At 33.6% G+C, this 115,343-nt stretch carries 109 protein-coding genes, 2 tRNA genes and 1 riboswitch (1 of these 112 running past the window's edge); of the genes, 50 read left to right on the forward strand and 61 right to left on the reverse strand.

Going from position 1 to position 115,343, the window contains the following annotated elements; genetic code table 11:
- On the forward strand, nucleotides 1–1,383 hold the final stretch of the coding sequence (gene carB, locus EV196_RS14700) for a carbamoyl-phosphate synthase large subunit (protein ID WP_132218527.1). 1,470 nt of this gene lie to the left of the window's left edge; the window shows 1,383 of its 2,853 coding nt (coding positions 1,471–2,853); the start codon falls outside the window, past its left edge; it ends in the stop codon at nucleotides 1,381–1,383.
- A 163-nt stretch (nucleotides 1,384–1,546) separates the two neighbouring features.
- On the opposite strand, the gene EV196_RS14705 is transcribed toward carB, so the two are convergent.
- From EV196_RS14705 to EV196_RS14730, 6 genes are all read right to left on the reverse strand, one after another.
- The gene (locus EV196_RS14705) at nucleotides 1,547–2,092 is read right to left on the reverse strand and encodes an acyl-CoA thioesterase (protein ID WP_132218528.1); all 546 of its coding nucleotides are present in this window, start codon (nucleotides 2,090–2,092) and stop codon (nucleotides 1,547–1,549) included.
- Between the two features lie 4 nt (nucleotides 2,093–2,096).
- Nucleotides 2,097–2,801, reverse strand: a complete 705-nt coding sequence (locus EV196_RS14710) for a DUF3307 domain-containing protein (RefSeq protein WP_132218529.1) — start codon at nucleotides 2,799–2,801, stop codon at nucleotides 2,097–2,099.
- The gene (locus tag EV196_RS14715; protein ID WP_132218530.1) at nucleotides 2,798–3,433 is read right to left on the reverse strand and encodes a transcriptional regulator; all 636 of its coding nucleotides are present in this window, start codon (nucleotides 3,431–3,433) and stop codon (nucleotides 2,798–2,800) included. The genes EV196_RS14710 and EV196_RS14715 overlap by 4 nt, the downstream gene beginning before the upstream one ends.
- A 157-nt stretch (nucleotides 3,434–3,590) precedes the next feature.
- Nucleotides 3,591–3,935 (reverse strand): 6-phosphogluconate dehydrogenase, encoded by a 345-nt coding sequence (locus EV196_RS14720; protein ID WP_132218531.1) that lies wholly within the window; start codon nucleotides 3,933–3,935, stop codon nucleotides 3,591–3,593.
- 61 nt (nucleotides 3,936–3,996) lie between these two features.
- On the reverse strand, nucleotides 3,997–5,385 hold the full coding sequence (gene rmuC / locus EV196_RS14725) for a DNA recombination protein RmuC (protein WP_132218532.1): 1,389 nt from the start codon (nucleotides 5,383–5,385) through the stop codon (nucleotides 3,997–3,999).
- A 61-nt stretch (nucleotides 5,386–5,446) separates the two neighbouring features.
- Nucleotides 5,447–6,955 carry a reverse transcriptase domain-containing protein gene (locus EV196_RS14730; protein WP_132218533.1) on the reverse strand — a complete coding sequence of 503 codons (1,509 nt, stop codon included), beginning with the start codon at nucleotides 6,953–6,955 and terminating at the stop codon, nucleotides 5,447–5,449.
- A gap of 463 nt (nucleotides 6,956–7,418) precedes the next feature.
- Between EV196_RS14730 and EV196_RS14735 the strand changes: the two genes are divergently transcribed.
- The gene (locus EV196_RS14735; protein ID WP_132218534.1) at nucleotides 7,419–8,150 is read left to right on the forward strand and encodes a hypothetical protein; all 732 of its coding nucleotides are present in this window, start codon (nucleotides 7,419–7,421) and stop codon (nucleotides 8,148–8,150) included.
- Nucleotides 8,151–8,155: 5 nt separating this feature from the next.
- Here the strand turns inward: EV196_RS14735 and EV196_RS14740 are convergent, their stop codons facing one another.
- The 3 genes from EV196_RS14740 to EV196_RS14750 are packed head-to-tail and all read right to left on the reverse strand — an operon-like array spanning nucleotide 8,156 to nucleotide 11,236.
- Entirely contained in the window at nucleotides 8,156–8,950 is a 795-nt protein-coding gene (locus EV196_RS14740) for an ABC transporter ATP-binding protein (RefSeq protein ID WP_132218535.1), read from the reverse strand.
- 57 nt (nucleotides 8,951–9,007) lie between these two features.
- Nucleotides 9,008–10,039 (reverse strand): FecCD family ABC transporter permease, encoded by a 1,032-nt coding sequence (locus EV196_RS14745; RefSeq protein ID WP_132218536.1) that lies wholly within the window; start codon nucleotides 10,037–10,039, stop codon nucleotides 9,008–9,010.
- The gene (locus tag EV196_RS14750; RefSeq protein WP_132218537.1) at nucleotides 10,040–11,236 is read right to left on the reverse strand and encodes an ABC transporter substrate-binding protein; all 1,197 of its coding nucleotides are present in this window, start codon (nucleotides 11,234–11,236) and stop codon (nucleotides 10,040–10,042) included.
- Nucleotides 11,237–11,477: 241 nt separating this feature from the next.
- Nucleotides 11,478–11,764, forward strand: a riboswitch (cobalamin riboswitch).
- A gap of 30 nt (nucleotides 11,765–11,794) precedes the next feature.
- Between EV196_RS14750 and EV196_RS14755 the strand changes: the two genes are divergently transcribed.
- The 3 genes from EV196_RS14755 to EV196_RS14765 all read left to right on the forward strand — a co-directional run bounded on the left by EV196_RS14755 (nucleotide 11,795) and on the right by EV196_RS14765 (nucleotide 15,845).
- Nucleotides 11,795–13,648, forward strand: coding sequence for a TonB-dependent receptor plug domain-containing protein (locus EV196_RS14755; RefSeq protein WP_132218538.1), 1,854 nt, complete (start codon nucleotides 11,795–11,797; stop codon nucleotides 13,646–13,648).
- 9 nt (nucleotides 13,649–13,657) lie between these two features.
- Nucleotides 13,658–14,713 carry a YncE family protein gene (locus EV196_RS14760; protein WP_243652250.1) on the forward strand — a complete coding sequence of 352 codons (1,056 nt, stop codon included), beginning with the start codon at nucleotides 13,658–13,660 and terminating at the stop codon, nucleotides 14,711–14,713.
- Nucleotides 14,714–14,876: 163 nt separating this feature from the next.
- Nucleotides 14,877–15,845 carry a T9SS type A sorting domain-containing protein gene (locus EV196_RS14765; protein ID WP_132218540.1) on the forward strand — a complete coding sequence of 323 codons (969 nt, stop codon included), beginning with the start codon at nucleotides 14,877–14,879 and terminating at the stop codon, nucleotides 15,843–15,845.
- Nucleotides 15,846–16,003: 158 nt separating this feature from the next.
- Here the strand turns inward: EV196_RS14765 and EV196_RS14770 are convergent, their stop codons facing one another.
- The 3 genes from EV196_RS14770 to EV196_RS14780 all read right to left on the reverse strand — a co-directional run bounded on the left by EV196_RS14770 (nucleotide 16,004) and on the right by EV196_RS14780 (nucleotide 19,751).
- Nucleotides 16,004–16,720, reverse strand: a complete 717-nt coding sequence (locus EV196_RS14770) for an adenine nucleotide alpha hydrolase (protein ID WP_132218541.1) — start codon at nucleotides 16,718–16,720, stop codon at nucleotides 16,004–16,006.
- Complete coding sequence (locus tag EV196_RS14775) at nucleotides 16,707–18,179, reverse strand: S41 family peptidase (protein ID WP_132218542.1); 1,473 nt, start codon at nucleotides 18,177–18,179, stop codon at nucleotides 16,707–16,709. Before EV196_RS14775 ends, EV196_RS14770 begins: the two co-directional genes overlap by 14 nt.
- 69 nt (nucleotides 18,180–18,248) lie before the next feature.
- Complete coding sequence (locus tag EV196_RS14780; RefSeq protein WP_132218543.1) at nucleotides 18,249–19,751, reverse strand: S41 family peptidase; 1,503 nt, start codon at nucleotides 19,749–19,751, stop codon at nucleotides 18,249–18,251.
- A gap of 147 nt (nucleotides 19,752–19,898) precedes the next feature.
- Here EV196_RS14780 and EV196_RS14785 point away from each other — a divergent pair, with 147 nt between their 5' ends.
- From EV196_RS14785 to EV196_RS14800, 4 genes are all read left to right on the forward strand, one after another.
- A complete protein-coding gene (locus EV196_RS14785) occupies nucleotides 19,899–20,408 on the forward strand; it encodes an RNA polymerase sigma factor (protein WP_132218544.1) in 510 nt (169 codons plus the stop codon).
- Complete coding sequence (locus tag EV196_RS14790) at nucleotides 20,395–20,883, forward strand: hypothetical protein (RefSeq protein ID WP_132218545.1); 489 nt, start codon at nucleotides 20,395–20,397, stop codon at nucleotides 20,881–20,883. Before EV196_RS14785 ends, EV196_RS14790 begins: the two co-directional genes overlap by 14 nt.
- A gap of 63 nt (nucleotides 20,884–20,946) precedes the next feature.
- Nucleotides 20,947–21,510 carry a DUF4252 domain-containing protein gene (locus EV196_RS14795; RefSeq protein WP_132218546.1) on the forward strand — a complete coding sequence of 188 codons (564 nt, stop codon included), beginning with the start codon at nucleotides 20,947–20,949 and terminating at the stop codon, nucleotides 21,508–21,510.
- A gap of 15 nt (nucleotides 21,511–21,525) precedes the next feature.
- The gene (locus EV196_RS14800; RefSeq protein WP_243652251.1) at nucleotides 21,526–22,068 is read left to right on the forward strand and encodes a DUF4252 domain-containing protein; all 543 of its coding nucleotides are present in this window, start codon (nucleotides 21,526–21,528) and stop codon (nucleotides 22,066–22,068) included.
- A gap of 161 nt (nucleotides 22,069–22,229) precedes the next feature.
- On the opposite strand, the gene EV196_RS14805 is transcribed toward EV196_RS14800, so the two are convergent.
- From EV196_RS14805 to EV196_RS14815, 3 genes are all read right to left on the reverse strand, one after another.
- Nucleotides 22,230–22,421, reverse strand: a complete 192-nt coding sequence (locus EV196_RS14805) for a hypothetical protein (RefSeq protein WP_132218547.1) — start codon at nucleotides 22,419–22,421, stop codon at nucleotides 22,230–22,232.
- Between the two features lie 9 nt (nucleotides 22,422–22,430).
- Complete coding sequence (purB, locus tag EV196_RS14810) at nucleotides 22,431–23,774, reverse strand: adenylosuccinate lyase (protein WP_132218548.1); 1,344 nt, start codon at nucleotides 23,772–23,774, stop codon at nucleotides 22,431–22,433.
- Between the two features lie 83 nt (nucleotides 23,775–23,857).
- Nucleotides 23,858–24,433 carry an adenylosuccinate lyase gene (locus EV196_RS14815; RefSeq protein ID WP_132218549.1) on the reverse strand — a complete coding sequence of 192 codons (576 nt, stop codon included), beginning with the start codon at nucleotides 24,431–24,433 and terminating at the stop codon, nucleotides 23,858–23,860.
- 62 nt (nucleotides 24,434–24,495) lie between these two features.
- Between EV196_RS14815 and EV196_RS14820 the strand changes: the two genes are divergently transcribed.
- A complete protein-coding gene (locus EV196_RS14820) occupies nucleotides 24,496–24,963 on the forward strand; it encodes a heme-binding domain-containing protein (protein WP_132218550.1) in 468 nt (155 codons plus the stop codon).
- 101 nt (nucleotides 24,964–25,064) lie between these two features.
- Nucleotides 25,065–26,303 (forward strand): glycosyltransferase, encoded by a 1,239-nt coding sequence (locus EV196_RS14825; RefSeq protein WP_243652252.1) that lies wholly within the window; start codon nucleotides 25,065–25,067, stop codon nucleotides 26,301–26,303.
- Between the two features lie 3 nt (nucleotides 26,304–26,306).
- Here EV196_RS14825 and EV196_RS14830 read toward each other — a convergent pair whose 3' ends face one another.
- Both EV196_RS14830 and EV196_RS14835 read right to left on the reverse strand, forming a co-directional pair.
- A complete protein-coding gene (locus EV196_RS14830; protein ID WP_132218551.1) occupies nucleotides 26,307–26,870 on the reverse strand; it encodes a hypothetical protein in 564 nt (187 codons plus the stop codon).
- 57 nt (nucleotides 26,871–26,927) lie between these two features.
- Nucleotides 26,928–27,374: a KTSC domain-containing protein gene (locus EV196_RS14835; protein WP_132218552.1), complete on the reverse strand. Its 447-nt coding sequence runs from the start codon at nucleotides 27,372–27,374 to the stop codon at nucleotides 26,928–26,930.
- 187 nt (nucleotides 27,375–27,561) lie between these two features.
- Between EV196_RS14835 and EV196_RS14840 the strand changes: the two genes are divergently transcribed.
- From EV196_RS14840 to EV196_RS14850, 3 genes are all read left to right on the forward strand, one after another.
- The gene (locus EV196_RS14840) at nucleotides 27,562–29,199 is read left to right on the forward strand and encodes an ABC-F family ATP-binding cassette domain-containing protein (RefSeq protein ID WP_132218553.1); all 1,638 of its coding nucleotides are present in this window, start codon (nucleotides 27,562–27,564) and stop codon (nucleotides 29,197–29,199) included.
- Nucleotides 29,200–29,281: 82 nt separating this feature from the next.
- A complete protein-coding gene (locus EV196_RS14845; RefSeq protein ID WP_132218554.1) occupies nucleotides 29,282–29,890 on the forward strand; it encodes a YkgJ family cysteine cluster protein in 609 nt (202 codons plus the stop codon).
- An 82-nt stretch (nucleotides 29,891–29,972) separates the two neighbouring features.
- On the forward strand, nucleotides 29,973–30,563 hold the full coding sequence (locus EV196_RS14850; protein WP_132218555.1) for a hypothetical protein: 591 nt from the start codon (nucleotides 29,973–29,975) through the stop codon (nucleotides 30,561–30,563).
- A gap of 91 nt (nucleotides 30,564–30,654) precedes the next feature.
- On the opposite strand, the gene EV196_RS14855 is transcribed toward EV196_RS14850, so the two are convergent.
- Nucleotides 30,655–31,449: a transglutaminase-like domain-containing protein gene (locus EV196_RS14855; RefSeq protein WP_132218556.1), complete on the reverse strand. Its 795-nt coding sequence runs from the start codon at nucleotides 31,447–31,449 to the stop codon at nucleotides 30,655–30,657.
- A 120-nt stretch (nucleotides 31,450–31,569) separates the two neighbouring features.
- The gene (locus EV196_RS14860; RefSeq protein WP_132218557.1) at nucleotides 31,570–32,253 is read right to left on the reverse strand and encodes an SIR2 family NAD-dependent protein deacylase; all 684 of its coding nucleotides are present in this window, start codon (nucleotides 32,251–32,253) and stop codon (nucleotides 31,570–31,572) included.
- A gap of 359 nt (nucleotides 32,254–32,612) precedes the next feature.
- Here EV196_RS14860 and EV196_RS14865 point away from each other — a divergent pair, with 359 nt between their 5' ends.
- Nucleotides 32,613–33,272, forward strand: coding sequence for a TrmH family RNA methyltransferase (locus EV196_RS14865; RefSeq protein WP_132218558.1), 660 nt, complete (start codon nucleotides 32,613–32,615; stop codon nucleotides 33,270–33,272).
- A gap of 205 nt (nucleotides 33,273–33,477) precedes the next feature.
- Here EV196_RS14865 and EV196_RS14870 read toward each other — a convergent pair whose 3' ends face one another.
- From EV196_RS14870 to EV196_RS14885, 4 genes are all read right to left on the reverse strand, one after another.
- Nucleotides 33,478–34,236, reverse strand: a complete 759-nt coding sequence (locus EV196_RS14870) for a hypothetical protein (protein WP_132218559.1) — start codon at nucleotides 34,234–34,236, stop codon at nucleotides 33,478–33,480.
- 158 nt (nucleotides 34,237–34,394) lie between these two features.
- The gene (locus EV196_RS14875; RefSeq protein ID WP_132218560.1) at nucleotides 34,395–35,159 is read right to left on the reverse strand and encodes a carboxypeptidase-like regulatory domain-containing protein; all 765 of its coding nucleotides are present in this window, start codon (nucleotides 35,157–35,159) and stop codon (nucleotides 34,395–34,397) included.
- 105 nt (nucleotides 35,160–35,264) lie between these two features.
- The gene (locus EV196_RS14880; RefSeq protein WP_132218561.1) at nucleotides 35,265–37,151 is read right to left on the reverse strand and encodes a DEAD/DEAH box helicase; all 1,887 of its coding nucleotides are present in this window, start codon (nucleotides 37,149–37,151) and stop codon (nucleotides 35,265–35,267) included.
- Between the two features lie 141 nt (nucleotides 37,152–37,292).
- On the reverse strand, nucleotides 37,293–38,189 hold the full coding sequence (locus EV196_RS14885; RefSeq protein WP_132218562.1) for a LysR family transcriptional regulator: 897 nt from the start codon (nucleotides 38,187–38,189) through the stop codon (nucleotides 37,293–37,295).
- Nucleotides 38,190–38,293: 104 nt separating this feature from the next.
- Here EV196_RS14885 and hutH point away from each other — a divergent pair, with 104 nt between their 5' ends.
- Genes hutH through hutI form a run of 3 tightly spaced genes read left to right on the forward strand, consistent with a single transcriptional unit; the run spans nucleotide 38,294 to nucleotide 43,063 of the window.
- Entirely contained in the window at nucleotides 38,294–39,784 is a 1,491-nt protein-coding gene (hutH, locus tag EV196_RS14890) for a histidine ammonia-lyase (protein ID WP_132218563.1), read from the forward strand.
- Between the two features lie 7 nt (nucleotides 39,785–39,791).
- Nucleotides 39,792–41,828 carry a urocanate hydratase gene (locus EV196_RS14895; protein WP_132218564.1) on the forward strand — a complete coding sequence of 679 codons (2,037 nt, stop codon included), beginning with the start codon at nucleotides 39,792–39,794 and terminating at the stop codon, nucleotides 41,826–41,828.
- Nucleotides 41,828–43,063, forward strand: a complete 1,236-nt coding sequence (gene hutI / locus EV196_RS14900; RefSeq protein ID WP_132218565.1) for an imidazolonepropionase — start codon at nucleotides 41,828–41,830, stop codon at nucleotides 43,061–43,063. The genes EV196_RS14895 and hutI overlap by 1 nt, the downstream gene beginning before the upstream one ends.
- Before the next feature lie 280 nt (nucleotides 43,064–43,343).
- Here the strand turns inward: hutI and EV196_RS14905 are convergent, their stop codons facing one another.
- From EV196_RS14905 to EV196_RS14935, 7 genes are all read right to left on the reverse strand, one after another.
- Nucleotides 43,344–43,661 carry a type II toxin-antitoxin system RelE/ParE family toxin gene (locus tag EV196_RS14905; protein ID WP_132218566.1) on the reverse strand — a complete coding sequence of 106 codons (318 nt, stop codon included), beginning with the start codon at nucleotides 43,659–43,661 and terminating at the stop codon, nucleotides 43,344–43,346.
- Nucleotides 43,652–43,894 (reverse strand): hypothetical protein, encoded by a 243-nt coding sequence (locus EV196_RS14910; protein WP_132218567.1) that lies wholly within the window; start codon nucleotides 43,892–43,894, stop codon nucleotides 43,652–43,654. The genes EV196_RS14905 and EV196_RS14910 overlap by 10 nt, the downstream gene beginning before the upstream one ends.
- A gap of 133 nt (nucleotides 43,895–44,027) precedes the next feature.
- Nucleotides 44,028–44,381, reverse strand: a complete 354-nt coding sequence (locus EV196_RS14915) for a hypothetical protein (RefSeq protein ID WP_132218568.1) — start codon at nucleotides 44,379–44,381, stop codon at nucleotides 44,028–44,030.
- A gap of 63 nt (nucleotides 44,382–44,444) precedes the next feature.
- The gene (locus EV196_RS14920) at nucleotides 44,445–45,677 is read right to left on the reverse strand and encodes a M48 family metallopeptidase (RefSeq protein ID WP_132218569.1); all 1,233 of its coding nucleotides are present in this window, start codon (nucleotides 45,675–45,677) and stop codon (nucleotides 44,445–44,447) included.
- 73 nt (nucleotides 45,678–45,750) lie between these two features.
- Complete coding sequence (locus EV196_RS20250; RefSeq protein ID WP_262711344.1) at nucleotides 45,751–45,876, reverse strand: hypothetical protein; 126 nt, start codon at nucleotides 45,874–45,876, stop codon at nucleotides 45,751–45,753.
- Nucleotides 45,877–45,966: 90 nt separating this feature from the next.
- Nucleotides 45,967–46,764, reverse strand: a complete 798-nt coding sequence (locus tag EV196_RS14930) for a TrmH family RNA methyltransferase (protein ID WP_132218570.1) — start codon at nucleotides 46,762–46,764, stop codon at nucleotides 45,967–45,969.
- 26 nt (nucleotides 46,765–46,790) lie between these two features.
- The gene (locus EV196_RS14935) at nucleotides 46,791–47,858 is read right to left on the reverse strand and encodes a DUF3810 domain-containing protein (RefSeq protein ID WP_132218571.1); all 1,068 of its coding nucleotides are present in this window, start codon (nucleotides 47,856–47,858) and stop codon (nucleotides 46,791–46,793) included.
- Between the two features lie 258 nt (nucleotides 47,859–48,116).
- Between EV196_RS14935 and EV196_RS14940 the strand changes: the two genes are divergently transcribed.
- Together EV196_RS14940 and EV196_RS14945 are read left to right on the forward strand one after the other, a co-directional pair.
- Nucleotides 48,117–49,580: an aminoacyl-histidine dipeptidase gene (locus tag EV196_RS14940; protein ID WP_132218572.1), complete on the forward strand. Its 1,464-nt coding sequence runs from the start codon at nucleotides 48,117–48,119 to the stop codon at nucleotides 49,578–49,580.
- A gap of 164 nt (nucleotides 49,581–49,744) precedes the next feature.
- Nucleotides 49,745–50,416, forward strand: coding sequence for a porin family protein (locus tag EV196_RS14945; protein WP_132218573.1), 672 nt, complete (start codon nucleotides 49,745–49,747; stop codon nucleotides 50,414–50,416).
- Between the two features lie 54 nt (nucleotides 50,417–50,470).
- Here EV196_RS14945 and EV196_RS14950 read toward each other — a convergent pair whose 3' ends face one another.
- The 12 genes from EV196_RS14950 to EV196_RS15005 all read right to left on the reverse strand — a co-directional run bounded on the left by EV196_RS14950 (nucleotide 50,471) and on the right by EV196_RS15005 (nucleotide 67,674).
- Nucleotides 50,471–50,902, reverse strand: coding sequence for a hypothetical protein (locus tag EV196_RS14950; protein WP_132218574.1), 432 nt, complete (start codon nucleotides 50,900–50,902; stop codon nucleotides 50,471–50,473).
- Nucleotides 50,903–51,051: 149 nt separating this feature from the next.
- A complete protein-coding gene (locus EV196_RS14955; protein ID WP_132218575.1) occupies nucleotides 51,052–52,665 on the reverse strand; it encodes an FAD-binding protein in 1,614 nt (537 codons plus the stop codon).
- Nucleotides 52,666–52,669: 4 nt separating this feature from the next.
- Nucleotides 52,670–53,020 carry a hypothetical protein gene (locus EV196_RS14960; protein ID WP_132218576.1) on the reverse strand — a complete coding sequence of 117 codons (351 nt, stop codon included), beginning with the start codon at nucleotides 53,018–53,020 and terminating at the stop codon, nucleotides 52,670–52,672.
- A gap of 102 nt (nucleotides 53,021–53,122) precedes the next feature.
- On the reverse strand, nucleotides 53,123–54,358 hold the full coding sequence (locus EV196_RS14965; protein WP_132218577.1) for a peptidoglycan-binding domain-containing protein: 1,236 nt from the start codon (nucleotides 54,356–54,358) through the stop codon (nucleotides 53,123–53,125).
- Between the two features lie 23 nt (nucleotides 54,359–54,381).
- Entirely contained in the window at nucleotides 54,382–59,724 is a 5,343-nt protein-coding gene (locus EV196_RS14970; RefSeq protein WP_132218578.1) for a DUF7379 domain-containing protein, read from the reverse strand.
- A 3-nt stretch (nucleotides 59,725–59,727) separates the two neighbouring features.
- Complete coding sequence (locus EV196_RS14975; protein ID WP_132218579.1) at nucleotides 59,728–61,476, reverse strand: hypothetical protein; 1,749 nt, start codon at nucleotides 61,474–61,476, stop codon at nucleotides 59,728–59,730.
- A gap of 13 nt (nucleotides 61,477–61,489) precedes the next feature.
- Nucleotides 61,490–61,912, reverse strand: coding sequence for a hypothetical protein (locus EV196_RS14980; protein WP_132218580.1), 423 nt, complete (start codon nucleotides 61,910–61,912; stop codon nucleotides 61,490–61,492).
- Nucleotides 61,913–62,281: 369 nt separating this feature from the next.
- Nucleotides 62,282–62,500, reverse strand: a complete 219-nt coding sequence (gene yidD / locus EV196_RS14985) for a membrane protein insertion efficiency factor YidD (RefSeq protein WP_207902868.1) — start codon at nucleotides 62,498–62,500, stop codon at nucleotides 62,282–62,284.
- A 74-nt stretch (nucleotides 62,501–62,574) separates the two neighbouring features.
- Nucleotides 62,575–64,056 (reverse strand): cysteine--tRNA ligase, encoded by a 1,482-nt coding sequence (gene cysS / locus EV196_RS14990; RefSeq protein WP_132218582.1) that lies wholly within the window; start codon nucleotides 64,054–64,056, stop codon nucleotides 62,575–62,577.
- Nucleotides 64,057–64,135: 79 nt separating this feature from the next.
- On the reverse strand, nucleotides 64,136–64,813 hold the full coding sequence (gene folE, locus EV196_RS14995; protein WP_132218583.1) for a GTP cyclohydrolase I FolE: 678 nt from the start codon (nucleotides 64,811–64,813) through the stop codon (nucleotides 64,136–64,138).
- Nucleotides 64,814–64,995: 182 nt separating this feature from the next.
- Nucleotides 64,996–66,504 (reverse strand): outer membrane protein transport protein, encoded by a 1,509-nt coding sequence (locus EV196_RS15000; RefSeq protein WP_132218584.1) that lies wholly within the window; start codon nucleotides 66,502–66,504, stop codon nucleotides 64,996–64,998.
- Nucleotides 66,505–66,528: 24 nt separating this feature from the next.
- Nucleotides 66,529–67,674, reverse strand: a complete 1,146-nt coding sequence (locus tag EV196_RS15005; protein WP_132218585.1) for a hypothetical protein — start codon at nucleotides 67,672–67,674, stop codon at nucleotides 66,529–66,531.
- Nucleotides 67,675–67,773: 99 nt separating this feature from the next.
- Between EV196_RS15005 and proS the strand changes: the two genes are divergently transcribed.
- The 4 genes from proS to EV196_RS15025 all read left to right on the forward strand — a co-directional run bounded on the left by proS (nucleotide 67,774) and on the right by EV196_RS15025 (nucleotide 70,331).
- Nucleotides 67,774–69,252, forward strand: a complete 1,479-nt coding sequence (gene proS / locus EV196_RS15010; RefSeq protein ID WP_132218586.1) for a proline--tRNA ligase — start codon at nucleotides 67,774–67,776, stop codon at nucleotides 69,250–69,252.
- A 172-nt stretch (nucleotides 69,253–69,424) separates the two neighbouring features.
- Nucleotides 69,425–69,496: transfer RNA gene (locus EV196_RS15015), tRNA-Glu, on the forward strand.
- A 27-nt stretch (nucleotides 69,497–69,523) separates the two neighbouring features.
- A complete protein-coding gene (rpsT, locus tag EV196_RS15020; RefSeq protein WP_132218587.1) occupies nucleotides 69,524–69,775 on the forward strand; it encodes a 30S ribosomal protein S20 in 252 nt (83 codons plus the stop codon).
- Between the two features lie 208 nt (nucleotides 69,776–69,983).
- Nucleotides 69,984–70,331 carry a hypothetical protein gene (locus EV196_RS15025; RefSeq protein ID WP_132218588.1) on the forward strand — a complete coding sequence of 116 codons (348 nt, stop codon included), beginning with the start codon at nucleotides 69,984–69,986 and terminating at the stop codon, nucleotides 70,329–70,331.
- 93 nt (nucleotides 70,332–70,424) lie between these two features.
- On the opposite strand, the gene rho is transcribed toward EV196_RS15025, so the two are convergent.
- Nucleotides 70,425–72,098 (reverse strand): transcription termination factor Rho, encoded by a 1,674-nt coding sequence (gene rho / locus EV196_RS15030; RefSeq protein ID WP_132218589.1) that lies wholly within the window; start codon nucleotides 72,096–72,098, stop codon nucleotides 70,425–70,427.
- Between the two features lie 196 nt (nucleotides 72,099–72,294).
- Here rho and EV196_RS15035 point away from each other — a divergent pair, with 196 nt between their 5' ends.
- On the forward strand, nucleotides 72,295–72,705 hold the full coding sequence (locus tag EV196_RS15035) for a DUF4293 domain-containing protein (protein WP_132218590.1): 411 nt from the start codon (nucleotides 72,295–72,297) through the stop codon (nucleotides 72,703–72,705).
- Nucleotides 72,706–72,895: 190 nt separating this feature from the next.
- Here EV196_RS15035 and EV196_RS15040 read toward each other — a convergent pair whose 3' ends face one another.
- Together EV196_RS15040 and EV196_RS15045 are read right to left on the reverse strand one after the other, a co-directional pair.
- The gene (locus tag EV196_RS15040) at nucleotides 72,896–73,324 is read right to left on the reverse strand and encodes an FKBP-type peptidyl-prolyl cis-trans isomerase (protein WP_132218591.1); all 429 of its coding nucleotides are present in this window, start codon (nucleotides 73,322–73,324) and stop codon (nucleotides 72,896–72,898) included.
- 270 nt (nucleotides 73,325–73,594) lie between these two features.
- Nucleotides 73,595–74,086, reverse strand: a complete 492-nt coding sequence (locus EV196_RS15045) for a metallophosphoesterase family protein (RefSeq protein WP_132218592.1) — start codon at nucleotides 74,084–74,086, stop codon at nucleotides 73,595–73,597.
- A 203-nt stretch (nucleotides 74,087–74,289) separates the two neighbouring features.
- Between EV196_RS15045 and EV196_RS15050 the strand changes: the two genes are divergently transcribed.
- From EV196_RS15050 to EV196_RS15065, 4 genes are all read left to right on the forward strand, one after another.
- A complete protein-coding gene (locus tag EV196_RS15050) occupies nucleotides 74,290–74,940 on the forward strand; it encodes a hypothetical protein (RefSeq protein WP_132218593.1) in 651 nt (216 codons plus the stop codon).
- Between the two features lie 328 nt (nucleotides 74,941–75,268).
- Nucleotides 75,269–75,529 carry a putative signal transducing protein gene (locus tag EV196_RS15055; RefSeq protein ID WP_165876176.1) on the forward strand — a complete coding sequence of 87 codons (261 nt, stop codon included), beginning with the start codon at nucleotides 75,269–75,271 and terminating at the stop codon, nucleotides 75,527–75,529.
- A 314-nt stretch (nucleotides 75,530–75,843) separates the two neighbouring features.
- Nucleotides 75,844–76,587: a tRNA pseudouridine(38-40) synthase TruA gene (gene truA / locus EV196_RS15060; RefSeq protein WP_132218595.1), complete on the forward strand. Its 744-nt coding sequence runs from the start codon at nucleotides 75,844–75,846 to the stop codon at nucleotides 76,585–76,587.
- Nucleotides 76,587–78,356 (forward strand): ABC transporter ATP-binding protein, encoded by a 1,770-nt coding sequence (locus tag EV196_RS15065; RefSeq protein ID WP_132218596.1) that lies wholly within the window; start codon nucleotides 76,587–76,589, stop codon nucleotides 78,354–78,356. Before truA ends, EV196_RS15065 begins: the two co-directional genes overlap by 1 nt.
- Nucleotides 78,357–78,471: 115 nt before the next feature.
- Here EV196_RS15065 and EV196_RS15070 read toward each other — a convergent pair whose 3' ends face one another.
- Complete coding sequence (locus tag EV196_RS15070) at nucleotides 78,472–80,487, reverse strand: CHAT domain-containing protein (RefSeq protein ID WP_132218597.1); 2,016 nt, start codon at nucleotides 80,485–80,487, stop codon at nucleotides 78,472–78,474.
- A 373-nt stretch (nucleotides 80,488–80,860) separates the two neighbouring features.
- Between EV196_RS15070 and EV196_RS15075 the strand changes: the two genes are divergently transcribed.
- Nucleotides 80,861–81,412, forward strand: a complete 552-nt coding sequence (locus tag EV196_RS15075; RefSeq protein ID WP_132218598.1) for a hypothetical protein — start codon at nucleotides 80,861–80,863, stop codon at nucleotides 81,410–81,412.
- Nucleotides 81,413–81,424: 12 nt separating this feature from the next.
- Here the strand turns inward: EV196_RS15075 and EV196_RS15080 are convergent, their stop codons facing one another.
- From EV196_RS15080 to folP, 3 genes are read right to left on the reverse strand one after another with little or no spacing between them, the layout of a single operon-like run.
- Nucleotides 81,425–82,210, reverse strand: coding sequence for a diadenylate cyclase (locus EV196_RS15080; protein WP_132218599.1), 786 nt, complete (start codon nucleotides 82,208–82,210; stop codon nucleotides 81,425–81,427).
- Between the two features lie 34 nt (nucleotides 82,211–82,244).
- The gene (locus EV196_RS15085) at nucleotides 82,245–82,934 is read right to left on the reverse strand and encodes a hypothetical protein (RefSeq protein WP_132218600.1); all 690 of its coding nucleotides are present in this window, start codon (nucleotides 82,932–82,934) and stop codon (nucleotides 82,245–82,247) included.
- A 1-nt stretch (nucleotide 82,935) separates the two neighbouring features.
- Nucleotides 82,936–83,760: a dihydropteroate synthase gene (gene folP / locus EV196_RS15090; protein ID WP_132218601.1), complete on the reverse strand. Its 825-nt coding sequence runs from the start codon at nucleotides 83,758–83,760 to the stop codon at nucleotides 82,936–82,938.
- A 160-nt stretch (nucleotides 83,761–83,920) separates the two neighbouring features.
- Here folP and EV196_RS15095 point away from each other — a divergent pair, with 160 nt between their 5' ends.
- The 8 genes from EV196_RS15095 to EV196_RS15130 all read left to right on the forward strand — a co-directional run bounded on the left by EV196_RS15095 (nucleotide 83,921) and on the right by EV196_RS15130 (nucleotide 89,945).
- Entirely contained in the window at nucleotides 83,921–84,454 is a 534-nt protein-coding gene (locus tag EV196_RS15095) for a DUF1599 domain-containing protein (protein WP_132218647.1), read from the forward strand.
- 61 nt (nucleotides 84,455–84,515) lie between these two features.
- The gene (locus EV196_RS15100) at nucleotides 84,516–84,854 is read left to right on the forward strand and encodes a four helix bundle protein (protein WP_132218602.1); all 339 of its coding nucleotides are present in this window, start codon (nucleotides 84,516–84,518) and stop codon (nucleotides 84,852–84,854) included.
- 113 nt (nucleotides 84,855–84,967) lie between these two features.
- Nucleotides 84,968–86,065, forward strand: coding sequence for a BT_3928 family protein (locus tag EV196_RS15105; RefSeq protein WP_132218603.1), 1,098 nt, complete (start codon nucleotides 84,968–84,970; stop codon nucleotides 86,063–86,065).
- A gap of 79 nt (nucleotides 86,066–86,144) precedes the next feature.
- On the forward strand, nucleotides 86,145–87,221 hold the full coding sequence (locus EV196_RS15110) for an ABC transporter permease (protein ID WP_132218604.1): 1,077 nt from the start codon (nucleotides 86,145–86,147) through the stop codon (nucleotides 87,219–87,221).
- A gap of 32 nt (nucleotides 87,222–87,253) precedes the next feature.
- Entirely contained in the window at nucleotides 87,254–87,742 is a 489-nt protein-coding gene (locus EV196_RS15115; protein WP_132218605.1) for a TlpA family protein disulfide reductase, read from the forward strand.
- A gap of 44 nt (nucleotides 87,743–87,786) precedes the next feature.
- Entirely contained in the window at nucleotides 87,787–88,536 is a 750-nt protein-coding gene (tpiA, locus tag EV196_RS15120) for a triose-phosphate isomerase (RefSeq protein ID WP_132218606.1), read from the forward strand.
- A 280-nt stretch (nucleotides 88,537–88,816) separates the two neighbouring features.
- The gene (gene prmA, locus EV196_RS15125) at nucleotides 88,817–89,653 is read left to right on the forward strand and encodes a 50S ribosomal protein L11 methyltransferase (RefSeq protein ID WP_132218607.1); all 837 of its coding nucleotides are present in this window, start codon (nucleotides 88,817–88,819) and stop codon (nucleotides 89,651–89,653) included.
- Nucleotides 89,654–89,669: 16 nt separating this feature from the next.
- Nucleotides 89,670–89,945 (forward strand): ATP-dependent Clp protease adaptor ClpS, encoded by a 276-nt coding sequence (locus tag EV196_RS15130; RefSeq protein WP_132218608.1) that lies wholly within the window; start codon nucleotides 89,670–89,672, stop codon nucleotides 89,943–89,945.
- Here EV196_RS15130 and EV196_RS15135 read toward each other — a convergent pair.
- From EV196_RS15135 to EV196_RS15150, 4 genes are all read right to left on the reverse strand, one after another.
- Nucleotides 89,942–90,211: a heavy-metal-associated domain-containing protein gene (locus tag EV196_RS15135; protein ID WP_132218609.1), complete on the reverse strand. Its 270-nt coding sequence runs from the start codon at nucleotides 90,209–90,211 to the stop codon at nucleotides 89,942–89,944. The two genes, EV196_RS15130 and EV196_RS15135, sit on opposite strands and share 4 nt — an antisense overlap.
- Nucleotides 90,212–90,415, reverse strand: coding sequence for a YgaP family membrane protein (locus EV196_RS15140; protein ID WP_132218610.1), 204 nt, complete (start codon nucleotides 90,413–90,415; stop codon nucleotides 90,212–90,214).
- A gap of 88 nt (nucleotides 90,416–90,503) precedes the next feature.
- Nucleotides 90,504–90,917: a DUF6691 family protein gene (locus tag EV196_RS15145; protein WP_132218611.1), complete on the reverse strand. Its 414-nt coding sequence runs from the start codon at nucleotides 90,915–90,917 to the stop codon at nucleotides 90,504–90,506.
- 66 nt (nucleotides 90,918–90,983) lie between these two features.
- Entirely contained in the window at nucleotides 90,984–91,541 is a 558-nt protein-coding gene (locus EV196_RS15150) for a YeeE/YedE family protein (RefSeq protein ID WP_132218612.1), read from the reverse strand.
- A gap of 111 nt (nucleotides 91,542–91,652) precedes the next feature.
- On the opposite strand from EV196_RS15150, the gene EV196_RS15155 reads away from it, so the two are divergent.
- A tRNA-Arg gene (locus EV196_RS15155) sits at nucleotides 91,653–91,726 on the forward strand.
- A gap of 235 nt (nucleotides 91,727–91,961) precedes the next feature.
- A complete protein-coding gene (locus tag EV196_RS15160) occupies nucleotides 91,962–93,206 on the forward strand; it encodes a site-specific integrase (protein ID WP_132218613.1) in 1,245 nt (414 codons plus the stop codon).
- Nucleotides 93,207–93,317: 111 nt separating this feature from the next.
- On the opposite strand, the gene EV196_RS15165 is transcribed toward EV196_RS15160, so the two are convergent.
- The 7 genes from EV196_RS15165 to EV196_RS15195 all read right to left on the reverse strand — a co-directional run bounded on the left by EV196_RS15165 (nucleotide 93,318) and on the right by EV196_RS15195 (nucleotide 107,678).
- A complete protein-coding gene (locus EV196_RS15165; protein ID WP_132218614.1) occupies nucleotides 93,318–95,099 on the reverse strand; it encodes an ATP-dependent nuclease in 1,782 nt (593 codons plus the stop codon).
- A 74-nt stretch (nucleotides 95,100–95,173) separates the two neighbouring features.
- On the reverse strand, nucleotides 95,174–97,168 hold the full coding sequence (locus tag EV196_RS15170) for an ATP-binding protein (protein ID WP_132218615.1): 1,995 nt from the start codon (nucleotides 97,166–97,168) through the stop codon (nucleotides 95,174–95,176).
- Nucleotides 97,165–97,821, reverse strand: a complete 657-nt coding sequence (locus EV196_RS15175; RefSeq protein ID WP_132218616.1) for a DUF4391 domain-containing protein — start codon at nucleotides 97,819–97,821, stop codon at nucleotides 97,165–97,167. Before EV196_RS15175 ends, EV196_RS15170 begins: the two co-directional genes overlap by 4 nt.
- The gene (locus EV196_RS15180; protein ID WP_132218617.1) at nucleotides 97,821–101,048 is read right to left on the reverse strand and encodes a helicase-related protein; all 3,228 of its coding nucleotides are present in this window, start codon (nucleotides 101,046–101,048) and stop codon (nucleotides 97,821–97,823) included. Before EV196_RS15180 ends, EV196_RS15175 begins: the two co-directional genes overlap by 1 nt.
- A gap of 8 nt (nucleotides 101,049–101,056) precedes the next feature.
- Nucleotides 101,057–104,182, reverse strand: coding sequence for a type III restriction-modification system endonuclease (locus EV196_RS15185; protein WP_132218618.1), 3,126 nt, complete (start codon nucleotides 104,180–104,182; stop codon nucleotides 101,057–101,059).
- Nucleotides 104,183–104,184: 2 nt separating this feature from the next.
- Nucleotides 104,185–105,810, reverse strand: a complete 1,626-nt coding sequence (locus tag EV196_RS15190) for an RNA-binding domain-containing protein (protein ID WP_132218619.1) — start codon at nucleotides 105,808–105,810, stop codon at nucleotides 104,185–104,187.
- A gap of 2 nt (nucleotides 105,811–105,812) precedes the next feature.
- The gene (locus EV196_RS15195; protein ID WP_132218620.1) at nucleotides 105,813–107,678 is read right to left on the reverse strand and encodes a site-specific DNA-methyltransferase; all 1,866 of its coding nucleotides are present in this window, start codon (nucleotides 107,676–107,678) and stop codon (nucleotides 105,813–105,815) included.
- A 660-nt stretch (nucleotides 107,679–108,338) separates the two neighbouring features.
- On the opposite strand from EV196_RS15195, the gene EV196_RS15200 reads away from it, so the two are divergent.
- The 8 genes from EV196_RS15200 (at nucleotide 108,339) to EV196_RS15235 (ending at nucleotide 113,370) form a co-directional block, all read left to right on the forward strand.
- Complete coding sequence (locus EV196_RS15200; protein WP_132218621.1) at nucleotides 108,339–108,560, forward strand: hypothetical protein; 222 nt, start codon at nucleotides 108,339–108,341, stop codon at nucleotides 108,558–108,560.
- A 52-nt stretch (nucleotides 108,561–108,612) separates the two neighbouring features.
- Entirely contained in the window at nucleotides 108,613–108,951 is a 339-nt protein-coding gene (locus tag EV196_RS15205; RefSeq protein WP_132218622.1) for a single-stranded DNA-binding protein, read from the forward strand.
- Between the two features lie 81 nt (nucleotides 108,952–109,032).
- Nucleotides 109,033–109,482, forward strand: coding sequence for a JAB domain-containing protein (locus EV196_RS15210; RefSeq protein ID WP_132218623.1), 450 nt, complete (start codon nucleotides 109,033–109,035; stop codon nucleotides 109,480–109,482).
- A 16-nt stretch (nucleotides 109,483–109,498) separates the two neighbouring features.
- Nucleotides 109,499–109,696, forward strand: coding sequence for a hypothetical protein (locus EV196_RS15215; RefSeq protein ID WP_132218624.1), 198 nt, complete (start codon nucleotides 109,499–109,501; stop codon nucleotides 109,694–109,696).
- Between the two features lie 115 nt (nucleotides 109,697–109,811).
- On the forward strand, nucleotides 109,812–110,003 hold the full coding sequence (locus EV196_RS15220) for a hypothetical protein (RefSeq protein WP_132218625.1): 192 nt from the start codon (nucleotides 109,812–109,814) through the stop codon (nucleotides 110,001–110,003).
- Nucleotides 110,004–110,179: 176 nt separating this feature from the next.
- Entirely contained in the window at nucleotides 110,180–110,737 is a 558-nt protein-coding gene (locus EV196_RS15225; protein WP_132218626.1) for a BfmA/BtgA family mobilization protein, read from the forward strand.
- 2 nt (nucleotides 110,738–110,739) lie between these two features.
- Entirely contained in the window at nucleotides 110,740–111,765 is a 1,026-nt protein-coding gene (gene mobB, locus EV196_RS15230) for a MobB family relaxase (protein ID WP_132218627.1), read from the forward strand.
- A gap of 12 nt (nucleotides 111,766–111,777) precedes the next feature.
- Nucleotides 111,778–113,370 carry a type IV secretory system conjugative DNA transfer family protein gene (locus tag EV196_RS15235; RefSeq protein ID WP_243652253.1) on the forward strand — a complete coding sequence of 531 codons (1,593 nt, stop codon included), beginning with the start codon at nucleotides 111,778–111,780 and terminating at the stop codon, nucleotides 113,368–113,370.
- Between the two features lie 84 nt (nucleotides 113,371–113,454).
- Here the strand turns inward: EV196_RS15235 and EV196_RS15240 are convergent, their stop codons facing one another.
- Nucleotides 113,455–113,877: a helix-turn-helix domain-containing protein gene (locus EV196_RS15240; protein WP_132218628.1), complete on the reverse strand. Its 423-nt coding sequence runs from the start codon at nucleotides 113,875–113,877 to the stop codon at nucleotides 113,455–113,457.
- 128 nt (nucleotides 113,878–114,005) lie between these two features.
- Between EV196_RS15240 and EV196_RS15245 the strand changes: the two genes are divergently transcribed.
- Together EV196_RS15245 and EV196_RS15250 are read left to right on the forward strand one after the other, a co-directional pair.
- Nucleotides 114,006–114,908: a hypothetical protein gene (locus EV196_RS15245; protein WP_132218629.1), complete on the forward strand. Its 903-nt coding sequence runs from the start codon at nucleotides 114,006–114,008 to the stop codon at nucleotides 114,906–114,908.
- Nucleotides 114,909–114,922: 14 nt separating this feature from the next.
- The gene (locus EV196_RS15250; RefSeq protein ID WP_132218630.1) at nucleotides 114,923–115,279 is read left to right on the forward strand and encodes a hypothetical protein; all 357 of its coding nucleotides are present in this window, start codon (nucleotides 114,923–114,925) and stop codon (nucleotides 115,277–115,279) included.
- Nucleotides 115,280–115,343 lie beyond the last annotated feature (64 nt).

Raw genomic sequence — 115,343 nt, forward strand, 5'->3', positions numbered from 1 at the left:
GCAAAGCAAAAAGGCTACGGAGACAGACAAATAGCACACATGTTGGGTTGTTTGGAAAGTCAGGTTTATAATAAGCGTGAAGAATTTGGTGTGAATCGTGTCTATAAATTGGTAGATACCTGTGCTGCCGAGTTTAAAGCTAAAACGCCATATTATTATTCAACGTTTGAAAGCGATATGGAAACTGCCGACGGAAAACGTTATGCAGATAATGAAAGTATTGTTACAGATAAGAAGAAAATCATCGTTTTAGGTTCGGGACCAAACCGAATTGGGCAAGGTATCGAGTTCGATTATTGTTGTGTACATGGTGTGTTAGCGGCTGCTGAATGTGGTTATGAAACCATTATGATAAACTGTAATCCTGAAACGGTTTCAACCGATTTTGATACTGCCGATAAATTATATTTTGAACCTGTTTTCTGGGAACATATTTACGACATCATCAAGCATGAAAAACCAGAAGGTGTGATTGTGCAATTAGGTGGGCAAACGGCGTTGAAACTTGCTGAAAAATTAACCAAATGGGGTGTTAAAATAATTGGAACAAGCTATGAATCTTTAGATTTAGCTGAAGATAGAGGGCATTTTTCAAACTTATTAAAAGAAAATAATATTCCTTATCCTCAATTTGATATTGCTACAACCGCAGATGAAGCTGCAAGAATTGCTGATGTGTTGGATTTCCCAATATTGGTAAGACCTTCATACGTACTTGGTGGCCAAGGCATGAAAATTGTTATCAATAGGGAAGAACTTGAAAAACATGTTGTTGATTTATTAAGCCAAATGCCAGGGAACCAGTTATTGTTAGACCATTATTTAGAGGGCGCTATTGAGGCAGAAGCCGATGCTATTTGCGATGGCGAAGAGGTTTACATTATTGGTATCATGGAACATATTGAGCCATGTGGAATACATTCGGGTGATAGTAACTCCATGTTGCCACCATTTAATTTAGGTGAATTTGTCATGCAACAAATTAAAGACCACACCAAAAAAATTGCGTTAGCACTTAATACGGTTGGTTTAATAAATATACAGTTTGCAATTAAAGATGATATTGTTTACATCATCGAAGCAAACCCTAGAGCATCTAGAACGGTTCCGTTTATAGCAAAAGCTTACGGCGAGCCTTATGTAAATTATGCAACCAAGGTGATGTTGGGAGAGAAAAAGGTTAAAGATTTCAACTTTAATCCACAATTAAAAGGATTTGCTATTAAGCAACCAGTGTTCTCGTTCAATAAATTTCATAACGTAAATAAGAAGTTAGGACCTGAAATGAAAAGTACAGGTGAAAGTATCTTGTTTATAGATAGTTTAAAAGACGATGAGTTTTACGAACTATACTCAAGACGAAAAATGTACTTGAATAAATAAAGATAGAAGAGGCTGTCTGAAAAGTGTAATTCTATGTCATATTGAGCCTGTCGAAATATTTAACTTATTGATAATCAATATCGGTTTCGACAAGCTCAACCTGACAAAGTAAATATAATACACTTTATAGACAGCTTTTTTTTATGCTTTGTTTTAAAAGAAATTAATAATGTATGGTTTCAATTTGTGCATTTTGTCCTTTTAAAGATTCTAAATAGAGCTCCATTTTAAATTCTGAAGTTCTAAAGGCTGTAGATCTGTGTTTTGCCTGTTCTTGTCTGGCAATACTTCTGGCAAAGCGTCTTACTTTATCTTTAGTATCCAATATAATTCCTGGAACTGGTACGTTTTCTCCATTTTCATCTTTAGCAACCATGGTGAAATAGGAGGAATTACAATGCTTTTTCTCGCCTGTTTGTATGTTTTCAGACTCTATCCTAACTCCAATAACCATCGAGGTTCTTCCTGTATAATTAATGGAGGCTTTTAATGTTACAAGTTCGCCAACTTCAATAGGATTTAAAAAATCTACCTTATTTACCGATGCTGTTACACAGTAATTTCTTGAATGTTTAGAAGCACAAGCAAATGCTATCTGGTCCATAAGGCTTAAAATATAGCCTCCATGTATTTTACCACTAAAATTAGAGTTAGTTGGTAACATTAATTGTGTAATGGTTATTTGCGATTCTTCAATTGTTCTAATCATAGTATTAAGTTAAAGTTGCGTATACAATTCCGGTTATTATGGCGATTCCAAAACTTATTAAAGTTCCTATTAAAATGTATTCTGTTAGTTGGCGGTGTTTAGACTCTTTTAAGTCACCAAATCTAAAAACGGACTTGGCGGTAATTAAAAAACCAACAGCTTCCCAGTGTCCTACTATGATGAAAATAAATACTAAAACACGCTCTAAAATACCAATATATTTTCCTGCATCCTCTAGTGATTCGTTATTTTTAGTGAGTTCTGAAATATTCCACTTTAAAAAAATGGTTTTCATAATTATAGAGGTAGGAATTGTTAAAAACAGTAAGCATGCTACAAGTAATAAATGGGCTTCGGTAGTATAATTACTTATGCTGAAATTATTTTCAGTGAATAAAAAATAGCATATAATAATAACCCCAATGTGAAATAATTGATCAATAAAAAATAACAGACGTTTAGTTTTTTTCTTTTGAATTATAAGTTTTGTAGCATCAATAATAAAATGTGTGACACCAATAATTAAAATGATGGGCCATAATGAAGCGTCCCAAAGAAAGATGCTGGTTAAGATAATGTGTATTAAAACATGAAGGTATAGCTTATTCGATTTCAGCTTTTTCTTTTCTTTTTCTTTAACCCATTTTGCTGGTTGAAGAAAAAAATCACCAATAAAATGCGCTAACAAAAGTTTTATCAGTACTATCATTTTTCTTCCAGTTGTTTTTGTTGTGATAGATTTATTTTTTGACGGTACATTCTGTCTAAATCCATTATTTCATTAAAATGGGCGCGTTTTAAACGTTTGCTCACTGCGTCTTGGCTAACCCCTAAAACTTTTGCCATTTCTGTTTGTAACAAACCATGATTTTCCAGAGCTATTTTAACGGTTTCAGCAGAATTGACAGACCAATCATCCATCGTTATCAAGGCGAGCTTAAAATATAAGTTCAGTTCTTCGTTTAAAAATAAAAATGGAGACTTTATCTTTAAGTTTGTTTTCTCTTTTTTAAGGTCCTCTAGTGTGTCTCCAGAAAATTGAAATGCTTCTCCATTAGATTCGGTTACATCATCTCCTTCAAAGCTTTTATTGCCTAAACCTATCGCCATTCTTACATCCAATCCTTTTACGGTTTTTATGCAAGCTTTAATATATGTGGCAATATTAAATGCTTTTTCATTGTCCTTAACTTCAATTTGAAAACTATCACCACGAAATATCTCCCAATATTTTTTGTCAATTCCAGTGTTGGTTAATGCTTCTTTTAAAGGCGTTAACCATATTTCTGGATTTTTAAATTTTTTAGACCTAATGATATCTCCTGTTATTATGCTTACCATATTTAAGTTTTATATTCCTTTTTAAAGGAATAATTTTTAAAATGCCTTTTTTAGGGAATATTAATAAAAATGCCTTATTAAAGGAATATTTAAATATATCACGTTTTTAGGTGATAAACAAATATATGGCGTTTTTAAGTGATAATATAAAGCTGTTTTATTGTTGTAATTCAACCTTGGTAATAAAATATTTGGTATCTCCCAACCAAAATAATGATTTATAACGTTCAAAATAATGAAGTTTTACATACTTGCCTTGTAAATTCATTAAATCTGCTTTTACCTGTTCCTCTTTATCTTCAACCGAAAATTCAAATTGAAGGGATTCCGAAACTCCTTGGCTTATTTGTCCTTCCCAAGTTTTAATAAACACACCTTTTTTACTAAATTTTACTAATTCGCCTGCTCTTATACCTTCACTATAATGAGCGAAATATATAAAACAAAAATACCCTATAAGTATTAAAAAGATGCCAATACCAATTTTAAGAAGAATTTTCATGTGATGATGTTTTTAGTTTTATGGAATTTCATTTTTTGAATTATAATATTCACAAAATGGTTTACTCTATTTCTTTGCTCGCACGTTTTATAATAGCTTCAGGCAATGCCTTTTTTGCTTTGGCACCTAATATTTTTAGTTTTTCAACACTAATGATGAGGTTTCCATTTCCTTCAAATAACTTATTCATGGCTGAATTGTAATCTGATTTTGTGGCATCAATTTTTTTACCAACACCAACTAAATCATTCATTAAACCTTCAAATTTATCATAAAGTGCTCCGGCTTGTCTTGCAATTTCAATAGCATTTTGTTGTTGTTTTTCGTTATTCCACATACTATCAATAGTACGTAAAGTTGCCAAAAGGGTAGAAGGTGTTACAATTACAATGTTCTTCTCGAAAGCTTTATTGTATATGGAATTATCATCATTCACTACTACGGCAAAAGCAGGTTCAATGGGGATAAACATGAGTACAAAATCGGGTGATTCTATATCGTATAAATCTTGATAGTTTTTATCTGAAAGTTGGTCAACGTGTTTTTTAACAGAGTTAATATGAGCCTTTAAATATTGAGGTTTATCATCGTCTTCAGCATTTATAAAGCGTTCATAATTGGTTAAAGACACTTTGCTGTCAATAATCATTTTTTTGCCATCAGGTAAATTTAAAACAACGTCTGGTAAAACACGAGACCCATCTGCCAATGTAAAACTTTGCTGCACAAAATACTCTCTATCTTTCTCTAAGCCAGACTTTTCTAAAACGCGTTCTAAAACCAATTCGCCCCAATTTCCTTGCATTTTGCTATCACCTTTTAGTGCACGGGTTAGGTTGGTAGCCTCTTTAGTCATTTGTTGGTTTAAATCTTTTAAACCTAATAGTTGCTCTTTTAAAGCGGAATGCATGCTGATGCTTTCTTTTTGAGTTAAATCGACTTTGTCTTCAAAAGTTTTTATTTTTTCTTGAAGCGGTTTTAAAATAGCATCTAAATTTTCTTTGTTTTTGGTGGTGAATTTCTCCGATTTTTCCTCTAAAATTTTATTCGCCAACAATTCAAAATCTTTACGAAGTTGTTCTTGGCGTACTTCAATTTCTTGTTCGCGTTTAGAACTAACTTGTTGTAGGTTTTCGTATTCGGTGTTTTTACGAGTTAATTCAGCATTTAAAAATTCTTTTTCACGACGAATCTCTTCACGTTCTCTTTCAATTTTAGAAATGGTTTCTCTTAAATCGGTTATTTGCGTATTGAAAGTTTGGTTCTGTTTGGCGTTTTCAGTTTCTGAAAATTGTTTAAAATCAACTAACTGTTGGTGTAAGTTGGCATTGCGCTCTTCCAGGGTGCTTTGTTCGCTTTTGCTTTTTAGTTTGGTAATGGTTATGCCAATATAAGCACCAATGCCTCCAGAAATTAAAATGGCTAGAATTAGAATGATGTTGTCGTTCATGATGGTTTAAATCTTATGAATGTAAAAGTAATAAATAATAAAGGTTTGTAATTGTGATATGTTAATCTTTCTTAACATTTGAAAAGTCATACTTCTTCATTGTTTTTTGAAGTATCTTCCAATGATTTCGTAATTGTCTTTTTATTTCAGGCGCTTCCAAAGCGTCTGAAGCTCGATAGGCATATCGTAAATAGTTACCTCTGAACTTTCTTTCAAAATACTCTGTTTTTGCTTTGCCATCAATAAAATCTGTTCTTTTAGCAGGGAGCATCCTAGATTTTTCTCCTTTAAAACTAAAGAGACGATAGATTTTTCTTTTGAAAATTGGAGCTTCATCGAGTAGATGTTTTTCTTTAATAGCTTCTACACGTTTATGCTTTCTTTTAATCGTTTGTTTCATTTCTCTATAAAACTTAGCTAAGTTTTTAGATTTAATTAAAGTTTGATAGCCATAAAATTCGAAACCTAAATAATTTAATGGTACATTTTCTTTTAAACTTCCATCATTTTCAATTTTATAGGATTTTAAACGTTTATCATTTATTTTGAAAAGTGTTTTTTCTGTTTTTTCTAAAGAAACAGTTAACTCGTTTTTTATCATTTCATTTTTAACGAAGTCTTCAATTAATTTTATTTGATTCTCTTCACAAATCATCACAATATCATCTGAATATCTTCGATAAAACACATTGTGTCTTAATGTTAATTCATTTATAACAGACTCATCAAAAGCGAGCATGTATATATTTGCCAGTAAAGCACTAATAGGTAATCCTTGTGGGATACCAATCAATTCTTTTTGGTCGTTTTGTTTTTGATTTTTATGAATAATTATATCAGAATCTACTAATTCTTTAATACTTCTGAAAAAGGTATGCTTTCCTTCTTTTCTAAATTTTGATAATTCTTTTTCATCAAAATGACCATTCTTTGTTTTTAAATCTTTCAATTTCACGTATGAAAATCGGGTAGTGGCTTTAAAAATATTGAAGTGATCTTTAGGTAATGTTTTGTAACCTAATATTTTTGCCCAAGCTAGTTTTAATTTTTTATGATTTAAACTAGGGAAGAAGTTTTCTATATCTAAAACAAGAGTTACACAATTTTCTCTTCGTTTAATTTCATCAAATACATCTTTAGCAAAATGTACATTGCTTTTAAACTTTAGTTTATCATCTGTTTCAATTTGTCTATAAGCCGTTATTGAATTTGAAAGTAAGGAGTTTTGTTTTAAATAGGCTTCATACTTTGGAGTGATAATTTGTTGCGTGTAATACGAATAGATATGAGCATCTAAATGCGTCGCATATAGTATTTCTCTAATTTTTGTGTTTGAAACTATTTTACCTTTTTTAATTTTTTTGTGGGAACGTCTTAATTCTCCATTAAAATCAGATAATTTATAGCGTCTTTGTTTAATTTCTTTGAATATGAGTGGAGAAAAGGAATGTTGAAATACTTTTTTTGGGTTGGTTACAAAGCGCTCAATATTTTTTCTAATAGACAGTGGAGTCTTATTAGTAAAATGTGGATAACCTCTGTCTTTAAACCAATCTTTTTGCTCTATCATAATAAAAAAAGAAAAGGAAGCTCTCGCACGTATTTATAACAGAATAAAACTTACACCTTATAAAGGATTGAACTATTAGCCGAATTCTCGACTCACGCTGCATTTATACGTCTAATAAATAAACACTAAATAAATGATAGCACTTACTGAATTAATAGTTAACTTCGTTCTAGAGAACTTAGATATACACCAGTTGTTGGAGCATACAGGGACTCTGCATAGAATTATTGAGGTATTATCGATAATTCCGAAAATAATTCAATGCTGTTGTAACAAAACAACTTCTAATACTCTTTACTTAATCTCCGTATTTATTAACCTTTTTACTTGAAAAAGTCGGATTAAGTGATTAATTATAAATTAATACAGTAGTTCAACAAATGTTTTATTTCTTCTAACTAAAGAACTTCCTTACTTTTTATTTGTAAATATACTATTATTCTTATATTTAAAGAAAAAATATATGAGTTCAATCAATAAATTCAAAATAGGAGAGATAGTAACCTTTAAAACACATCCATTGTTATATGATTTAGAAATAAGAGGGGATGGAAAATTAGTACCACCATTTATGGTTGTGAAGGAAGTTTATTTTGAAGATAATAAAAAGAAAGTTGTAGATTCTTCTAATGGTAAAACGATAGCGGAAAAAACTAAATATACTTGTGTTTTTTTTGATGATAATAAAAGTGAATTTAAAGAAGTCGTAGTTTATGAATCTATGCTACGTAATTACACTAATTTTTTTATCGCAAGAATAGACGGGAAGAAACCAGTTTATAAGATTGATGATAACGATAAAATTAGTTTAATTACTGAGGTTTCAAATTATAAAAATGCTAAATATTTATATGGAAATATAATTTACTTTAAAACTAAAAAATTAGAGATACTAAAAAAAAGAAGTTCAATCAAAAAAATTATTATTAATAAAAAGGAAGAGAATAGGAAAACAATTGAGCATGTAGTTAATTATTCAACTCCAGAATTTGTTTTATGTGGTTATAAACAAGAATTAGGAGAAGATTTATTTTACCCCAATGGAGATAATAAAAAAATTATTTCTAAAGAACTATATAAAGTGAAATGGTTTAATTCTAATCAAATGAAATTTAGTGAACAATATTTGCCAATGGAATGCTTTATTGATGAGCAACCATTTACAACTCTAGTTCCACATAATGAAAATAAATAATAACTCTATTTTTTCACCCGAAAACTTCCCGTTTTTTCATCAAAAGCAATTAAATCTTTAGGAAATAAGGTTTCAAAAGTTCCGTTTGAAATCAAGTTACAAGGGGAATCGGAAACCACTTTGTTTTTAGACATCACAATTAATGAATCACAAAGTTGAATGGCCAAATCTATTTCATGTGAAGAAAATAGAATGGTTTTATTAGTTTCTTTAGCTAATTTTTGAAGTAATTTCAAAATATAAGCTTTGTGGTACATATCTAAATGCGTAGTAGGTTCATCTAAAATAATCAAGTCGGTATCTTGAGCGAGCGCACGTGCGATCATTACTTTTTGTAGTTGGCCATCGCTTAATTCGAAACAACGTTTCTGTTTTAAATCGACTATATTGGTTTGATACAAAGCCTTGTTAATAATCGTAATATCATTTTCAGATAAATTGCCTACCCAATTGGTGTAAGGTTGTCTGCCCAAAGCCACCAATTCAAAAACCGATAAATTTTTAGACATCATTTGTTCGGTTAAAACCAGGCTTAATACTTTAGCCAAATCAAGAGCTGGATATTTTTTTATAGGTTTTTCATTTATAAAAATATCGCCGCTCAAGGCTTCCTGCACATTGGTAATTGTTCTTAAAAGCGTCGATTTCCCTATGCCATTTCCTCCAACTAAACCCACCAATTCACCTCTATGTAATTCAATATTAATGTTTGAAGCTACAATAGTTTGTGCTTTTTTTGATTTATATCCAACGGATAAATCTTTGGTTTTTAAAATGATATGTTGGTTTTTTTTGTCCACTAATTCATTGAATTTTATCTATAAATCTAATTTGTCTAACATTCTAACGGATCTAATTTAAAATACCATTTTTCGTTTTCTAACTAATAACCAGATTACTACGGGCGCCCCTACTAATGATGTAATGGCATTGATAGGTAATGTATAGTCGCTATTGGGCACTTGTGCAATACTGTCGCAAATTAGCATCACGATAGCCCCAAATAGAAAAACGGCGGGTACCAATATTTTATGGTTTGAAGTATTAAAAACCTGTCGTGTTAAATGCGGAATGGCTAAACCTATAAATGCAATAGGCCCTGTAAAAGCGGTAATGGTTCCTGCTAATAAACTGGTTGAAACTATAATGGCTAACCGACTTCTATTAATGTTCAAACCTAAACTTTTAGCATAATTCTCTCCTAAAAGTAAGGTGTTTAAAGATTTTACCGAGGCTAAACTTATCAGGATACCAAGACAATAAATGATAGAGAATATTAATAATTCATCCCACGATAGATTGCCTAAACTACCAAACCCCCAGAAAATATATTGTTGTAATTGTTGCGCAGATCCAAAATACGAAAGCACACTTACAATAGCAGCGGTAATACTGGCAAACATAAGGCCTATAATTAGTATGGCCATAGTATCGCGCACTTTAATAGACACCAATAAAACGGCCAATAGAACTAAAAAACTACCTAAACTGGCAGCTATAACAATGCTCCATTTTGAAATTAAAAAGGTTGCAAAAACGCCACCAAATACAGAGGAGCCTAAAATAATTAAAGCAACACCCAAGCTAGCACCCGAACTTATGCCCAAAACGAAAGGGCCTGCTAACGGATTTCTAAACAGGGTTTGCATTAAAAGTCCGGAAATACCCAAACCAGAACCTACTAAAATAGCAGTTATGGCTTTTGGTAATCGGTAATTTTGAATAATATGTTGCCAAGTTTCTTGCTGGGTAGCACTTCCAATAAGACTATTAAATACATCTTTAAAAGGAATATAAATGGAGCCCAAACTTATGTTTGTGAAAAAACAGATAACTAGTACTAAGAATAATACTAAAAATGAAAATTTGTATGTGTTTGAATTTGGCAATTAATCTAATTTTTTAAAAAAGTAAAGATCATAATTTTTTAAGAGTTCTGGATGACAAATTTTAATTAGATCTTTTAAAACCAAATCGGGGCGAGCAACTCCCATTTCAAAATATAAAATACCGCCAGATGTTCCGGTAGTATTTATAGAGGAATAAATATGGTTATTTTTAAATGCGTTAAACATGGCATGATGCGAATTGGCATTTCTTAGTGCTTCTTTGCTAATATAGTTTGAGGGGCTTAACCAAATATCGGCATCTTTTGCTTTTGAATAAACCGATTCAAAATTAAGCGATAAACTGCCCGTTCCTTTAGAATCTTTCCATAAATAATTTGTGTTGGCATCCTTTAAAAGTTGTGCTTCGGTACTAGTTCCGTTTGGCAAAAACCAAATATCATTATGCATAGCGCCACTTAAAATGGTGGGTTGGTAATTAACCTTTTTTGCCAAAGCTTTAGCTTCTAAATATTCTTTTTCAATGGTATTAAAAATAGAATCGGCTTCTTTTTCTTTGTTAAATAGCACACCAAAAAATTTAATCCACTCTGCTTTCGCTAAAGGAGATTCTTCAACCCAATCGCCATTAAAAATAACTGGAATTCCCGATTTTTTTATGGTTTCAAAGGTTCTGTTATTGCCATCTACACCAAAACCAATAACTACATCGGGTTCTAATTCTAACAGCACTTCGGTATTAATACCTTCATTTTTGCCCAATTCCCTAATGAATCCATCATCAATTCGTTTTCTTGTTTTTTTAGAAGAAATATATTCTGTTCCAGGAAATCCTAACAAGGTTTGTTCTACATCTAATAATTCTAAAGCAGGAATGTGTGTGGTTGAAGTAACTACAGATTTTTTAATCGGAATTTCTAAAGTTTCATCATAGTCTTTTTGCTCTTTACTCCAAAAATCGGCATCATAATCTTTGTTTAATAGTGCAAAACGATAAGTTTTATCTGCTTTTGGCCACGGACTTATTATTTCTAAAACTTTATAAGTACCAAAATCTTCAACCGTAAAACCCTTGGCATATTTTAAATATAGAGGTGTGCCTTCAATGCCTTCTGAAAGTTGTTTTTTAGATTCATTTTTACAATTAAAAAGAATTAATGTAATGAGGATTATTAGGAGCGATTTGTATTTCAACGGTTTATATTTTTTGTTTTTAATTAGCTTGCCTTTCGCTTTCATGTAATTTTTTATTTGGTTATTGAAACAATTACATTAGAAATAGATGACAATTGTCATTTTTAGATGTTTTAAAGCTTGTTACTTTTGGTGAAAATATTAACAATGCGAGACGGGTCAAATTTAACAATATATATAGTAGCTGGCGTAATAATTGCACATTTTTTAATTGGGTTTATTTATTTGATTTATAAAATGACCAAGAAAAAATAAGTTTTTAGTTGCAGTTATAAAGTTAATATTTACATTTACATCGAAATTTGGTTCGACAATCAAAAACCTAAAAAGTTTGGGTAATTGAGTCGATTAAAAGGGAATCTGGTGCAATGATTTACGATTGCAGATTTTAGATTTACGTTTTTATCATTATAATTGAAAAATCGTAATTCGTAATTTATTAATTCCAGAGCTGTTCCCGCAACTGTAAGCTACAAAGCTTCATGTTAAACTTCAAGTCACTGAAGATTTATTCTTTGGGAAGACGAACATGAAGACGCAAGTCAGGAGACCTGCCATTTTCATCATCTAATTCGACTTTCGGGAAAAAGGTCTTCAAGATTTATGAAAAAAATAATTTTATTTTTACTCTTTACAAGTATTTGGCAGCATGGTTTCTCTCAATTTATTACAGATTCTATTCAAATATTGGATGAAGTTGTTTTAAGTGATAGCAAATTAATTCATTATGCTTCAGGAGTTAAGCAGTCTGTTTTAAATGATTCTGTTTTAAAACAAAATTCAAAATCCTTAACTACTTTATTAACTTTTAATAGTAACTTATATTTTAAGGAAAATGGTTATGGCATGGTATCCTCGCCATCTTTTAGAGGTACCAATGCTTCACAAACCGCTGTTATTTGGAATGGGATTAATATCAATTCTCAACTTAATGGGCAAACAGATTTTAATACAATAAACACAAGCAATTACAATTCCATAGCTATTAGAAGTGGTGGTGGTAGCGTGCAATATGGTAGTGGTGCCATTGGTGGCAGTATTCATTTAAATAATAAACTGGCTTTTTATTCTCATTTTGATAATTCCGTTCAGGTTTCTTACGGTAGTTTTAATACCAAACAAACGGGGTTTAATTCTTCTTATGGATCGGATGCTTTTACTGTTGATTTCGGGTTGTTTTATGTAAAATCGGATAACGATTATAAATACTTAGGCACCAATAAGGTGAACGAAAATGGAGCCTTTGAAAACTTAAATCTGAATGTGAATCTAGGTTATTTTATTTCAAAAAAAGATGTTTTAAAATTATATAGCCAAAGTTATATTGGAGATAGAGAATTTTCAGGAACCTTGGTAGCTCCACCTAGAAGTAAATATGAAGATGAAAACTATCGAACCATGTTAGATTGGGTTCGAATTTCTGGTAAGTTTAATTCTAGTTTGAAAGTGGGGTATCTTCAAGAAAAATTTAAATATTTTGAAAACAAAAACACAGACAATTATACCTTCGGAAAAGTAAATACCTACTTGGTAAACCATAGCTTAAATGTGCGTTTATCAGAGAAACTTCAATTTAAAACCATTTTAGACTTTAATAGTTATGAAGGTGCCGGCAGCAGTTTTGGCGATCCTAAACGAAGGGCTTTTTCAACTACAGCTTTGCTAAACCATAAGCTAACTGATAAATTAAATTATGGCATTAACCTTAGAAAAGACTTTACGTCTGGCTTCGAAAGTCCGTTTGTGTTTTCTTTAGATGCGGCATATCAAGTAACAGGTTTGTATAAAATTCAAATTAACGGGTCAAAAAATTACCGTGTACCAACCTTTAACGATTTGTATTGGAACCCCGGAGGAAATTTAGATTTGGTTCCAGAATCGTCATATCAAGTGGATTTTGGGCAGCAACTTCAATTTAAACATGTCAATTTTAAATTAAACGGCTATTATATAAATACTGAATATTTAATTCAATGGCAACCAGCTTTAGATGATATGGGTAAACCAATATTAGATGGTATGTATACACCACTAAATGTAGCAGAAACCCAAAGTTATGGTGCCGAATTAGAATTGGAGTCTGATTATAAAGTAAAAGGGCATCACTTTAATTTAAATGCGCATTATTCATATACAGTTTCGGAAAATTTAAAAACGAAAAAACAACTTATTTACGTCCCCTTTCATAAAGGAAATGTGAATTTAGCTTACGGTTATAAAAAATTCAACATGTATTATCAACATATGTTTAATGGCGAAGTATCTATAATAAGTAGTTCATTAAATGCTTACAATGTTGGAAATGTAGGGTTAGGTTATGTTCTAAATAAAAACGGAACCATTAACTACGAAATTAATTTTAAAGTAAACAATCTATACAATACCTATTACGAAAACGTGGCATTACGACCCATGCCAAATAGAAATTATCAAATACAAACCATTATAAAATTTTAAATTATGAAAATGAACAAACTTACTTTATTAGCCTTAACAATAGGCATTATTTTTACATCTTGTACAAACGACGATGATCCTGTAGATGTAATTAAAGGTGAATATGACAACGGAATAATAGTCTTAAACGAAGGTGGATTTTACCAAGGGAATGCCTCTATTTCTTATGTGTCTGATGATTATTCTACTGTTGAAAATTCTGTTTTTTATAATGTAAACTCAAAATTGTTAGGTGATACAGCGCAAAGTATCGCGTTTTTGGATGACTTAGCTTATATTGTTGTAAACGTATCTCAAACCATTGAAGTGGTAAATCGCTATACGTTTCTATCTGTAGCAACTATTGATACGGGTTTAACAAACCCAAGATACATAGCTTTTGCTAATGGAAAAGGGTATGTAACCGATTGGGGAGATGGAGGAAGTACTACCGATGATGTTGTAGCTGTTATAAATTTAACAACAAATACCGTAGAAAGCTCTATTCCTGTAGGGGAAGGTCCTGAGCAAATTTTGTCTAAAAACAATAAATTGTACGTGTCTCATAAAGGAGGTTGGTCCACAAACAATATTGTTTCCGTAATTGATACGGCGACAAATGGGGTTCAAACTATTACGGTTGATGATGTTCCAGATGAAATGATACTAGATGAAGCTGGCGATTTAGTTGTTTTAAGTGAAGGTGCAAATCAATATTGGTTAACACCAGCTGTTGAAACTCCTGGAGCAATTACTAAAATTAATACAACAGACAACTCTATCATATCAACTCTTACTTTTGAAGCGGGAGTACATCCAAGTTTAATGGCATATAGCGATGGTAAAATTTATTATCAAGTGTCTGGTAAAGTTTATTCAATAACAGATAGCGCTACAAGTTTGTCCACTACAAGTATTATTGATGATTCTTTTTATGGAATGGCGGTCAATAATAATACATTATACGGTACAAAAACAAATTTTACAGCAGGTACAGGCGAAATGCTTATTTATAATTTAGCAACAAATACCTTGAATACTACTAAAACATTAAAAGTAGGAGCTGCTAAAATTTACTTCAATTAATACTTCATTTTCAAAAAACCTTATATGCCATTTTTTCTATCAAAGCTCATAGATAGCAAGCATATAAGGTTTTTTAATTAAAACATAACCAGTTAACATACAGTGATATATATGAAGTCGCATTTTGTGACTGAATTTCCACATCCAAATTTTAGAATAAATTATGAAACAGAATTACTTTTTTTTCGGACTTTTTATATTGTTAAATAGTTTAATGAATGGACAATCTTACGCTCCTGTAGTAGGAGCTGAAGGTACAACAGCCATTTATCGAGACTCCGAAGTTTTTACAGCCTGGGCAACAGGTATAACGTTGGTTAGAGGTCCACAAGATATTGTTAATCCTACGGGCGCATTGGCAAGTGCCGGAAGTGCTGAAAATGCTATTGATAAAGCGAATGGGCAAATTGTTAGTTTAGGAGATGGAGGAACTGCAACTTTAACATTTAACACGCCTATAGCTAATGGTTCGGGTTTTGATTTAGCTGTTTTTGAAAATAGTTTTAGTGATACCTTTTTAGAATTGGCTTTTGTTGAAGTGAGTTCTGATGGGGTTAACTTTTTTAGATTTCCTGCGCATAGCCAAACTCAAACTACCAAACAAGTGGGAGGTTTTGGAAATCTTGATGCCACTTATATTAATAATTTAGCTGGAAAATATAAAGCAAGTTATGGTACGCCTTTCGATTTAGAAGATATTGATGATGATGTTTTGCTTGATAAAAATAGCATTACCCATGTAAAAATAATTGATGTTGTAGGAACTATAAACCCAACTTATGCTACATATGATATTTTTGGGAATATGGTAAATGATCCCTATCCAACAGCTTTTGCATCATCGGGTTTCGATTTAGATGCTGTGGGCGTTATTAACCAAAAAACGTTAAGTTTAAGTAATTCTGCAAATAATTTCGATATGGCATTATATCCAAACCCAGCTTCAAATTCCTTTCAAATTTCAGAAATAGGAATTTTAGAAGTGTATTCGGTTTCAGGAAGTCTGGTATTAAAACAAGAATTAAAAGTGAAGCAAACACCAGTTTCAATAGAAAAATTACATTCAGGCATTTATATGGTGAAGTTAACTAATGAGCAAGGTTCAAGTATTCAAAAATTAATCAAGCACTAAATTCGTGATTATTTAAACTTTAATAACGACTGAAAAAAAGCTTAGTTAAAGGTCATATTGAGCTTGTCGAAATATTTTAGCTTTCTGCTAATCGATATCGGTTTCGACAGGCTCAACCTGATAAAGTAAATATTAAAGACTTTTTTATGGGTACATTTTTATTGCAAAAGTAAATCGCAATACCAAACACCATATGTATCACTGTCATTTTGTGAATTATCGGTTTTTGGACTGTCGTATTCGCGATATACTTTTTCTCCAATAGTAAAAGAGATGGGGTTTTTAAAAATAGGACCATCAAAACAAAAGGTGTGAAATTCGCCGTTTTCGCCACAAGGATCTACGCCTTTAGGTAAATTATGAATGAAGTTTTCATCAATAACGGTTCCAACAAAGTCTTCATTAAAATATTTTGAATTCGCACAAACAACAATTGTCTTAAAACCTAAATCCAAAAACTCATGTATTAATTCAGAAGTATCTCGTTTCCAAATAGGAAAAACAGCATGTAAGCCTACTTTAGCCAATTGGTTTTCACGATACGTTTTTAAATCTTCCAAAAAAATATCACCAAAAGCGGTGTGTGTAAAGCCATCATTTTTTAATCTTGTAACAGCTTCGGTCATTTTTTGTTCGTAAACGACCATATCGGGCATTTCGGGTAATTCAATAAAGCTCGATTTAATTTGTAAAGCTTCGGTTTGTGCTTTTAACAGTTCTTTTCTAAGTCCGTGCATGGATACACGGTTGTAATGACTGTTTATGGTGGTAATTAATTCATCAACAGTATAACGCTCGTCTTTTAATAAATGATAAAGTGCTAAAGCAGAATCTTTCCCAGAACTCCAGTTAAAATAGGTTTTATTCTTTTCCAAAGTAATCGTTTTCGATATACATTTCCTTTTCAAACTTTTTACTTGTATCAGTTAGTTCTAATTTTTTTGCAAAAAGTTGTTTTTTAGATGAGCTTATCTTACCCGTAACTCCTTTAATATCGTCTAAAGCCGCTTTTAAAACTACTTCATTTTCATCACCAAAAGCAAGAATGTTATTCCAATATTCGTATTCTTTTACCTCAATATCTGGTGCAAAACCTTGGGTATAATCGCTTTCGCCATTTTTGTTTGATATTTGAAAAACTATGGGCTGCATGGCATAACTATGGCTTGAATTTGCCGACGATGGATCTTGATAATCGGTTTTTGGCGAATCGTAAAGTGTGATAGAACCTACATTTTTGCCTTCAGTTGTCGTGCCAACCAATTTTACCGAATTCATATAAGGTTTTAATCCGTTTATAACCATTTCGCTGGCCGATGCCGTACTATTGGATGTTAAAACGTATAAGTTATTAATGGTGTTTAATCGATTAATAGTTTCAGTGCCTATTTTATTATCGTTGGAATCATAAACATTAAGAGTATTTGTAAAATGGTAAGACCCGTTTTCTTCTGTATGTTTTGAATTAAATTTTAAATTGGCAAATTCTTCTACGTTAGCATCAGCATAAATCATACTTGATAAATAGGCCGATGTTGCTACAGATCCGCCACCGTTTAACCTTAAATCTAGAATTAATTCATTAATGTTTTCATTTTTAAAATATGAAAAAGCCGCATTTAATTCATCGTTGTATGAAGTTCTAAACCCATTATAAACCAAATAGCCAACTTTTTTACCATTCACATCATTAAAAATTTTCTTTAAATAAACAGGGTTTTCAAATATAACGGTAGCTGTTATGGTTTTTTCTTCTAAAAAAGTTAATATACCATCATTTTCTGAAGCAAAAGAAAGCGTTACGGTATCTTCATATAAACCATTTACAACATTGTTGAAATTTGATGTATTCAATACCGTTCCATTAATTGCATTAATAATATCTCCTCTTTTAATATTGACACTACTTGCAGGGGAATTATCTGCAACATATCTTACATATATTATAATGTCGCCATTACTGTTTATTTGAACAGACTGATAACGAATACCATGAGATATAGAAATTCCCTGAAATTCTTTTAGTTGCTCTACATAATCTTCAATAAACCAAGAAAACCTATCGGTAGTTCCATACTGAAACCTTAAGCTATTAAAAAAATCTTCAGGATTATCGGTTTGATTTAAAAAAGCCTGGTATTCACTTGAGTTGTCATCTTTTGAATCAGCTAAGTTGGGAACTTCAGATTGCCAATTGTACCAAGAATTCATGCCTTTCCAAACAAAATCATTAATTTCAGTAGTAGAAATTTGATTGTCATTTTCATCTTCAAAACAGCTGGTGGCTAAACAACTTATAAATAATATAATAGCAAGGTTTTTTAAGTTTTTCATCTTGTACTATTTATATTGCATTTTTAAATGAAGCAACATTAAAAAATTAACTGTTAAAATAGATTTTTTTTATTTAATAGGTTTCATTTCCATAATCATGTTTTTGCCTAAAGGTGTAAAATCTTTAGTGTCTGAAACGTTTTCAAAAGCTATACCAACCACTTTGTTAGCTTTAGAGGCGGTTGTTTTTGTAGTAGTTCCTGTAATTAAGGAAATGGCTTTCGCTAAAAAAGGTTCGCCTTCGTTTCCTAAAACTCCTAAATTTAAAAGGTTTTCCCCTTCGTACTCAACACCAGTAGATGATTGGTATGTTATGGTGTAATTGGGGGAAATGCCATTATAATAATCAGAAACTCCGTTTGCATTTGTGGCTTTAATAGCTATGGGTTGCATGGCGTATTTATGGTTAGCATTGGCTTGATCTTTACTAAAATCGGGCGAATCATATAATGTAACAGAGCCTACATACTTGCCATAAGTAGTCGATCCAATTTGAACAACATCGATATAAGGTTTAAGGCCATTTATAATTAACTCGCTTGAAGAAGCAGTGCCATCTGTTGTAAGAATATAAATTCTGTTTAGATTAAGACTTGAAATCGCAGAACCATTAGAAAGCGTATTTACAAAAGGATTAACTAATACTTCTGGTGTATTTGCTTCAAAATAAGCTTGATATTTTGAATTCCATTCTTCTTTATAAAATAGCTCACCATTAAACTGACCTGTTATCATACTAGCTAAAGCAACAGCAGTACTTCCAGTGCCTCCTGGATTATATCTTAAATCGAGAACCAATTCTGTAATTCCTTGGGTTTTTAATTGAGCAAATGCGCTGTTTAAATCACTTTCAAAATTTGTAACAAATTGGTTGTACATAAGGTACCCAATTCTTGTTCCATTAGATTCTATAACTTTATTTATTAAAATAGGATTTTCAGTAAAATCAGTTTTAGTAAGTTCTACAGTTTTTCCATTTAGAGTTATAGTACTATCTGTAATATTCGCCATACCCAAAGTATAGGTGTTGTTGGTGCCAAATAATAAATTTGAATAATTACTTATTGTAAGTTGTTCTCCATCTACGGTAAGGAAAAATTCACCTCTTTTTATATTTTTATTGGAAGCATCAGAGTTGTTCGCAACATACCGAATATACCCAAAAACATCATCCGAACCAGATAGTCTAACCAAACTAAAATCTAATCCATTAGAATTAGAGTTTCCTTGTAAATAGTTTTCCAATTCGGTATAATCGTCCACTAAAAAACTAAATTTATCAACCACATCAATTTCATATAATAAACCATCGAACAAAGCTTCGGGAGTACTATAGGAATTTAAAAAAGTATAATAATCATCTTGGTTGGTAAATTTATTATCTGCTAAATTTGCTATATTTTCTTGCCATAAATAGAGATTATTTAGACCTTTCCAAATAAAATCGTTTACCTCATTGTTTAAGGTTATGGGTTCTTGGGTTTCGCTATCGTCATTTTTACTACAGTTAAATGTTAAAACCGAAATAAATAATAATAATATTAGTTTTAGGGGCAATCTTTCTGCTTTCATGTAATTTATTTATATTCAATAACTGTAAATGTACTTACATTATTATTTAATTAAAAAATATTTGTAACAATTTAGATGAACGTTCGTCGTAACATCAAACAGCCATAACAAAGCTATTTAAAACCAACCAAAGCAAGCCAACAAAAAATGACTCAAACAGAGTTTTTAAATATTGTGATGCCTTTTAAGGATAAAGTGTTTCGTTTAGCAAAACGGTTGCTGGTATCTACTGAGGAAGCTGAAGATGCTACACAAGAGGTATTGCTGAAGTTATGGAACAACAAAACAAAAATTGAGGCTTATAAAAATGTGGAAGCATTCTCCATGACCATGACCAAGAATTTTTGTTTTGATAAATTGAAATCGAAACAAGCACAAAATTTAAAAATTGTGCATAATAATTATGAAGATGTAAACACATCTTTGCAAAAACAAGTTGAATTAAACGATAGTGTTAACTGGGTGTCAAAAATTATTGAAGAATTGCCCGAACAACAAAAATTAGTCATTCAACTACGAGATATAGAAGCATACGATCTAGATGAGATTGCAAAAATGTTAGATATGAACAACACTGCAGTGCGCGTAACCTTGTCTAGAGCTAGAAAAACAATAAGAGAAAAATTAACTAGTACACATAATTATGGTGTTAAATAATATAGAAAAGTTACTTGAAAAGTACGAAAACGGAGAAACATCGCTTCATGAAGAGCAACAGTTAAAAAACTATTTTTTGCAAGAAACTGTAGCGCCACATTTAGAAATGTACAAGCCTATGTTTACGTATTTTCAAGTGAATAAGCAAGAACAATTTACTAAAGACCTTCCATTAAAAACTAAAAAAGTATTTAACTATAAATGGATTGCTGTAGCTGCGGTGGCTGTTCTTACATTAGGATATTATTTTAAAGAACCTGCTGTTTCTTCTTATGAAGAGTATGCCTATGGAACTTACGATAATCCTGAAGATGCACTCAACGAAGTCACAAAACAGTTGGCAATGATTTCAAATCATTTTAATAAAGGCGTTTCAACTGTAAACTACCTTGATGAAGTAAACAAAGGTACCGAAACCCTTGGCTATTTGAATGAAATGGAAAACGCAACTAGTATCATTTTTAAAAAACAATAACCCGTACTGAGCTTATTTCAGTATCAAAAAAACGAACAAATTAATACATTAAAAAGAAATAATATGAATAAGAGAATAATAGTAATCGTTATGGCAATAATGTTGTTGCCGCTAACCGGAATGTCTCAAGATATTTTTGAAAAATATAACGACAATACCGATGTTACCTATGTATCCATTAAACCTAAAATGTTTCAAATGATAGCAAAAATGGGTATTAATGTAGAAGAACCAGAAGCCAAAGCCTATATGGATATGGTAAAAAGTATTACCAGTTTTAGAACCATTGTTACCGATAATAAATCCATTTCGGCCGATATTAGTAAATGGGTTAAATCGCGTTCTAATTCTTTAGAAGAACTCATGGAGGTGAAAGACGAAGGTTCTGAAGTAAAATTTTATGTGAAAGAAGGCAAAGATTCCAACCATGTAAAAGAACTTTTAATTTTTGTAAATGGTATTAGTAATGTGATGAAAGAATCGGTTGAAGTTAATGGTCAACAAAGACGTTTTGAAACCGTTATCGTGTCGCTTACGGGAGATATCGATTTAAATGAAATTTCGAAATTAACCGAGAAAATGAATATTCCTGGAGGCAATCATTTAGATAAAAAGAAAAAGAAATAATACAAAACATCGATCATGAATAGAACAATCAATCATATGTTATTAATTTTCGTTGCAACTTTAATGTGTGTGAGTTGTAATGATGGTGCTAGTTTACAACGCTATTTTGTAGATCATCAAGAATCCAAAAATTTTATCACACAAGATGTGCCTATTTCTATGTTAAAAATAGACGAATCTAAATTAACAGTGGAACAAAAGGAAGCTTACCATTCTGTAAAACGTTTAAATTTTTTAGGCTATAAAGCGAATGAAACAAATGCTCAAACTTTAAAAGTGGAATTAGCAAAAGTTAAGGCTATTTTAAAAGATGAAAAGTATAAAGAGCTTATTGAATTTAGCGATAGAGGTAATAAAGTGGTGGTAAAATATATGGGTGATGATGAAGATGCTGATGAAGTAGTTGTTTTTGGAAGCTCAAAAGACATGGGCTTTGGCATTGTTCGGGTTTTAGGCGATGCTATGAGTCCTGATAAAATGGTTGCTTTGGTAAGTGTTCTACAAAATGCTAATGTTGATAAAGATCAAGTTCAAGATATTATGAACTTTTTTAAATAGAATATAGTTGTAATATAATGTAAAAAGAGGCTGTCTGAAAAGTGTAATTCTGTGTCATATTGAGCCTGTCGAAATATTTTAACTTACTGATAATCAATATCAGTTTCGACAAGCTCAACCTGACAAAGTAAATACAATACACTTTTCAGACAGCCTCTTTTTTATTTTAAATCGTTTTGTTTTTCTTTTTTAGATTTAGAATACACAACGAAAAAGTTTATTATAAGAACCAAAAAAAGGATAGTCAATACGGTTTTAACAATGTAATTATCTAAAATTTCTAAAACCCCAGACACAAAAAAACCACCTGCTATAATGCCGCAAAGTATTAATGATTGTCTGTCGTTTAACATGGTTTAAATTTAAATTCCTGTATAGTTACTAGGTGTAATACGTTTTAATTCGTCTTTTATTGTGTTAGATACTTCTAAAGTATCGATAAAATTAGAAATAGAAGCTTGATTAATTTTTTCGTTAGTACGTGTTAAACCTTTTAAAGCTTCGTATGGGTTTGGGTATGCCTCTCTACGTAATATTGTTTGAATCGCTTCAGCAACCACAGCCCAATTGTTTTCTAAATCTTCAGCAAATTTACTTTCGTTTAATAATAATTTATCTAACCCTTTTAAAGTCGATTTAAATCCAATTAGTGTATGCCCAAAAGGAACGCCTACGTTTCTTAAAACAGTACTATCGGTTAAATCGCGTTGTAATCTTGAAACTGGCAGTTTTCCTGATAAGTATTCAAAAATAGCATTGGCAATTCCTAAGTTTCCTTCACTGTTTTCAAAATCAATAGGGTTTACTTTATGCGGCATTGCAGAACTTCCAACTTCACCTGCTTTAATTTTTTGTTTGAAATAATCCATAGATACGTAGGTCCATATATCTCGGTTTAAATCAATAATAATGGTGTTAATACGTTTTAAGTTATCAAACAAAGCGGCCATATAATCGTAATGTTCAATTTGAGTGGTTGGAAACGAGTGGTGTAATCCTAACTTTTCTTGAACAAATTTACCTCCAAAAGCTTTCCAGTCAATATTTGGGTACGCTACATGGTGCGCATTAAAATTTCCAGTGGCTCCACCAAATTTAGCGGCACTAGGTATATCGTTTAATAAATTAAATTGTTCTTGTAGCCTTACCACAAATACTTCAATTTCTTTTCCAAGTCGTGTAGGAGATGCTGGTTGCCCGTGTGTTCTTGCTAGCATCGAAATGGCAGCCCAATCTTTTGATAGTGTTTTAAGTTTATTTAAAACAATGGTATATTCGGGTACATAGACATCGTTCACAGCTTCCTTGATACTTAAAGGGATGGCTGTATTATTGATGTCTTGAGACGTTAATCCGAAATGGATAAATTCTTTAAATTTTGATAAACCTAAAGCGTCAAATTTTTCTTTAATGAAATACTCAACCGCTTTTACATCGTGGTTTGTAACGCTTTCAATCTTTTTTATTGCGAGTGCATCTTCCGTAGAAAATGTTTTGTAAATAGCTCTTAAATCATCAAAAACGCTTGTGTTTACATCTTTAAGTTGTGGTAACGGAATTTCGCAAAGCGCAATAAAATATTCAACTTCTACAAGAACGCGGTATTTTATTAAAGCTTCTTCAGAGAAAAAAGGTGCTAATTCGTTTACTTTACTTCGGTATCTTCCATCTATTGGAGAGATGGCGTTTAATGATGATAATTGCATGTGTTATTTGGTTTTTTAAGAAGATGCAAAGATACGTTTTTGATTTACGTTTTTTTTAGTTTCTTTAGTGATTTTTGTAAACTTTACATTTTTTGTTTTTTATTCATTTTATAAAAAATGTGTTTAGCACGAGCTTTAAATGCAGCGCTTTGGGTATGGAAATCGCGTTCTAATATTATCTTTAGTTCTGGGCGTATCCAATCAAATTCATTTCCTAATAAAAAAAGAGTTGTCATACCATAGGCTTTGGCGGCTACTTTTTCATCATGAATCATATAATCAAAACAAGTTTCAATAATGCGTTCTTTGTGTGTGGCATTTAAAGCGGTTTTAATAGCAGAATCATTTTTTGAATAATATGCTTTTGTAATAAGTTCGCAAATTTTGGCAACAGGACGAACGGCAGAATCTAAATGCACTTTATGAAGATGTTCCGTAAAAATGTCTAAATGCGGAATGATGGTATCAATGTTTTTACTACATGCAAATTCCAAGACCCAAGCGGCACGAGGCGATGTTTTATCGTTTACCGTAAAGAGAATCTCCATTAATTTGGGTATTAATTCTGGGTTTTCTATAACAAGATTTGCATATAGCAAGCGTTTTTCTCGCGAATGGTTTACATCATTTAATTCTTGGTATAGTTGTTCGGTAGTCAAAAGTAATTTAGTATTTTTATAGTTTAAAAATAAGTAATTTAAATACAATTAAACAAAACAAAATGGTGAAGAAAATTTTATATTTTTTAGTGGCAGCATTAATTATTGCCCAATTTTTTGGGCCCGAAAAAAACGAAGGCGATTTAAAGTCGATTGATGCTTTTTACGCAGAAACAAATCCGCCAGAAGATGTAAAACTTATTTTAAAAGAAACTTGTTTTGATTGTCATAGCGATGTAACCCGTTATCCTTGGTATGATAAGATTACCCCAGTAAATTATTGGTTGGCAGAACATGTAAAAGACGGAAAAAAACATTTTAATGTTTCAAATTGGGAAGGTAATTCGGTAAAACGTAAAGACCACAAATTTGAAGAATTAATAGAAATGGTTGAAGAAAAAGAGATGCCATTAAAATCTTATACCATAACACATTCTGAAGCAAAATTAACCGATACCCAAATAAAATCGGTAGTAGATTGGGCTAAATTAGTGCGAGCTAAATATGCTTTAATGCCAAAAGCGGAGTAAAGACGCCCCATCCTATCCTTCCCCAAAGGGGAAGAGAAAGCAGTACTAAAAAGTGGTTATTTGACTAAATCACATATTCAAAATAAAACATTCGTGCATTAGTGGCTAAAAAAATCCTTATTATCGGCTTTGTATGGCCAGAACCCAAAAGTTCTGCTGCTGGTAGTAGAATGATGCAGCTAATTTACTTTTTTCAATCTAAAGAGTATCAAATAACATTTGCGAGCCCATGCGCTAAAAGTGAGAATGCATTTAATTTAAATAGTATTGGTGTTAATCAAGTTACGATAGAATTAAACCATTCAAGTTTTGATGTTTTTATAAAGGAATTAAACCCCCATATTGTTTTGTTTGATAGGTTTATGATGGAAGAACAATTTGGTTGGCGCGTTACTGAACAATGTCCTGATGCCATGCGAATTATAGATACCGAAGATTTGCATTGTCTACGAAAAGGTAGACTTCAAGCCTTTAAAGATGGAAAACCATTTGATAACTCTTATCTATTTAATGATATAGCAAAACGTGAAATTGCCAGTATTTATAGAAGCGATTTAAGTTTGATTATTTCGGAAGCTGAAATGAACATTCTTAAAAATGATTTCAAAGTCCCAGACGATTTATTGGTGTATTTGCCATTTTTACTGGAAACTATTCCTGAAGCAACCATTCAAAAACTTCCAAAATTTGAAGAAAGAAACCACTTTGTAACTATTGGGAATTTTCTACATGAACCTAACTACAATGCGGTTTTGTATTTAAAAGAAACCATTTGGCCATTAATTAGAAAACAAATTCCTAAAGCAGAATTACATATTTATGGTGCATACGCTTCGCAAAAAGTAAATCAACTTCATAACGAAAAAGAAGGGTTTTTAATAAAAGGATTTGCTGATGATGTAAATGAAGTGATGCAACATGCCAAAGTTTGTTTGGCGCCCATCAGGTTTGGGGCAGGTTTAAAAGGTAAATTGGTGGATGCCATGCTAAATGGAACACCATGTGTTACTACAAGCATGGGGGCAGAAGGGATGTTTGGTAATTTGGATGCTAACGGATTTATAGAAAATAATCCTGAAGATTTTACAAATAAAGTAGTTCAATTATATGAAAATGAAAATCTGTGGAATGAAAAACAGAAAAACGGATTTCAAATAATAAACAACCGCTTTAATAAAGTGGAATTTCAAAAAAAATTAGCTTTAATTTTAGAAGAAACGACCGAACAGTTGCAAAACAAACGCCTCAACAATTTTACAGCGCAAATGTTGCAGCATCACAGTATGCAAAGCACTAAGTTTATGAGTAAATGGATTGAAGAAAAGAATAAAACAGATTAAATACTAGTTAGCAATTGTTAACCATTGGAAACTTGAAATTTGTATACCAAAAGTACAATCATCTTGACAACCATTAGGAATATATAAGCAATTTTTGATAATGCTAGCATCATCAACATTAAATACAATAGTATTTGAATCGGCATCAACAGATAAATAATCGCTTAAGCAGGTATCATAAAGCGCATCAATTGTAACGGCTGCTGCTCCCGAATCGTGGCTGTTTAAAGTTTCAATGTTTTCATTATACGATTCCAAAATGACTCTGTCATCATAACCAACATAATTGTTGTTGTCATCATAAATAGAATAAAGTTCAAAAATTCTTGAAGTTACAATGCCATTTACAACTGTTATTTTAGTATTGCTGCCAAATCCAAATACAGATCCTGAACTCATGGTATACGTGTAAGAATTCCCGTTATATTCTTTCAGTGTGTTCCAGGAATTTAAACTCGAATTGTATTCTGCAATACTTTTGGTTTTAGAAGAATCGTTTGTGTCACAACTTAAATTTAGGCCAAAAAAAGAGGTAATAAAAAATAATAGAATCAGTTTCTGCTTCATGTTAGTTTTTATTACCTAGATGTATAAAGAGCAAAAAGGTTGCGTTGAAACTTTTAATTAAGCTTCTACCTCGCTTTTCTTAATTTTTCTATAAGTGTAGCTACCAAAAATATTACGTTTTGCGAAACGCGTTAATTTATCGGCTTGACAAAGTTTGATATATAAAGCTTTATTCACGCCAAAAAACTCATAAGTGTTGCCATCTAAAAAAGTGATTTCTAAAAGCATGCCTTTATGTTGCCAATCTATAATAGGTGAGTTAATAGTTTCGTTATATTCATCCAAATTAGCAGTTTTGGTTTCTGGTGCAATACTCACTAAAAAATGGTAGCCATCAATAATTTTTCTGCTCATTAATTCAGCTTCAATAGCCTTTTCGTCCCCAGCTTGAAACTTATCAGGATGCCACTCTTTTACTAAGTTTCTATAAGTGGTTTTCAATTGTTTAAGTGTCATTTCGTTTTCAACACTAAACATTTTTTTGTACTCGTTGATGCGTTTCATTATCTATTTTTTTTAAACAAGGCGCGAAGATACTATTTTTTTTGAGACGAAATACTTAAGACAAAAGATGTTAGATGAAATTCTAAAAATATTAATAATAAGCACTATATCTATTAAAACATTTGTTTGAAATCAACGGTCTAAAGTCTACAATCTTTTTATAGATTTGCAACTTTAAAAATTTACTATGATTTCAGTTGATAATTTAGCGGTAGAATTTGGCGGAACTGCCTTGTTTAGCGAGGTGTCTTTCACCATAAATGAAAATGATAAAATTGCTCTTATGGGGAAAAATGGTGCAGGTAAATCGACCATGATGAAGATTATTGCGGGCGAGCAAAAGGCAAGTCGTGGAAATGTTCGTTATCCAAAAGATGCCGTCATTGCTTATTTGCCTCAGCATTTATTAACTGAAGATGAGTGTACCGTTTTTGAAGAAGCCTCCAAAGCTTTTAAGCACGTATTTGAAATGCGAGACGAAATGGAACACCTAAATAAAGAATTGGAAACCAGAACCGATTATGAGTCTGATGACTACATGAAAATTATAGAAAAGGTTTCCGATTTAGGTGAAAAATATTATGCGTTAGAAGATGTAAATTATGATGCCGAAGTTGAAAAAGCCTTATCTGGATTAGGTTTTAAACGCAAGGATTTTACCCGATTAACCAGCGAATTTAGTGGTGGGTACCGTATGCGCATTGAGTTGGCTAAAATTTTACTGCAAAAACCCGACTTAATTTTATTGGATGAGCCTACCAACCATATTGATATCGAATCTGTGATTTGGTTAGAGGATTTTCTGTTGAACAAAGCGAAAGCGGTCATGGTTATTTCTCATGATAAAGCGTTTATCGATAATATCACCAACCGAACCATAGAGGTTACTATGGGGCGTATTTACGACTATAAAGCCAATTATTCGCATTACTTACAATTGCGTGAAGATAGGCGTGCACACCAAGTAAAAGCGTATCAAGAGCAGCAAAAGTTTATTGCCGACAATATGTTGTTTATTGAGCGTTTTAAAGGCACGTATTCTAAAACTAACCAAGTAACGTCGCGAGAGCGTATGTTGGAAAAATTGCAAATTATTGAAATTGATGAAGTTGATACATCGGCTTTAAAATTACGTTTTCCACCAGCACCTCGTTCGGGCGATTATCCTGTTACGGTGAAGGATTTATCAAAATCGTACGACGACCATGTAGTATTTAAAGATGCCAACATGTCTATTTCTCGTGGTGAAAAAGTGTCGTTTGTTGGTAGAAATGGGGAAGGAAAATCGACCATGATTAAATCTATTTTAGGTGAAATTGATTTTGATGGAAAATGTGCTCTAGGACATAACGTGAAGGTTGGTTATTTTGCACAAAATCAAGCGTCATTATTAGATGAAAATTTAACTATTTTTCAAACCGTTGATGAAGTTGCCGAAGGCGATATTCGTACCCAAATTAAAACTATTTTAGGGGGGTTTATGTTTAAAGGTGATGACATTGATAAAAAAGTTAGTGTGCTTTCTGGTGGTGAAAAAACCCGATTGGCAATGGTGAAACTACTTTTAGAACCTGTTAATTTGTTGATTCTGGATGAGCCTACCAACCACTTAGATTTAAAATCGAAAGATGTTTTAAAAGAAGCTTTAAGGAATTTTGAAGGTACACTGATTCTTGTTTCGCACGACCGTGATTTTCTTCAAGGTTTATCGCAAAAAGTATTCGAATTTAAAGATCAACGTGTTATTGAACATTTTGAAACTATTGACGATTTCTTAGTTAGAAATAGAATAGAGAATTTGAAACAGATTGATTTGAAGAAATAAGTGTTTAAAAATCAATATTCAAACTATTTATTTTTTAAATATAACTAATGCCCTTTATTTAGGTTACATTCGCTTAAAATGAATGTCCATAGAATCTAAAGTAAAGCAGGTTGAATATTTGTTTGAACGTCTTGATGCTGAAATTTCAAAATTTCAAAACCAAACTAATTTAAATTGTATAGCGGGTTGCGGCAAATGCTGCACAACACCCAGTATAGATGCATCTCCGTTAGAATTTTTACCTTGGGCTTTTCATCTTTTTTTAAATGGTGAAGCAGAAAAAACAATTATCGAATTAAAGAATACCACAAAATCTATTTGCCATATTTACCAGCCATTGTCATTATTAAATAGTAATAGTGGACGTTGCAATAACTACCAATACCGCGGATTGATATGTCGTTTATTCGGGTATGCTGCAAATAGAGATAAGTATGGGCAATTAAGGTTGGCAACCTGCACCATTATTAAAGAAAACCAAACTGATATTTATAAAAATGCAGAGGAAGCCATAGGCAAAGGACTATACGTGCCTATTTTTACAGATTATTATATGCAACTCAACCAGATTGATTTTCATTTGGGAAATACTATTTTACCAATCAATCGGGCTTTAAAAATTGCCATTGAAGAAGTGTTGAATTATTATATTTACAGACCATTACCTAATGGGTTTAAAAATGCATCGTAGAAATCAACTATATTTGTTAAACGTGTGAAATAAAACATTAAAACGATTTTATATCATAATAGTTATGCATTATTTTGAATAAATGATAAACTACAAAACGACAAAAATTAAAACAGACAAACCGAAATGGTTGATTTATATTCTAATAGGATTAGGTTTGTTATTCTACATTTTAAAATATTCTGATTGGCATTTCATATTAAAATTTTTGATTTCAATTCCTCTAGTCGTTAATCTTTTATTTGATATTTCTTATTTCAAAAAAGCTGGATATGGAATTACTCAATTAAATTTTGACGCCACTGAAATTGAAATAATTGATAAAAAAGAAAATAAAAAAAGAATTCCTTATTCTAATTTTAAATACTCAATTAGAAAAAGAAAGTTTGACAGGCTTAAAACTGAAATTGAATTAAAAATAAAAAAGAACCTTAGGTTTAAGACATTCGGAAGACTACATATTACGAGTTGGGAAAATATTTTTGAAATTGAAAATGAATTGGAAAACCGTAATGTTATAAGTACAGAATGGAAACCTCAAACTATTTGGAGAAAATATTGGGGGATTTTTATAGATTTATTTTTTCTAAATATGGGAGATGGAGATATTGGAATGGAAGATTATCAAGAAAGATTAAAAAATGATACGAATGAAAATAGAATTAAAAAATAATACCGAGTAAAAAAAATGCTGTTTAAATCCTACTTATGAAAATCCTTTCGGATTTATTTGCTAGAACACGCAACTTTACACAAACCAACATTTAAATACTTTCCTCAATCAATTCTACACTAACCAACTGTCTTATTGGGTAAACCGATGGTCCAAATTGGTTAAATACCGCAACATCAGCCGCATCATGTCCATATCCAATAGCCACATAGCCACCTTTGGGTCCATATTGAGTAGCGTCAAACGTATACCAACGCCCACCAACATAAGCTTCAAACCATGCGTGCATGTCCATAGGTTGTAAATTATGTAAATAACCCACTACCATTCGTGCAGGAATGCTAAGGCTTCGGCATAAGGCAATGCCTAAATGTGCTAAATCCCTGCAAACACCCGATTGTTTATAATTAACCTCAATTGCCGAAATAGGGTAGTCGCTACTCCCGGGAATATAACTAATGTTATTGCGTAACCAATTTTCAATAGCTGCTACTTGGTCGTAACCTGGAAATTGATTCATGGTTATTTCCATGGCTAAATCGTTAAATCGATCTGATTCGCAATAACGACTTGGTAATAAGTAATTTAAAAGGCCTTGCGGTAAATGCTGTATATCTATAAATGGAGCGCCAAATGCGGTGTCAACATATTGAGATGTTCTAACATCGGCAGTGGTGTTTATAGAAAAATATCCTGGTTGTGCAGTCAGTCTTTGGCATAAATTGCCGTAATCATCCGTAAATTCTACAACTGGAACACTTGGTTTTATTTTAAATTCGTCGCGAGCAACCCATTGCTCTGTGCCACTTCTGGGACGCAACATGAGAATAAATGGCGTAGGAACTTCTATTTCAAATAATAAGTCGCAACCAACTCTTAACCACATAAAACCATCAATTAAAAATACGTATTCAAAATTAAGAGATTAAATGCAGATATTAGGACTGTTTATATTATTTGATTACGTTTTGGTGAATTAAAATTAATAATAAAATGGAATGGCTATTTATTGTGTTATTAATAATTTTAAGACCTTTTTCATACCAATGGTCGCATTTTCTGCAATAACTATTAAATTCTTTTTGCTCTCCATAGCAGGTTTTGGGTCTATAAAACATGTTGGGGTGTTTTCTGGAATGTAATGTCTTAAACCAGCTGCGGGATATACTTGCATGGAAGTACCAATAATTAAAAGGATATCGGCTGTTTTGCAAATTTCCATAGCTTTTTCAATCATAGGAACATCTTCACCAAACCAAACAATATGCGGACGCAGTTGATGCCCTTTTGGGCATATATCACCTAATTTAATATCGGTTTTGCAATCAAAAAAAGTAGATGCATCCAACACATTTCTTGATTTTAATAATTCACCATGTAAATGAACGACGTTGCTGCTTCCTGCACGTTCGTGTAAATCGTCTACATTCTGGGTGATGATGCTTACTTTAAATTGGGTTTCAAGTTTTGCTAAATCATAATGTGCAGTATTGGGTTCAACCTCAAATAATTGTCGGCGACGTTGGTTGTAGAAATCTAAAACCAATTCGGGGTTTGCTGCAAAACCTTCGGGTGTGGCTACTTCCATAACATCATGACCTTCCCATAAGCCATCGGCGTCTCTAAATGTTTTTATGCCACTTTCGGCACTTATGCCTGCGCCTGTAAGTACAACTAGGTGTTTTTTCATACTATAAAAATAAACAAAATTACCGTCATTGCGAGGTAGGCAGTAATCTCTTGTATTAAAACTAAAAATTTATTCACAAATTACAATTGGCAGATTGCTTCGTCGTGCCTCCTCGCAATGACGTTTGGATTTTAAATTGTTGCTGCGATCCATTTGCGTTAGGGATTATTCATCCATTTTTATTTCGATAAATTGGAATTCATGAATACTTCGTATTTGCAGCGGCATCCTTTTTTGAGGTACGAAAAAAGATATAGCGTAAAGCCCGACCCTTGTGGTAACGCCCAAATATTTCAATTTATAGGATTACTTCAGTTTTTCTTCCTTAAAAATGTAGAAATGTTTGTTATTTTTGAAACATGACTGACATAAAACTTCTAGAACATTTAGAGACTTTTTTAACCGATTCTCGAAAAGAGAAATTTGCTAAAGTTTTAGCGCAACGGACTAAACATTTTACTGTAGCCACCGAAGATGTTTACCAGTTACATAATACGAGTGCTGTAATGAGAACGTGTGATGTGTTTGGAATACAGGAAGTTAATATTGTTGAAGAACAAAATTCGAAACATATTGATAGGGAAATTGCGATGGGTGCTCAAAAATGGGTAGACTTACATAGGTTTAATACGGTAAAAGATTGTATTGCACATTTAAAACAAAAAGGTTACCAAATTGTGGCTACCACACCGCATACCAACGATTGCGAATTACACGATTTTGATGTGACTAAAAAGTCGTGTTTTTTCTTTGGAAGAGAAACTGAGGGTCTGTCGGAAGAGGTTTTAAATGCCGCTGATTGCTATTTGAAAATACCCATGGTTGGTTTTACTGAAAGTTTAAATATATCGGTAAGTGCTGCTATTATTTTGCAACATGTTACGACCAAATTGAAACAAACCGATGTGAATTGGCAATTAACAGATGAAGAAATACTTGAAAAACGTTTGGATTGGATAAAGAAAACGATTAAAAGCTATGAAGAGATTGTTGCGAGATATTATGAAAAACAGTCTTAATCGAAAATAATTCCTCGAAAATCTACTTTGAGGTTTCCTTTGAAATTGTCATTCTCGTGAAAACGGGAATCTAAATGAACTTTTCTCAAAAGTGTAATATTAGGTCATACTGAGCTTTTCGAAATACTTTAACTTTCTGATATTCAATATCGGTTTCGACAAGCTCAACCTGACAAAATAAATTTAATACACTTTTCATACAGGTTCATTGTTTTGTATTTTCTTCTTCGTTTTCAGATACCAAAACTAAAAATTCTTCACTACAGGTAAATAGTTTTTCTAAAAGTAGAAAGTTGTTTGCTTCGGAAAGTAATTTGCTGTCTATGTTTTTGCTTTCACAAAAATCAAAAAACAAAGGAATGTAGGCTTCTGGTATTTTAAAGTCGTTTTTCAAAAGGTTTTTATTCATGAGTTTGTGAGTTGCAAATAACGTCTGAAGGTCTTTATGGGTTATGGGTATAAATGACGTTGATTCCTGTTTTTTGTTAGTCTTAAAAAGTTTAAAAATAAGTCCTGCTATTTTAACCAAATCTAAATTTCCGCTTGGTGGCGGACTGTATAAATGCGGATTATTCTTCATGTCATTTTTTAGTTGAAGACCAAAATCAGCGGTATAAGTTTCTGCATTAAATGGTTTTTCAATGTCTTTGGTAAGTAAAACTTCATCCAGAGTATTCACCATTTTTTTTATTTCAACTACGATCTTTTCTTCAAAAGAATTTTTATTCAAAATTAGTTTTTTTTCTTCATGAAATAGAGAGGTGAATTTTAATGTGTCTTGTATGGAAGCATCAATTGAAAAATCACCTTGTTCATTACTATAAGTGAAACTATTTTTGCTAATGTTTGAAATTTTAGCACCTTTTACAGAAGATTCATGGTCGTAAATTCTACCATTAATTTGTTGCGATATGGCAAAAGAGGGGATGCATGTAAAAGCAGTTAAAAGTAGTAGTTTTTGCATATAACAAACAAAGATTGGTGTAACTGATTGTTTGTAAATGTAATACAGAGAATAATGTTCGAATTGTTATTTGTGAGATTTTAACACTGGTGTTAACTATAATTTAAGATTTTATGCGTAAAAAAAGGAAGCGATTTGCTTCCTTTTTCATTTAAATTTTATTTTCGGCTTCTATTTAAAACCTTGTATTCTTCATAACATTCGCTAATAGCATCTAGTATTTGAAGATCGTTTGCGGTTTGTATAAAACCTTTGGAGTAATTACATTGGCTCACAATTTCATCTAAATCAACCCGATCTACTTGTAATAAAGCCATCAGCATTTCCCTGTCAAAACGAGAAGCCAAAAGGTTTCTAATTTCATCATCTTCCTTCATCTTTTTCAGCTTACGCATTTCGTTTGGGTTTTTACCAAACATACGATGAAGAAAATCGGCAGGGTTAAAAATAGAACCTATAATTTTTGTGATAGTTGATGATTTTCCAGCTTCATATCCACTAGGTAAACCCGAAATACTATAGCGATAATTGTTGTTAACTATAGGAACTTGTTTGATGTCTACTTCTAAATACCCCGTTAATTTTAATTCGTTTACTATTACTTCTTCCAGTGCTAAAGCTAATTCGGTAAGCTCAATTTTAGAACTTCCAAACTTTAACCAGTCATTAGTAACACGTACTTTTATAGATTTAAAACCTAAGTATGATAAATGTAAGGTGTCGTTTACTTTGGCAACAATTTGAAAGCTTCCTTCCTTATTGGTTGCCGTTCCTTTTACCTGGTTTAGGTTAACAATATTTACATTTTCAAGCGGTTCATCATTAGATGCATTTACAACAACTCCAATAACACTATTTAATTCTTGAGCCATGGTTATAGCCGAAATAAATAAACATATAAAAAGGAGTAGGTGATTTTTCATGCAATTAATGGGTTAACGTAAAATATAGCGATAAAAGTACTAAACGAAACACTAAAAACGAATTTCTAGGATTTATTTTGACTTAAAATTAACAAAAACGGTTTATTAGCGTCTAGAACGTCTTGGTCTTGAAACTCCTGTATCGCTTGATTTTGAGTCGCTACCAGAACGTCTTGATGCTCTATTTGGAGCACCGCTGTTCGAACTAGATTCTCCACCAGAACGTCTTGGTCTAGATTCTCCACTGCTTCTTCTTTCACTTCTTTCACCTCTGCTTGAATCACTTCTTGAGCTAGAACGTCTTTCGCTACGGTTTCCACCATCACGTCTTCCGCCGCTACGTCTGTCGTTACGTCTTCCACCGCCACCACGGTTTTCAGAAACTTCAACATTTACAAAACGTCCGTTGTGTTTGTAATCTGTAAAGAAAGCTAATATTTTATCTTTTAATTCATTTTCAGTATTGAAGAAAGAGAAACTGTCTTTTACTTCCACTTTAAAAACATCGTCTCTACCAAGTTCTAAAACTTCTTTTAAGAAATCTTTTAACTGCATCCAATCGAAACCATCTTTACTACCTACGTTTATAAAGTAACGTGTTGAATCGGAGCTTCCACCAAAATTGCGTCCACCTTCACGACCGCCATCTCTATCTCTAATATCAGCATCAGATACATTAAGGTTTTTAGATTTTTGGTAATAATTGAAGAAACGCGTAAACTCCACCGAGAAGAATTTTTTAATTAATTCATCTTTTGAAGTGTCTTCAAATAATTCGTTGATGCTCACTAAATGCTTATCAATTTCGTGATTAATTTCCGTATTATGAATTTTATTGGCAAGTGACATTAATTGTACTTCACATATTTCAGAACCATCAGGAATATCTTTTTTCTCAAAGTCTTTATTAATAATACGTTCAATACTTTTTATTTTACGTACTTCACTTTTAGAAACAATAACCATAGAAACTCCCGTTTTACCTGCACGACCTGTACGACCAGAACGGTGTGTATAGGTTTCAATTTCATCAGGAAGTTGGTAGTTTATTACGTGTGTAATATCGTCCACATCAATACCACGAGCAGCCACATCGGTCGCTACAAGCATTTGTATTTGGTTGTTTCTAAACGATTTCATAACCAAATCACGTTGGTTTTGACTTAAATCGCCATGTAAAGCACCGGCACTATAACCATCTTCAATAAGGCGTTCAGCAACTTTTTGTGTATCGTTTTTAGTTCTACAGAAAACCACCGAAAATATATCCGGATTTGCATCTGCCAAACGTTTTAAAGCATCATAACGGTCTCTTGAATTTACTAAATAGTACTCATGAGAAACCTGACTGGTACTTTCATTTTTATTTCCAACCGTAATTTCCTGTGGATTTTCCATGAATTTTTTTGCAATCACAGAAACCTCCTTAGGCATCGTTGCACTAAACAACCAGGTGCATTTATCTTCTGGAGTATTCGATAAAATATCGGTTATATCTTCATAAAAACCCATATTTAACATCTCATCAGCTTCATCTAAAACCGCATATTCAATTTTAGAAATATCAACCAAGCGTCTGCTAATCATATCTTTAATTCTACCAGGAGTCGCCACAATAATTTGTGCGCCTTTTTTAATATCTCTGGCTTGGTCTGTAATGCTTGAGCCACCGTAAACCGCTACCACGTTTAAACCTTTACAGTATTTACCGTAAAGTTTCATTTCGTTGGTAATTTGTAAACAAAGTTCGCGCGTAGGTGACAAAATTAAACCTTGTGTAGTACGGCTATCCACATTGATTTTTTGAAGCATTGGGAAACCAAAAGCAGCTGTTTTTCCAGTACCAGTTTGGGCTAATGCCACTAAATCGGTTTCAGAATTTAATAAAATAGGAATGGCTTTGTCTTGAACTTCACTAGGTTTTGTAAATCCTAAATCGGTAATAGCGCGTAACAGGTCTTCATTAAGACCTAAATCTTGGAATGTGTTCATTCTTGTATAAGTATTCGATTGTATTATGTAGTGTTACATAAGAAGCGAATCGACATACTTAAACCTAAACTTCTAGCAACACATCCTCACTCTGAGGAATTATTTCAAGCGGCAAAGGTAATCAAATATTTATAATTTTAGCTATTTTATGTTTTCCTTCTGAATTATAGATAAAACCTTACTTAAAATGGGGTTTTGATTGTCTTTGTTCCAAATAGCTGAAAGTGTGGTTCTTTGTGGGATTTTAGTAAGTTCAATAAACTTAATGTTTGCATTGTTTTCCGTTTTAAGTGATTTTGGTACAATGGAAATTCCAAAGTTGTTTTCAACCAATTTATAAATAGAACCTGCATGAATGGTATTATGTGAAACCAACGGACTAAACCCGTTATCATTGAAAATGTCCATTACTTTTTCATAATAGGAGGCGCTGTATTCGGGGTCAAACAGAATAAAATGTTCTTCTTTGAATTGCGATATTGTTTTGAAATTGGAAGCATCAATAGGATGATTTTTAGGAAGCACTAAACAAAAAGGTTCTTTTAAAATGGGATGAAGTTCTAAGCCTTTGTGCACTTTTTCCAACCTAACAAAACCAATATCAATATCTTGTGCCAACAAACCTTCAATTTGTTTATTGTTGTCCATTTCTTTTAAACTAAATAGAATATTTGGGTGCGTTTTAGTGAAATTTAATAGTAATTCCGGAATTATTTTTTGCATGGCCGAACCTACGTAGCCAAAGTTTAATTGTCCGTCTTTACCATCTTCCAACAACTTCGCATGGTGTAAAATGGCATCTAAACTTTTAAGATTTTTGCTGAGTTCTAACTTTAAATATAATCCAACAGTGGTGAGTTTTACGTTTCGGTTATGGCGTTCAAAAAGTTTAACACCAAGGCTTTCTTCCATTTCTTTTATTTGTCTGCTCAATCCGGGTTGGGAAATATAAAGCGATTCGGCAGCTTTTCTAAAGTGTAAATGTTCGGCAACAGCCAAGAAATATTTTAAGTGTCTATATTCTATTTGATAACTCATAGTTATTAATCAGTTAAATAAATAGTCTTATTAGGTATCAAATTTATCGATAATTTTGTAATAAACGTATTTAATAATCAACTATTTAAACAAATTGGCATACCATGTTTACTTACGGCATAGATAGATTAACGGCAACAACTGTTATGGCAATAGCCAATGGTTCGCTAAAAGGCGTATTGTCTGATTATGTGATTTCTAAAATTAACGATTCCAGAAGAAAAGTGGATGTTTTAGCGGCTTCAAGTAAACCCATTTATGGTATCAATACAGGTTTCGGACCTTTGTGTGATGTTAAGATTTCACCAGATGAAACCAGTTTGCTTCAAAAAAACCTTTTAATCACCCATGCGGTTGGTGTTGGAAATCCTATTGCAAAAGAATTATCAAAAATCATGATGATTTGCAAAGTGCATGCGTTAAGCAAAGGATTTTCGGGTATTCGGTTAGAAGTTGTAGAACGTATTATTTATTTTATTGAAAACGATTTGTTGCCAGTAGTACCCGAGCAAGGCTCTGTTGGGGCTTCGGGCGATTTAGCACCTTTGGCGCATTTATTTTTACCATTAATAGGCGAAGGCGAATTTTGGGAAGGTGACACTATGATACCGACAAAAGAGGTTTTAGAGAAACATGATTTACAACCCATACAGTTAGCCGCCAAAGAAGGTTTGGCACTAATAAATGGCACACAGTTTATATTGGCCCATGCCATTACAGGGTTAAAAAAAATGGAATATTTGCTCGATTTGGCCGATGTTGCCGGTGCCATGAGTTTGGAAGGTTACCAAGGCAGCGCGTCGCCATTTAAAGAATTATTACATAGTATCCGACCTTTTAAAGGTAATTTGGAAGTCGCCAAACGTATGCGTATGTTATTTTATAAATCGAAAAATATAAAATCGCATAAAGATTGTGCCCGGGTTCAAGATCCGTACTCCATGCGTTGCATTCCGCAAGTGCACGGAGCTTCCAGAAATGCCTATTACCATTTAAATGAATTAGCGGAAATTGAAATGAATTCAGTAACCGATAACCCGATTGTTCTAAGTGAAACCGAAGCTATTTCAGGAGGCAATTTTCACGGACAACCCTTAGCGATGGCGTTGGATTATTGCTCAATTGCTGCTTCCGAATTGGGAAATATTTCAGATAGAAGATGCTATTTACTCATCGAAGGCAAATATGGATTGCCGCGTTTACTAACTGCAAGTGGTGGCTTAAATTCAGGATTTATGATCCCGCAATACACCACCGCAGCTTTAGTAACCGAAAATAAATCCTTGTGTTTTCCGCCATCGGCAGATAGTATTCCCACTTCTTTAGGGCAAGAAGATCATGTGTCTATGGGCAGTATTTCTGGGCGACAGTTCAACCAAATATTAGGAAATATTGAAAAAATATTAGCTATTGAACTCATGTATGCAGCCCAGGCTATGGAGTTTAGGCGTCCAAATACTTTTTCAGATATTATTGAGAAAAACTTTAGAATTATCCGCAGCAAAGTGGCTAAACTAGAAGAAGATCGCATCCTTAAAGAGGATATTAATGCATTAATCATGTTGGTGAAGAATCAAAAAATCATTGTAAAATAGAAGGATTATGACGTTTAAAGAACACATATTACAAGGGATTCCGAATGAATTACCAACAAAATACACCTATCCATTGGATGCTAACAGAGCGCCAAAACGAAAAGATATTTTATCAAAAGAAGAAAAGCAATTGGCCATTCGAAATGCATTACGTTATTTCCCTAAAGATTGGCATCAAGAATTAGCTGTAGAATTTGCGCAAGAATTACAAGATTTCGGACGTATTTACATGTATCGATTCAAGCCTTCTTATAAAATATTTGCACGAGGTATTGAAGCATATCCAGCAAAATCTACGCAAGCTGCAGCTATCATGTTGATGATTCAAAATAATTTAGATCCTGAGGTGGCGCAACACCCCGAAGAATTAATTACTTACGGTGGCAATGGAGCCGTGTTTCAAAACTGGGCGCAGTATCTTATTACAATGCAGTATTTAGCAAACATGACCGAAGAACAAACGCTTCACATGTATTCGGGTCATCCTATGGGTTTATTTCCTTCGTCTAAAAATGCACCACGAGTTGTTGTAACGAATGGCATGATGGTTCCTAACTATTCCAAACCAGATGATTGGGAAAAATATAACGCCTTAGGTGTTACCCAATATGGACAAATGACGGCGGGTTCGTTTATGTACATTGGTCCGCAAGGTATCGTTCATGGCACGACCATCACCATTATGAATGCCTTTAGGAAAATAGCTTCTAAATCAAACGCCAAAAGACAGAGTATGGGGGTTTCCCCTCCTTTGGAGGGGACTAAGGGGCGGCTTTTTTTAACTGCGGGATTAGGTGGTATGAGTGGGGCACAACCCAAAGCAGGAAACATTGCAGGTTGTATTACGGTTGCTGCGGAAGTAAATGAAAAAGCCGCAATAAAACGCCACGAGCAAGGTTGGGTAGATGTGTTGGTTGATAATTTAAATGATTTGGTAGCTCGTGTTAAATCCGCACAAAACAACAACGAAGTGGTTTCCATAGCGTTTATTGGAAATATTGTTGATGTATGGGAACGTTTTGATGAAGAAAATATTTTTATTGATGTAGGATCCGACCAAACCTCTTTACATATTCCTTGGACGGGTGGTTATTATCCAGTAGGTTTAACGTATGAAGCATCCAACCGATTGATTCGTGACGAACCAGAAGTGTTTAAGGAAAAAGTTCAGGAATCATTACGAAGACATGCCAAAGCGATAAACAAACATGTAGCAAAAGGCACCTATTTTTTTGATTACGGAAATGCTTTTTTATTGGAAGCGTCCAGAGCAGGAGCTGATGTGATGGCTGAAAATAATATCGATTTTAAATATCCATCATATGTACAAGATATTTTAGGGCCGATGTGTTTCGATTATGGGTTCGGACCTTTCCGTTGGGTATGTACTTCTGGGAAACCGGAAGATTTAGATAAAACCGATACCATGGCGATGGAAGTGCTTCAGGAAATTATGAAAACAGCTCCCGAGGAAATTCAACTGCAACTGCAAGATAACATCACTTGGATAAAGGATGCAAAGAAGAACAAGATGGTAGTAGGTTCACAAGCAAGAATTTTATATGCCGATGCCGAAGGACGTGCTAAAATAGCCGAAGCTTTTAATAATGCCGTAGCTAATAAGCAAATTGGGCCTGTGGTTTTAGGTCGCGACCATCACGACGTTAGTGGTACCGATTCACCCTATCGTGAAACCTCCAATATTTATGATGGCAGTAAATTTACGGCGGATATGGCAATTCATAACGTAATTGGTGATAGCTTTAGAGGCGCTACCTGGGTATCCATTCACAATGGTGGTGGCGTTGGTTGGGGCGAAGTAATCAATGGTGGTTTTGGCATGTTGTTAGATGGTACTAAAGAAGCCGAAGCACGTTTAAAAAGCATGTTGTTTTTTGATGTGAATAACGGTATTGCACGCAGAAGTTGGGCAAGAAACGATGAAGCACTTTTCGCTATAAAACGAGAAATGGCACGTACCCCAAATTTAAAAGTAACCATCCCCAATTTAGTCGATAATCAATTAATAGAAAATTTATTTTAATGCGAACGTTATTTAAAAACATAAAGGAATTACTTCAAATTCGAGACGAATCGATAAAATTTGTTTTGGGCAAAGCCATGGCGGAATTGCCCACCATAAAAAACGCCTATTTGTTAGTTGAAGACGGCATCATTAAAGAATTTGGTAGTATGGACAATTGCCCAAAAACAGAAGTAAACAACCTAGTTGATGCCACTGGAAAAATGCTCTTGCCAACGTGGTGCGATTCGCATACCCACCTCGTTTATGCAGGTAATAGAGAAAGCGAGTTTGTCGATAAAATTAAAGGACTTTCCTATCAAGAAATCGCCAATAAAGGTGGTGGTATTCTAAATTCAGCCAAAACACTTCAAGAAACCCCTGAAGACGATTTATACCAGCAAAGTAAAACACGTTTGGAAGAAATAATGGCCTTAGGTACGGGTGCGGTTGAAATTAAATCGGGGTATGGATTAACCTTAGAAGCCGAATTAAAAATGCTTCGCGTTATCAAGCGTTTAAAACAAAACTACCAGTTACCAATTAAAGCCACTTTTTTAGGTGCGCATGCCGTTCCTTTGGAATATAAAAACGATAAAGCGGGTTATATACAATTGCTCACCGAAACCATGTTGCCACAAATAGCCGAAGCGCAATTAGCCGAATACATCGACGTGTTTTGCGAAACGGGATATTTTACGGTTGAAGACACCGAGCGTATTTTAAAAGCTGGAAAACAATACGGCCTCATTCCTAAAATTCACGTCAACCAATTCACATCCATTGGTGGCGTACAAATAGGTATAAAGTATCATGCCCTTTCGGTGGATCATTTAGAGGAAATGCGCGATGACGATATTCAAGCATTAAAAGGAACTCAAACCATGCCCGTAGCCTTACCTGGTTGCTCGTATTTTTTAAGTATTCCCTACACACCTGCACGAAAAATGATCGATACCGGTTTACCTTTAGCTTTGGCAACCGACTATAACCCCGGTTCATCACCATCAGGAAATATGAATTTTGTAGTATCAACAGCCTGTATAAAAATGAAATTAACCCCCGAAGAAGCTATCAATGCCGCCACCATAAATGGCGCTTATGCTATGGGTTTAGAAAAAGAAGTAGGTAGTATAACCGTTGACAAAAAAGCCAATTTAATACTTACCAAACCCATAAACTCGTATGGTTTTATGCCCTACGCCTTTGGTGCAAACCAAATTGATACGGTATTTATAAATGGAATAGCAATATGATTTTTTTGGGCGTTTTAACACGCTTTTCGCTATATCTTTTTAAAACGTCATAGCGAGGAGTGAGTGACGTGGCTATTTGTTAATTCATTAACTTAAATAAAATTTATTACAATCCAGTTTTAAAAAGGATTGAGTTTACTCTGAGTGCAGTCGAAGGGCTGCAATCGTTAATGCGCTCATCAGCTAAAGTCTTTGCGAAGGAGGAACGACTGTGGCAATCTGTTTAATTTTAGTTTTGGGTTATTTTTTATTATTTATAATGCAAGTTGGCAACTGGTTTTTATTTTGTCCGTTCTATTTTTATTGGATTTTGTCGAGTGTCAAAAACATCGGTTATTTCAACTCTATTTTCATTATGGTTTATCCAATAAATGATTTTATAATTTTTAAAAACTAAATATCTAAACTCTTGTTTTCTTTTATCTAAAAGCTTTTCAGCTTGCCCGATTTTTGGTTGGCTTTTTAGTTTTAAAGTTTCATTGTAAATTCCGTTAACTAACTTTTTAGCAATTCGTGCCCCTGCTTTTTTTCTATAGTATTTATAAATCTTTTCGAGTTCTCTTTGAGAAAAATCAGTCCAAAATAATTTTAATTCCACTTATCAATCTTGGCTTTTAATTCACTTGCTTCTATTAGTCGACCATTTTTAGAATCTTCCATAGATTGGTCAATCCGAGAATTGAATTCCTCAATTGTCATTGGTTTAAAATCTTCGTTTTCTGAATTTTTATTTTCTTTTTTCAAGATTTTTTCAAGTTGTAAAATAACCTCTTCACTTTGAATTTTTAAAAACTCTTGAATAAGTTCCAATTTTCTCGTTTTTAAATCCATTTTATTAGCTTTTTATCAAAGATACAAAATTATCAATTTCAGTCATTTTTTTTCTTGAATTGCTAAATTTGGAATGCCATACAATGAGAAATATGTTTCAAACATACCGTTGTCGTTTACGTAGTTTATAGGCTTATTCGTCTTTCAACCAAATATCATTATTTTCTAATCTAATAAATGTTGTTTGATTTTTCAATTCAAAAGATAGTTCTGCTTTTACCCCATTCATATAATAGAAATCTATCTTATTGCTTTTTAATTTATAGGTTACAGGGGCACCATAATCGCTCCCGCTCAACATTATTGAAGCTGTATTAGAATTATTATTAAACCAAACATATTCAGTACAACTATTTTCGGGATTTTGAGAATTATTACAGTTTAACAAATCATGTGTAAAAGTTCCGTTAATTTCAAAAGAATCATTGTCATTAGAACAAGATATGGATGCTATTGATAATATAAATACGAATAAAAAGTTTTTCATAACGTAATAAATATATATTCAGTAGATACATGTTTTGATAAAAGGTTGCGTTAAAAAAAATAATTACTTCCTCAAATTCATAATCCGCTCCAAAAGCGTAGGATGCGAATAATGCATAAACACATACGCTGGGTGCGGTGTTAAATTACTCAAACTGTTTTTTGAAAGTTTTTTAAGCGACGTGATAAGCGGTTCGCCTTTATAGGTGTTTTTGGCATAATCATCGGCTTCATATTCAAACTTTCTTGAAAACAAATTCATAATTAAACCAGTAATTTCCGAAATAGGTGAGTAGAGCAATCCAAAAGCAATCAACCCAATATGAAAACTTGGGATTTCAACACCCAAAGCATTCGATAATAACGGATTTGAAATAAACAAAGACAAAATATAAAGCGTTAAACCCGTTAATAAAATGGAAGCAAATAAGTTGAAAATGATATGTTTCTTTTTGTAATGCCCCACTTCGTGCGCTAAAACGGCAACTATTTCTTCATCATCTAAATCGTTAATTAAGGTGTCGTAAAGTGTTACGCGTTTTTCACTACCAAAACCAGAGAAATATGCGTTTGCCTTGGTACTACGTTTAGAACCATCAATCACAAAAATTTTATCCAATTTAAAACCGACTGTCTGCGCATACTCCGAAATCTTATCGCATAAACTTCCAGCTTCCAAAGGGGTTTGTTTGTTAAATAAAGGCACAATAAGTTTGGAGTAAAACATATTCATAAACAAAGAAAAAACAGCAACTAATCCCCAAGCGTACAGCCAAAAATAAATTCCGGTAGATTGATAAAACCAAATAATTAAAGCTAAAATACCACCACCAACAATAGCCATCATCAACCAGCCTTTTATCTTATCAAGAATGAAAGTTTTAACGGTTGTTTTATTAAATCCAAATTTTTCCTCAATCACAAAGGTGCTGTAATAGGAGAAAGGCGTCGTTAAAATATCGCTACCAATCATAATAATTCCGAAGAAAATCAATGCGATAACAATGGGGTTCTCGCTATAACTTCTGGCGATGTTGTCAACAAATTCAAACCCATCAAAAAACAAAAACCCTAAAGTTAATAATATAGAAAACGTAGAAGTTAGCAACCCGAATTTATAATTGGTTGCCTTATAGTTTTGAGATTTTTTGTATTCCGCTTCATCATAAACATCTTGTAACTCTTTTGGAAGTGCATCGTTAAAATGTTGTGCATTTAAAGCATCTAAAATTTTATGAACTATAAAATTGATGATGATGATGGCTATGATGATGTAGAATAAGGTTGTTGAAGTCATGATGTTGTAAGAAAGATAATTTACGAAAAACAAAAATAGAAACTAAATGTCACACTGAGCGCAGTCGAAGTGCTTATTTGTCTTGATACTTGAAATGAGTTGCATTTCTACATTCAGCTAAAATTTGCAACATGTTAAAATCACTTTTTATTAAAGCTTCTTTTTTGGCTCGTGTCCATTTTTTTATTTTCGTCGTCATTGCGAGGCGTTTTTTTCGACGAAGCAATCTGTTTAAATTTAGTTTCAATTAAAAAGATTGCTTCAGTCATTCTTCCTTCGCAATGACGGTTTACTTAAAATTTCGTTGTCTTTTTGCTTCAAAAATAAGAATTCCCACAGCAACCGATACGTTCATGGAATCTATTTCACCTTGCATAGGGATGATGATATTTTGAGTTGAATTGTCTAACCATTCAGCACTTAAACCAGTAGCTTCTGTACCAACCACAATGGCAGTTGGTTTTGTGAAATCTTGTGTATTATAATTTACCGAAGCTTGTAATGCAGCACAAAAAATATGGATGTTGTTTGCTTTTAAAGATGCAATAATTTCAGAAGTTGAACCCGTAACAACCGTATTTGTAAACACACACCCCACACTAGATCGAATAATATTGGGGTTGTATAAATCGGTTTTTGGGTTGGCTATAATTACGGCATCTACATGGGCAGCATCGGCAGTTCGTAAAATAGCACCAATATTTCCTGGTTTTTCGGGAGCTTCTGCCACTAAAATTAGTGGGTTTTTGTTGCTGAATTTTAAATCTTTAATCGCATGATTTTTACTTTTGGCAACGGCAATAATGCCTTCGGTCGTATCACGATACGCTAGTTTTTGGTACACTTCAGTAGAAACTTCTATGAAGTTTGGTTGTTTAGTTGTTAAGTTGTTAAGTTGTTCTTCTGAAATTATTTCTGGATTAAACAATACACTTTCGAATTCATAGCCTCCTTTTAATGCCAATGTTATTTCACGCTCGCCTTCAATTAAAAATAAACCACTTTTTTTGCGTTCGCGCGATTTGTCTTTTAATTGAACCAATTGTCGAATTAATGGATTTTGTGAGCTGGATATAACTTTGTTCATATTAAGCAAAAGTAAATTTTATAGATTTAAATAGGTTGCTTTTCAAAATAATTAACCAATAAAGCCACCACATAACTATAGCTCTCCATGCCTTTTGCCTGTTTATTGGCTTTTAGGTACGAACTGTATGTTAATTTTAAAATAGGCTCTAAAGGATTATCATAAGCATCCCAAAAATCACGTGCTTCTTTATAATTATATAAAATGCCTTTGTTTACAGTCTTGTATAATTCCTCAAATAAAACCTCATCACGTCGTGCAATTTCATTTAAACAAAAACGTAAAGCAAAAGTATATCCCGAATATTTAAAATAAATATCGTCATGGTTTATAGCTGCTAAACATCCAATAAAATTAGCTTCATTTTCAGCGGCATAACCCACCTGGTGTGCCATTTCGTGCGAAGTTGTTGTAGGAAACATATATATAGGAATCATAGCATCCACCTGCGCTTCATTCGTTAACGGGTTTAAATAACCACTAAACCCCATATAAGTCAACGGATAACTAAACAACGATTTTTTAACGCTAGCCGGTTGGTATTCCAGCTCCGGAAAACTGTTTTTTAAATTTTTATAACCCACCGGAGCCATCTCTAAAATGTCACTTTTACTATACGGAATATCAATTTTTAAAGTATCATTATGTGCAATTTCATAATAAACAGCATTCGATTTTTCAATCAGTTTTTTAGTCACCTTAATCAATTGTTCGGTATTGTAATCCGCTTTTAAATTCAAATTTTTATGCAGCGGCAAACGGTAATAATTCAAGGCCCAAAATAAATGAAACGCAAAATAGATGATGGAAACCGCACAAATCACATCAATAACCCAATGTTTCGGGTCTTTAATTAAGCGTTTTCGGTTTACGTAAAGCCACCTAAAAATGTAAATAATAGCCAAAGCATACACCAAATCGCCAAACGAAAACGGCATCCAACCCAGCGTATATCTAAAAATTTTAGACATAACGGGGTAAAAACCATTACTATAATAGCGCTCCACAAAATCGGGGTAATCAGCCAACCATTTTATCAATAGGTATTGCGGAATTATCGAAAGTGCAACAACGAGTTTTACATGTTTCAGCATGTTTCAAAAGTAATAAAAATTTGTACCCAATCGCTGTTGTTTGTTTATTAAGGTTTCTTCCTGCTGTCCGCTATATCTTTCTGCGAAGTAGTCCCGAACTTGTTTCGGGATCTTATCAAATTAACTGGTTTTCAGTAGGTTCTTGTATATCATCAATGTTTCGCAAAAAGGATGCCGCTTCCATCAGGAGTAACAGCCAAGGTTTGGCTCTGTTTATATTGTTTTTTGTTACCTTTACAAAACTTTAAAAAAAGCATCATGAATTCAGAAATAAGACAACTTCAACCTACCCAACTTTGGAATAAATTCGCCGATTTAAACGCCGTTCCACGACCTTCAAAAAAAGAAGAACGCGTTATCGCTTTCATAAAAAACTTTGGTGAAAATTTGGGTTTGGAAACTCTTGTAGATGAAGTTGGGAATGTCATCATCAAAAAACCAGCCACAAAAGGCATGGAAAACAGAACCACAGTGGTGATGCAGTCGCATTTAGATATGGTGCATCAAAAAAACAGCGATACCGATTTTGATTTCGATACACAAGGTGTTAACATGTATGTGGATGGCGATTGGGTGCGTGCCAAAGGAACCACGTTGGGCGCCGATAACGGTTTGGGAGTTGCCACTATTATGGCTATTTTAGAAAGTACAGATATTCCACACCCAGCTATTGAAGCTTTGTTTACCATTGATGAAGAAACCGGCATGACGGGTGCCATGGGTTTAAAAGCAGGTTTGCTAACAGGTGGTATTTTGTTAAATTTAGATACCGAAGAAGATGATGAAATTGGTGTAGGTTGCGCCGGTGGTATCGATGTAACCGCCACTAGAACTTACCAAGAAGAAGAAACACCTGAGTTTAAAATGGGCTTTAGCATCGTGGTTAAAGGTTTGCAAGGTGGCCATTCTGGAATGCAAATTCATGAAGGTTTGGGCAATGCCAATAAAATTATGAACCGTTTGTTGTTTGATGGTTTTGAAAATTTCGGACTTCGCATTTCAGAAATTGATGGTGGTAGTTTGCGTAATGCCATTCCCAGAGAAAGTCATGCCATTGTAGCTATTGATGCCATTCAAGAAGAAACGTTTGTTACTGAAATTAACGAATTGGCTGAAAGTATTAAAACAGAGCTAAAAACCATGGAACCCGATTTAAAAATTGTGGTTTCTAAAGTTGAAGCGCCAAAAAACATTATGGATTTGGGTGTGCAAGAAGGGTTTACAAGAGCTTTGTATGCAGCACAAAATGGCGTGTACAGAATGAGTGCCGATATCCCCAATTTGGTAGAAACCTCCAATAACATTGCAAAAGTAGTGGTGAAAGAAGGAAACATACATGTGGGTTGTTTAACACGTTCCTCAGTTGAAAGTTCTAAAATCGATTTGGCAAATACATTACGTGCTACGTTCGAGTTAACAGGTTGCGAAGTAGAATTTTCGGGTGATTATCCTGGTTGGACACCCAATATGCAATCACCCATTTTAAAAGTGCTTTCAAAAATTTATAAAGATATGAATGGGGAAGAAGCCCACGTTGCCGCATGTCATGCCGGATTGGAATGTGGTATTCTTGGTCAGAATTACCCAGATATGGATATGATAAGTTTTGGTCCTAATATCAAAGGCGCACATTCACCTGATGAACGTGCTCAAATTTCATCAGCTCAAAAATATTGGAAATTTGTTTTGGAGATTTTGAAGCAGATTCCTGCTAGTATTTGATTTTTTTGTCATGTCGACATGAGGAGACATCACATTATTATTTAAGTTAAGAATGCTCTTTATGCGATTTCTCAATCGTTCCTCATTTCGAAATGACATTTTAGTTCAAAAATATTGGAAATTTGTTTTGGAGATTTTGAAGTATATTCCATTAAAATAATCAAATGAAAAAAAGAAATTTTATTACAGCTTTCATATTTCTACTTATTTATCAATTTTCTCAAAGTCAAAACAACGATAATTTTAAAGTAGGGTTAAATTTAGGTTCTAATTTGTTCGACTTGACCCATGATGAGTCATTCAATAGGTACAAAGGAGCGTTGAGTTATTCATTTGGGATGTCTTTTGAGTATATCATTAATTCTAAATTTTCAATAGTATCTAATATAAATTATGATAATAAGATTATGAAAACAGATTACTATAGTTTTTATGATCTTGAAAATATGCAGGAGCTGCCAGCTGAGGATAAAACAAAATTCAATTATATAAATGTGCCTCTTTTAATTAGGTTTTATTTTGGAAATAATAACACTTTTTATTCAAATGCTGGACTGTTTTATAATTATGCCATTAATATCCAAAATGTAGGCAAACTAAAAGAGACTGGGGAAACAGTAACTTTTTTTGAGCATGAAAAAATCATTAAAAAATATGATTATGGCGTTTCATTAGGGATTGGAACTAATTTTAATTTAGGTGACAAGAATGTGTTTTCAATAGAACTTAAAGATGAACTAGGTATTGCAAATATCGCAGATTACCATCATACGAATTTAGCAACCTTAAAAACCAATACAATTAAATTGATATTGAATTGGGAATTGCCTATTTAAGTACGATTTGCTTTTTCTTTCAAAATAAGAATAGAACAGGTGAAAATTTACCTATTATTGAACATTTAAATTAGACCGTTTTAGTATTTCAACTTTTTTCAATTGGTCTGATTGTGTTTTTATTTCATCATTGCTCTTAAATATCTTGTTTAATTGGGCATTGAAAATAACCGCATTTTTTTCCAAAGCAGGGCATTTGGCTAAATCTTTTTCCAATTGCGTTTTAACCTCGTGTAACGATTGTATTTGGTTTTCTTGGGTGGTGATTTGAGATGTTAAATCTGTTATTTTGGTTTCATAGCTCGTTATCGCAGTTTGTAGTTTGTTAACTTGCTCTTTGCTGGCTTTAATTTCAATGCCAAAAACTTTAAATTCTTCAGCATTTGTAATGAGTCCTTTGAGTTCACCTTTAAAAACAAATAATACTATAACAGCAACTAATGCCCAAATCAATGTCTTAAACGGAAAGCTTGTTTTTTCTTCCATAATCCTAATTTTTAAATACTTTTTTCTGCGGAAATCCGCGAAATCAGTGGGGTAATTTTACAATTGCAATTGTTTGTTATCCCAGTAATTTCGAAGATAATCGCTGATTTTTTTTTACCATTATGGCAATAAATGGATATACTGTTTTTTTATAATGATGCTATTAAATTTTCATCTGTATCATCCATAGTCATATCTTTTTTTGCTAAGCCCGTGTCGTGTAAAAAATCATTGGAAAACATTTCCATCATCTCATCACCTAATAAGGCTTTTCTATAAGAGTTCCATGTGTTTACAGAATCAGCGCCATACATATGGTTTACCAAACCTGGAAAAGACCAATCGCTGTTTTTTCCCCAATGAATAGTAAACGGGATATTGTTTTGCTTCAACACTTCTATAATCCGTTTTGAATACTCGGTTAAACTCATTATTTTTCTTGTTTTTTTCCATAAAACCCCATCAATTTCCAACATACAGGTTACGGGGAATTTTGTAAATCCTAAAGTGGCTTTGGTCTGTTTAACAAAACGCATCGCAAAAATGCCAGGGATGGGGCCTTCGTTGTTTGTTAAATCGGCCAATAATTTTAATGCTTTTGATGAATCTTTATGGTCTACACCCACCGAACATGCAAACGCAGGACCTTGGTATGGTGCATCCCAAAAAATTTCTGGTAAAGTGCCAGTTAATTCATCATCAACTGTAGGCATGATGGTTTTTCGTAATTGTTTTACCAACCATGGAATACTTTTGGGGAGTTTCTCTGCCAGTTTAGTAAATAGGTGAATTAAATCGCGGTAAAGTGATTGTTTTATGATGGGAAACGGGTCTTTATAATCTGTTTTAAATGGTTTTTTGTACATTAATTCAATTACATACTCGGGTTCTTTGCTGTATTGATTTATAAAAACTTTATAGTGGTATGGAGTTATTCCAAAACCATCTGCAGTAGTTTCTTCTGGAATTTTAAATGTTGAGTTTTTAAAATCGAGGGTATCTGCCAATTTTAAAACGACGTCTTTATTAATTTTTTTTACATAACGCTTTAATAAAAACCGAGGTTCTGCTTCAATAACGATACCGTGAACAAAACCAAAACCACCTAAACCAACCAATGCCGCATTAAAAAGATGGTCGTTTCGTATGATTTTTGCACTTATTTTTTTAGCAAATGCATCGTTTAAAGCAGGTTGGGTGTGGCGCTCTAAATAAACAACATCATTAGGGTTTGGGCCTATAATTAAATTTAAACCTACAACATAATCTTGAACAGCTCCCACTTGAAATGCAGAACCATGAACCCCCGTTGAAATGCAACCTGCAATAGTTTGCCCATTACTGGCTCCTGTTGTTTTTAACGATTTTCCGTGGGCAGAAAGCACTTCAGATACACGTTTTATAGTGGTGCCACATTCAAATAAAAACAAATTAGACGCATCAAAATTGGAGTTGGTATGGCAATTTTCTGGAATTATGGGAATGTGAATGTTCATAAAGCCATTATAGTGCATGCGGTCTTTATGGCTTGCAATATGGTTCATGGACCAAGCGGAACCATAAGCTCTAAAACCCTGATTGGCATCTTTGGTTTCCTTAATAAGCCTGCGTATTTCGTTGGCGGCATCATTAAAGCGGTCTATTTTATCGGGCATATTGCCATCGCCTTCTAACTCGGTTATATACAATTTTTTTAATGGGAAAGGGCCATTGTTATGTAATGTGTCCCATTCTTTTAGGTTATGTGTTTTTGTAGTTGCCATAATTTTAATTTGCTGGTTTCATGCACACGTATTTAATTTTCATTTTACGTTTTTTTCCAAAGGTTACCATGCTTAATAGCGAACCTCCAAAGGTGTTTTTAAATTCTACAGTATGTAGTTTGCCTGTTTTGCATTTATCGGTTTCTTTAATGAGGTAGGTAAAATCTTTGGAAGTCATGTCTATTTTAATAACGGTGTCGACCTCTACAACTTCCATGTTTCTATAATAATCATCGCGATTAGAAAGCGGATCGGGTTGTGGCGTGCCGTTAATACTTCTTAACCTAATGGAATAACAGGAGGTAAGAAGAAAACATATTACTATTAGAACGATTATTTTACTTGTATTTTTCATGTGATTTATTTATTGTTTATTATTGGACACATGCTGTTCGCTATTAATCATTTTTTTGAGAGATAAAATTTTTAGTATGTTCGTTTCATAATTTCTAATAATTTAAACAGATTTTAAACGTTTTAAAATATTTGTAGCGAATTGAGTTCCAAAATTGTGTGATAATGCCAACGAATCTTCTCGACCTAACGTGTAATATAAACTGGTAACATTTTCTGGTGCATAGCATAAAATTAAATCGGTAAGCACATTATAAGCCCCTTTGGTTTGTTTGTTAGAATCTGTAAGTCCGCCGTAACTTGAAGAAGCAAATTTTGAGCAATCTTGCAATTCGTTTTTATGGTTTATATAACTTTTTCCAGCAATTACTTGACAGCCAGCCGAATAATTTGAAGTTCCTATACCAGACCAATGAATGTTTATAGAGTTATTCACCTGCATACCTTTTATTTTTCCATGGCTGTCGGTCACCTTCAAATCGGTATCTGTAAGTGCATTGTCGTTATCCCAATCCCTTAAAATCATTACGCCATTGGGATCTTTTGGTTTTAAGGCTCGGTATATTTTTTTTTCTTCAGAAATTTTATGCCACCCAAAGCGGTATTCATGTTGGCCTTCAATTAAAAATGCTTCATCTTTTCTTGCAGCCATATTTACACTTGAATCGGTAGAACCCCAGAATGTAAATACCATGCCGTTTATAAGTAGGAAGAACAAATCGTCATTCTCACGTTGGGTAGTGCTTTGTGTTTGATTTCGTCTGACGCCAACAAGATGAATATCGTTTGTGTTGAATGTCCAATCTGAAGGTTTTTTGGTTGAATAGGTTTTCGAAAGGCTATTCAGATGTTTTAAAACGGGTCCAGGATTGGTTTCATAATGACTTTTTGCTTGGTGCAGTAGGTTCATCCAGTCTGTATATTGCTTTGTTGGATTCGCAGCGGTAATTGTTGCCCATTCAGCTACTTTATTAGCTTGTTGCCAACGTTCTACATGTTTCATAGTGCCAGAGCCGACAATGCCGTCGGGAACCATATCGGTAACATGCTCCATGCTACGCACATATTCTTGAAATAATCTAACAGCCGCTTGGGTTACATAACCAAAAACACCATCAAAAGCACAACGGGGCATAAAACCTGTTTTATGTAAAAATTGTTGTAATTTTAATATGTCATTTCCTGTGCCTTCTCGAAATGAACGCCATTTGGTTCTGTCGTCATCCCTAAAGGAAACTTTTCCAATTAACAAACCATCTATATGGAAAGGTTTGAGGTATAATTGTCGGTTTTGTGGTTGTTTTCCTTGGTCACAATCTCCTAGATACATAGTAGCCATAATTTTAGTTTTAAATGGTTTAGTTAATAGTTTTTTAATTCTTTTTCAATAAGTGTTAAACACTTTTTAACCTTTTCGTTTTTTACATAATGTGACAGAAATTCAATTTGGTCAATTTCAATGCTTATATAACGTGGGCTGTATATTTGTTGAAAAATCTGTTTGTACCACATTAATATGGTATCCTCTTGATGGTTTTTATTGTTCGGGTTAATCAATAAAATAGCATAACTCACTTCGGTCATTCCAATTAGTACTGAAACATCTAAGTCTGCTTTATCAAAGTCATCCAATTCTTTGTAAAAATTTTCTAAAAATTCTTCAAGATTTTTAACTGGTTTGAACGTTTTGTTTTTTTGTAACTGGGCCAATAGTTTTTGGTTGCCTAAATTTTCAAGTATAAAGGCGATGAATATCATGTTGGAAAGAGCATCTAAATATTGACCACTAAATCGATCATCTGTAGCATCCAGAGCTTCACTGTAATATTCAAAAGCGATGTTTAGGAATTCTATTTCTTTTTTAGAATCTAAATATTTTGCGGTATGTTTATAGGTGTTACCAACAATATTTAAGCGTCTGGCATTTCGTCCTGCTAGAGTTAGAAATTCTACGTTAGAAATGTATTTGGTAATAACATTGTTAACCGCATTTTCTTTTTTAGTTGCTTTGGCTTCAATAACATCATTTTTTAACCTCGAAGCGAGCACCATACAATATTGTTCTAAGGCTTTAATGGAGTAATTACCATTATCAAACCTGAATAAACCGGTGTACTTTTCATAGGCCACGTCGCTCATTCCCAATTCATCATAAATCATGGCTTCTTTTTCAAGTACCATGGCGTCTAATAGATTGGATTCTTGAGCTAAAGTTATAAACCTATCCAGCCTAATCTGAGCTGAATTTTTATCTTCTTTTTTATCTCTAATGGAAATTAGTAAATTGTCTAAATCTGTATGTATTTGCGATGCTACTACATATTCCTCGTTATTTTGGCTGGATTTTGTTTTATTCTTGAATTTATAGAATTGGTTTCCATAACATTGATAAGCACCCCATGTATTGGAAGTACGGTATTTTTGATAACATTCAAAGCGGGCCATTTGCACGGCATTACCAAAGTTATAGCCTTGGAACATACGTTCGTAAAACGTTTCAGAAAACACCTTAGCTGCACCATCATTCACGGCCCAACCAGAAATGATGATGGCTTTAACTCCCATTTCAATAAGTTGTGTACCTATATTGGCAGCTAAACGGTTACGGTTTTTACTGTATACATCATCTTCAGCATCTAAAACCCCGGAATAGCAACAATTTATAAATATAAAATCTGGTACATAACCAATTTGGTTTATCATAGCAGGGTCTATACAAATACCATTTCCTATGGCGATACCAACATTGCAATGTTCTGGATCGTACACCCCATGGCCTGCAAAATGCATGATTTTGTATTGCTTGCTAAAAAGCTCCATCATAATGTTTTTGGCACTGGAGTTAATTAAAGCATTCGTGTTGTAACCTGCTTTTTTGAGTTTTACTGCCACCCATTCCGCTTCGGCTTTTGCTGCCTGTAATGGTGGTAGCTCTTTTTGATTGTACATGGGGTCTCCAACAATAAAAGCTTCAATATTATTGAGCGATATTTGGTTGTACCGAATGGAATCTTCAGTTACCAACTGCCTTATAAAACTAGAAGTAACCGATGCGGGTGTTTCCGAAGTATTGTTATCGTGCAGCAGTTCCCAAGGTATTTGGGCAGCATATTTATCTAGTTTTAATATTAAGTTGGTTTGATCTCTGAATTTACTTTTGAAATCATTGGGGACTAACATTTCAAATAGAGATTTTGATAACCTCGTATCCCAGTTCGAACTGGTGGACATTTCTTTAAGCAAATGGTTTATTTTATATAATCCGATGCCTACCATTTCTTGTTCCACTCTTGCTAAACTACTGGAAGAATAATATTTAAAACCAATAATTTCATTTTCAGGTCCACAAGTTTTATCGTCGTTCTTCAAACTATCAATATGAAGGTTGTACCACCAATCATAATCATTGGTGTGGAACATGCGTCGCTTTTTGGCACCTGCACGTTTTGTAATGCCTTTATTTAAAATGAAAGGAATACGGTCGTCCGTATTTTGCTGCCTAGTTAAACTGAAATAAGCTTCACTGGCAAAACTTTCATAGTAATTTATGATTTCAATATCTTGTATGGGTTGCAAACCTTCTTTTGTTTCAATAATTTGTTTATTGGCTTTTGCAACACCTAGTAAAATCCCTTTTATAGAATCTTCTACTGTTAGTTTGCCATATCCACTGCCTATCAAAACAAACGAGATGCCTTTAGCATATTTTTTTGCTCTGGACAAAGTATAGTTATCGCGCATAAACATGGCATATTTAAGTGTCGCTTGTTTTACGCCTTTTGAAAGTAGGTAATGGGTGAGTCCTTCGGTGCTTCCTAACCCGCAAATAATGGCGCCTTTAGGTTGTGTGTTGAGGTTGAAAAATACTTCGCTTTCGCCAACTTGCCCGGGATAATAACCAATGCTCATTCTTTGTGACAGACGATTCTCTAAATATTCATCCAATGCTTTTTCTGCACTTAAAATGAGATCCATAAAGAAATGGCCCACCATGACAGGGTAGGATGCCACCCTTAAATCGCCATGAATAACCTTAACATTGAAGGAGGAACCTTTAGTTTTTTCTTGTTTTTTTATGTCGAAAATAGCATTAAGAACAGCATCTGAATTATATGCAGGTTCAGGAGCTTCATAAACTTCAGATATAATTTCTCCACCTCTAGATGTTGGTTTTTGGGTGCTGAGTGCATTGGTGCTTCCTGTGGATAAAATTTCGGAAATACCTTGGAAAATTTCGGGGTCGTTTGCTAAATCACCGTGCGATATTTGTGAATAATACAAGCGGTTGCTGTTTAATAATTGTTTTGGAATTCCAGAAGCCCAAGTAACGCTTCCATCACCAAAAGAGGTTGCTTTGTATACCAGCTTTTTTTTACGTGATAAAAACCGGTTTTCGAATGAATAATCAAAAACGGTTTTGTCCGCCTGTCCACAGATGTAATAAATGTTTTTAAAAGTTTTGTCTTCTAAAGTTTTCAAATAATCTTGAACGTCCTTTCTGTAATCTTTAAATCCTGATAGCGATTTCGTATTGGTATCTGGATTTGGCATGTTTTTTAAATCAGTTTCCTTTTCTAAATTTTTCCAAAAGTTGACGTCCCAAAAATCGCGATTTGTATCTTCTTCTATGGGCAGCAATTCAAAAATACCCGGGTATTTCCAAAATATTTTTAAAAGATCGGCTCTGTTGTTTTTAAAATCGATGGCAGCCAATTGTTTTACACGACTGCTATGACCTGTAAGTACTTCCATGATTAAATAGGAACCTAACCAAGGCGTGCCCAACATGATGAATTTATTGGATTCGTTTTGTTTAAATTCAGACCACACATTGGGATAATTCATCATAAATTGACGCACCAAAAGACCTCCCATGGAATGCGCAATCATATGTACTTTTATATTCTGGTGTTTTAAAACATCCTCGATTTTATCCTTTAATATTTTAGCGGCATCTTTTAATGATTTTCGCCAATCGAACTCCATCGTTATCACATCATATTGCTCTAAAAGATGTTCTGCCAACTCATTATAATACTTTTCAATAACACCGCTGGCTTCTACCTTGTTTGCACTAATATTTAAATTTTTGGAAAGACCGCCATCATTTATTTTACGCATATCAACCCACATATGGTCGCCGTTTTGGGATATGGTGGAACCCATAATACCCGGTACAATGATAACAACATCCCTAGTGATTTTAGTTGGAGCATAACGAACGCCTTTAAGGGAAAGGGCATCCAATAAAATACCACGCTCACCATCAATATATAATGACTTGGTGTATAAGGTCACAGGATTTTGCTCGGTGGCATGTAAGGCTTCCAATATGGCTGCACAGGAACCATTTTCGGAAAAATAATTAAAATGATTGGTGTCGCTGCCTTGTGAAACATGTTTGTAAATGCCATTTTTTCTAACAACACCATGTTCCATACGTCTAGTGTCTACCACCAAATCGTTTGCTTCACGGTAAAATAAATTGGCGAGAATTACTTTTAATGAACTGAAGTTAATGCCACCAACTTCAGAATCACCAGCAATATTATACAAGTCGCTTTCTACCACAGAACCAGAAATATTCATCATTTTTTGAAACATAGATTCGGGCATCATAGCGTTTAAACCCGGTAGCACTTCAGGGTCATCTTTTTGACTAACCAGTTCCAAAAGAAACGCTTTAGCAGTATGGTATAGAGGGTTGGCGATTCCAAATGCTATAGAAACAGCATTCAAAAATAAATTAAAGAAATGATCTACTCGACGTGATAAAATGGTAGTACCGCTAGCTGGTGCTGCTACCCGAATCACTTTATTTACAGTTAATTTTTTGCTTTTGGCTATCTTATTAATAGCTTCCATGTATTCCCAATGTGCTTTTTCGTCTTCACTTTTTAAGATGTCAATTTCATTACTACTGAAACCAGAAATGGTATTTCTATGATCGCATTTTGCTAAAATATCGGCAACAAGACCACCGCGCGAATGACTTATAATATCAATAGTGCACCCTGTGGGGCAAACGTTTAAAAAATCCAGCGCGTTTTGAAGTGGACTTACCGAAAGCGTGTAATGATCCAATGCCCAAATGCGACTGCCATACTTAGTAATTATATCTTCCCATGCAGAATTGTTGTTGTTTAAGTTATTAAACGCATCAATAGATGTGGACAACGTACCATGAATTAAAAGTAAAAAAGGCTTAGAAGTATTGCTGGGAGCACTGTATTTAATTCTTTTGAAATTGGCATCGATTTGATACAAACCAGGGTTAGGCTGAATTTTTTTATCATAAGATTTGGCTAATTCCATGATGGCAACTTCAGCTACTTTCTTAGGTGAAAAAACACTAAAAACCTTTACTAAAGCCCGTTTTATAACACCACGATTGGCATCTTCTGAAATTATTTGAATATCGAAAATATAATCTTCGCTAGATAAAGCCCGTTTGGTTACCGTTTTTTCATCATAAATAGCCTGTACGTCTTCAGGGTGTCCTATCCATTCCGTATTATCGGTAAATTGTATGGCAATAAGATCGTTTTCTTCAAGAGTTATGGTGTTCACTGCGTTAGCAGCACGATTTGAAGTAACCTCAATATAAGATTTTAACTCAAATTGTTGTTCAAGTGTATTGGGAACCGTGTGGTTAAACGATTTCACATCATGCTCTATACCTAATATTTTAGCTGTTTTGGTCATAGGTTAATTTTTAATATTGTTAATGGGTATTCCAGGAAGATTAAATGGAAGGTTCACACCAAAAAACCAGTAAAAACTGTCTAATGTTACGTTGTAATTAATCCCGGTACTTATAATATCTTTAAATGCTGTGGCGATAATTCCTGTGCCAAATTCGGGTGTTCCATCGGTGTTAAAATCGGGTGTGGCAAAGTTTATACCTATTCCAAAGTCTAAAAAATCATTATAGAAATAGGACGTATTGGAACCAAATTTCAACAATAAAGCAGCCGATGGTGTATAAAAGAAGTTGCGGTCGCTTTGTAAATTTAAATCTTGTTTATTAATAGGGTTGGCGAAAATCAATCCAATGGCTACTTCAGAGCGTGGCCCTGTTAATTGCATGATGAATTCCCGTTGTTCCATAGTAATTACTTGTTCTGGAGTATTTTCATTGGTTGCCGGTAGCCTGAGTACTAGCTCAATTAATAATTCATCGCCATTTTTACGTTGCCCTGTTCCTTTTAAGTTTATGTAGCCTGTATCTGGTAAATTGTCCAATGAAAAAGCGAGTACTTCTGTGCCTATGGCTTTATTTGCTATATAATTATTTTGAAGATTGAATAGGAGGGCAGCACCTTGTTTTATTGTTTCAAAATCTTTGTTTATGGTAGCATAACAGGTATTGAATTCTGAAACTAAAGGCATAAATTTAGTTTTGAGACGTGTTTGATTGATAAGAGTGGTTACATCTGAAAAATTCGTATCAATCGTTTTTAAATGACTAATGATGGTTTCAACTTCATTTTTAATATCGAATAGCAAATTAATTTGCCATTGCTCCATGTCTGTTTTAAGGAGTTGAAATAGCGTTTCAAACCTAGAAATAAGCAGATTTAGTTGTTCTATTTTGTTTTTAACTTCGGTAGGAACTAGTTCGTTTAGCTGAATATTATTTACGAACTCAATACTGTTGTTTTTAAACTCTTTGATGCATGAAATGCTTTTGAATTCATTCAGTAGTCGAATTTTTAATTCATTAAAAACATTGATTTTTTTTAAATTGTTCTGTTTTGCAATGTCGTTTAGGGCTTCAAGTTGTTGTTTTTGATCGCTAGATAAACTGGTAACCCATCGGGCAATAGTCACATAATCTCTATTGGTATAGGTGTCGTAGTTTTGAATATGAACACGGTCGCCACCACTAGCATCCCTTTTAAAAGCCAGTAAGCTTATAGTATATTTTTCGGTTTCCATAGATGCTAATTCTTGCTCTATTTGCAACATGTCGTTGTTTAGGTTGGAAAAAATATAAGGTTCAGGAACGGTACCAGGAACAAAGGTTTCTGGATTGAAAAAATCGGTCATTAAATCATTATAACGTTCGTTTAAAAGCGGGTCGTTTTGAATGTCGCTTAAAAACCCATCCATTATTTCAAAAAATGTTGCCTGTTCGCTTGCTGTTGCCAATTGTTTTTCTAAAATTGAAATCACAGCACTTTGGTTTCGTAAGGCTTGTTGCAATTTTATTAATTGGGATTCTAGCTCTATGTGTTGTTTTAATTCGGGGAATTGTTGATGAATAGCATCTAGCAATTGTAGTTTTGAAAGTTGAATTTCCAGACTGCAATTAATGTCAACTATTTGTTTGTCGGTTAGTGATATGGTGCGTTTCTCATTTTTGTCGTTTTCAATTACCGTAATAATTTGCGCTTGTATACCTATGGTAAAGCAAACTAAAGCAAATGTTGAAATTCGTTTGAAAAAATACATAGCGATTGTTTTTTTAGATGTTTACAAAGGGAGCGTCATTTGCCTGTGCTTTAAAAAAAGATTGTTGCAGGTTGGCATAGGATAGTTCGGCATTTTTAAGAATGATACCATCTACTTGGTCTAAAATGGGTGAAAAACAAAGACATTTTATGTTGTTATAATCTTCATTAGACTTTTCTGCATTCGAAGCTTTTAAATGCTTTTTTAAAGTTTCGGATAAAACGTCATAGCTGCGTACCCATAAAACCCAGCGTTCCATTTTAAAATACGAAAGTTGCGCTAGGTTGTCTGCTTTTGGGATGGCTTCTCTAATGGTGTCTGTGTCACCAATAATAACCATGATAAGCATCATTTCTTTTTCAATAAATGATTTAAAAATTGATTCAGCTAGCAAAGCATCATCTAAAGGAATTAAGGTGGTTCTTTTTAAATTCATAGCATTTCATTTTAGATTTATAAAAAATAAAAAACTTAACAAAATCTGACTTTAATTGTTAGATATCATTAAATCAATATGAAATTCTGTATGTAAAAAGACATTTAAAAAAATGGTTTTTCAGATACAATTGCTATTAAAAAGTTATGTGAGAGTAACTATTAATTAATATATAAGGAATGTATTAAATTTAGTAAAATAAATCTAATCACCAAAGGATTAGGTAGTTATTTTTATTTTTTTGTAAAAACAACAAAATGATGAACAATAAAAATGGTGTAAAAGGAGTAATTATTTAAGTAATTAAATTAGTTTTTTACTCTTAAAAAAAATTAATTAAAATGAAGAATAGACTTATTATAAAAATTATTAGGGAACAGGGTCGTAACCTGATCCGCCCCAAGGATGGCAACTAAAAATACGTTTAATGGCGAGCCATCCACCTTTAAATAAACCATGTTTTTGTAGAGCTTGTTTGGTGTAATGAGAACAGGTGGGTTGATATCTACAGGTTGCAGGCATCAAGGGTGATATAAATAATTGGTATATTTTTATCAAAAATAAAAACGGTGTGATGAGTAGCTTCATTATTGTTATTTGTTTAGTTGTTAAGTCGAAACTTACGAATCAACTTAACAACTCACGACCTTACGATTTAAAAATTACGACAAACTAAAAGTAGTGCCATCTTTACCATCTTTAAGCAAGATACCCGCTTCGGCCAATTCATCACGAATTTTATCGGATAAAGCAAAATCTTTATTTGCTCTAGCTTCTTGTCTTAATTTAATTAAAACACCAACAGCTCCAGATAATTTATCTTGTCCAGATTCTTTTTTTGTTACGTTTTCTAATCCTAAAACATCAAAAGTAAAAGTGTTTATCGTTTCTTTTAGAAGTGCTAAATCTTCAGCAGAAATAGTTGCAGAACCATCTTTAATTTGGTTGATGTATTTTACGGCTTCAAATAAATTAGCAATTAAAATGGGTGAATTAAAATCGTCGTTCATCGCATTATAACAGGTTTGTTTCCATGTTTTAATGTCTATAGATGAGGTTTCAGAAGTTTTTAAACCATCCAGCAAATTTATGGCATCCATGAGTCTATAAAAACCTTTCTCGCTTGCTAATAAGCCATCATCGGTTAAATCCAGAACACTTCTATAATGGGCTTGAGCGATGAAAAAACGAATGACGCTTGGTGTAAAAGCCTTACTAAAAAATTTGTTGTTTCCAGAAAGTAATTCATCAGGGTTTACTGTATTTCCAGTCGATTTCGACATGCGTTGTCCGTTTAATTCCAGCATGTTAGCGTGCATCCAATAATTTACAGGCGATTGCCCTTTGGCAGCTTCGTTTTGTGCAATTTCACATTCGTGGTGCGGGAATTTTAAATCCATTCCACCACCGTGAATGTCAAATTGGTCGCCAAGATATTTGGTACTCATGGCAGTACATTCCAAATGCCAACCTGGAAATCCATCGCCCCATGGCGAAGGCCAACGCATAATATGTTGCGGTTCTGCTTTTTTCCAAAGCGCAAAATCTTGTGGATTTTTTTTATCGCTTTGTCCGTCCAATTCTCGGGTGTTGTGAATTAAGTCTTCTAACTTACGCTTGCTTAATATCCCGTAATCGTTGGTTTCATTAAACTTATGTACATCAAAATAAACCGATCCGTTTATTTCATAAGCATATCCGTTATTTATAATGTCTTTAATGAGCTCAATTTGTTCAATAATATGCCCTGTAGCAGTTGGTTCAATGCTAGGTGGTAAAAAATTGAAGGTGTTTAATATATTATGGAAATCTACGGTGTAGCGTTGTACCACTTCCATAGGTTCAATTTGTTCTAAACGGGCTTTTTTGGTTATTTTATCTTCACCTGCATCGGCATCATTTTCCAAATGACCAGCATCTGTAATATTCCTTACGTAGCGTACTTTGTAGCCTAAATGTTTTAGGTAACGAAAAACCATATCAAAAGACATAAAAGTTCGCACATTTCCTAAATGTACATTGCTATACACGGTTGGTCCACAAACGTACATACCTACATAACCTTCGTCAATAGGAGTGAATGTTTCTTTAGTACCAGAAAGTGAGTTGTATATTTTTATGTGTTGATCTTTGTAAAGTTGCATGGTTGGTAAACGTGAGTTATTTGCTGTTGAGTTGTTAAGCTGTTATTATTAATCAACATTTCAACTGAACAACAAAAAATTAAAACTTAGTATCTAACTTTATATAATCCAAAAATTCTCTTCTGGTAGATTCTTCTTTGAATTTGCCACCAAATTCTGAAGTTACGGTACTGCTTTCAATATCGCGAATGCCTCTAGAATTTACACATAAATGTTTAGCATCTATAACACAAGCTACATCATCTGTATTTAAAACTTCTTGAAGTTCTTTTACAATTTGAATGGTTAACCGTTCTTGTACTTGTGGGCGTTTTGCATAATAATCTACAATACGGTTCATTTTTGATAATCCAACTACCGAACCGTTTGAAATATAAGCAATATGCGCTTTTCCAACAATAGGTAGTAAATGATGTTCGCAAGTTGAATAAACGGTAATGTTTTTTTCAACAAGCATTTCACCATATTTATATTTGTTATCGAAAGTAGAAGCACTTGGTTTTCGGTTTGGGTCCAAACCACCAAAAATTTCTTTAACAAACATTTTCGCAACACGGTTAGGTGTGCCGTTTAAGCTATCGTCTGTTAAATCCAATCCTAAGGTTTCCATTATGTGGCGCACATCATCCTTAATGATTTCTATTTTTTCTTCATTGGAAAGTTTAAAAGCATCATGTCTTAATGGTGTGTCGGCTGATGTTCCTATATGATCGTCTCCTAAAGATTCGAATTCTTCTATGTTGTTTTCAATTTTCATGTATCAACTAAATCACAATTTTGGTCTGCAAAGATAAGCAAAACACTTTTCTTATGTTTTGTATTAACAAACAATTAATTTCCTTCCTACTATGTCTATATTTTATCAACTTAATTACATTAAAAATAAAAAAGCCTGAACTTTTTAAATTCAGGCTTTTTTTTAAATTTTATTTAACGCTTTTAAATATTGAAACTTAATGATAAAGTTACGTTAGAGTTTGTTCTATCAATAACAGCTGCATCGGTTAAACCTACATTATATAAAGGGGTTTCGTTTGTGCGGTTAGCTTGGTCGAAAGTGAGGTCTAGTTTAGTGTTTCCAAAATTGTAACCTATACCAAGGGAATAACCATTTAAATCGCCAACGGTTACACCATCTTTATACGGACTTTCCTCGAAGCGATACCCACCTCTAAAACTGAATTGATTTACTTTGTACTCACCACCAAGTCTGTAGGTAGAAGCATCGGTTAAAATCTCACTGATTACGGCATTTTGCTCTGTGAAAAAAGAATCAGATTCTGGTTTAAATTTTGTTTTACTATAATCTTTTCTAGAATAATCAAAACTTAATAAACCTTGCGTTCCAAATACATAAGCTAAACTTCCTGTGATTTTTGAAGGTGTTTGCAGTTTGTATTGCGGGTATACGTTTACTGTTTGAGGATAAATTCTAACAGGGGAATCGAAGTCGGTATAAGTAGATATACCTTGTGTTGTTTCTTCTTCTATAGTGTACCAAGTAGGCGAATCGAAAGCAACACCTAATCTAAATTCGGGACTTAATTTTATAATCCCACCTAATTGAAACGAAAATCCATTACCAGTGGTAGATAAGCTATTGTTAAAATCTATTCTATTTATTTCTGAACCAGTACTTGTGTCTTCAATTAACGAAGTCGATTTTTGAAAATCAATAAAATGGGAGTTTAAATTTAAGCCTAAATACAAATTGTCTTCATATTGGGCTGCCACATTAAAACTGATTTTTCCGTTATAACCAGATGAAGTATAAAGATAATCATGTTCAAAATCACCATCAACAAGGTTCGAAAAATAGGTTGTATTATCATCTTCATCGGCATCAGGCTCTAATATATAAGATTCATAGCCTAAAAAAGCTTGTTGATGAGCAAAACCATACACATTTCCAATATCAGAATAAGCATTGGATATAGATTCATTTGGTAAAGTAGAAATTTCATCCAATCTTTTTCCATCTGCATAATTTAAAAAATAGAGGTCTATAGATTGATTGTTGGTGTTGGTTCCAACCGCATTCCAAGTATTGTCATAATTATTGGTTCTATCATAAGCAACACCTATAGTAAATTTTCGCCAAGGTGAATTACTTCTATTTTCAAAAACAAAAGCAGCACCTCCTTGGTTCACATCAAAATTAGATTCGCTACTGGAGGTTAACTCGTTAAAATACCGTGTATCGTTTGAAGTATCAACATTTGAAAAGGTGAGTGAAGCATGGCTTTGGGTAAACACTGCAGATCCTGCTGGGTTAATACTAACCGCACTCATATCGCCACCCAAGGCGCCAAAAGCACCGCTTAAGGCTCTAAAACGAGCGGTTCCTTGAATTTCATCTTGAGAGTATCGTAACGCATCACTTATATCTTGTGCGCTTAATGAGCACACCGACAGTATGCCTATAAATAGTAGGTTTAACTTTTTCATAAGTATTTTTTTTGTTTTTATAAATTATCCACGTCTTCCGCCACTGCTTGAAGAACCTGAACTTCTACTACTACCAGAACTAGAACTACTGCTTGAAGATCTTGAACTGCTACTTGAAGAAGAACTTGAACTTGGCGTATAACTTCTACTAGGTGTATATGTTGAATTACTACTTGAAGATGACGGGGTGTAAGTTCTGGTTCTACTGCTGCTTGAAGGCGTATAGGTAGTTCCAGAGCTGCGTCTTACAGTTGAAGACGATCTGGTTGTAGAATTCGTTGATGGTGTACTCGTACTATATGTTGTTCTTCTTTGCGTATCTGTGCTAACACGTGTTCCGTTGGAATTATATTGTCTACTGGTATAGGTAGATGTTGGCGAACTTGTGCTAACACTACTTCTTCTAGAAGTATTATATTTTGAGCCGTTATCAGCACTAACCGAACTGCTTCTTCTTGAAGATGCGCTATAGGCATTTCTAGTTAAGCTTCCTGAATTACTACTGTAGTTGCTACCTCTTCGGCTCGCGCTGTAAGATACATTGCGTCTGTTATAGTAACCATTATTTCCGTAATTTCCGTAATTGTTATGACCATAATAACTATAAGGATTGCCATAATAGCCATATCCCCAAGGGTTGTAAGACCAACCACTGTAAAAACCGCCATAAAAGCCTGAATTCCAATATGGATCGTAACCATAACCCCAAGTATTCCAACCTGTATTCCAGCGATTATTCCATCCCCAACCATACATAAAAGGATCATTCCAACCCCAGTTGTTCCAACCATTGTTTACATAGTTTATGGTAACATCGGTATTTGTTTGTCCCCAACCACCATAACCTTGGTAATCATTATATAGTGTGTCATTTGCAATATAGTTGTCACCTTCATAGGTGTCTATATCGGTAAATATTTCGTTGTTAGATGTCATGTACTCTGTTTCCAAAGATTTATTCTTAAAGTAATTTGAATAATAATTACTGTTTGAATTTTGTGGCGTTTCAACAACAGCTTCTTCATACACGACAGTTCTTGGTGTGCTGCCGTAGATGCCATCGTTATCTACACCAACATATTGATAGGAACCACATGAGTATAAGCCAAATACTAAGCTAAGAATTGCCAAGTATGGCATTTTTTTGATTAAGTAGGTTTTTAATTGCATATCTCTTGATTTTTATTGTTGAACATAACAAAAATAGTTAGTTTTGCTGAACTATTTTTATATTTAACATAGTCGCAATATTTGTGCCAAAATAACAATATGAGTAAAAAACTTACTAGTAGGGCGGAAGATTATTCCAAATGGTATAACGAATTGGTTGTCAAGGCAGACCTAGCGGAGAATTCCGCAGTTCGTGGTTGTATGGTCATCAAGCCTTACGGCTATGCTATTTGGGAAAAAATGCAGGCCGAATTAGATAAAATGTTTAAAGAAACAGGACATCAAAACGCATATTTTCCATTATTTGTTCCAAAAAGTTTATTTGAAGCAGAAGAAAAAAATGCAGAAGGCTTTGCAAAAGAATGTGCCATTGTAACACATTATAGGTTACAGGCTGATCCAGATAAACCAGGGAAATTACGTGTAGATCCAGAAGCTAAACTTGAAGAAGAATTAATAGTGCGCCCAACAAGCGAGGCTATTATTTGGAATACTTATAGAAATTGGATTCAATCTTATAGAGATTTACCAATTTTAATAAACCAATGGGCGAATGTGGTGCGTTGGGAAATGCGTACCCGTTTATTTTTGCGTACCGCAGAATTTTTATGGCAAGAAGGTCATACAGCACATCAAAATAAAGCAGAAGCTATGGCAGAAGCACGATTGATGAATAACGTATATGCAACATTTGCCGAAAACTTTATGGCAATTCCTGTGGTACAAGGTGTAAAAACCGAAAGTGAACGCTTTGCAGGTGCCGATGAAACCTTTTGTATTGAAGCTTTAATGCAAGATGGAAAAGCACTTCAGGCTGGAACGTCGCACTTTTTAGGACAGAATTTTGCGAAAGCGTTCGATGTTAAGTTTGCTAATAAAGAAGGAAAACAAGATTATGTTTGGGCAACCTCATGGGGCGTTTCTACACGTTTGATGGGTGCTTTAATTATGACGCATAGCGATGATAACGGATTGGTATTGCCGCCAAGTTTAGCGCCTAATCAAGTGGTTATCGTTCCTATATATAAGAGTGATGAGGAATTTGATGCCGTTTCAGAAGTTGCTAAAAGTATTCAAACTGATTTAAGAGCAAAAGGTATTACTGTTAAGTTTGATGATAGAGATACTCAGCGTCCTGGAGCTAAATTTGCGCAACACGAATTGCAAGGAGTACCATTACGTATTGCTATTGGTCCAAAAGATTTGCAAAACGGAACTGTGGAGCTTGCTAGACGTGACACATTAACTAAAGAGGTGGTCGCTTTAGATGATTTAACGAATACTGTTGAGAATTTATTAAAAGAAATTCAAGATACTTTGTTTAAAAAAGCATTGGATTTTAGAGATTCTCACATAACAGAAGTGAATTCTTTTGAAGAATTTAAAGATGTTTTAGAAAAAAAGACAGGATTTATATCTGCACATTGGGATGGTACTAATGAAACTGAAGAAAAAATTAAAGAGCTTACAAAGGCTACAATTAGATGTATTCCCTTGAAAATGAAGGAGGAAGCAGGTGTTTGTGTCTATTCAGGTCAGTCCTCAAAAGGAAGAGTTTTGTTTGCGAAAGCATACTAAATAAAATTTTTTCAAAAAAGTTCGTGTAGCTATTGCGACATTTAAAAATAGTTGTATTTTTGCATCCGCAATGGAAACATTGTAAGTTATTTGAAAAAAAAGTTACGCAAATTTTAAATTTTTAAGTTGTAGATTTAAAAATTAAATTTATCTTTGCGCACTCAAAACAAATGGCCCGTTCGTCTATCGGCTAGGACGCCAGGTTTTCATCCTGGTAAGAGGGGTTCGATTCCCCTACGGGCTACAATTTTTAAAAAAAATAAAGTATAAAATGGCAAATCATAAGTCAGCATTAAAAAGAATTAGAAGTAACGAAGCTAAACGTTTGGTTAACAAGTATCAGCATAAAACAACTCGTAATGCAATTAAAAAATTACGTGAGTTAACTGATAAGAAAGAAGCTGAAGCATTATTTCCTTCTGTAGTTTCTATGTTAGATAGATTAGCTAAGAAAAATGTTATTCACTTTAATAAAGCTGCAAACCTTAAATCTGGTTTAGCTAAGCATATCGCTGCGCTTTAAGACTTTCATTTTTTAAAAGTATTTAAAAGCTTCTCAATATCGAGAGGCTTTTTTTTTGAGCTTTTTTTGGACTTGAATACGTATAAATGAAATTATAGGAATAGTTAAAATAAAAATGTTAAATCATAGAATAAATAACCGTTTTTGATTTCTAAAAATCTAAATTTGCAAATACAATAAATTAATTATTCACATAAATATTACCCTTTTGGAAAATAAAGCAGCACTTAAATTAATCGATAAAATCCTGAAAGATCTTGATAAAACAGGTATTAATACAGATACATTAATTAGCGATATTAAAGAATTAAGAACTTATGCTTTAGAAGAGCAAATTCCTTTAGTTGTAAAGGTTCTTAGACTGACTTACGAACACATTGAAGAAAATGATTCGTTTTTAATACCAATGCTTGTTGATGATGAAGATGATGTAGTTGTAATAGAAAATGAACCTGTAGAAAGCTTGAAATATTTAATTGCGCTTATTAAGAATTTGAATAACAAAATAAATATATCAGATTTAAAAGAGTACAGAGATCTTTTAAATAACTACTAATTAGGATCAGTTCTGATTTTTATAAATTAAAAAAGCCTTAACAAATTTTGTTAAGGCTTTTTTTGGTTTAGTTTAATGTTTAGTTAGAATGTATTACCCATTCATGGATATTAAAAACTCTTCGTTGTTTCTAGTTTGTTTGAAACGCTCGTTAATGAATTCCATAGCTTCAACGGGGTTCATATCCGCAAGGTATTTGCGCATTACCCACATACGTTGTATGGTGTTTTCATCTAATAATAAATCGTCGCGACGTGTGCTTGAAGATGTTAAATCAATCGCAGGGAAAATACGACGGTTCGATATTTTTCTATCCAACTGAAGTTCCATGTTGCCAGTTCCTTTAAATTCTTCAAAAATAACCTCGTCCATTTTAGAACCAGTTTCGGTAAGTGCGGTAGCAATAATAGTTAATGAACCACCATTTTCAATATTACGAGCAGCACCAAAAAAACGTTTTGGTTTGTGAAGTGCATTGGCATCAACACCACCACTTAATATTTTACCAGAGGCAGGTTGTACGGTGTTATAAGCTCTTGCCAAACGGGTTATTGAGTCTAAAAGAATCACCACATCATGACCACATTCTACCAAACGTTTTGCTTTTTCAAGAACGATATCAGCAATTTTAACGTGCTCGTGTGCTTCTTTATCAAACGTTGAAGCAATCACCTCGCCACGTACATTACGTTGCATATCGGTAACCTCTTCCGGGCGCTCATCAATTAATAAAATCATTAAATACACTTCTGGATGATTGGCTGCAATAGCGTTGGCAACATCTTTAAGTAACATGGTTTTACCCGTTTTAGGTTGCGATACAATCATACCACGTTGTCCTTTTCCAATTGGAGCAAACAAATCCATAATTCGTGTAGAAATGGTGCTTTGTTTTTCAGCTAAATTGAATTTTTCTTTTGGGAATAACGGTGTTAAATGCTCGAAAGATACGCGGTCTCTTACCACTTCTGGTTTCTGACCATTAATTTTTATTACCTTAATTAAAGGAAAATATTTTTCTCCTTCTTTAGGAGGTCTTACGTTTCCTAAAACAGTATCGCCTTTCTTTAAACCGAATAAACGAATTTGCGATTGCGATACATAAATATCATCAGGAGACGATAAATAATTATAATCCGATGAACGTAAAAATCCATATCCATCTTGCATAACATCTAAAACACCTTCACTTTCAATAATAGCATCAAATTCAAAATCTGGTTCGCGGTAGCGATTTCTATTATCTTTATTTCCTGCATCCACATTTACATTACCATTTTTTTGGTTTTTGTGTTGATTCTGATTTGGATTTTGCTTCTTTTGAGGTTGATTCGGCTCTCTTTTTTGATTCGCCGGTTTTTGTTGGTTGTCGTTTGTGCGTTCTTTCTGAACTCTAGGTTTAGGCGTATGAACAGGCTTTTTGTCTTCTTTAGTTTCTTGAGGCGTTTGCTCTGTTTTTTCAACAGGAGGCGTCGCTGCTTTTTCAACTACAGGCTTTTGCTCTTGTTGTTTGGCAGGCGTATTTCTAACAGGTTTTACAACACGTTGTCTTGGTTTTTTAACTTCCTTTTTTTCAGGAGTTGACGCAGCTTTTGGTGTTGGTTCTATAACTGCTTCAACCGCTTTTGGGTTAGCAGCTTGATGATCTAGAATTTGGTAAACTAAATCAGCTTTTTTTAACGAACGGTACTTTGGAACGTTCAATTTTTGTGCAATCTCTTGTAGGTCAGAGAGTTTCTTTTCGTTTAATTGTGAAATTTCAAACATAAATGTTTATAGGATATGTGTTTTGACTTTGACTTTGAGTTGTTCTGAAAAAATATGATATTTTATTCTGAAGAATTAACAACCTCTATGCGTGGTTGTTGAGGATTATTACTGCAATTATACAACTTTATTTTAATAATTTGCATTTATTTTTCAAAAGAAACTATTATTTTTGCCACAAGTATTTTAAATATATATGTTACAACGCATTCAAACCGTATACCTTTTATTCGCAGCTATCGTTTCAGCTGGGTTAATATTTGTATTGCATTTATGGGTTACCAATGAAGACGTTATTGTATATGCAAAAGATAATTTGTTGTATTTAGGTTTATTTCTTGGGTCGGCATTAGTATCGTTAATAACCATATTTAAGTATAAAAACAGGAAGTCACAGTTTATGCTGGGGCGACTTAACATCATATTAAACTTTATTTTACTAGGATTTTTTGTGTATCAATCTCTAAAAGTATCTGGAGAAACGGCGGTTTCTGAGAAAGGTATTGGGATGCTTCTTCCTATTGTTTCTATCGTATTTTTGGCCCTAGCCAATAAGGCCATCAAGAAGGATGAAGATCTCGTAAAATCTGTAGATCGATTGCGATAAAGCCTTATATCTTAGTAGTATTAGTGCGTTAAAAAACCCAAAGTGAAAGCTTTGGGTTTTTTTTATGATGCCTCCCTTAATCCCTCCAAAGGAGGGAAACACTCAACTCTTAAAAATATATTTCTCACGAAATAATATACAGTAAGAGTAAGCAGGTTCTTCCCTATGGGAAGGATTTGGGATGGGATTTTTATTTTATTTCAACAAGTTCTAAATCGAACGTTAAATCGTGTCCTGCTAACGGGTGGTTAGCATCTATAATAATATGATCTTCATGCACTTCTGCTACACGAAATTGAACTTCGGTACCGTCAGGATTTTTTGAAGCTAATCCCATACCAACTTCAGGGGCCATATCCTGTGGTAATTGGTCTTTCTTTACTTCATGAAATAATTCTTGTTGTACACCGCCGTAAGCTTCAGCTGAAGGAATAATAATTGTTTTTTTCTCATTTACCTTCATGTTTACCACGCCTTTTTCAAAACCAGGAATCAACATACCTTGGCCTAAAGTAATTTCTAACGGCTCTCTTTCTAGTGAACTGTCAAAAATTTGACCATTGCTTAATTTTCCTGTGTAATGAACTCTTACGGTATCATTTTCTTTTACTTGACTCATAAATAACTATGTTTTCTGTTTTTAAATAGCCGCAAAACTACAATTTATGGATAGAACACCATAATCTGAGCCAATTAATACGGCGTTTTGGGGAAATATTAACATATAAGATGAGATAATAGTTGAATGTTTTGTCATTACGAGGTACGAAGTAATCTGTTAATTATCAACTCCAATTCATGAGATTGCTTCGTACCTCGCAATGACGTAAAACAATAAATAGAATATAGTTTTATTGGAAATTAGGTTCATTTAAAACATATTTAAAAATTACTTCGGAAACTCAATAACCTCTAAATTATCAATTTTAGTACCATCAATAGTAAAACGAAGCATGGTTCGTACCTTATGGAAACCGTGTTTTCCAACAGCTCCAGGGTTCATATGCAATAAATTTAATTTTTTATCGGGCATTACTTTTAAAATGTGTGAATGTCCACAAATAAAAAGTTTTGGTGGGTTTGCTCTAATGGCTTCACGAACGCGCATATTGTAGGCGCCTGGGTAACCTCCAATGTGGGTAATCCAAACATCGACGCCTTCGCACATAAACCTGTTGTTTTCTGGGAATTCACCTCTTATTTTAGCTTCATCTATATTTCCCCAAACGGCACGCAAGGGTTTTAATGCTTTAATAGCATCGGTTATTTTTAAATCACCAATATCGCCAGCATGCCAAACTTCATCGGCCTGTTTTACGTGTTTTAGAACGGCATCGTCTATATAGCTGTGGGTGTCCGAAAGTAAAAGTATTTTGGTCATTAATTAATAACTGAAGTTTTTGTTGATAAAGTTATAAATAATAGTTTAAATAGGTTTTGAATTGATGGCGAAGAATTTTCTTTGACTTTATCAGAAAAAAGCCCTAAATTCGTTTAACAACCGATAAAGTTTATTAAAACGGAACTTTATTTTTGCTTTACCCAACATTTGAGAAAACCGAAAAACTGAACAAATAATATTTTATGAAATACTTAATTGCACTTTTATTAATTACAAACCTTTCTTTTAGTCAAAAATGGTCAAAAACTGAATTGACTGACTTTGCTTCAATTGAATTTCCGAGTACGCCTGAAAAAACTAATTCTGACGGAGTTACCTATTATTCGACCTCGGATGACATTGGAGTGTATATGGTAATGATTAAAGATTTAGGAAATCCAAGAATAACAAAATCTGGATTGCCTAAATTTTATCAAGGAGTTATATCTGGTGCGTTAAAATCTGTAAATGGAGAGTTATTAGAAAAGAATGAATTTGAATCAAACGGAATTAAAGGTATAGAGATATTATATACAGCAAACTCTAATTCTCAACTGCCTGATTTAAGACACAAACGAATTATTGTTGCAGATAATTATGTTATAAGTTATGAGTTCTGGACATTTAAAGAAAATGAACAATTATCATTAATTAATAAAGACAAATTTCTTAATTCAATTTCTATAACAACAGAAAAAGGAATTGAACCAGAAAAAAAAGAAACCAATTCTGCTTATGAAAGTGGTTTTGCGGTTGGGCAAATAGTTTTTTATTTGCTTATAATTGGTTTAATAATTGGTGGAATTTTATTAATACGAAATCGGAACAGAAAAAAAAATAAAAACGTTGGGTAACACCGGTAGCCGTTGCACAACTCTTTTTTTTAAATAAATCGATGATTTTAAAATTGTTTTAAAATAAAAACCGCTAATAATCAAATGGTTATAATTTAGTCAAACTTGGTAAAATGGCTTTTTGATTAATTTTATGGTTGTGCAAGAGCCACACCGTATATAAAAAATTGCTATTTTTAGCTCAACCAATGTTAGTTGTTTTGTTTGCTAGCATCTGATTTTCCTTCGGAAAATCCTCGCACACAAGCACGTAACTTAAGATATACATCAACAGATATACATCAACGTTAAACGAAAAACTTCAAAAAAAAACTAAATTCGTTTAAAAGTGAAATTTAAAATTTTAAAACTTAGACCTATGATAGATGTTTTTAGAGGTAATGTAAATGATACCATGATTATTAGAAATTTATTGGAAAGCGAAAATATTCAAGTTTTCGAAGCGAATCAACTTATGGCTAGTATTGAACCAGTTGCGGTTAGTTCGGGTGGATTTAATGCTGTAACGCTTAGAATCAATGAAGAAGATTTTGAAAAGGCAAAAAAAATTCTTGATGACTTCTACAAAGGAAATTTAAGCTTAGATTAATCGAAGAGACTTGTCTATAAAAGGAACTATCATAAGGCAGGACGCTCACATAGCAAACAAGTGCGTTAGGGATTGTAGCGGCATCCTTTTTAAAATTTGATAGTTATTTAACAAAGTGAGAAACTGATATTTGGCAGATGGCTTCGTCCTTCGTCCTCGCCATGACGTTTTAAAAAGATATAGCGAAAAGCCCGACCCTATTTGGGGTAACGCCAAAAAAATATTTTTATCTTTTAATATTTTATTAAGATGGATGCTTTCGCAGGAAAGCCAAAACTGCCTATCTTTGTTGCTTCAACAAAAGTGAAAACATCTTGCGATATTTTATAGAACTTTCTTATAATGGTACGGCTTATTTTGGGTGGCAAAAACAGCCCAAAGTTATTTCGGTTCAGGAAGTTATTGAGAGAGGTTTGTCGTTACTTTTAAAGGAAACGGTGACGATTATGGGAGCGGGCAGAACTGATACGGGCGTGCATGCCAAACAAATGTTCGCTCATTTTGATACTGATGTGGTTTTTAATGAAGCCGATTTGGTTTTTAAACTTAATTCGTTTTTACCCAAAGATATTGCTATACAATCTGTTTTTAAAGTAAAACCTGATGCACATGCGCGCTTTAATGCGTTAAGTAGAACGTATTTGTACCGAATAAGCATGCAAAAAAATGTGTTCAATTTTGATAATGCCTATTTTGTGAAACAGGTTTTGGACGTTGAAAAAATGCAGGAAGCTTCGAAAATTTTGTTTCAGTATACCGATTTTCAATGTTTTTCGAAAGTGAATACCGATGTTAAAACCTTTAATTGCGAGTTGATGCAAGCGGACTGGTTTTTTGAAAATAACGAACTTCATTTTGTGATTAAAGCCGACCGCTTTTTGAGAAATATGGTGCGTGCCATTGTGGGCACTATGGTACAAATTGGTTTGGGTAAATTGCAGGTAGACGATTTGCACCACATAATAAAATCTAAAAATAGGAGTGAGGCTGGGTTTTCGGTGCCGGCACATGCCTTATATTTAACAAAAATTGAGTACCCGAACGATATAAAATTATAATGACTAAAGCGAAAGAAAATATTTTTGATTTCACGCTGTTTAAGCGACTGTTTCAATATATAAAACCTTATAAAATCATCTTTTTTAGTTTGGTGGCTTTGGTTATTTTGTTGGCTATTTTAAGTACGGCAACACCTTATATTACCAAATATGCTATTGATAATAGTATTGCGGTGAAAGCGCCAAAAAGCTTTTTGTTTTATGTGCTTATTATGTTTGCTGTTTTAATTTTTCAAACCATTTTTCAGCTGGCTTTTATTTATTATGCGGCTTGGTTGGGGCAAAACTTGGTGAAGGATGTGCGTGTAAAACTGTTCAACCATTTGCTAAGTTTTAAAATGAAGTATTACGATACTTCTTCGGTAGGCGTGCTAATTACTAGAGCGGTGACCGATATGGAACGTATTGCCGATATTTTTGGTCAGGGTTTGTTTACCATTTTCAGGGATTTACTGGCTATGATTGTGGTTTTTGGGGTGATGATTTACATTAATTGGCGCTTGAGTTTAATTGTTTTTATTATGCTTCCGTTGTTAATGTATGCTACCAGAATTTTTCAAAAGTATATGAAAGTGACTTTTGAAGAAGTTAGAAATGAAGTTTCTAATTTGAATTCGTATGTGCAAGAGCGTATAACGGGCATGAAAATTCTACAACTATTCACGCGTGAAGCTATTGATTATAAAAACTTTACTGTTATAAACGAACGCCATAAAAAAGCTTGGTTAAAAACGGTTTGGTATAACTCTATTTTCTTTCCGTTGGCAGATTTGGTGTCGTCTATAAGTATTGGTTTGGTAGCTTGGTATGGTGGTTTAAATATTGTTTTGAAAGGCACCGATGTGTCGCAAGGTGATTTAATTGCATTTGTGATGTTTATCCCCATGTTGTTCCGTCCCTTACGCCAAATGGCCGATAATTTTAACACACTACAAATGGGTATGGTGGCTGCAACCCGTGTTTTTAAAATTTTGGATACGACGTCACAAATTGATGATAATGGCACACATGTAGCTGAACATTTCAAAGGAAACATCAATTTTAATAAAGTGTTTTTTAATTATGTTGAAGATGAAACTGTTTTAAACGGTATTTCTTTTGATGTAAAACAGGGTGAAACCGTTGCCATTGTTGGTGCTACGGGTGCCGGTAAATCGACTATTATTAATTTATTAAATCGTTTTTATGAAATTAAAGATGGTGTGATTTCTATTGATGGAATGGATATTAAGCAAATAACTTTAGAATCGTTACGTACTCAAATTGCTGTGGTTTTACAAGATGTGTTTTTATTTGCCGATACTATTTTAAATAATATTACTTTAAATAATGCAGATATTACCGAAGCCCAAGTAGAAGCTGCTGCTAAAGACATTGGGGTACACGATTTTATTGCGAGTTTGCCTGGTGGTTATCATTATAATGTGAAAGAACGTGGTGTAATGCTATCTTCGGGTCAGCGGCAACTTATATCGTTTTTACGTGCTTATGTTACCAACCCAAGTATTTTGGTATTGGATGAAGCCACATCTTCCGTCGATTCGCATTCCGAACAACTCATTCAAAATGCGACTGATAAAATGACCAACGGTAGAACCTCCATTGTGATTGCACACAGATTAGCCACCGTTAAAAAAGCAGACAAAATTATTGTGATGGATGCTGGTGAAATTGTGGAAGAAGGCACCCATGCGCAACTTCTTAAAAAAGAAAAAGGCTATTATAAAAACTTGTATGAAGTGCAGTTTTTAAAGGAAGAAGTTATTTAAAAAGGACGAATTAGGATTTTATATCTGACTATTCTTCGTTGAAATTTGAAAACTCATTGGTTTTTAGGTGTTTAGAAGGCGCTCAAAGTGATACACAAATATATTTTATGGAGTCTTAATTTTTTTTGAGTTTTAATATTAAGGAAGCAATCAAAATTAAACTTACTAAAATAACTAGTCCTTGCCAAAAAGGTGTCGGGTTTGAGATTGTTAACGGATTTGTATCTCCCATTAAAACCAAACCTGCCCAAAATTGGGGAGAAAGAGATTTACCTTTTGTGTTTTTAATATAGGTGAGTTTTGCTAATCTTAGAGCCTCATCTTTTGGTCTTCCATCACTTATGTATCTATAAAAATGTTCAATTATTTGATTGGTTGATGGCTCGTCTGCCTTCCACAAGCTGGTTAAAATACTTTCACTGCCTGCGTAATTAAAAGCATGTGCTAACGCTATCATGCCTTCGCCAGCTTGATAACTTGGTTTTTCGGTTTCGCACGCTGTTAAAATGGCTATATTCGAATTTAAATTGGTGTTGTAAATTTCGAAGGCGTATAACGAGCCATCTTCACTGGGGTCTGAAATATTTTTTGCAAAAATTAAACGTGATAACTCTGGGCTAATATTGTTGGATTCTGCGTGGGTACCAATATGGATAATTTTATGTTCGTTGGCATTTTTCTTAAAAGTTTTTTCGGTAGCATTTTCATTTAAAAAATAATCACCATCAAAAAGTCTGGCGCTTATTTTAGCCAAACCTACATTAAGCGGTTGTTGTTGCAATTCGAGATATGTTTTATCTAAATGGATGGAATCTGTAATAGCCAATTTATAGCTTTCCTTCATTTTATCGTTAAATTCTGGTGCGAAAGCAACGAAGTTATTTTTGTATTTTGTTGTATTTTTATTTTGTTCCAATAAATACAAACTGTAATTGTAAGTTATATTGTATTTGGCCAAAAGGCTCTTTTTTCCAAGGTCTTTAAACGATTTTATTTTAGTTGGCGTTAGTATTTCAAAACTTAAATTATATAAGTTCCCATCGGGTATAATAACAATGTTTTTTGTAGTTATTTCTTTAACGAATGGTTGCCATAAAGCTTGGTATAATTCAAATAATAAATCGTTTGTTTTTGGAAGTTGATATTGATTTTTTTTAAGTTCTTGAATATGATTTTTAACCGATTCATAATCTAATTTGAATAATTTCAGACTATCTTGTCTAATAATGAATACATACAAATGGTCATCAATAAAAAAGTATCTTAAAACCGTAACGTTTGGAGCTACTTTGTCTTTTAAATAATCTAAAGATTCACCAATAGAACCATAGCGCATTTTGTAATATTTCGGATATTCTTTTTTAATTGTCTTTAAAAATTGAGGCCATTCCTTATTGCTTTCAATAGCAGCTTCTGGATTATCTTCTCCTTCAACTTTAATATTTAATTGACTACGAATACTGTTTTCTTTGTCAATAATTTTTTTAGGGACATCGGCAAAATAGATACCATTATTAATGTTCAATCGTGTTCTTATTCTGTTGTAGAAAGCAGATTCATTTAGTTTAATCAGCTCGTTTAAATACTTGGGATTTTTAGTTAATTCGTATAATTTCATGTTTAATTTTTTAGCAAAATCAAATACATCATTATTATACTCAAGCAAGGTGTTTACACTTTTTAAAGATGAAATAACAGATTTTCTGCCTTCAATAATTAATAGGGCTTCGTTAACTTCCAGTAATAAATTTTCTAAATAGGCTTTGGAAGTCTTATTTTGTTCAAAATATAATTTGGCTACCTCTAAGTTTAATTGGCTTAGTAGTAACTTGTTTTTTGTTGCCTTAGAAATGTCTTTTGAAAGTTGAATAGCCTTATCAATGGGTTCGTTTTTTAGAATAGATACGCTTCCTAAATCATAAATATAATGAACTAAAGTGTCGTAGTTTTTTTGATTTTTGAAGTCGTTAATTTGGGTTGTTAATTCGGTTTCAGCTTTTAAAATGTGATTTTGTTCAATAAGTGTTTTTATATAATTTATATCCTTTGGTTTTTTCGCTTGCGCGGAAAATGTATTGCAGCAAAGCATAGCTATAAAAAATAAAAGCACATATTTTAAATGATGATTCATAGGTTGTTTTTCAATTTTGAAATGATGGCTTTACACTGTGTTTGGTTGCTTTTCTTGAAGTGTTTTATGGTTTTTATTAATTGTTCGAGACTTGAGTATTCGGTTTGAAGTGTATCGTTCTTTTGCATAGGTTGGTAAAAGCAGGAGAAAGATACACTTTTTATGTTATAATTTTATTTTCTTTTTTTGTTCTAATTTAACGGCATCAATATCTATTTTTTTTATCTAATAAGGGCCATTTTCAATTTGAATTTTTAAAAAATAAAGTTGATAGATTGCGGGTTTTCCTCAATTACGTGTCGTTTATTTATGCTAAATTTGTTGAAAAATAATCCTGATTTTTTGTAAAAAAACTTAATAAAAAAATAGAAAAATGAAAAAAGTAACTTGTGTATTTATCTTTTTATCAATGTTAAATATTTATGGTCAAGATACAGGGACAGCCTCGGTTGAGGATAAAGTTTTTGGTGTAGAAGTCGGTCTATTTGGTGTTTGGGGAAATTACGAAACAAAATTAACGCCCTTAATAGCATTAAGAACAGAGTTCGGATTGGATTTTGGTTTTAGAAAGGGTGTTTTTACAAACAACGAATCCGTATTTGCGTTTATTCCGAGTGTTTCGCTAGAACCTAGATGGTACTACAATTTAAAAGGCAGGGTTAAAAATGATAGACCTATTAATGGAAATACAGGCGCATTTTTATCTTTTAAAACACAATATTACCCAGACTTGTTTGTAATATCTAATAAAGATGTATCTGTTAACCAAACCATAGGCTTCATGCCAAAATTTGGTTATAGAAAAGTTTGGAATGAGAATTTTAATTACGAATTTGGAATTGGTATTGGCAGATCTATAAATCTAGATTATGATTACTGGGATAGTACTGCTGAATTGGTTATTAGGGTAGGTTATGTTTTTTAAAAAATGATGTGTTTAAGCCAAATCCTTTTTAATCATTAAATTTAGTTGGGTATTATCATCAAAAACAACAAACTCACCATCTTTAAAATAGGAAATTGTTCCTGTTTCTTCACTTACTGCTAAGGCTAAAGCATCGGTTTTCTCGGTAACTCCAATAGCTGCCCTATGGCGTAAACCAAAACGTTTCGGAATTGATTTTTCATTATTTAAAGGAAGAATAACTCGGGTTGCTTTTACAATATTGTTGCTAACAATAATGGCTCCATCGTGTAACGGACTGTTTTTAAAAAAGATGCTTTCAATAATAGGCTGAGTTACTTTTATATTCATTTCATCGCCTGTGGTAGTCAAAAAATCCAAATTATTATTACGTTCAAAAACAATTAAAGCACCCGTTTTTGAATTTGCCATTTTTATACAAGCAGATAGGATAGCATCTACATTTGTTTCGTCGCTGGTTTCGGTTTTTAAGAATTTAAATTGTTTAAAAATTTTCCCTCGTTTACTAAAGTTCGTAGAACCAACCATTAATAAAAACTTCCTGATTTCTGGTTGAAACACCACAATAAGAGCAATAATTCCCACTTTCATAAACCCGCCAAAAATACCCGAGAGCAATTCCATATTTAAGAAATTGGTAAGTTGCCATACGAGGTAAATAATGATGATACCAATAAAAATATTAATAGCTACAGTACCTTTAACTAGTTTGTAAACATAGTAAAGTAACAGTGCTACCAATATAACATCTATAACATCGACAACAGAGAATTTTAGAAGGTCATTAAAAATTTCCAAGGCTGAAGGTTTTGGTAAAATTAGTGAAATAACATCAATTAGAAATGAATTCGTTATTTGATATGGTAATATTCTTTAAGTTTAAATTTAACACCATGTATTTGAATGAAATATAGTCTTGAAACGTTAAGTTTTGATTAAAACATAAAATTATTTCAATGGGTTCTGCTTCATTAGCGAGTACCGTTTTGATGTGTTTTTCAAAATTAGATGTATTTAAAACCACTTCGCTTAAATCAAAAAGAGGGAATTCTGCGTAGATTTCTTTTGAAGTATTAAAATCAATTTTCATTTTGTTTGAAAAGTCCAAATTTGAATTTGCCGATACAAAATCGTTAAACGGTTCTTTGTAATAAATGGTATTTGTAAACTCAATAAACCCTAAAGTAGTTTTACTAGTATTGTTACAAGTGAAATAATTTTTGGAATTCTCGTTTTTATGACTAGAATTTTCTTTTTTTTCTTGAAGGAACTTAATGTGCGGAATAGCTTGTTTTAGCGTAAGGCGTTTATCAACATTTATTAACCAATTTGTTGAGCTAATAAGGTTTTTTCTATTTAATTCAACACTGTCTGCTTCGGTTTCGTTATAAAATAAATAAGCAGGAGAAATGTCGTTGATTTTGGAAATTTCAGATTGTTTTATTTCTGGAAGCTGAAGCACTTTGTCTTTTCCGCAAGAAAAAATAAATAGTGATACTAATAAAAGTGTAATAAATCTCATATTAATTTTTTAAAGATTCTACTAGTTTGATGGTTTCCACAGCTTCTTTTACATCATGAACACGTAAAATTGAAGCTCCTTTTTGTATTGAAACGGTGTTTAAAACGGTTGTGCCATTTAAAGCTTCATGAGCAGTTGTTTGCAGTGTTTTGTAAATCATCGATTTTCTGGAAACACCAATTAATAGTGGTTTTTCAATCATTTTAAAAAGTTCCAGTTTGTTTAGTAGCTCAAAGTTCTGTTCTAAAGTTTTTGCAAAACCAAAACCAGGGTCAATAATTATGTCAATAATACCCAAAGCTTTTGCTGCAGCAATTCTTTCAGAAAAATAAAAAAGAATTTCTTTGGTGATATTTTCATAATAAGTGTTTTGTTGCATGGTTTGTGGTGTGCCAACCATGTGCATCATAATGTAAGGCACTCTTAAATTAGCAACCGTTTGTAACATGTTTTCGTCCAGTTTTCCAGCAGAAATATCATTAATTAAAGCAGCTCCAATCTCAACGCCCTGTTTGGCAACTGTACTTCTAAAAGTGTCAACGGAAATTAAAGTTTCAGGAAATTCTTTTAAAACTAATTGGATTCTAGGTAAAATACGATGCAACTCTTCAGTTTCAGAAACCGGATCTGCATTGGGTCTCGAGCTGTAAGCGCCTATATCAATAAACGTAGCGCCATCATGAAGCATCCGTTCTACATGCTTTAAAATTGCGGTATCATTTTTATACTTGCCGCCATCAAAAAAAGAATCGGGTGTCATGTTTAAAATCCCCATCACTTTTGGCGATGAAAAATCAATCAATTTACCTTTGCAATTTATAGTCATTTATGGTTTTAAATTCTAATTTTAAAGTTCAAAGTTAAGATAAATAACTAAAATTATGCATGGACTTGAAACATTGAACTCGAAACATTCAACTTTAAATTGTCAAAGCTTTGAACTTTAAACAATTTAAGCGAAATTTACACAAAATTCAATGTATTACATGCAAGATACTTCAAAACAATATGATGCTGTTATAGCTACCTGTAAAAGTTTATTTGAAAAAAAAATGTCCGATTACGGTTGTGCATGGCGCATTTTACGTTTACCATCTCTTACCGACCAAATTTTTATTAAAGCGCAACGCATTCGCGGACTTCAACAAAATGCGGTTAGAAAAGTAGATGAAGGTGAAGCAAGTGAGTTTATAGGTATTATAAATTACAGTATTATGGCATTGATTCAATTAGAAAAAGGCGTGGTTGAACAACCTGATTTGTCTAATAAAGAAGCCACCGAATTATATGAAAAACACGTAGCCATTACCAAAAAACTGATGGAAGATAAAAACCATGATTATGGTGAAGCCTGGCGCGATATGCGAGTGAGTAGTTTAACCGATTTAATTTTACAAAAACTACTGCGTGTTAAGCAAATAGAAGATAATAAAGGAAAAACATTAGTTAGTGAAGGTATTGATGCCAACTACCAAGATATGATTAATTATGCAGTGTTTGCATTAATTTTACTTGGGTAAATTAATGCAAATTCCAAAAGTCAATCTATAAATTCCAAAAAAAAGAAACAGTTCTTAAACCATGATTAACTTAGAAGATAGAACTTATCAATTTGCAAGAGACTGTCGTTTATTGGTGAAGGATTTAAAAAAAACAATTTTCAATGTTGAAGATGGAAAGCAATTAGTAAGATCTTCAGGATCTGTTGGAGCTAATTATATTGAAGGAAATGAAAAACTTGGGGATAAGGATTTAAAATTTAGAATTAAAATATCAAGAAAAGAAGCAAAAGAAAGTGAATATTGGCTTAAATTATTAGGAGATTTGAATTTAGATGAATCTGAAAGGATACAAAAATTAACAAATGAAGCTAATGAGTTGAGAAAAATACTTTCAGCAATCATTAATAAATTAAAGTAAATATATAACTTGAACGAAAGGTATGGATTTTGGATTTTAGTTTTTTGGAATTTGGAATTTAGTTTTTTGAATTTTACTCTTTTGGAAGTTAGTTTTTTAAATTTTTAAATTTTATGAAGTTATTAGTAAGCTTATCAAGAATTTTAGTAGGTATTTTATTCATCATTTCCGGATTAATAAAATTGAATGACCCACTTGGGTTTTCATACAAATTACAGGAATATTTTAGTCCAGACGTTTTAAACATCCCGTTTCTAGAACCGTACGCTTTAATAATTTCTGTGCTGGTCGTGGTTTTTGAAGTGGTTTTAGGTGTGTTTTTAATTATTGGATACAAACCTAAATTTACAGTTTGGAGTTTGTTGTTAATGATTGTGTTTTTCACATTTTTAACCTTTTACTCAGCGTATTTTGACAAAGTGAAAGATTGTGGTTGTTTTGGTGATGCTTTAAAATTGACTCCATGGGGCACTTTTACTAAAGACGTGGTGCTCTTATTTTTTGTTTTCATATTATTTTTTGGGGTAAAACACATCAAACCAGTATTCAGTAGTTTGCAAACCACCATTTTAGCTCTTTTAAGTTTTATTTTTAGTTTTTGGTTGGGATACCATGTATTGATGCATTTGCCCGTAGTAGATTTTAGAGCATATAAAATAGGGAATAATATTTCAGAAGGGATGTCTATACCCGAAAATGCGCAAAAACCTGTTGTAGAATATTATTGGAAATTTAATGTGGATGGTGAAGAAAAAGTAATCACTACAAATGGTTCGTATCCAGATGTTAAAGGCGATTTTGTAAGTGTTGATTCTAAAGTTATCGATGAAGGTTATATGCCTCCAATTTACGATTTTTCTATTGAAAATTCTGAAGGAGACGACTTAACAGAAAAATTTCTTTCAGAAGAAAAACTAATTTTGGTTGCTGCTTATAATATGGAAACTATGGAAAAAGCAGGTGCAGAAAAATTAAAAACCATGTCTGATGCCGCTTTGAAAAAAGGTTATAAAGTAATAGGTTTAACCGCATCTGGTGAAGCCGTGAAACAAAAAATAATAAAGAAATACAATTTAAATTTCGACTTTTATTTATGCGATGAAAAAGCAATAAAAACCATAGTACGTTCTAATCCTGGAATTTTAGAAATAGAAAAAGGGACCATTAAACAAAAAGTACATTGGAATGATTTGGATGATTTGAAGTTGTGATTTTTCAGCTACAGTCACAGTCACAGTCACGGTTTTCAGTCTAACAATCAACAAATAAACAACTCAACAAATAAACTATTTGATAAGCTATATCCTAAATAAAATTACATACGCACTACTCACATTATTTGGGGTAGTTACCGTTATATTCTTTTTATTCAATGTGTTACCTGGAGATCCTGCGCAAATGATGTTGGGACAAAATGAGGGCAGCGACCAATTGGCCATAGTAAAACAAAAATATGGTTTCGATAAACCCATCAGTACACAGTATTTTTATTATTTGAACGATTTATCGCCCATATCCTTTCACTCAAAAAATGAAAGCGATTATACCTTTTTAAAAACAGGAAAATATTCTGCAGTTCCATTATTTTCAATAGGAAATACCACAACGGTTTTAAAGTTTCCGTATTTAAGGGAGTCATTCACCAAACAAGGAAAAAAAGTGACTCAGGTTTTAGGTGAAACCTTGCCTAATACCTTTGTTTTAGCAGTTTCTGCGATTATAATCGCCATGTTCATAGGTATTATATTAGGTATTGTTTCAGCATTGTATAAAGACCAGTGGCTCGATAAAACCATTCAAATATTTAGCACTTTTGGTATGAGTATTCCATCGTTTTTTAGCGCCATTTTATTTGCTTGGTTCTTTGGCTTTGTATTGCATAAATATACCCATTTGGAAATGACGGGAAGTCTTTTTGAATTGGACGATTTTGGCGAATCAAATCACCTAAAATTAAAAAATCTAATTCTGCCAGCTATCGTTTTGGGTATTCGCCCTTTGGCAGTTGTTATTCAATTGATGCGAAATTCATTATTGGAAGTATTCAACCAAGATTACATTCGAACCGCCAGGGCAAAAGGGTTAAGTGAATATCAAATTATAAGAAGGCATGCTTTAAAAAATGCGTTAAACCCTGTGGTAACAGCCATTTCTGGTTGGTTTGCTTCCATGTTGGCAGGAGCCGTTTTTGTAGAGTATATTTTCGGTTGGAACGGTTTAGGAAAAGAAATTGTAAATGCCTTAAACACATTGGATTTACCTGTGATTATGGGTTCGGTTTTAATAATTGCGCTATTATTTATCATAATCAATATTTTTGTAGATATAATTTACGTTTGGTTAGACCCTAAAGTAAAACTTCAGTAAATTTGCATCTTCTAAAAATAAATTTTAAGTATATGAAAATAAAATTTATGGTAATCTTGTTTTTGAGTGTTTTAAGTTGCAAAGCACAAGAAGAAACACCAATTGTATTTTCAGAAGCAGCTCTAAACGATACATTTGTAACATTAGAAGGCACTACAACAACATTCAAAGCTATTTTGGAAGCCAATAGAGGAAAAATGATTGTCGTAGATGTTTGGGCCTCTTGGTGTAGTGATTGTATTAAAGGCATGCCAAAAGTGAACGCCTTACAAAAAGCGAATCCCAATGCGACCTATATATTTTTATCCTTAGATAAAACTCAGGATGCTTGGAAAAAAGGCATTAAAAAATATAAAGTAAACGGTCAAAATTACTTTATGCAATCTGGTTGGAAAGGCTCTTTTGGAGAATTTATAAAGCTAGATTGGATACCAAGATACATGGTTATGGATGAAAATGGCAACATAAAATTATTCAAAGCCATTGAAGCAGACGATGAAAATTTAAAAAACACATTATAAATATTTAATAAAAATCCCTTCCATTAAAGAAGGGTACATTAAAAATGAGAAAACAAATAGTAGCAGGAAACTGGAAAATGAACAATGATTTAGCGCAAACTGAAACGCTAATTACAAACTTAAAAGGTCAAGTTAAAACCACTAAAGCAGAAGTAATGATTGCCCCAACGTTCACCAACTTATGGCAAGCTTACCAAACGTTAAAAGATACTGAAATTGAGGTTATTGCTCAAAACATGCATTTTGCGGAAAGTGGTGCTTATACAGGAGAAATTAGTGCAAGCATGCTTAAAAGCGTAGGTGTAAAAACCGTTATTTTAGGACATAGCGAGCGCAGAGAATATTTTGGTGAAACCGATGAAATTTTAGCTAAAAAAGTAGATGCAGCCTTAACAAATGATCTACGTACAATTTTCTGTTTTGGTGAGGTTTTAGCCGATAGAAAATCTGGAAACCACGAAGCCGTTGTAGAAAGCCAAATTAAAAATGCTTTATTTCATTTAGATGCTTCAGCGTTTAAAAACATCGTGTTGGCTTACGAGCCTGTTTGGGCCATTGGTACGGGCGAAACAGCAAGTCCAGAGCAAGCCCAAGACATGCACGCATTCATCCGTAAAACGTTGGCTAATAAATATGGTGCCGATGTAGCAAACAACATGTCTATTCTTTACGGCGGTAGCGTAAAACCAAACAACGCACAAGAAATTTTTGGAAAACCAGATGTAGATGGTGGTTTAATTGGTGGTGCTGCGCTTAATGCAGACGACTTTTTCGCTATTGTAAATGCATTTTAAGTAATACATCAGCTAAAATAAAATAAGGGCGTTACCCCGAAAAAATCGGGGTTGCGCTTTTTGTAACATTCTTTTTAAACGTCATTGCGAGGATGAAGGACGTGGTAATCTGCCAATTTTAAGTCTTTACAATGGTAGTTTTATCTAAGTTTTAAAAAGAACTTTCACTTCAAATGCGAAGCATTCACGATTTCAAAATTTAAAAATAAAATGGATGAGTAATTGCTAACGCAAATTAAAACAAATTACCATATTCATATATCAAAAATCGTAATTCATCATGTCCAACATCATATATATAGGTTACGACTTTAAAGTAACCCCATTACAACCTGGAGTTGAAATTCTTATTGCAGAGCTTGGTTATGCCGGTTTTGAAAGTTTTGTTGAAACCGAAGACGGAGTAATAGCATACATTCAAAAGGAAGAATGGAATAATGAAATACTTAATGATGTTCAAATATTAAATTCCGAAGAATTTAAAATCGATTTCACATTCAACGAAATTGAACAAACTAATTGGAATGAAGAATGGGAAAAGAATTTTAACCCGATTGTTGTGGATGATGTTTGTTCGGTACGTGCACCATTTCACGAAAAACCAAATACAAAATACGATATCATTATTGAACCAAAAATGAGTTTTGGTACAGGGCATCACGAAACTACCCACATGATGATTCAGCATATTTTAAAAAATGATTTCACAAACAAATCGGTTTTAGATATGGGTTGTGGAACCGGTGTTTTAGCCATTTTAGCCGAAATAAAAGGCGCAAAACCTATTGATGCTGTAGATTATGATAACTGGTGCTATTTAAATAGTATTGAAAATGTAGAACGCAATAATTGTAAAAACATTACAGTTATAGAAGGGGATGCAAGCGTTTTAAAAGGAAAAAAATACGATATTATAATAGCAAACATCAATCGTAATATCTTATTGAACGATATGGAAGCTTATGTGTCGTGTTTAAACAAAGGGGGACTCCTATTTTTATCCGGATTTTATAACGATGATATTCCAGTAATACAAGAAGTGTGCGAAAAGTATTTGTTAAAATTTGATGAAAAATTAGAAAGAAACCATTGGGTTGCTCTAAAATTTTTAAATTAGTAAAAACTTTTGCAAAATGAGTACTAAAGAAAAAACATCTGAAGAAGTACTACTTCAAGAAGAAGTACTTACCCAAAATGAAATTGTGTTGCATAATGATGATGTTAACACCTTCGATCATGTTATAAATACACTTATTTATGCATGCGACCACACTGCAGAACAAGCAGAACAATGCGCTATGTTGGTGCATTATAAAGGCAAGTGCACCGTAAAAACAGGTTTGTACGACGATTTAAAACCACGTTGCACGATGTTGCTTGAGGCTGGTTTAAGTGCCGAAATAATTTAATTATTCATTCTGCCAATAGCACAGCTTACAAAAGATTTTGCTTTGGTAGTTAAGGCATTTTTTTCTCCCACAGTAGGATAACCAATATTATGCAATAAATCTTTTGCTGTACTTATCGTTTCTTCATCTTCATAATTAAATGAAACGGTATTATTTTCATTATTTACAACAACCTCATCAATGCCTTTTAAGGCTGATAATTTGGTTGTAATGGTGTTTGCACAACCGTGACATTTTAAATTCTGAATTTCAAAAGTGGTATTCATCTATTTTGTTTTACAAGTGTTTATTCCGAAAAGAGTATAAAGTGGACAAAAACTAATGAAACTTGTTAATAAAAATATAATAGCAAAAGCCATTAAAATGTAAGCTAAAGTTCCTTCAACAATATCGAAATAATATAATAATGCAATAATAATAGCAATAAGAACTCTTATACTTTTATCTGCTGTTCCCATGTTTTTTTTCATAGTTGTAATAAATTAGTTAAACAGTAATCTTAAACTATATTTCTGAAGTCTATCAAAATTACAAAACAAAAAAATAGAAAGCTAAAAATTAATGGGGCAATTTACTTTTTAAAATTCCGTAAACAAATGTTCCTAACATAGCGGCGGCAATTACAATAAGCATACTGTAAACTCCGGTGCCTAATAAAATATATAACGGACCAGGACAAGCGCCAATTAGTGCCCAGCCAAGTCCGAAAATAGTACCGCCAATAATATAGCGAACAAAACCGTTTTCTTTTTTGGGAACAAATATTTCAGCACCTTTAAATCCTTTTATAAACCCTCTTTTAGAAACTTGAAGAAATATAATACCGGTTATAATGGCAGTTCCAATGATGCCATACATGTGAAATGATTGAAACCTAAACATTTCGTAAATTCGATACCAAGATACTGCTTCAGATTTAACTAAAATTATTCCGAAAAGCATTCCTACTAGTAAAAATTTTAAATATTTCATTTATTTAGTTTTATTGTTTTTAAAATTTTTAGTATAAATTCTTATATAATTTGCTCGTTTCATAAGTTAAAAAATAAGAGGTATAATAAAGTTAGTCATTATTAATCCGCCAAGAAAAAAACCAATAACGGCAATTAACGATGGTTTTTGTAAACTGCTAAGTCCGCTAATGGCATGTCCGGAAGTACAGCCATCAGCATAACGTGTTCCAAATCCAATTAGAAATCCACCGGCTATGAGTATTAAAAATCCTTTTACTGAAAAAACCACATCCAAATTGTAGATTTCAGGTGGAACTAAATGTGCTCCAACATTGTTAAAACCTAAATTTTTGATTTCTTCAATAGTTGTAGGGTTTAAAGTAGTAACACTATCATTTGATAAATAATGGATTCCAATAAATCCACCAAGAATAGCACCTACAATAACAACTAAATTCCACAAGTTTTCTTTCCAGTTAAATTTAAAAAAATCTGAAACTTTACCCGCTCCAGCTATAGAGCACATGGTTCTTAAATTTGAAGACATACCAAAAGTTTTGCCGAAATAAAGTAATAACGCCATTACAAGTGTAATTAGGGGGCCAGAAACATACCATGGCCATGGATTTAGAATATAATTCATACTTGTTATGTATAAAAATTAGGTTTAAAGTTTGTAAAAGTAATGAAATGCAAATTTGTAAAAAAAAATGGTGGAATTTTAATAAAAATACTATATTTGCACCCACAAAAAGGCCTCGTGGCGCAACTGAATAGCGCACTTGATTACGGCTCAAGAGGTTACTGGTTTGAATCCAGTCGAGGTCACTAAAAGCTAATTAAATAGCTACTAAAACCACACAATTCTTATGAATTGTGTGGTTTTCAGGTTTTTAGGGGTTCATTAAATTTGATTTGTTTTGAATTTAAATGGTAGCTATTCGACAGTTAAATTTCAAAGTGTCAGTTCGAACTGACACTTTCGAAAATTTTGTATATTGAATTGGTATAGTTGATTTGACTTTCGTTCTGATAATTTTTTTATAATTTAAAGACGACAACTATGAGAACCACAAACACTTTTTCCATTCTTTTTTGGGCGGACCAAAAAAACACGAATGATGACCAGGCATTACTTTATGCCAGAATTACAGCTGATGGCAAACGAGCAAACTTAAGCCTCAAAAGAAAAATTGCAATCTCACTTTGGGATGCTAAAAAGAAAAGGGCAAAAGGAACTTCAAGTGAAGCCAGGCAAATAAATCTGTATTTAGACCAATTGCACACTCAATTATTTCAATGCTATCAAGATTTGAAATTCAAGGGAGAATTAATCACGGCTCAACTCATTAAAGCCAGTTACGCAGGAGAGTTAGAGTCAAGTAAAACACTTCAGGAGCTCATAGATTATCATGCCCGAAAAATCGAAAGCACTTTGGCACTAGGTACCATCATCAATTTTGGAATCACCGAAAACTACATAAAAAGGTTTCTTAAGACATCATTAAAAACCACGGACATATTCCTAAAACAGCTGGATTACAAATTCATTTGCGATTTTGAAACTTTTCTACATAGATATTGGCCAAAAGGCCATCCAAAGGCAATGAACCATAATACGGTTATGAAGCATTTACAGCGTTTACGTAAAATGGTAACATTGGCTTTTCATATGGAGTGGGTGGATAAAGACCCATTCATGAGATGGAAACCAACATGGGAAAAGAAGGAACGCGAATTTTTATCGGAGAACGAACTCTCCAATTTAGAAACTTATTATTTCCCAATAGAGCGTTTGGAAAGAGTTAGGGACTTATTTGTATTTAGTTGTTATACAGGAATCAGTTATGCGGATATCATTACTCTTAATGATTTCAATATTTGCAAGGGAATTGATGGCAATGATTGGATTATATCAAAGCGTCAAAAGACAAAAATACCAATCAAAGTACCCATATTGGATAAAGCTCAAGAACTGTTAGATAAATATAAAGACCATCCCATGACACAAATAACAGGCACTCTGTTTCCTGTTATTACCAATGAGAAATTAAATCTCTATTTAAAAGAAGTAGCAGATGCCTGTGGGATTAAAAAGAACTTAACCTTTCACATGGCCCGACACACATTTGCAACAACTGTCACTTTGAGTAATGGTGTACCAATTGAAACCGTATCTAAATTATTAAGTCATACAAAAATATCAACAACTCAAATTTATGCCAGAGTGGTAGAGAGAAAGGTTAGTGATGATATGGAAGTCTTAAAAGCCAAACTCCATATTCAAAGTAAAAGCTTAAATTCATAATTTGAAGGTGACTGATTAGAGACAACTTATAGGTATTAGGAATAACAAGGGTTTCAAGATATTGAGACCCTTCTTTTATTTCCATGCAAAACATTTTTCATACTAGAGATATTATTTTTCTAGTATTTTATTAATAATTATTTCTAAATCTGTTGAGTCACCCACTGTAACACCTGAAGCTAACCATTCATCTTTTGTCATTTCTTTGAATATATCAAAGTTATTTTTTGCTTTAAAATTGTTTGGATATACGGCAAGAATATGTGTTTTAATTTCTTCTTTGATATCTTTAAAATCCTCAATTTGAAATTCAACGGGTAATGGGAAATTAGCACCTAGTAGTCTTTGAATTGCTTCTTTTGAGTAATAGTTCTCAATTTCTCTTTTGTGTAAAATAAAAGCTTTTCCTCCCAAGTTTTCAACATTTTCTATTAGCTGCGCTTTATTTGCAAGTTTATTATTGTAATCAATAGCCCCTTTGTCGGAGTCTACTACGACAATAAACTTTCTGTTAATTTTTCTACAAAGATGTGCATTGACAAAGAAATCTATTTGATCTCCACCGCAAGGGACAAATAGGATATCATCAGGCAAAACCCCGTTAATTTTTTCAAATGCAATTTGCCAAAAATTAACATCACCACTGCCTTCTACAAAGATTGCTTTTCTATAATTATCATTCAATAAGTTGTAATTTGGTTTTATTCCTAGTTCTTGAATTACAACATTTAAAATTTCATCTTCATTTTCGTAATTATAGTATGTAGATACTTCATTTTCTTTTTTTACAACTATTATATTAGAATCCTTTGTTGAACCTGCAAAAACAGGGGAGTGAGTGGTTAAGAAGAACTGACTATTATCCGATAGCTCAACTATAGAATCTAATAAATCTTGTTGTAATTCAGGATGTAAAAATGTTTCGGGTTCTTCAATTCCAAATATTTGATATTGCTTTGTTGTTTTCTGAGCCAGATATTCAAAGTAAGCAACCATAAGTAGCCTTTTAAATCCAGTACCTTTGTTTGAGATAGGAATATCATAATTATCGTTTCTGAATTTTAAGGAAAGGTCAAACTTCACTAGATTTCCCCAATTGCAAGAAGGAGAAGTTTTTATTTTTTCTAATTCTGGAACATTTTTTTGCATTAATGTTGTAATTGCAGCGAATTCAGTTTCTAAATCTGTTTGCACATTTGTTTCAATTTGGTCAGTTAAAGCAAAATTTCTGTTTAATGATTCTGTTGCTATCGGTTTAAACTGACTTTGAAATGATGTTGAACTTATATTTAAATCTTGTTCGGCATCAAAGAGTGAGTATTCAGGTAATTCAACAAACGAATATTGTTTTTTAATATTCTTAAGAAATTCGGTAGCTTCATGTTCTTTTTGAATTCTACCAAGAGCAATCGTATTTTCATCTATAAGGGTAATTTTAGAAGCATTTGTTACACCTCTTCCAGAACGAGAATAATCAATTTCAAGGGCAGTACAATAGCTGTTTATATCAGATTCTTTAATTCCCCAACAATTGGAATATTTATCACTGTTAATATCATTACATATATAATTAAACGTTTTTACTACTCTTCCTGCTGAAGAGAATTCAAAAGTCTTTTTTAAATGTATCTTTCCATCAGCATCTAATGCTAATGAGTTTACTTCTTCACTTGGTGTAAATCTTAAAGATATCTCTGTTTTTTCACCGTCATTAATCCCTTTAAAGATATCATTGTTATCAAATTTATCATTAAAAAAAGTATTTAGAGCTTTTAGGATATTAGATTTGCCTGAATCGTTTTTACCAACGAATGAATTGATTTCTCCTACCTTTAATTTGGATAGTTCAGCAATTCCTCTAAAGTTTTTAATAGTTATATCATATATTCTCATATCAGCTCTTTTTTATTAAATTGTTTTGCTTATACTTGCTGAAACACTTGTTTATTACCATTCGCAATATTCTGTTATTCTAGTTGCAGTTTTTTAAAGAATATTTTGTTTCTTAATGTAGCATCTTTAAGCAATTTGTTGAAACCAATTACTTCAATATACATCTTATATCCTCTATGAAACCCAAAATAACTATCACCATCGGGGCTTATTGTTAATTGATGTTTATCTGCAAACTCTCGAATTTTGTCATTAATGGTGCATACAATATAACCATACACAGGTGTATTTTCATTTACTTTAATTGGCTCCAGTCCCTCAGGCATTTCATATTTGCCCTGTCTTATGTCCTTTAAATATTTGCCAATTTGCATTACAGGGTCATCATCTTCTTTATAAGTTGTTCTCTTAGGTCTTTTAAATTCAAAAATTGTAAGTGGATTGCTGAATTCATTATCTCCATTTCTAAAAGAATTCTTTTTATCAAATACAATTAAGTCTGGTTCTTTCAGTGCATCTTTCTTAGTTCCTATTTTTTTATCGGACGCAACATATTCAGAAAATACTAAACGTTCATCCAAAATCCATAAATTATGGTCACTATAATCGGTAGTTTCAGAATCTTTGCCCATTGGATAAATTAGGTTATGAATGTCTTTCTCTAGTTCACCCTTACCATCATCTCTTCTTTTCAATAGTTGATTCATTGCGTCTAAAACCGTTTTTCGATTAAATACATAATGGGCTAAATCGCTTTTTCCAATTTCTGATATTGTTGAAATAGCTTTTGAAATTTTATCCTGGTCAGCTTCTCCGTTTTCTGATAGCAGACGTTGTAATTCAGATTTAGTAAATTGTTCTTTTTTGAATTTTATTTTTTGAAGCTCTGTTTCAATTTCACTTTCTTTGATGTTATAAGGTATATTCGATAAATCAAGTTCTGAGAAATAAGATTTATGCCAGGGGGCTTGTTCCGAAACATACGATTTAATTCTTGCAACTTTTTTTTCTGCCCTAGTTGAAACTTCAGTATCAAAAAGTTTTTTTGTTTCTATTGATGTTTGGCTTTCAATATCTTTTTGAGAATAAGGATTATAAATGGTTGATATTTCTTTATCAAAATCAAAAGTTTCTCGTTCCAAGGAAACACTATTGTCTAAATAATTACCTATGACATATGATCTAATGATATAATTTTTTGAGGTAGCTTTTGAACCTTCATCTATTCTATCAAAAAATTCATCTTCAAATTCTGGAATATACTTATGAAGGTTTGTTTCGGTTACCGCCCTATTATTAGCTGTCAATATAACCCTGCTTTTTTGCTTACCTGCAAAGTACATTTTAAATATTTTTACATTAAATATTTCTAAATTATCTGAGTTTTCACCCAGTTTAAATTGCTTTTCACCAATTAATTGAATTTCATTTTCAGCTGATAAATAATCATTTAAAACAATTGATTGTCCATCATTATCTTTTACAATTATGAGAGGACATTTAAAATCATTTCTTAAAAAGAAAATCAATAATTTATCTAGTAATTTTCTAGCTATTGTATCAATATTTTTATCAAAACTTTTTTGGTCTTTTAAATTTAATAGTGATACTTCTGCATAAGTGTCTTTGGAATTAGTTTCAGAAATTTTTTCATTTTCAATGATTTCAAATTTTCTTCCAAAATCAAATTTTCTTTCTTTTAATTTTTCTTCATCTTTAAAAACACTAATAATAGATACATTGTTAAAATATTTTACGAACATAAACCGACCAAACCCCTTACCTCCAATATCCTTTTTCTCTTGGCTATAAAAAGTATCAAAAGATTCTCTATTTATAGAATTAAAACCATTCCCATTGTCTCTTATAATTATACCTTTAATGGCAGGTTTAGAATCATCCAACTCTAATTGAGTATCCCTTAACAAATGGATTTCAATTTTTCCATTCTCGATTTTTTTCTTTGTAATTGAGTCAATAGAATTTACTACAGCTTCTATTATCGGTGTGTATACGTTTGATTTACTTTTAATATTATCAATTGTGCCTTGGATGTTAATTCTGCTCATGGTTTGTCCTTTAATCTTTCAAGAATTCCTTTTTTATTGTTTAAATCATTATTCAGCTCAACTTTCTTATTAAATTGTTTCGTTTTGGTTATGCTTGCTGAAAGCCTTAAAATCTCATTTTCTAATGTATCAACCTTTTTTTGATATTCAACAATTTTAGAAAGGGGTTTTTTCTGAAATTCGGGCTTACCTGATAATTGAATACAAATATCTTTGTAAACATTATCTAAATTACTTTTTAAATTTATAATGTATTTGTTTTCTTGAATTTTGAACCAACCCGATTTAAATGTCCAATCTATAATTGAATTGTCTTCATTTATGGGGTGAGGATGTTTGGTTGAAGTAACTACGGACATTTCTCCAACATATTTAATAATAAAGATTATAGGATAAGGGATAGATTTATCTATAATATTAAGTAAGGTTTGTATATCTTCTTTAACTTTTAATTCAATCTTAAAAACTTGAATTTCCTTTATCTCTTTTGATGCAAGATTGGTTGTTTCTGTTGATAGTTTATGAGTCCATACAATTCTATTTATTATATCTGTAAATAGTTTTTTCTGTTTCGTATTGGTATATTTATCAAAGGCATTTTTGGGGATTACCCTTTGGACTTTTGTCGATATTGGAAGGTCAAAATTATCCATTATCTAACAATCAAAAATGAAATTAATTTAAAATCTTCAATGCCCTTAATTTTATCTTGTAATGCTGTAGTACCACCAGATTTAAAAAGGCTCAAAACTTCTTTTTCTTCTTCAACTTGCAAGATGCTTGAAATACTCTTTTTGAGTAATTGAGAAAACTCATGCATATCATGATACTCATCTGTTAGGTTGTTTAGTTCTTGGCAAAGCTGAGTTATAGGTTTGTGGATGCCTTTACATAGCATTCTTACAGCATCTAAAATTTTCTTGGAATCAACATGGTTTAAAAGAAGTTCCCCATTTTCTTTTATATAAACCATGTAATAAGGATGTAAGCGATTAAGTTTATTTATATTAATGCCTGAATTTAGATTTTTAAGGACAAAAATCACTCCAGATTCAAGTATTGGTGTTGATTTAACTACGGCATGCAGTCCTTCTGGAATATTCTTTAATTCACCGTATTCCTTAATTAAATTGGTTAAATCTACACGGAAATCATTTAAACCTAGGTCAGTAATGCTAACCCCTTCTCTTAAATCTTCTAAGTCGATAACTTCTTCCTGAAGTTTTTTTAATTGGATTTTTCGATAATCCAAATCCTTTTCATCAGTGTTTAAAATATTATCATCGCCAGTACTTGCCATGTTGCTTATTAGCATTTTACTTTCAACGCGCTGCTTTAAGTTGATGTAATTATCCAGTGTAATATCTGGCCAAAAATTGACCATAGTGATGCTGTCATTTTTAGACCCTATTCGATCAATTCTTCCAAAACGTTGGATGATTCTAACAGGATTCCAATGAATGTCGTAATTAATAAGATAGTCGCAATCTTGAAGATTTTGCCCTTCTGATATACAGTCCGTAGCAATTAGTAAATCAATCGATTCAGGGGTGTTAGGGTATAGTTGTGCTTTGTCTTTAGATATTGGCGAAAAACAAGATAAAATGGCATTTAAATCAGCAGGTATTTTTTTTGAGTTACTCAATTTCCGAGAACCTGTTATGAGTGCCGTATTTAAACCATTTTGTTCTTTAAGATGGTTATTTAAATGCTCATAGAGATAGTTAGCCGTATCGGCAAATGCTGTGAATATAATTGCTTTTTTATTATTGGTGTTGAATGGTTTTTCTACTTTGTTATTTATAAGTGTTTTAAGGCTCTGTAACTTGGTGTCTTTTTCACCGATAATATCAACAACATCGCTCCAAAGATTGTTTAAAATAAAAAGGTCTTCGCTTAAATCTTCACGCCATTTAGTGGCATCCATATCATTGATATGAACTTTGATTTTTCTGCCAATAACACTTTCTTCATCGCCCCAATCAGCTTCCCAATCAAAATTTTCATCATCTAATTTAGCCTGCAAGCCTTCGTATGCTCCAGAGTCACCTTTATCAATAACCTTAATGGCATTTTCAATTTGGGAAATAATGCCTTCTAGTGTAATTCTAAAAGAATCTACCGAACTTTCTAAGCGTTTGAGTAAATTGATACGCATCAAAATACGAAGACTGTTTTCGCGGTCTATTTGGGTCAATCTACCAGACTTTACCGTCTTATCATATAAGTCGGCATACAATTGCATTTTACTTGGAAGGATATAGTTTAATGGTGTGTAAACAGACAGGTTAAGAAGCGTAAGCTTTTCGGCAATATCTACATAGGTAACATCCATTGAATCAGTGAGCGGACTATGAATTGAAATGGGTTTATTTCTTTTAGGAAATTTACCAATAGCCGTAGTGTCATAATAGGTTGTGATATGTTTTCTAGACCTAGCAATGGTCAATGAATCTAGGATTTCAAAGAAATCAAAATCGAGCATATCCAATAATTTATCTGTAGTTCTCTCAGACGTTTCATATTTGCTCCAGATATTAAACGCTTGTTGCGCTCTTCTAAAAATTATATCAATGCCTTTATCTGTTTCAAGCTTATCATCAATATTTGAAGCTTCTCCCTCATAAGCTAATGCCAATTGATTTTTCAAATCATTAAAACGGTTATTAACGGGAGTGGCAGACAGCATCATAACTTTTGTTTCAATACCTTCTTGAATGACCTTTCTTAATAATTTTTGATAACGATTTTCTTTGCCTACTACGGTACTGTTGTTTCTAAAATTATGGGATTCATCAATAACAATAAGCCCATAATTACCCCAATTAACAGACTCTAGATTGCGCCCATTACTTTGCCCTCTGTCCCTTGATAAATCTGTATGGAATAGGACATCATAACGCAATCTGTCTTTGGCTAAAATATTATTCTTATCATTATGGCGATAGGTGTTCCAGTTTGCTTCTAATTTTTTTGGACAAAGAACTAAAACGTCTTTGTTTCGCATTTCGTAATATTTGATAACACCAAGAGCAGAAAAGGTTTTACCCAAACCCACACTATCCGCTAAAATACAGCCTTTGTATTTTTCAAGTTTATTGATAGCTCCAATAACAGCATCTTGTTGGAAATTGTAAAGTTTATTCCAAATAACTGATTCTTTAAAACCAATTTGGTCATTGGGTAGGTTATCAACAGATAGGTCATCTAAAAAATCATTAAAAATATTGTAGAGGGTAATAAAATATATAAACTCTGGACTATTTTCTTTATAGGCATTTTCAAAGTATTCTTGTACTTTTTCGGTAACATCTTTTAGGTCTTCTTCATTTTCCCAAACCTGATTAAACCATTCCAAATAGGCTTTACTGTCTGGGAAATCTGATTTTTGAATTAAAGTAGGGAAGCCCTTTTTGTGAGTGATACCCAAATCTGAAGACGTAAAACTACTTACGTTGGAATAAGCATATTCTTTGTCATCTTTATTTTTAACATGAATCATACCATTTAAAGGCAGGTTACTATGTTTGTTCGATTTGAAAGTAACTTTGTCTTTTACCCATTTAGAGCATTCTTTAGCTATGGCACGTTGATTAAGTTGGTTCATTAAACGCAACTCAAATTCGCCTCCACATAATTCAGATTCTCTGTAAATATGGGGTATATAAAACTTTCTGTCCTGTTTTTCAAAACCTTGTTCAATGAACGTTGGAGAAGAGAAAATAAAACGTAAATCTTCAATTTTGCCTAACTCTTTTTTTAAGGCTTCAAAGGCATAAATAGAGAATGATGCAGCAGCGATACTCAGCTTGCATCCCTTTTCGATACTCTCTTTTAAATCATCACCTAAGCGGTTATTTACGTTGTCAATTAATTTCATTTAGCTAATCAATCTGATTGTACAATTTCTAATAATTTGTCGTAGCTACTCACTTTTTCAAACCTTACTACATTACCGCTAATTTCTTTAAAGTGTTCCCCTGCACAATGAATTTTCAATTTTTCAATTTCTCTTAAATCCATATCTGAATCAGAGCCTTTGGTTTCAGCCACAAAATAAATCTGTCTTACTTTATCTTTGTCAAAAACAATAGCCCAGTCTGGACTGTAGTTTGCCACAGGTGTTGATATATAAAAACTTTTTGGGAGTTTGGCATATACAACTACTTCAACGCTATTTTCTAACGCCGTGGCAAATTTTGACTCGATATTAGAATCTGAGGTTAAAAAGTCATAGATATGCTTTTTCAATAACTCAGAATTTCTAAGCGCAAATTTGTCATTGGTAAATACCGTTTTTGCATCATGCCGTTCATCTGTTTTATGATAGACAATGTTGTTAATAATTAGGCTCGCTTTAGCCTCATTTATTAATTTACTAGCCTTGGCAATAAATTCTTCTGGGTTTTTACGAATAAGTAAAAATTTCTTTTCACTTATAGATTTTAGAACTGCAACAATAGTTTTTCTGGTTAAATTGGTAAGAGCTTCTATTTCTCCAACAATGTCATATACGGCATCAGCATAGAGGTCGTTTTTTAATTTTTGATACTCCCGTTTAGATTCTTTAACCAAATTCCCTTCTTGCATTTGTTCTTTAGTACCATCTTGCAATTCGCCAGTTTTAACTTCATAAATCCTATCGCCAATGTTCAATTGTGCGTTGATGAGTATTTTACTGTCCTCAATTAATTTGGCAGTATCAAATTTTACTTCGTAGATGGTTTTTAGATTGATTTTATCCCAAAGTGTCTGAAATTCTTTCTTTTTAAAGTTGTTGTTTGTATTCAGTACAATAGTTTCCCGTTCGTTTTCTGGCTTAAATTCTTCGCCTGAATAAACAGATTTCAATAACTGACAAACCGCATTTCTATAAGGTTCTAATTGCTCAGGAAGTGGCATCTTATTTTGTTCAATAAGTTCCCTTCCCTCTACGGAAATTTTGTCATCTTCATCAATAATATCTTCTTTGTAGAGAAGCTTGTTTAATTTTTTAGCTTCTTCTTCAGTAATGCGATGCTCTTCTTCCTTATCATTTTTAATTAATTTGCCAACAAAATATTCAACCTCAGCTCTTTGTGGTCTGTCTTTTAAAGTGGCGGCAATTTCTTTCTGCAAGCCTTTTGCAAAAGCCTCATAACTTTCAGAAGCAATAACCGTAAGTTTGTTTATTTCATGGACTTGTTCGCCAACGGCTTCAAAATCTAAACGATTACCGTTTTTATTAACGCACAAACGCATACCTCTACCAACTTCTTGTCGTCTTCTGGTAAGACTGCCACTTTCAGCATTTTTTAAAGCACAAATTTGGAATACATTGGGGTTATCCCAACCTTCTTTTAATGCCGAATGCGAAAAGATAAAACGTGTCGGTTCTTTAAAGCTTAATAAGCGTTCCTTGTCTTTCATGATAAGGTCGTAAGCTGAAATATCATCAGATTCCTCACTTCCACGTTTAACACTTGGGTCAATCATCTTATTTTTCTTGTCGATAGAGAAATACCCCTCATGAACTTGCGATGCTTCATCCCGTTTTAGGTATTCGCCATAGTTTGTAGGCATATAGCCTTTATGTACTAAACTAGGGTCTGTATCTCTTAAATAGTCATTATAGTCTTGATGGAACAGGTCGAGAAATTCATTGACTGCATTTTTATATTCTTCCTCAAATATTTTGGCGTAATCGCCTAATTCTTGTTCGCCTTCACTATCATATATTCTGTATTTTTCAACGGAATCAATAAAGAACAACGACAAGACTTTTATGCCTTTATCAAATAATTGTTTCTCTTTTTGCAAATGCGACATGATACATTCGCGTATTTGTACCCTACGAAATGCGTTTTCATCTTTATCGTTTAATATATCGCCAGGGAATATATCTTGACCGCCTATAACCACCTTATTGAGATAGCCGTTAATTTCTGTAATGGTTTGATTTTTGTAAGCAGGCATATCGCCTGAAAGCTCATAGAGGTTTGCGCCTTCCCCCAATTTTTTTCTCACTTTTTTAACACCTGAGCCAACACGTTGTTCAAATTCAACAACAGCGAAAGGAGGTTTGGAAGTGCTTAAACTAATATGCTCTAAATAAAGATACCCCGTTGTACCCGTAGAGCCTTTTAGGTTGATACCTTTTACTTGAATTTTCTTTACCAAGCGTTTGTTGTAAGCATCCAAAGCATCCAATCGGTATATTTTATTGTAATCTACCTTATGGGTTGCAGAATATCGCAATGTAAATAGCGGATTGAAATCCTGCATACTTTCCAAGGTTTTGGTACCATCAACCGATTGTGGCTCATCAATAATCAAAATCGGATTGGTTTGCGCTATAATCTCAATGGGTTTTCTTGTGCCAAATTGGTCTAGTTCTTGATAAATACGTCTGGCATCTTTTCCTCTAGCATTAAAAGCTTGTGTGTTGATAATCATAACACTTATGCGGCTATCGGAAGCAAAATTTTCAATATCCTGAGGGCGACCCGAATTATAGATGAATGGATTTATCTTATGTCCATATTTTTCTTGAAAATGTTCTTGGGTTACTTGAAACGATTTGTAAACCCCTTCGCGAATGGCAATACTTGGCACAATAACAATAAATTTGCTCCACCCATATTTTTGAAACAATTCATACATGGTGCGGATATAGGTATAGGTTTTACCTGTACCAGTTTCCATTTCTATAGTTAGGTTATAACCTAGCTTAATACCTTTTGGGCGTTCTATTTGTGGACTTTCATGTAAGTCCTGCCCTTTTTGAACAGCTTGCACATTTTTTAGAACCTGATTTTCTAAAATCTGAATCGTGCTATTTCTGTACCCTATGTCTTCTTCAATATTGAAATCGAGCATGGTTGCGCCAGATGCTGCTTGTTTTGCTTTGCGGATAAGCTCTTTACTGCGCTCCAAGGTAAAACGATTGGTTTTTAAAGGTTGCCCTTCAAAACAATCCACAACGGTTTTTACCGCATTTACTTGAAACTCTTGTTCTTTAAACTGTAACTTCATAATTAGCTTATCAATTCCAAAATTCTGATTCCTGAATCAGTAGTTATATAGGTTTGGTTTGGGTGAGTCTTTTCTTCTGGGAATTCCATTTCTACCCATCCTAAATCTATTAACGGGTCTAGGTATTTTTTTCTGTTTGTTGATTGATTGCTTAAATCCATGAACTTAAACAATTCAGCTCTTTTTAATTTTGTTTTTAATAGTGTAAGCATGTCTTCAACTCTATTATGAACTTCATCATTAAGTATCGCTTTAACTTGGTCACTAGCTTGGTTACTAACTTGGTTAGTAGCTTGGTTACTAAAAGCAACAATATCTTCTAAGCTACTAAAAACAATAGCCTTGTCAGGAGTATTAGCTTGGTTACTAGCTCCGTTACTTTCTTTAAAACCTTTATGAACTGGAAGTGTTACTAAAACATAAGTTTGTCCATCCGTTTGAAATATAGGGCCAGGAGAACCATTATCAGCCATAGCTCTATAAATAGTTGGAAAACCAGTACCACGACCTTCTGTTAATTTAAGTTCTTTAAGAAAATCGCCTATCCGTCTATTTCTATATTCTCTAGCCACAATACGTTTATGGGTGCTTAAAACTTCTGCATCTACGGGAGGCACAGGACTTGGATAACTTAAAATCTCAATTTTATCAGCCCAAATTTGTATTTCTATAGGAGAACCCAATTCATAACTTTTATGATACACGGCATTTGAAAGGACTTCCTCAAAAGCATCAAATGGGTAGTTGTAAAACCTATTCGCTTCGGCTTTATTGGAATCTTTTACTGTTTGTTCGCTAATAATGTTAGTTTTAACAAACGAAAAAACATCCCGAAGTTGCTTTTGCAAAGGCCCTTTGAAGTAGTATTCTTTAAATTTTTTGCCTGAATTGTCTTGATGCCATACCAATTCTATCCAAGCTCTAGGGAAAAAGTTTTCAGGGGCTTTCGTAAAAAACAGCAAACCTACATTTACAGGACGGATGTTTTCATTAGCACCTTTGGCTATTAACATGGCTTTACAAAGGTCAATAAGAGGCATAGAGGTACTTGAAGCATACAAATCGCTCTTAATTTCTTGAAGATGCGCTTGTATCAAACCTAAATCGAAATCTTGAATGGTTGCTTGGTTATTTATACGGTCATCAAACGGAATGCGTGCTGCTAATTCTTGCAACCGCCTTAAATTATCGCCTTGGGCAACAATACTGCGAGAACCAACACGAATATAATGTTGGCGTTGTGCGCCTTTGCCTAAACCGCTTGGCGCATTGTATGGACGATTATCGCCCGCAGGACACCATAAAACCAATATATGTTGACCATCTATAATATACGGTTGCGTAATGGGGAAATAATTGGGCTGTATTTGATGAGCTAGCCTAACAATATTTCCTTGAATGTCATCCAATTGGTTTTGCTGTAAACCTGTAGGAGGCAATAAAGGTTGCCCGTTATTTTCGGCAATGCCAACAATGATGTAGCCACCGCCCCAATTATGGAGGTCGTTGGCAAAGGCGCACATAGAATGGATTACATCCTCAGGATTCCAACCTTGTTTAAATTCCAGTCGTTCCCATTCTACGGTATTACCATGTACTAAATCGTGTATGTTTACTGGTAACGCCATATTTAGATAACTTTCATTTCGGTCTCAGGACTCAATTGTTTTAATAACTGCTTGACGTTGGTTTTGGCAGTATCGTCTTTAAAACCACTATCCTTAAAAACTATACGAAGCGGCATTTCTTTGGCTATTTCTTTGGTAAAAGCCTCATCTATACCCGTATCAAAACAGGCAAAAAGGGAGTTTTCAGATACTTTAAAAACCTTTTTACCACTAATAACGGCTTGCTCAATTTTGAGCGATAAAGGTAAACCCCAATCCAACATCACTTGTGCCAATAAATCATCAGGCGTTCTATCGGGTTTAATATTGTCTGAAAACAATTCTAGGTTTGCTTGACTGTATTCTTGGGGTTTATAATATACATCTTGCATATTGCTATCGTCTAAACGATAGACACGAAACCCATAATCTATATCGGCATTGGTTTCTTCTTTTATTTTTTTTGCTGCCCTACGGATGCGTTCTTTTCCGATTTCACAGATATTTTTATAGCCTTCTTTGAAGGCTTCACTATTTTCATCAGTTTGTTCTGGAATTTGAACCTGGATGTGTTTTATTTTTCCATTTTCTTCTGAATTTAATTGCATAATTGAATGTGCTGATGTTGCTGATCCAGAAAAGAAATCAAGAACAATATCTCCATTTTGGGTGTTCGCAATTCTTGCTAAATTCTGTATAAGTCTAACAGGCTTCAATGTTTCAAAAATAGTTCTACCTGATTCACCAAATAGTTTTATAAAATCTTTCTTTGCTTCATCAGTATGTCCATAATCTTTGTAGGTTAAAAGAGAAGAAGCCACACGCCCTTGCTTAACTTCGGTTAAGAATTGTTTGAAACTGGGGAAGCTATCTTTGTTTTTTCCAAAATAAATCCTATCCTCTTTGAGTAATTCTTTCATTCGAGATTCTGAAAACGCCCAATGCTTTCCAGACGGAACATCAAATTCCTCATTATTGTATGGGTTTTTAACTATGTAATGTCCTCCACTTCTTTCTCCTGCTGCTACTAAATCACCTGGTTTCCAATCTCCTCTAAAGTCATTGTCAGGATTTTTATATCTTTTGTTCATTTCAGATGTTCTGGGCAGTAAACCAACCTTAAAGTCATCTAAGCTTTTAGCATATAAAAGAACGTATTCATAATCGTTGGATAGATACCTAGCTTGATTCTTTGGACTATAAACTTTTTGCCATCCAGCAATTGAAATTCTATTTACTTCGCTAAATACCTCATCACAGATTTTACATAAATTATCAACCTCATTATCATCAATAGATATAGCAATAATTCCATCATTTGAAAGTAAGTTTCTTGCCAACTTTAACCGAGGGTACATCATACTTAACCAGTCTGAATGATAACGCCCAGAGGTGTCTGGGTTGGATTGTAAACGTTGGTTGTACTCGTCTTTTAGCCCACTTTCTTCCTTGTATTCCTCACTATCTTGGGTAAAGTTGTCTTTATAAACAAAATCATTACCTGTGTTGTATGGCGGGTCTATATAAATCATCTTTATTTTGCCCAAATAGCTTTCTTGCAACAGCTTTAACACCTCTAAATTGTCGCCTTCTATATAGAGGTTTTCGGTATTGTCAAAATCTACAGAGTCTTCGCGTACAGGGCGCAAGGTTTTGGTAGTTGGCAGGTTTGCCGTTACAATGGCTTCACGTTTTCCAGGCCATTCTAAACGGTAACGCTCTTTAGTGCCTTCAACCACAGCATGACTGAGTTCTTGCTTTAACAAATCGAAGTCTATGGCTTTACCATCGGCACTTTCGGTAACACAGTTGGGGAATAGTTGGGCAAGCTTTTCAAAGTTTTCGTTTACCAAGTCTGGCGAGGCTAAGTCTAGTTTTTCGTTAGTCATATGGTTTGTCCTGTTTATAAAGCGACATGTTCTGTTATATTTCTTAATTTGATTAAGAAAGTAAGATAGCATTTAGCATTTGATATGAGTAATAAAATGTATTTTTTATTATCCAAATGTAAATGTAATCTACATTAAATAGGAAGCCAAGGCATTCCTGTTTCTACAAAGATAAAATTTACCAATTAAGTATGGTAAATAATGTAAATGGAATTGTAAGAATTATTATTGAGTGGATTTTTATTGTGAATAAGACGAAGAAAAGAGCTTGCGGAGGGCTATTATAAAACAAATATCTTTCATTCATAGAGTATTGAGTTATCGTACAATAAGATTTCATCAGTATTTAAACAATTACTGTTCTATATATTCAGCCCATTCCCACTACATTCCATAAACTCCATTTCGGGAAAAGCGCTTCATTATAAAAGTCTTGGACACAAGCTCAAAGTTTAGAATTTCCATTTCGTTCTTCCTGCTGAAATACGCAGGAAACTGCATTCCCAATTCCAAACTTTAAACTTAAGTCCGCTTTATCGGTATTTCATTATGTCTTTGAGTCCCACTTCCTGACATTTTAAATTTCACAGAGGTTTTTAATCCACTTCCTAGCCCTCACTGTCCTACCTTTTTTTGACAGCAAAACAACAATATTCATTCTTGGACGACGGCATAAAGCCAGAGCTCGTGCCTCGCTCTTTTTTATACGTCTTACCAAGCCTGAATATTGGATCACACCAAGCATCAAAAAAAGATAACAGCGAAGGCTCTACGGGAAGTAAATCAAAATATCAGATTATGAAATCATATCAAAATATCCAAAAAGTAAGTGGCACTAAAAAAAAATCAAAAAAGAAAAACGCTTCTGGATACAATAAGTAAATCACTGAATATTAATCCATCTACTAATAGTAGATACTAAATCAATGTAATTATGGGAACATTAAAGAACCATGTACAGTTAATCGGAAACGTTGGGCAAGACCCGACCATGATAACTTTGGACAATGGAAAAAAAGGAGCAAAATTTCCATTGGCTACTAATGAGCATTACAAGAATGCAAAAGGAGAAAAACAGACCCAAACGGATTGGCACAATATTGTGGCTTGGGGCAGAACGGCAAACATTATTGAAAAATATGTGAACAAAGGGAAAGAAGTTGCCATTGCGGGCAAACTGACCTCAAGAAGTTATGAGGACAAGAACGGCACAAAACGCTATGTGACCGAAGTGGTAGTGAGTGAAATACTCCTTTTGGGAGGCAACGAGTAAACAAAAATAAAGAGGGCACTAAAACCAGTTTTCAATTAGTGTGTGACCTCTTTTCATTATTAATCTCTAAAGAAAAAAACAATGAGAAGCAAAGTTAACGAAATAAAAATCAGTTACAAAGAGAAAATAGCCTTATCAAAATCCCCTGCCATCAAAAGTTCTGCCGATGCGGGAAAATTGCTTTATGAAACATGGGACAAAGATACCATTGCCTTACAAGAATCCTTTAAGGTGCTCTTATTGAACAACTCTAATAAAATAAAAGGTATTTATCAATTATCGTCCGGAGGTATTACCGGAACATTGGTGGACGTCCGTATTTTATTTGCGGTCATTTTAAAATCGCTTTCGGTGGGTGTGATTTTATCGCACTGCCACCCCAGTGGAAAATTGATGCCCAGTGAAGCGGACAAACAACTCACGGAAAAAATCAAGAACGCAGCTGCTTTCTTTGATGTAAAGGTATTGGACCATATCATCGTTGTTCCAAATGGCGAGTATTACAGCTTTTCAGATAACGGTTTGTTATAATTTAAAACTACAAATTATGGTATATCTTAATTATAATAACCTTGATGCACAAACACAAAACCATCTGCTTTCCATATCCAAGAAAGATATTGAAAACAGGTTTGGACATGATTTGAAAAAGTACGCCCAAGAGCATCATTTGGATTATGATGAATTATTGGATGAAGAAGCAACACGCAACCTATATAATTATAAGTACGTGTTTAATATATAACTCAATAGGTGTGTTTTTTAAATTTTTACATAAGACTTCACTAAAGGTGAGGTCTTTATTTTTTAAATTATTTTCAGATCATTTCGAAAATCTGACGCCCAAATCCAAACATTTATTGGAAATCATAAGTTTTGCTATCAAAACCAACCATTTGAGACCAAACCCCATTTGGGTTTCAAAAAACAATCCAATACCTTTAAAAGAGCGGGAACGCTGGAAAAAAGCAACTTGGTTTAAAGGACTAAGTTGTTTGGAAATTTTGGTCCCTGCGGGACGAAAAATGGATAGCAAGAGGGCAATGCGCTAAAGCGGCATTGCGTTATTCGATGTATTTATAACTAACTGTAATACAGTTAGTTAATTTAAAATAAATCATGTTTGATCGACAGAATAAATACCATAATTATGTTAATGCCCTTGAAAACCCGCATAAACACTGGGGAGCATTAACATAATCGAAAGAAATAACAGTAAAAGAAACAAATGAAACGCCGATTTTTAAGTATCAATTTCCATAAGGACACCGTAGAGCGGTTCAAGGGTTTTTGTGCCAAGGTTGGAGGCTCCTACACCGAGACCCTGAACCATATGATGGACTTTTTTGATACCTACCAACTGTCGCCCATGACCGATCTGGGACCGAACATGCGGGGCATGGAAGCCAATATCAAAAAGCGCATCAATGCCTTGGTTGCCATTGTGAAGGATATCGAAAAGCACCAGACGCAACCGACCACGGCGATGCTCCAATTACTGTTTGAACAAACGCCACCAAAACAAAAGCAGCCCCGTTTAGTGGAGGTCAAACAAAGTGGCAAGACCACCAAAGATCCTTTTTTTGCCACGTCATTGGAGGCCATCGAGCTGAGAAAGGAAAAGAACACCCTCCAAAGGGATTTAAAAGAAACCAAACAACAATTTGAGGACTTCCTGTTTTCCAAGGTACATATTGTAAAAAGCAGTTTTGGCAAGCCCAGGCTCCAATTGGACATGACCTTGGAAGACTATGAGGCCCTTAAAGAGAAAATCAAAAACAGTTAATTATGTACATCTCCATCACCAAACAACACATGGACACCACCTTTTCACAGAGCTCCGGCGATTTTGTGAATTATCTGGAAAAAGAAAACAGGGACAAGGTCCCAGAACAGCAAGAGCACTTTTTTGACCAGCACAATGACCACGTATCTCCCAAACATATTGTCAAGGACATCGACGGCAATACCGCCAAGCTCAGAAAAAACGAGCCCAAGTTCTATTCCCTGACCATCAGTCCAAGCCAAAGGGAGCTGAAGCACATCGGCAATGACCCAGATAAATTACGGAAGTATGTCAGGGAAGCCATGAAGGACTATGCCAGTTCCTTTTATAGGGATATGCCAGTATCGGTGGACAGTATAAAATACTATGCCAAGATCGAGTACGAGCGAACCTATAAAGGCTTTGATAGGGAAATAAAGGAAAACCAACCCTTTAGGTCACAAATTGTAAAATTGGAACATGACCTAGCGAAAATCAGAAGCGGGGAGTTGGAGGGCAACAGCCAAGCTATCCAAAAAATGATCGAGCGGCTCAGGACAGAAGCCCCACACCATAGCCATGGCAAGATGGTCGTGCAGGGGATGAAAAAGCAGGGGCTCCAGACCCATGTCCATATCATTGTCAGCCGCAAGGATATGACCAACACCCTCAGCCTGTCACCAGGAAGTTCCCACAAAGCCTCCGAGGCCATCTTGAACGGCAGCCCGGTAAAGCGGGGCTTTGAACGCGACCAGTTTTTTGAAAAGGCAGAAAAGACCTTTGATAAACTTTTCAAATACGAGCGGAACTTTGTGGAAAGCTATACGGCACATAAAATGTACAACAAAGAACCGTACAAGTTCTTTGCACACCTGATGGCACTCCCAACCAATGAAAAGAGTGCCGCCTTTAAGATGATGGGCAAATCGGGCATGCACGTCCCCAATCTGAACATTCCCACAAACCAAGTGCAATTGGCACTGAAAGCCTTCAAACAATTAAAAAGAACCATCGATGTGGCAAAAAACGCAAGCTCCATCGGCATTTAAAAAAACAATCCTATGACAACACCTGTTTTGATAATATGTATCTATGTTGCCCTGACCACTTTGATAGCAATGGGTTTTCGATATTTGCGCTTCGCCTATGGACTAAGTGCCGTATTGTTGCTGATGATGGGAGCATTGCTCTATCTCATGCATCCCGATAAGCTCATGGCCCTTTTGGGACGATGGCTATTGCCTCTCATATTCATCCAGAACGCCCTATATGTTTTGATAGTCCCCGTTTGGGAACGACCGAAAAAGGAACGTAAGTATGCAGTAAAGCTCCAGGTAAAACAGGGCAGCATAAAACTCCAGAACATCCGTAGGGGCATCTCCATTATAGGATCCGCCGGTAGTGGCAAGACCGAATCGGTGGTCTACAATATGTTAAGACATTTCCAGCGGTATCAATTTTGCGGTCTTATCCATGATTACAAACATTTTGAGATCACGGAAATGGCGTACCCACTGTATAAGGAATCCAACCGTCCTTTCCATATCATTTCCTTTGATGACATCTATGCCAAGGTGAACCCCATTGCCCCAAGGTATATGGAAGACGAGGAAAGCGTCAATGAAGTATCTCGGGTACTTTTGGAAAACCTGTTGGAACAACGGGAGTCCAACGCGGCTGGTTCTTCCAAATTCTTTAATGATGCCGTGGAAGGCCTTTTGGGTGGGCTTATCTGGAAACTCAAAACCACCCATCCTAAATATTGTACGCTTCCCCATTTGATTGCTACCTATCAATATTTGGATACCGATAGTCTCATTGATTTTTTGAGTTCCGATTACACCTCTAAAGCCATGGCTAATGCCTTTATCTCAGGAAGGGATTCCGAACGCCAAACGGCAGGGGTGATGAGCACCCTAGCGAATGCCCTCAAGAAAATCAGCACCCAACGCATCTTTATGGCGCTCTCAGCAGATGAAGTACCCTTGGATATCAATAACCCCAAAAATCCAGCAGTGGTGTCCATAGTCAACAATCCCAAATTTGAAACGGCCTACTCCCCAGTGATTGCCACTATTATCCATACCATGACCAAACAGATGAGCGTAAGACATCGGGAATCGGCCTTTATCCTTATCGAGGAAGCGCCTACCATTAGGCTTCTCAATATGCACCGCATTCCTGCAACCTTACGGAGCTATGATATTTCAACGGTGTATGTGATGCAGGACAAGACCCAAAATGACATGATGTATGGAGATAAGGCAAGCCGAGCCATTTTGAGCAATCTGTCCTACCAGTTCTTTGGCAAGGCGAACGACCCCGACACCGCCAAATATTATGAACGTTTCTTTGAGATCGTCAAGAAACCGACAACCACGATCAGCAAGAGCCAAAACAGCCTAGACTTTGATTCCAGGATCAGTACAGGGGAGAAGGAAGTGAGTAAAATACGTTCCGATGTGTTCTTTAGGTTGAAGGAAGGGGAGTTTATTTCTTTTGCGGATGGCAAGGATCGAAAGGTTCAGTTTAAAATGCCAAGGATCACAAGGGAACTTCCGCCCCCGATCCATCGGTATAATGATGCCGAGATACAGGCTAATTTTGAACGGATCCATCTTGAGGTCAGACAACTGTTCCAGTTGAAGTCTTAAATCATGATCTACCAAAGTTAAAAGTATAAAAAAGGGAACCATTTCAAAACGATTCCCTTTTTAAAAGTATATTATTAAGTAATTTTATTTTTCTTTCAATAGCTTTTCTAAATAGGTAATTTTGTCTTGTTCAGCTTGCAATAAGCGTTCGTAAAGTTTTTTGTTTTCTTCATGCGCTTCTAATAGCTTATCAAGTGGATTAAATGTGCAATTGAAATTAGATACACTTACAGATGATGCGCCTTTATTGGACCCATCGTAATTGTTTTGAATATTATAAATCAATCTCTCCTCTGAAAAATTTTCGATAGATTCCTTTGTAACTCCAAGCACCTTTGCAATCTGCTCCAGTTTGTCATCTTCAATCTTTTCGGATTGTTCCAAATTAGAAACAGCCTGTTGGCTAATGCCCAGTTCTTCCGCAAGGGTTTCTTGTTTCATGCCTCTAAGCTCTCGAATACGGCTTATCTTTCTACCGATGTGATTTGGTTTTGTTGCTGTTTCCATAATTCAAATATAAGATTTTTTTCAAAAATTATCCTACTTGTAAAAAACAAATATAAGGTGGTAATATACAAAGTGTTTTGGTTTGGTACGTAGGGTTTTTGCTTTTAGTTTATGTAAAAACAAACATCATGAAAACAAAAGCACCCGCAAAATTTCCATTTAAGAAGGAACTTATTGGCTTAATAAAAAAAGAACTACCATTACATTCAATCTATGTCATTGGTGTATATCCCGAAAAAAAGAGGCAAGACATCTATTTGACTCCAGGATGTACTAATCCACAAAAACTGGTCACTTATACGCTACTCATCATTGGGCATAAATCCCCACGCAAGAGCCAAGGTGACTTTATGTATGGACTGTACAATAAGATGCAACAACGCTGTAAAGTATATGTCATTTTCCACACCTTGTCCAATATCATGGATAGGATAGATGTGGGTGATAATTTTTTGACCCGAACGATATCACAAACCCCCTGCCTGTACAAAGAGGACGATGCCTTATTCAGGTTTAGCCGATATAGGATATGCTATCATAAACAAGTATTTAAAACGATAAAGGCAGGGTGGAAGAGCCGTATGGAACGGGCAGACTATATGCTAAAGGTAATAGATACCATCATGGACAACGAAGAGCCCAATTCCAAACTGGCCATTGTACACGGTGCCATGGAACAGATATGTATGGCACTCTTGAACCTATTTTGGGAATATAAGCCACACCATTATTCATTGGACTACCTATTGCACCTATGCAGCCACTTCACACAATTGCCGAATAAGATATTCCCAAGGACGACCTTTGGTCTGCAACGCCAATATTATATGCTGTGCAATGCCCAAGATATCATACGTTTCAAGGGCAAAAATGAATTTTCAAGCAATGATGCCCATAAAGTCGCTAAACTATGTGAACGCTTCTATGAAGAAGCCATAACACTTGGTAAAGACCAATTAAAACATCTCAAAGAACTCCATTGCCAACCTTCTCAATTAAATTCAGAATCCAAAGAAAAAAAAACTTCATAACTAAATTTACCATCATGCAAACAAACGACACAACGCAAATAACCAACAAAGAAAAACTAGAGAAAATCATCCAATTGTTGAATCCAAGGGTACGCAAAAACTATAGGAGGGAGGATCATAGCACCATGCAGGAGGTGACCTTTGAGGTATCGGACAATGGAGAACTACGCTATATCATTTCATGCCTTTTAAGGACATGTATCTTGGCATTGGACAGTGAGAACGATTTTGCTTCCCCAAGACTCACCAATTGCTCAAAGGATTTGACCATAGCCACGGTACTGGACTTGGTGGATAGCATACTTCCCGATGACCAATTGGCAAGCTATGATAGTATTGAAAAACTGTTATTGCCAAAGGTAATAGTTTAATCAAGAAACTTTAGCGACTCAAGAGGTGTGTTAAACATGTCTTATTTTCTACTGAAGAGAGTGG

The organism is Mariniflexile fucanivorans, from assembly GCF_004341235.1.
GTDB classification, from domain to species: Bacteria; Bacteroidota; Bacteroidia; order Flavobacteriales; family Flavobacteriaceae; genus Mariniflexile; species Mariniflexile fucanivorans.

Bases quoted from the DNA above. Each gene is read 5' to 3' on its own strand.
- EV196_RS14920 (WP_132218569.1), bottom strand. From the start codon at position 45,677: ATGACTTCAACAACCTTATTCTACATCATCATAGCCATCATCATCATC.
- EV196_RS15050 (WP_132218593.1), top strand. From the start codon at position 74,290: ATGAAATACTTAATTGCACTTTTATTAATTACAAACCTTTCTTTTAGT.
- EV196_RS15130 (WP_132218608.1), top strand. From the start codon at position 89,670: ATGAGTACTAAAGAAAAAACATCTGAAGAAGTACTACTTCAAGAAGAA.
- EV196_RS15040 (WP_132218591.1), bottom strand. From the start codon at position 73,324: ATGAGTCAAGTAAAAGAAAATGATACCGTAAGAGTTCATTACACAGGA.
- EV196_RS15065 (WP_132218596.1), top strand. From the start codon at position 76,587: ATGACTAAAGCGAAAGAAAATATTTTTGATTTCACGCTGTTTAAGCGA.
- EV196_RS14970 (WP_132218578.1), bottom strand. From the start codon at position 59,724: ATGACCAAAACAGCTAAAATATTAGGTATAGAGCATGATGTGAAATCG.
- EV196_RS14765 (WP_132218540.1), top strand. From the start codon at position 14,877: ATGAAACAGAATTACTTTTTTTTCGGACTTTTTATATTGTTAAATAGT.
- EV196_RS14835 (WP_132218552.1), bottom strand. From the start codon at position 27,374: ATGAAACGCATCAACGAGTACAAAAAAATGTTTAGTGTTGAAAACGAA.
- EV196_RS14830 (WP_132218551.1), bottom strand. From the start codon at position 26,870: ATGAAGCAGAAACTGATTCTATTATTTTTTATTACCTCTTTTTTTGGC.
- rmuC (WP_132218532.1), bottom strand. From the start codon at position 5,385: ATGAACGACAACATCATTCTAATTCTAGCCATTTTAATTTCTGGAGGC.
- EV196_RS15105 (WP_132218603.1), top strand. From the start codon at position 84,968: ATGAAGTTATTAGTAAGCTTATCAAGAATTTTAGTAGGTATTTTATTC.
- EV196_RS15180 (WP_132218617.1), bottom strand. From the start codon at position 101,048: ATGAAATTAATTGACAACGTAAATAACCGCTTAGGTGATGATTTAAAA.
- EV196_RS14760 (WP_243652250.1), top strand. From the start codon at position 13,658: ATGAACAAACTTACTTTATTAGCCTTAACAATAGGCATTATTTTTACA.
- EV196_RS15005 (WP_132218585.1), bottom strand. From the start codon at position 67,674: ATGCAATTAAAAACCTACTTAATCAAAAAAATGCCATACTTGGCAATT.
- EV196_RS15075 (WP_132218598.1), top strand. From the start codon at position 80,861: ATGAAAAAAGTAACTTGTGTATTTATCTTTTTATCAATGTTAAATATT.
- EV196_RS15140 (WP_132218610.1), bottom strand. From the start codon at position 90,415: ATGAAAAAAAACATGGGAACAGCAGATAAAAGTATAAGAGTTCTTATT.
- EV196_RS14780 (WP_132218543.1), bottom strand. From the start codon at position 19,751: ATGAAAGCAGAAAGATTGCCCCTAAAACTAATATTATTATTATTTATT.
- EV196_RS20250 (WP_262711344.1), bottom strand. From the start codon at position 45,876: ATGACGACGAAAATAAAAAAATGGACACGAGCCAAAAAAGAAGCTTTA.
- EV196_RS15035 (WP_132218590.1), top strand. From the start codon at position 72,295: ATGTTACAACGCATTCAAACCGTATACCTTTTATTCGCAGCTATCGTT.
- EV196_RS15210 (WP_132218623.1), top strand. From the start codon at position 109,033: ATGAGAAGCAAAGTTAACGAAATAAAAATCAGTTACAAAGAGAAAATA.
- EV196_RS14850 (WP_132218555.1), top strand. From the start codon at position 29,973: ATGATAAACTACAAAACGACAAAAATTAAAACAGACAAACCGAAATGG.
- EV196_RS15235 (WP_243652253.1), top strand. From the start codon at position 111,778: ATGACAACACCTGTTTTGATAATATGTATCTATGTTGCCCTGACCACT.
- EV196_RS14915 (WP_132218568.1), bottom strand. From the start codon at position 44,381: ATGAAAAACTTTTTATTCGTATTTATATTATCAATAGCATCCATATCT.
- EV196_RS14705 (WP_132218528.1), bottom strand. From the start codon at position 2,092: ATGATTAGAACAATTGAAGAATCGCAAATAACCATTACACAATTAATG.
- EV196_RS15145 (WP_132218611.1), bottom strand. From the start codon at position 90,917: ATGAAATATTTAAAATTTTTACTAGTAGGAATGCTTTTCGGAATAATT.
- EV196_RS14855 (WP_132218556.1), bottom strand. From the start codon at position 31,449: ATGTGGTTAAGAGTTGGTTGCGACTTATTATTTGAAATAGAAGTTCCT.
- EV196_RS14950 (WP_132218574.1), bottom strand. From the start codon at position 50,902: ATGGAAGAAAAAACAAGCTTTCCGTTTAAGACATTGATTTGGGCATTA.
- EV196_RS14880 (WP_132218561.1), bottom strand. From the start codon at position 37,151: ATGAACACATTCCAAGATTTAGGTCTTAATGAAGACCTGTTACGCGCT.
- EV196_RS15245 (WP_132218629.1), top strand. From the start codon at position 114,006: ATGAAAACAAAAGCACCCGCAAAATTTCCATTTAAGAAGGAACTTATT.
- EV196_RS15135 (WP_132218609.1), bottom strand. From the start codon at position 90,211: ATGAATACCACTTTTGAAATTCAGAATTTAAAATGTCACGGTTGTGCA.
- EV196_RS14795 (WP_132218546.1), top strand. From the start codon at position 20,947: ATGAATAAGAGAATAATAGTAATCGTTATGGCAATAATGTTGTTGCCG.
- EV196_RS14945 (WP_132218573.1), top strand. From the start codon at position 49,745: ATGAAAAAAAGAAATTTTATTACAGCTTTCATATTTCTACTTATTTAT.
- EV196_RS14775 (WP_132218542.1), bottom strand. From the start codon at position 18,179: ATGAAAAACTTAAAAAACCTTGCTATTATATTATTTATAAGTTGTTTA.
- EV196_RS15085 (WP_132218600.1), bottom strand. From the start codon at position 82,934: ATGAGATTTATTACACTTTTATTAGTATCACTATTTATTTTTTCTTGC.
- EV196_RS14730 (WP_132218533.1), bottom strand. From the start codon at position 6,955: ATGATAGAGCAAAAAGATTGGTTTAAAGACAGAGGTTATCCACATTTT.
- EV196_RS15095 (WP_132218647.1), top strand. From the start codon at position 83,921: ATGCAAGATACTTCAAAACAATATGATGCTGTTATAGCTACCTGTAAA.
- EV196_RS15045 (WP_132218592.1), bottom strand. From the start codon at position 74,086: ATGACCAAAATACTTTTACTTTCGGACACCCACAGCTATATAGACGAT.
- EV196_RS14895 (WP_132218564.1), top strand. From the start codon at position 39,792: ATGACGTTTAAAGAACACATATTACAAGGGATTCCGAATGAATTACCA.
- folP (WP_132218601.1), bottom strand. From the start codon at position 83,760: ATGACTATAAATTGCAAAGGTAAATTGATTGATTTTTCATCGCCAAAA.
- EV196_RS14870 (WP_132218559.1), bottom strand. From the start codon at position 34,236: ATGCAAAAACTACTACTTTTAACTGCTTTTACATGCATCCCCTCTTTT.
- mobB (WP_132218627.1), top strand. From the start codon at position 110,740: ATGTACATCTCCATCACCAAACAACACATGGACACCACCTTTTCACAG.
- EV196_RS14805 (WP_132218547.1), bottom strand. From the start codon at position 22,421: ATGTTAAACGACAGACAATCATTAATACTTTGCGGCATTATAGCAGGT.
- EV196_RS14875 (WP_132218560.1), bottom strand. From the start codon at position 35,159: ATGAAAAATCACCTACTCCTTTTTATATGTTTATTTATTTCGGCTATA.
- EV196_RS14715 (WP_132218530.1), bottom strand. From the start codon at position 3,433: ATGGTAAGCATAATAACAGGAGATATCATTAGGTCTAAAAAATTTAAA.
- prmA (WP_132218607.1), top strand. From the start codon at position 88,817: ATGTCCAACATCATATATATAGGTTACGACTTTAAAGTAACCCCATTA.
- EV196_RS14820 (WP_132218550.1), top strand. From the start codon at position 24,496: ATGGTGAAGAAAATTTTATATTTTTTAGTGGCAGCATTAATTATTGCC.
- EV196_RS14930 (WP_132218570.1), bottom strand. From the start codon at position 46,764: ATGAACAAAGTTATATCCAGCTCACAAAATCCATTAATTCGACAATTG.
- EV196_RS15240 (WP_132218628.1), bottom strand. From the start codon at position 113,877: ATGGAAACAGCAACAAAACCAAATCACATCGGTAGAAAGATAAGCCGT.
- EV196_RS14845 (WP_132218554.1), top strand. From the start codon at position 29,282: ATGTCCATAGAATCTAAAGTAAAGCAGGTTGAATATTTGTTTGAACGT.
- EV196_RS14785 (WP_132218544.1), top strand. From the start codon at position 19,899: ATGACTCAAACAGAGTTTTTAAATATTGTGATGCCTTTTAAGGATAAA.
- EV196_RS14965 (WP_132218577.1), bottom strand. From the start codon at position 54,358: ATGGCTACTATGTATCTAGGAGATTGTGACCAAGGAAAACAACCACAA.
- EV196_RS14755 (WP_132218538.1), top strand. From the start codon at position 11,795: ATGAAAAAAATAATTTTATTTTTACTCTTTACAAGTATTTGGCAGCAT.
- tpiA (WP_132218606.1), top strand. From the start codon at position 87,787: ATGAGAAAACAAATAGTAGCAGGAAACTGGAAAATGAACAATGATTTA.
- EV196_RS14975 (WP_132218579.1), bottom strand. From the start codon at position 61,476: ATGTATTTTTTCAAACGAATTTCAACATTTGCTTTAGTTTGCTTTACC.
- yidD (WP_207902868.1), bottom strand. From the start codon at position 62,500: ATGAAGCTACTCATCACACCGTTTTTATTTTTGATAAAAATATACCAA.
- EV196_RS14860 (WP_132218557.1), bottom strand. From the start codon at position 32,253: ATGAAAAAACACCTAGTTGTACTTACAGGCGCAGGCATAAGTGCCGAA.
- purB (WP_132218548.1), bottom strand. From the start codon at position 23,774: ATGCAATTATCATCATTAAACGCCATCTCTCCAATAGATGGAAGATAC.
- EV196_RS14750 (WP_132218537.1), bottom strand. From the start codon at position 11,236: ATGAAAGCGAAAGGCAAGCTAATTAAAAACAAAAAATATAAACCGTTG.
- EV196_RS14840 (WP_132218553.1), top strand. From the start codon at position 27,562: ATGATTTCAGTTGATAATTTAGCGGTAGAATTTGGCGGAACTGCCTTG.
- EV196_RS14885 (WP_132218562.1), bottom strand. From the start codon at position 38,189: ATGAGTTATCAAATAGAATATAGACACTTAAAATATTTCTTGGCTGTT.
- EV196_RS15165 (WP_132218614.1), bottom strand. From the start codon at position 95,099: ATGAGAATATATGATATAACTATTAAAAACTTTAGAGGAATTGCTGAA.
- EV196_RS15185 (WP_132218618.1), bottom strand. From the start codon at position 104,182: ATGAAGTTACAGTTTAAAGAACAAGAGTTTCAAGTAAATGCGGTAAAA.
- EV196_RS14910 (WP_132218567.1), bottom strand. From the start codon at position 43,894: ATGGATTTAAAAACGAGAAAATTGGAACTTATTCAAGAGTTTTTAAAA.
- EV196_RS14955 (WP_132218575.1), bottom strand. From the start codon at position 52,665: ATGGCAACTACAAAAACACATAACCTAAAAGAATGGGACACATTACAT.
- EV196_RS15190 (WP_132218619.1), bottom strand. From the start codon at position 105,810: ATGGCGTTACCAGTAAACATACACGATTTAGTACATGGTAATACCGTA.
- EV196_RS15250 (WP_132218630.1), top strand. From the start codon at position 114,923: ATGCAAACAAACGACACAACGCAAATAACCAACAAAGAAAAACTAGAG.
- EV196_RS14935 (WP_132218571.1), bottom strand. From the start codon at position 47,858: ATGCTGAAACATGTAAAACTCGTTGTTGCACTTTCGATAATTCCGCAA.
- EV196_RS14980 (WP_132218580.1), bottom strand. From the start codon at position 61,912: ATGAATTTAAAAAGAACCACCTTAATTCCTTTAGATGATGCTTTGCTA.
- EV196_RS15160 (WP_132218613.1), top strand. From the start codon at position 91,962: ATGAGAACCACAAACACTTTTTCCATTCTTTTTTGGGCGGACCAAAAA.
- EV196_RS15070 (WP_132218597.1), bottom strand. From the start codon at position 80,487: ATGAATCATCATTTAAAATATGTGCTTTTATTTTTTATAGCTATGCTT.
- EV196_RS14720 (WP_132218531.1), bottom strand. From the start codon at position 3,935: ATGAAAATTCTTCTTAAAATTGGTATTGGCATCTTTTTAATACTTATA.
- EV196_RS15000 (WP_132218584.1), bottom strand. From the start codon at position 66,504: ATGAAAAAGTTAAACCTACTATTTATAGGCATACTGTCGGTGTGCTCA.
- hutH (WP_132218563.1), top strand. From the start codon at position 38,294: ATGTTTACTTACGGCATAGATAGATTAACGGCAACAACTGTTATGGCA.
- EV196_RS14710 (WP_132218529.1), bottom strand. From the start codon at position 2,801: ATGATAGTACTGATAAAACTTTTGTTAGCGCATTTTATTGGTGATTTT.
- EV196_RS15205 (WP_132218622.1), top strand. From the start codon at position 108,613: ATGGGAACATTAAAGAACCATGTACAGTTAATCGGAAACGTTGGGCAA.
- cysS (WP_132218582.1), bottom strand. From the start codon at position 64,056: ATGCAACTTTACAAAGATCAACACATAAAAATATACAACTCACTTTCT.
- EV196_RS14800 (WP_243652251.1), top strand. From the start codon at position 21,526: ATGAATAGAACAATCAATCATATGTTATTAATTTTCGTTGCAACTTTA.
- EV196_RS15215 (WP_132218624.1), top strand. From the start codon at position 109,499: ATGGTATATCTTAATTATAATAACCTTGATGCACAAACACAAAACCAT.
- EV196_RS15100 (WP_132218602.1), top strand. From the start codon at position 84,516: ATGATTAACTTAGAAGATAGAACTTATCAATTTGCAAGAGACTGTCGT.
- EV196_RS15175 (WP_132218616.1), bottom strand. From the start codon at position 97,821: ATGGATAATTTTGACCTTCCAATATCGACAAAAGTCCAAAGGGTAATC.
- EV196_RS15195 (WP_132218620.1), bottom strand. From the start codon at position 107,678: ATGACTAACGAAAAACTAGACTTAGCCTCGCCAGACTTGGTAAACGAA.
- EV196_RS14865 (WP_132218558.1), top strand. From the start codon at position 32,613: ATGACTGACATAAAACTTCTAGAACATTTAGAGACTTTTTTAACCGAT.
- EV196_RS15115 (WP_132218605.1), top strand. From the start codon at position 87,254: ATGAAAATAAAATTTATGGTAATCTTGTTTTTGAGTGTTTTAAGTTGC.
- EV196_RS14960 (WP_132218576.1), bottom strand. From the start codon at position 53,020: ATGAAAAATACAAGTAAAATAATCGTTCTAATAGTAATATGTTTTCTT.
- folE (WP_132218583.1), bottom strand. From the start codon at position 64,813: ATGAAAATTGAAAACAACATAGAAGAATTCGAATCTTTAGGAGACGAT.
- rho (WP_132218589.1), bottom strand. From the start codon at position 72,098: ATGTTTGAAATTTCACAATTAAACGAAAAGAAACTCTCTGACCTACAA.
- EV196_RS15170 (WP_132218615.1), bottom strand. From the start codon at position 97,168: ATGAGCAGAATTAACATCCAAGGCACAATTGATAATATTAAAAGTAAA.
- EV196_RS14735 (WP_132218534.1), top strand. From the start codon at position 7,419: ATGAGTTCAATCAATAAATTCAAAATAGGAGAGATAGTAACCTTTAAA.
- EV196_RS15225 (WP_132218626.1), top strand. From the start codon at position 110,180: ATGAAACGCCGATTTTTAAGTATCAATTTCCATAAGGACACCGTAGAG.
- hutI (WP_132218565.1), top strand. From the start codon at position 41,828: ATGCGAACGTTATTTAAAAACATAAAGGAATTACTTCAAATTCGAGAC.
- proS (WP_132218586.1), top strand. From the start codon at position 67,774: ATGAGTAAAAAACTTACTAGTAGGGCGGAAGATTATTCCAAATGGTAT.
- rpsT (WP_132218587.1), top strand. From the start codon at position 69,524: ATGGCAAATCATAAGTCAGCATTAAAAAGAATTAGAAGTAACGAAGCT.
- EV196_RS14940 (WP_132218572.1), top strand. From the start codon at position 48,117: ATGAATTCAGAAATAAGACAACTTCAACCTACCCAACTTTGGAATAAA.
- EV196_RS15150 (WP_132218612.1), bottom strand. From the start codon at position 91,541: ATGAATTATATTCTAAATCCATGGCCATGGTATGTTTCTGGCCCCCTA.
- EV196_RS14790 (WP_132218545.1), top strand. From the start codon at position 20,395: ATGGTGTTAAATAATATAGAAAAGTTACTTGAAAAGTACGAAAACGGA.